The sequence below is a fragment of the Paenisporosarcina sp. NPDC076907 genome (assembly GCF_050269735.1).
In the GTDB taxonomy this organism is placed as follows: domain Bacteria; phylum Bacillota; class Bacilli; order Bacillales_A; family Planococcaceae; genus Paenisporosarcina.
The window spans coordinates 115,344-205,709 of the sequence record NZ_JBNNIX010000005.1 but is presented as its reverse complement, the minus strand read 5'-3'; the positions used below and the strand labels follow the sequence as shown (position 1 = coordinate 205,709).

The following is a 90,366-nucleotide window of genomic DNA, read 5'->3' as shown; positions in this document are numbered from 1 at the left end:
TTAGCTCGACTTTGTTGCTGGCGTCAAATTAATGACGTTTATAATGAACGTTTAAGTTCAAGTTTTGCTTCCGGCACCGAAGTGCGTTCCGCTTATTAGTTGACGTTTTGCTGTTCAGTTTTCAAGGTTCATTAGGTAAATTATATGGAGCGGGTGAAGGGAATCGAACCCTCATCATCAGCTTGGAAGGCTGAGGTTTTACCACTAAACTACACCCGCATTATTATATTATATAGAAGGTAATTTGGCGCGCCCGGCAGGAGTCGAACCCACAACCTTCTGATCCGTAGTCAGACGCTCTATCCAATTGAGCTACGGGCGCATAGAATTTTTGGTGCGGCCGAGAAGAGTCGAACTTCCACGGGATTTCTCCCACTAGGCCCTCAACCTAGCGCGTCTGCCATTCCGCCACGACCGCTTGATGTTTTAACGACAAGATTTAGTATATCACGTTAATTCAAGAAGTCAACAACAAAATTATGAGCCATGTAGGATTCGAACCTACGACCCTCTGATTAAAAGTCAGATGCTCTACCAACTGAGCTAATGGCTCGCAAACTTAGAAAAACATATTGGCTGGGGTACCTGGATTCGAACCAGGGCGTGACGGAATCAAAATCCGTTGCCTTACCGCTTGGCTATACCCCAATAAAAAATGGCGGTCCCGACGGGAATCGAACCCGCGATCTCCTGCGTGACAGGCAGGCATGTTAACCGCTACACCACGGGACCATTTGGTTGCGGGGGCAGGATTTGAACCTGCGACCTTTGGGTTATGAGCCCAACGAGCTACCGTGCTGCTCCACCCCGCGATAATATTATTGTTATAAACATAATTACTTCTACGCTTATAGTAAGTGTGACATCTGCATCGGCTTTCGCCTGCTTCGATGTTAATCGCCATCTTCGTTTGGCGATTTGCTACACCCTCGCGATTTCTTTATAGAGGCTTGTACTATTCTATAAGAAAGAACTGCATTGAGTATAACATAGTTTGTTTATAAAATGATTGGTGACCCCTACGGGATTCGAACCCGTGTTACCGCCGTGAAAGGGCGGTGTCTTAACCGCTTGACCAAGGGGCCGATAATGGCTCCGAAGGTAGGACTCGAACCTACGACCAATCGATTAACAGTCGATTGCTCTACCACTGAGCTACTTCGGAATAAATGTTATGTAACTAATCGACTTTTCTTATTATAGGGAGGTACTTCTTCCACGTCAACCACTTTTGACCATTTTCTCCAAACAAATATTATTCAACTTTTAATAATCGCCCAGAACACTTGCCACACCTGTATTTGTTAGTATTTAAACGAATTTTCCGTCTATATAATAAACCACAAGAGATGCAGCCATAGACATGTTGGCTTTCTTTTTTCTTTCTTTTCACCGACCCTAAGTTTGCACAAAACCTTGGAGATTTAGTCACTTTCAATAAATCTTTAAATTCTTTATCACGATGTTTGTAGCCTTTTCCTTCTATATGTAAATGGTAATGGCATAATTCATGGCGGATGATTCCTTCAAGTTCATCACGACCATGTAGTTCTAATGATTTTGGATTGATTTGAATATGATGTGTCTGCAACATGTATCGGCCACCTGTTGTCTTGAGGCGACTGTTAAAATACGCTTCATGTTTAAAAGGTTTATGAAAAACAGTTTCCGAAATATATATGACCAGTTGTTGAAGTTCTTCGTTTGTCATGCCACTCATCCTTTGAATACATTAGAACCCACCTATCGGTTACCGATAGGCAGGTTCCATTTAGTTTTGTTTTACTGGCGGAAGCATCGTTAATGAAATGCGTCCTTTTGTTTTTTCGACTTGTTCCACCCAAACAGTCACAATGTCTCCTAGTGCAACGACATCAAGAGGGTGTTTGACGAAACCTTTTTTCAATTTGGAAATATGCACGAGTCCATCTTGTTTTACTCCGATGTCTACAAATGCACCGAAATCTACTACATTACGAACTGTTCCTTGCAATTCCATACCACTTGCCAAGTCTTCCATTTGAAGAACGTCCGTCTTCAATAATGGTTGAGGGAATTGATCACGTGGGTCACGTGTCGGTTTTTTCAACGTATCCACGATATCTTTCAACGTGATTTCTCCAATATCCAATCTTTCGCTTAGCTCTTTCAAATCTATTTCATTAAGTGCGAGTTCTGCATCTTTCGTACCGATTTGCGCTTTAGATAATCCAGCTGTTTTCAGTACTTCTTCAGCACTTTGATAACTTTCTGGATGGATACCCGTTGCGTCAAATGGATTTTTCGCTTCAGGAATCCTTAAAAACCCAATAGCTTGCTCATAAGTTTTAGCACCAAGACGCGGGATTTTCTTCAACTGTGCACGTGAAGTGAATTTGCCGTTTTCATTTCGCATGATAATGACATTTTCAGCTACGGTTTTCGAGAGACCCGAAACATATTGTAATAACGATGCAGAAGCCGTATTTATGTTAACACCTACTTGGTTAACAGCGGTTTCCACTATAAATGTCAATGATTCGTTTAGTTTCTTTTGAGAGACGTCGTGTTGATATTGACCAACCCCTACCGCTTTCGGTTCAATTTTCACTAGCTCAGAAAGCGGATCCTGAAGTCTTCGTGCAATTGAAACCGCACTGCGTTGTTCAACTTGAAGATGAGGGAATTCAGCACGTGCAGTGTCTGATGCTGAGTACACACTGGCTCCCGCTTCATTCACGATGACATATGCAATTTCACGATCTGCTTCTTTCAAACATTCTGCAATGAATTGCTCTGTCTCACGGGATGCTGTTCCGTTACCTATGGCAACAATTGAAATCGGATATTTTTTCAACACCTCTAAAATTGTTTTCTTAGACGCTTCTGGATTCGCTTTCGGCGGATGAGGATAAATCACAGAAACTTCTTGAAGCTTACCAGTATCCTCAACGACTGCTAACTTACAACCTGTACGATACGCTGGGTCTACTCCAAGAACGACTTTGCCTTTTAATGGCGGTTGAAGTAAAAGGTTTCTCAAGTTTTCCGAGAAAATATGAATGGCTTGTGTTTCACCCTTCTCTGTTAGCTCGGTACGAATTTCCCTCTCGACTGAAGGAGCAATCAGACGTTTATATGAATCCTCAATCGCTTCAGTCACCTGGCCAATACTTGGTGAAGAACTGTGGGTTGGAATCCATTCATCCCGCATGACACTTACAATTCGGTCTACAGGTGTTAGTAAATTAATCTTCAAAATATCTTCTTTTTCACCACGGTTCAGTGCAAGCACACGATGTGGAACGATTTTTTTAACAGGTTCCGTGTAGTCATAATACATTTCAAACACACTTTTCTCATCGGCTTCCTGTTTTTTCACCGTGGATACAATTGATCCTTCCGCGCGTGATAAGTTTCGAATCTTTTCACGGATTTTTGCGTCATCCGCAAATTGTTCAGCTAAAATATCTCGAGCACCTTGCAAAGCTTCTTCTACAGTCGAGACTTCTTTTTCTTCATTGATGAAATCTTTCGCAAGATCTTCAGGTTGTGTTTGAGAATATTTTAATAAAAGAGCGGCTAATGGTTCTAATCCTTTTTCTTTTGCGATAGTCGCTTTCGTTCTGCGTTTTTGCTTATATGGTCGATATAAATCTTCAAGTCTTTGAAGGACAGTAGCAGCTTGTATCGCTTGGGACAATTCATCCGTTAACTTCCCTTGTTCGTCGATTAAGCGTATCACTTCTTCTTTTCGTTGTTCTAGTTGTTGTATGTAACGATATCGATCTTCAACCGCTTTAATTTGCACTTCATCCAACGAGCCTGTTGCTTCTTTTCGGTATCGTGCAATGAAAGGAACCGTATTTCCTTCTTCTAGCAAATCAATAACTTGTTGGGCTTGCGCAGGTCTTACATTTGTTTCTTTAGCGATTCGTTGCATCATTTGTTTAGCGTCCATGTGACTTATCATCCTTTCGCTTTACACCAATATATTTTAACACAAGCCAACCAGAAAGCGCTTGCGCTTCCTTAACCTGACACATTGAAATGTGGAACTATGCAAAAGCATTCAGAAGTTAAATGGCGAGTGCTCCATCTTTTAGAACACAAAAAAACCCACTCCAGTTTATTGGAGTAGGCTACCTGCGATAAATGTTGCATCATCACCATGTTCAATTGTTTCGATTAATGTTTGATGCAAGTCATAAGCACCTGAACTATTTCTCATCGTGCTCTTAGGATTTCCTAAGACGACACCATCGGAATGGAACAAGAATAAATCACCTGGTTTATATGAATAGCTTTGAGTTCGAAGTTTTGTAGGTCTTCCAGATAAATAGCCCATTACTGGTAATGGATAAATCATTTTATCATCGTCTTTTCTAGTCATATAAAACTTGATGTTTCCAACACAGCTATAAGCAATCTTCTTAGCTGAAAAATCAACTTTTACAATGGCCACAGCAGCACCACGTTTTTGGAACATTAGTTCATTGCATCTCAACAAAAGTTCATCAATTGTTTCATGATGATATTCCGTCAAAATCATAGGTATGATTTCAGATGATTGCCTAGCAATTGGACCATTGCCTAAGCCATCAGCAATGGCACATAAAAAGTACTCTTCATTCATATACGTGAAATACGTATCTCCCGATTCATTGTTTCCTTCTTTTGCTTCCTGATAGACGAATACTTCTATATACGGATGCCTTATCGAGCGCATTACGATACGCCACCTGCTGCAAGAATAGCATCTTGTAACTTTTTGATGGCTTTACGTTGTAATCGGGAAACATGCATTTGGGAAATACCTAGTTTGTCGCCGGCTTCTTTTTGGCTTAGCTGATCAATATATGTAAACTGGATGACTTGTTTCTCCCTTTCGGAAAGGACACTGAGTGCATTTGCCACTAACATACGCTGATCTGTTTTTTCATACCCATCGTCTTGCTGACCAATAACGTCAAATAGAGTAATGCTACTTCCATCCGAATCAGACTCAAGGGAATGGTCCATCGAAAGAGCTTGGTAGCTTTTACCCATTTCCATTGCTTCTAATACATCATCTTCTTCTACTTCGAGATATTCAGCAATTTCAACAACTTTAGGTGAGCGTTGAAGTTCTGTGGTTAATGTTTCAACAGCAGATTTAATTCGTGGCCCCAGCTCTTTTATACGACGAGGAACATGGACTGCCCACGTTTTATCACGAAGAAAACGTTTGATTTCACCGATGATTGTCGGAACTGCGAAGGCTTCAAACGTTCTCCCAAACTCAGGGTCGTATCGACGAATCGCACCAAGTAAACCTAACATACCAACTTGAACGATATCTTCGTGGTACGATTTCCCGTTAGAATATTTTCGAGCGATAGATTCAACTAATCTTTGGTAATTTAATACCAAATTGGTTTGAGCCTCTTCATCTTCAGACTCTTGATAAGCTTTAATCCACTCAAGAATTTGTTCTTTGGTTTGATGATTAGGAGGAGATAGTTTCGACATTCTCTTCCACCTGCTCTTCTCCGACATATTTTGTCATAAAGACGGTTACGCCTTCTTGGTGGTGGACTTTTACTTCATCCATTAATGTTTCTATTAAATACAGGCCAAGTCCACCTTCGCGTAAAAACTGAACTTCCTGTTGTTCATGGTAAGGTCCAACTTTGGCTTTAGTTTCTTCAAAGTTAAAGCTTTTCCCATGGTCAGCTACCATGATTTCAATCTTATCCGGATAAAGTGCACAACCTACCACTACTTCGCCTTCATCTTCTCCAGCGTAAGCATGTTGTACAGCATTTGTAATTGCTTCAGAAGAAGCAATTTTCAAATCTTCGATATCATCGTATGTAAAACCAATACGACTGGCTAATCCAGATATAGTTAAACGTGCAACACCAACATATTGTGGTTTTGCAGGTACACGAATCTCTACATAATCAAATGGTCTCATGATCAGTTTCCACCTTTATCGTCTGTCTCAATATGCATAATTTCACCAAGACCTGTTATATCAAATAATCTCTTTAGACGAGGCGATAATCCCGTTAACTTAACATGACCATTATCGGCGTTAATATTCTTGAAGAACGCAACAATAACACCCAAACCAGTACTATCCATATACGATACGTCTGACATATCCAATTCAGCTTGTAAGCCTTCTTTTGGTTGTACTGTCGCTAATTTTTCTCGTAGAATTGGTGCGGTAAAAGCATCAATTTCCCCACTAATAAAACCTTTAACGAAATTCTCTTCTTCTTTTATTACTACCTGAATATTCATCTATTGCACCCCGTCCATCTACTTATCTTTTCTTGTACTAACTTAATACCACATGGATATTTTTTTAAACCTATCAGCCCGTTTTTTTGAAAATAACTAGCGTAAAATCATCACGAAGCTCAAAATTTTGCATTTTTTCTAGTTCTTTATACACAGTATCAACGATAGTTTGAGCAGATTCATCACGTAAGGAATGAATCAAAGAAGCGATAATTTCTTGTTCAATGAATCCTTCGTCTGTTCTGCACTCAGTTACACCATCCGTCATCATTACGATAAAATCACCGTATTCCATTTTAACCTCGTGTTGTGCATACGTAACATTCGGTACGACACCCAGTAAAAGACCTTTTGCATGGAGTTCAGAAAACTCCCCTTTTTGAGCATCGTAAAAAAGAGCAGGTTCGTGACCTGCTGATGCATATGTAAAGACAGATTGTTCGACATTATATCGGCCGTAAAACATAGAGATAAACATATCGTCATCGACACTTTTCTCAACAATACGATTAATAATATCCAATACTTTTTTGGGATCGGACGTTGCATCCTGCAAACTGTCCATCCCGTACTTAATCATGGACATGCAAAGTGCCGCAGGAATTCCTTTACCGATAACATCAGCAACTGCAACACCAGCGTTTTTTAAATCGTCGCTGAGAAAATAAATATAATCCCCATTCATTTTTCGAGCCGGAACAGAGACAAGACCAATCTCAAGACCAGCAACTTCCGGTACAGTTGTTTTCAATAATGTCTTTTGAACATTGGCTGCTAAGTCCATTTCAACCTTTATTTCTTCCTGCTGTTCCAACAAGCTTTGATGTTCCGCATGAGCAAGCCCATAACGGATCATCATTTCGATTAGCAGATCAAATGAATGCCATACATTCATTGGCAACTCAGGAAACATTTCTTCAAGTGCTGCCTTATGTATGCTAATTACCTCTTCAGGAGCTATGTTTTTTTGGATCAGTTGACGGCTGAAATTTTGACCTGCATATAAATTCTGTTCTGTTTGACGCATGACATACTGTCGGAGTATTTCTTTATATTGCCGTTCAATTTCTTGAGGCATTTATATCTAACCTCCTAACGAATCCACTTCGTCGCTTTAATGACGGTTCCTTCACCTAAAACTGTTTCTATTTTAAAATCATCCATTAAACGTTTTACTCCAGGCATACCAGCACCTAATCCACCAGATGTGGAGAAGCCATCCTCCATCACTTTTCGAACATCGGGAATTCCCGGTCCTTCGTCTGATGCGATAATAATAATGCCAAATGATCCGCCTTCTGATATACGTTCAATTTCGATTTTACCTTTTCCCGCATATAAGTAAATATTACGAGCCAGTTCACTGATTGCTGTTGTGATTCTCGCTTGGTCAACAGTACCAAAGCCAACTTCCTTTGCCTCGTTACGACCAAGTTGTCTAGCAGCAACAATGTCCCACTCTGTTAAAATTTCTACAGAAGACCGATAACCCATACTTAGGCCTCCAATTCTCGTTGGAGTTTTTCAAGACCATTCTCTAAGTCTAATGCTGTCATAACATCGTCTAAACGAATTCCCAATTCGATAAGTGTAATTGCTACCGCAGGCTGAATTCCTGTAATAACCACTTTGGCACCCATTAATCCAGACATACTGATGACATCACCTAGAACTTTAGCGATGAAAGAGTCAATAAAATCGATTGGTGTTAAATCGATTACCACTCCACGCGCACTTGTTTCATGCATTTTAGTAAGTAAATCTTCTTGGAATTGTAACGCAGTTTGATCATCAAGCTCCCATTGAATTGAAACAATCAGACAGTCTTTTAATTTTAAGATTGGGATACGTAAGTTCAATCCTCTTCCACCTCCACGATTTTGCGATTTGTCCATGCTAAAGCTTGTTCCACACCACGTTGCAATGTGCTTGTAGTTGTGAAATCTTTCAAGTTAATACCTAAAGTAACGATTGTTTGTGCAATTTCCGGACGAATTCCAACGAGCATACACTTCGCTCCAACCAAGCGAACCGCGTCTGCTGCCTGAATGATATGATGTGCAACCATTGTATCCACAACCGGTACACCTGTAATATCTAATAACACGACTTCAGCACGATGTTTTACAACACCATCCAATAAGTTTTCCATAATCAATTTTGCACGTTCCGTGTCGATTGTTCCGACAAGGGGCATTACCGAAATCTTATCAAAAACAGGAATCAAGGATGCTGACAGTTCTTGCAAGGCAATTTTTTGTAATTGCACTGTACGTTCCCATGTCTTTGCGTATGTTTCAACAATGCCGTCTCGCATTGGATTTATCCACTCAGCAAATACCATCACGTATTCTTTCATGTTCTGTTCTGTAATTGTTTGATTTTGCTCTAACATGTCATAAACAACTTGTGCGAAATGGTTTATGGCTTTCATGACAAAGCTGATGGACCAACCAAATCGGACCACTTTACTCGTAAATTCATTCAAACGATTTTCATAATTATTTTCGCCTTCAAACAAATTAGAAATCATTAACTCCGCAAATTCACGACTTGTCTTGTTGATGACATCTTGCGACATAATTTGAAAGAACTTTTCATCTGAATCGTCTTTCATCATTTCTTGCCATTTTATTAATATTTCATCTAAATTATCTTGAATGAATGTTGCCATATGTTTATTCATACAGTCCGGTGAAGCCTCCTCGAATCAAATTCATACCTACCTTGTATTGTATCTGAAAACAGCCAACTACACACGTTTTTTAATCGGCATCAAAAAAACACCGTCCGCAGAAGCTGCGTACGATGTTCATTCATCCGTTATGTTATGTATGATTAAAACTTTACAAGGCCAAGACTTATTTCAAGCGCCTCATCCACTTCTTCCATCAGTACATCATCCAGCTGGGTAATTTTATCGGTCAGCCGCGATTTATCGATCGTACGCAATTGTTCAAGCAAAATAACAGAATCCCGTTCAAACCCATACTTTTTAGCATTGATTTCTACATGTGTTGGTAATTTTGCTTTTTGAATTTGCGCCGTGATAGCCGCAATGATGACTGTTGGGCTGAAACGATTCCCGATATCGTTTTGTATCACCAGAACGGGCCTTGTTCCACCTTGTTCAGACCCGACTACTGGCGATAAGTCAGCAAAAAAAACGTCACCACGTTTTACGTTCAAGATTTCATCCTCCGCTTACGAGACGCTCCACCGTATGCTCCGCTTCGTATTCCAAATGCAGACACTCGCTTGCAATAGACAAGTTGATATGGGACATTTCCACGTAGCCCTTGATCATCGCTTCTCGTATAAGATTGGGTTGAACATGTTTAATCACTTTTTTTGTCGAAATATAAACAAACTCTCCTGGCTCAGCCAGTTGTTGCTCTTTCTGTCTATCAAGATTGTTCACAAATTGTCGCGGAAGCTTAACGATAACTTCCTTTGTTTCTCTCTTTTCATTCACAGTCAACACCTCCGACAAAACCCGTCCCTCTTTTCAATACTTTTCTATCTTACCATTCAATACTTGGTATGAGAAGACAAAGAAGGAAAATATCTGACAATATTTTCAGTTTGGTCGGTTTATGTCGAACACTATGGCGTATATGTCCTCGGCACTCGATTTGTCAGTACACAAGGAATTTCGTACGATATTGTCTGTAGTTTTTGGGCCCATTCTTCAATGTTTACTTGTTCATTACCTTGTATTCCAATCAACACTACAGGCTCGCCGATGGACACATGTCCATTCAGACGGACCATGCATTGATCCATACAGATACGTCCAATGACTGGAAATCTCTTCCCTTGAATCAACACTTCTTGTCCACTTAACCCTCGAAGCATACCATCCGCATACCCAATTGGAAGGGTGGCAATCCACTCATCCTCATCAGCAGTGTAAGTAGCACCATAACTGATCGAAGAACCGGCAACCACTTTTTTTACATGCACAACTTCAGTATGCAAGCTCATGACTCTCTCCAATGGAAACGGAAGTCCTTGCTCAACATGCGCTGATGGTGAAAGTCCGTACATCGAAATTCCATATCTTACTGCATCAAATAAAGAGTCTTTGTGCATTAATGCAGCAGCACTGTTCGCGGTATGAATGCACCGCGGTCTTTCAGGAAAGCAACGCAAAAATGTTTTGAACTTTTCCAACTGACTTGTAAACTGGTCAACCTCTTTCTCATCTGCCGTTGCAAAATGAGTAAAGACACCATCAATCATGACATCTTGTCGATGATTGATGGTTTGAATAAGCGTGCTTAATTCTGATTCCGTAGTTACACCTAACCTACCCATGCCAGTGTCAATTTTAATATGTATTTTCAGCATATTGGGTAAGGCCGGAATATGAAGAAACCAATCTGTTTGAAAAACGGTAAGCATAATATCATTTTGGCTGGCTGTGACCGCAAAGGAAGGGGGAGATGCACCCAACACAAGAATGGGCGATTCGTTGCCACCTGCCCGCAAACGAATCGCTTCATCAGGTGTGGCAACGGCAAGCATGCTTGCCCCTGCCTTTACCGCAGCTGTCGATACTTCAAAATCACCATGTCCATAAGCATTTGCTTTTACTACCGCGATCACATCTACTGCTGGTCCAATATGTTTCTTCAGATTAAGTATATTCATTTGTACGGCATTCAAATCAATTTGTGCGAATGTTGGTCGATAAAAATTAGCTGGTTGCATGGTCATTCCTCATTTAGGGTTCGATAGTTAGTATAAAGCTCTTATTTTAAATCTCCTGCTGTCATGGATGAAGCTACTGTAATCATTTCTTCACGAGACATTGAATCGGATGCCAGGAAGAATTGTACGCCATTTTGTTCCCAACTGATTGATTTATCTGTAATTGCACCGATAGCAAAACCAAGATCAGCTGGGTCACCAGCAGCAAATACAGGTACTAGGTCTACAGATTTTTTCGTAATTGGTGATTGAATGATTGTAAACTCTTTTTTCCCGCCATATGTCATGATGACGCGTTCTTCTGTATCATTTTTAATCACTTTTTCGTCAAGCTTATCTACGCCTTCCCACTGTAAAGTAGGATAATGCGTTTGGAATACAGGTAACTCCGCATCTTTACTAGCTGTTTCATTTTCTGTTGTTTCCTCAGATGGCATATCCGCTTTGTAATCGGAAGCGCTTCTTGAAGTCCCTAACGTAATCTTATCAAAAGTAATCAAGATTTGTTCTTGTTTTTGATCGTTTAGGATCGATACTTTTGTTGGAAGCAATGTTTTCTTGCTAATAAAAATTTGTTGAGTCGGCAACATTTTTTGGTGACTGTTTCTAGTTTTTGTTTCAAAGATATACGAATTTTTGTTTTCAGTCATGACTGATTCTTTATCCGCTTTAATATCTTGTGCAAGTGACCCGATTAAATAGGCTTGGCTATTTTTTTCCGGCCAATCGCTCTGGAATTTGTAAGTCTTGCCTAATGTCGGAGTGATGACAAACACCCCTTCTTTATTTCGAACAATCGTTTGTGAAACATCTTCTTCTGCTTGGCTAACTTTCACACGGTAAAATTCTGGTTTTGTGTGCCATACACTTACTTCGTAAAGACGTGGTTCTGAACCTGTACTGATTTGCATCTGTGCTTCTAACTCGTACCCTTTCGTGTCAACCCATTTACTACTCAACTTCTTCAACACATCTTCTTTTGACTCCGCCCCACATGCTGTTAATAAAAGCATTAACAGTACAACTACTCCTGCAAATAAACGGCTACGCATAAATCCACCCTTTCTCATATCGATCCGTTAAGACATCTTATGAAAGAGGGACAGGGATTATTCAACCAATATTACTTGGGCAGCAGCGAATTGTTTTGTGTGTGTGATACTCACGTGGCCGTTGACTTCTTGCCCTTTAAAATACAGGACAGGTTTACCGTCTTCGTTAGAATTCACTTCAATATCATGAAAGCTGCAATGCTTGCCAATGCCAGTCCCCATCGCTTTCGCGAAAGCTTCTTTCGCCGCAAAACGACCCGCCAAAAATTCAAGCTGCCTCGTCTCTTTCATTTTTGTAAAGCGATCCAATTCATTGGCTGTGAGAATACGCGCTTTAAATTTTGGGGTAAGTATATGTGCAGCCTTAATACGTTCTATTTCTGTCACATCCAAACCAATTCCTTTTATCATGCAACACTTCTCCTTTCAACCATTGCCATTTTCACGGTATAATACTTCCATAGAAATTCGAGGTGAATTCATGTTTAGTCGTACAGAAAATTTTTCACAATACATTAAGTTTTACCCAGTGGTTTCTACTTTAATTGCACTTAATGTAATCATTCATTTGCTTTCGTTTGTCCCAGTCCTTGGCACTGCACTATTTAATTATGGGGCAGGTGTAAATTACCTGATTTCAGACGGTCAATGGTGGCGCTTCATTACACCGATGTTTTTGCATGCAGGCTTATTGCATTTACTGTTCAACATGTTTTCATTGTATTTGTTTGGACCTGAACTTGAAAAGCTTGCAGGAAAAGTCCGTTTTCTGACCATTTATTTCATGGCTGGTTTATTCGGTACCTTTGCAACATTCCTATTACAAGATGCTACTTATGTTCATGTTGGAGCTAGCGGTGCTATTTACGGTTTGCTGGGTGCTTTTGGCGCACTTGTGTATTACGCTCGTAAAACATTACCCCAACTTCGCCAAATCATTTTACCCATTATCGTCATCAGTATTGTCATGACATTCTTGACACCAAACATTAACGCAACAGCTCATTTAAGTGGATTGGCTGTTGGATTCCTGATTGGACTAAGCTATTTCCATCCCCAAAGAATCATCAGCTGGAAAAAAAGAAAAAGATAGGACAGCCTTAATGTGGCTGTCCTTTTTCTATCACTTCATGTCCAGATGGTTCGTACCACGTCATTACTTTCTCAATATCTTCTACTTTCAAATGATCGACTTTCGCCGTCGCCCCCAGCATCCCCGACTTGATCGTTGTTTCAATTGAAGCAAGGGATTTTCTTTGTTGAAAAGGACTTTGGATCATTTCAAGAGACTGCATTCTTTTCTTTTCTATGAAGAACGTATATTTACTAATTCCTCTATAGCGCAATGACAACTGATTGCCATGTAAGGCAAAACCAGCGGAATGGTGCTGCCATAGCCCAAGTAACAATACGACCGGAATCAGCAATAGCGACAATAATCCATATGGATAGTAGAAATAACTTACGGCCGCAATTACTGGAAGCATCCATAAAAAATCCAGACGATAATAAAATGGTTTAGCCACGTTCGGTGAAGTCGTCCAAGCGGGTTCAAAGTCTAAATCCGCAAATAGTTCATTAAGGGGTTGTATGATTTCACTTTTCTTCACAAGAGGAAACAATCTAATCTTTTTATCCTGATCCTCTAAGGAACCCCCAGCACTTTCTACGATGACCGTACAATAGCCAAATAATTGACGCAATGGATTCTCGACAATGCGAATGCCTTGAACACGTCCAATGGGAATGGAAACTTTCTTCTTTTCAAGCAATCCACGGGTTAAGATGATTTGATCATTGTCCTGTACAATCGTAAATTGATAATAATTTAAGGTGGTCAGGATGACTGAGATTATCCATGCAAATATCAAAAACACAAAAATACTGATAGCTACAATGAAGAAGCCGAATTTCAAGAACACGACAAACTCATCGTAAATCTTCTCGTATGGGATAATATCCGAAAACTGGGACATGAACACGGCTAACCCGGAGAAAACAACACCAATCCCTCCAGAGGTTGTAGCCAGAATGATTAAATCCTTCATGGACATTTTAAAAATCGGGATGGTAGTATTCGGTTCTTGAATTTGATCTTCCATTGATATTGTTTCGTCTGTTAAAGTGGTCGTTTTACGTTTTTTTGCAATCGCCATTTCCGTCTCAATCCGTTTTGCATTTTCTCTTGTAATGGCGGTCAATTCTGCTTCAGCTTCTTTAGCTAAGCCAGAGCCGGCTGTCTCAATCGTAACTTTGACAAGCTTAAATGGTCGATGCAAAATACTTTCGGTATAGTTCAGGCTTTGAATACGTTCAAAAGGAATATAGCGTTTCTTCTTTACAAACAACCCGTATTCAATCCGTAATTCATCTTCTTCAAACCAGTAAACAAAACGTTTCCACTTGATGATTCCACTAGACAATACGAATGCGAGTACCAAGAATCCTACAATATAAGGAATAAAATCTGTCCAATGGCCGGCTTCATTGGAATCTCCTTGAAACCCATTTACAACAAAAATGAAGATAAAAGGAAAAATTAAATCCTTTAAACCTTTCATAAAATTAACAGCTGCTGAAATTGGATGAAGTTTAAACCGTTCGTTAGACATCATCTTCCGCCACCCTTGCAAGTGTCGATATCCTACTTCTTAACTCATCCGCTTCACTCGTAATAAGTGCCGGAATCGTGTGGTTTGTAGCGGCAGTCGAAATTGTAATGGAAGCTAGATCATATCTACGTAAAATCGGACCTTGTTCCGTATCTACATGTTGGACTCGGACCATCGGCACTAGCGTCCTCTTGACGACAAACAGTCCATGCTGAAGTTCAATCTCCTGCTCACGAACTTCATATCGCCAACGAAGCCATCGTAATTTTGGAAATAAGTAAACAAATATGTATGTATAAAGTATAGGGAGTACGACACAAATAATCATTACCCACCATGGCCCTTCTAGCCACCAGTTCAAAACCCCTGCACCTATCGCCAATAACCAGATAATTGCTGAATGCATTAAACCGTATAATCTCCAAACCTTTAATCCTTTCGGTGAGATTTGATTTATTGGTTCTTTTCTCATGTAAACACCTACTTTCTTCTATACATACGATTTTACAGTAAAATTGTTTCATAAAGAAGAGCAGCTTGGGTGACTCCTGGCGACTATCTGAGGTTTGAGTCTTTTTATTCGTGGATTTGTGAGGTCTATTCGCGTTCGCACTCGGTCTATTCGCGTTCGCGGAGGTTCTATTCGCGTTTCGGACATCCGAAATCAAGAAAAAAATACCACAGCCCATTAGGACTGTGGTATTTGAAATTTAATTAGTTTTCACGACGTGAAGACGTACGTGGACGTCCACCACGGCTTGCAGAACCTTCACGTGATGAAGAAGAACTTCCGTCACGACCGCCAGTACGACGAGAAGGACCACGATCCGAGCTACGTTCTGAGCTGCGACCTGAACCTGATGAAGATCTGCCGCCACTGCTACGGTTGTTGCCTTTATAGCCACCGCCGCCGCTGCGTCCGCCGCCACCGCCACTACGCTCTTTACGAGCTGGCAATGGGCGTTCTTCAGAAATTGATACAGGAGTATCACTTGGTTCACGTGTCATTGATTTCAATGCAGCAGCAATTACATCAACTGCTTCATATTTCTCAAGTAATTCCGTTGCGAATGCACGGTAATCACCGATATTGTTTTTGTCTACCATTTCAGCTAATGACTCAACAGCTAAACGTTGTTGACCGATTAGAGCCTCATCAGAGCTTGGTGGACGTAGTGGAGACATACGTTTTTTCGTTGTTTCTTCAACGATACGTAAGTAACCCATTTCACGTGGAGTAACGAAAGTTACTGCCACACCACTTTTACCTGCACGGCCTGTACGACCGATACGGTGTACATAGCTTTCAGGATCTTGAGGAATGTCATAGTTATAAACGTGAGTAACACCAGAGATATCAAGACCACGAGCAGCTACGTCTGTTGCAACAAGGATGTCAATTTTGTTTTCTTTAAATTGACGAAGAACTGACATTCGTTTCGCTTGGCTTAAATCACCATGAATACCTTCTGCTAAATAACCACGGATGCTCAATGCATGTGACAATTCGTCAACGCGACGTTTTGTACGACCGAAGATAATTGCAAGTTCAGGTTGGTGTACGTTAATAACACGAGAAAGGATATCGAATTTTTCACGCTCATGCGATTTAACGAAAAATTGCTCGATGTTTTCTACTGTCATTTCTTTTGATTGAATTTTAACTACTTCAGGCGTCTTCATGAATTTCTCAGCAATTTTACGGATTGGTGTTGGCATTGTAGCCGAGAACAGCAATGTTTGACGTTCTGGTGGTACACTTTCCATAATTGTGTTGATATCTTCAATGAAGCCCATGTTTAACATTTCATCCGCTTCATCTAAAATAAGCGTTTGAACGTTTTCTAGTTTTAATGTACGACGGTTGATATGGTCAAGAATACGACCAGGAGTACCGACGATTACATGTGGGTTGTTTTTCAATGCACGGATTTGACGTCCGATTTCTTGTCCACCATATACAGATAAAATTTTCACACGTTTGTCTTGACCGATTTTGTAAAGTTCTTCTGAAACTTGAATCGCCAATTCACGAGTTGGTGCGATAATTAAACCTTGGATGTTAGGATTTTTTGGGTCAATCTTTTCTACCAATGGAATACCAAACGCAGCTGTTTTACCAGTTCCTGTTTGTGCTTGACCGATAATATCGCGGCCTTCCATTGCAAACTTGATTGTACCTTCTTGGATTGGTGTTGCTTCTTCAAAACCCATACGTTTTACGGATTTTAATGTTGATTCGCTAATATTTAATTCTGAAAAATTTGTCAAAATTTAATCTCCTTTTTGTTTACATTTGACAAATGGTTACATTTTCAGATGAAGTTGCGGCAAATTCGAGCCTATACGAGGAACGTTTCCGTTACTTAAAATTCTCTGTAGAGTTATCAGAGGGGACTTATATTTAAAGGAAAGCCCGGTCTTTTGCCGAGCGGTTCGATCAGTGGGGAGCATGTTCAAAGCGTTATGCATCACGCTGTCTCTTGTGACCTGTTGGTAGCCTTTGTTCAGTTCTAATGAGAACGAGGCTATTGTGATAGTTCACATATTTGATGTTTGAAACTAAACATCCTACCCTAAAAAATTGAACAAACCGTTATGTTCAAAAAAAAGAGCTCTTCATCGAAAACCGAAGAGTCTTTACACAAAATGTATCCATTGCTCTAATCACTTTAACACGAATAAAGACGATATGCAATTAATCAGCCACAGTCGTAATAATTAGTTTTCTCATTCTTTTCCAAAAAACATAAGACTTCATCAAACCAATCGTCACAATCCTCACTATAGCAAATAAGATGTTTGCCGCATTCTGAAGTAACCATGCACTTCTCTTCCGAACCCAATCGGTCGTACAAATATTGTGCTGATGTGAATGGGACAATTCCATCCTTTTTCCCTTGCACAATACATACTGGTACTGTGATTGACTCATAATAAGGCTCGACCATTTTTACGATTCGCAAAAACTCAATTGCTGCTCGAATAGGCGTATGAGTTAATTTGTATTCGTATAAATGATAAAACGTATTGGTTGAAAGCTTCCCGCTCACGGCATCCGCTACAATATCCTTCACGTCTGCTAATAGTTGTCCACCACTAATGTATTTTGCAGCTGCACTGAGTAGAACGAGGCGATTGATTTTGTAACGCATGGCCAAATATAGCGCAATCAATCCACCCATCGAGAAACCGACAACAACCACTCGGTCCACTTCCTTTTGCAACAACCTAAGGGCTTGTTCAGCTTCCATCATCCAGTTTTCGGCCGTCAGCTCTGTTAATGATAGTGTAGGACCATGACCAGGCAATGTAGGGACTTTAACAATCCAATCCGTTTTCTCTTCAATATATTGCACAAAAGGCTCGATTTCATACGGACCTCCCGTAAATCCATGAATGCATAATACTCCTGTTTTCACTTTTTTCAGTCCCCTTTTGAAATCCAACGATGTCTTATTCAATACTGTTGGGTTACCCAGTTCGACACTTTTCAAACGCTTCATTTGAAGTAATGCCCATACAAAAAGGAAACTCCCATTAAGCAGAGTTTCCTTTTGATTATCCTATTAATTAATGCACTGGTTACATTGCGCTTTGCCACATGAACGAACTAAGTTTTAATTAATAACATGTTCAAGCGCCATTCCGCGTGACCCTTTTACTAAAATAATGGAATTTCCAGAAGTATGATTCTCTAACACATTACGAATTGGTTCATAATCTGATTCAGACCAAATCAAACGCGATGCTTCAAAAGCATTTTGTAACTTTTCATATAACCACTTCATACGCGGACCATATAAGCAGACTCCTGCAAAATCTTCAGGTTTGATTTGTTCGGCCAATTCTTCATGATACGCCTGTTCATCAGAACCGAGCTCCAGCATATCCCCAAGGACAAGCCACTTTTCAGGACGTATCGATGTTTCTCTGATAAACGTGATAGCGGCGCTCATGGAAGTCGGTGCTGCGTTATACGCATCGTTGATAAATAATGAACCGTTTTTAGCAGGAATAACTTGCATCCGCATATCTGTTAGAGAAACGTTTTTCAAAGAATCTAGGATTTCTTCATTTGTTAAGCCCGCTTCTTTGGCAATCAATATTGCGACCAATGCATTTTTCACTTGATGCTTACCTAAAACCGGAATCATAAAGTGTGAGTCAATTAATCCAGCCACATCAAATTCACTGCCGTTTTCAGTCGCTTGAATTGATTGTGCAGAAATGTCATTCATCGTATCCGTCCCAAATGATACCGTTCTAATAGAAGAAGATCCTTTTTCACCATTGAATTTATTAATGAATGGCTTCAGTAATGGTTCGTCTCCATCATAAAATAAGCACCCTTCTTCTTGTAGCCCGGAAACAATTTCAAACTTCGCCTTCGCAATTCCTTCACGAGAGCCTAAATCTTGCATATGTGCTTCACCAATATTGGTAATGGCAACATGATGTGGTCGCGCCAAATTGGATAAAAACTCAATTTCACCATAACCACTCATACCCATTTCAAGAATAGCGAATTCAGTCTCTTCATCCAGAGATAGAATAGTGATGGGCAATCCCAGGTTATTATTGAAATTCCCAGCCGTCTTCTGCACGCGGAAATAAGGAGAAAGTACACCAGCTACCAAATCTTTTGTGGATGTTTTTCCATTCGATCCCGTAATCCCAATAAATGTGGCAGGATGGTCTTTACGATAAGCCCGTGCCATTTCCTGTAACGCTTTTTCACTGTCTTCCACAAAAAGCAAAGGCAGGTTTAGCGGTGGATTTGGTTCATCTTTCTGCCAAAGAGCTGCTGAAGCACCTTTTTCAAATGCTTGGGTCACATATTGATGACCATTTACTTTTTCACCTTTAAACGGAATGAATAGATCTCCCGGTTGAATGGTTTTTGTATTAATCGATACGCCACTGACCGTGACATCCGAAATTTCCTGGTCATTAATATTTAACCACTCAGCAACTGTTCGTAATGATTTTTTCAAAATAATTCACACTCAATCCATTGTATAGTGTAGTTGTTGTTTTTCTGCGTGTCTTTCGATTGCAAGTTCGATTAACTGATCTATTAGTTCAGAGTAATTCACACCTGTGTGTTGCCATAATAAAGGGAACATGCTGAACGGCGTGAAACCTGGTAGCGTGTTCACTTCATTAATAAGAACTTCATCTTCATCCGTTACAAAGAAGTCAGCTCGTACAAGTCCTGCGCAATCCAATACTTTAAAAGCTTTGATTGCGTTATCTTGCATCGTCTGCTCCACTTCTTCTGTTACTTCGGCAGGAATAATCATTGCCGTATTGCCATCTTTATATTTTGCTTGATAATCATAGAATTCTTTTAATGGTTTAATTTCACCTGGCACGGAACATTTCGGCGTGTCGTTACCAAGTACACCCATTTCAACTTCACGAGCTTTTATGCCCTGTTCCACGATAATTTTACGGTCATACTTCAAAGCCATTTCTACAGCTTCAATTAATTCCTCACGAGTTGACGCTTTGCTGATACCTACACTTGAACCCAAGTTCGCAGGTTTAACGAATACAGGCCATTCAAGATCCTTTTCCATTTTTCCGATTAAAATTTCCTGGTCTTTTTGCCATTCTTTACGAATGAAATGAACGAATGGTACTTGTTTCAATCCAGCAATCGCAAAGAGCTGCTTCATAACCACTTTATCCATTCCTGCTGAAGAAGCTAGAACTCCATTGCCGACGTACGGGAGATTCATTACTTCAAGTAATCCCTGTACTGTTCCATCTTCGCCATTCGGTCCATGTAAAAGCGGGAAAATCACGTCTAGCGCAGCTTCCTCTTTTTCCTGATGGGAAGGTAAAAAACTTGAAATGTTATTCGGTAATGCTTGATTAGAACCATTGTTGAATTGTAATTGTTCGATTGTATCAACAGGTGCCATTAACTGCTCACCCTTACGCCATTCACCTTCATGCGTAATGTATATTGGGAACACATCGTATTCATTGAAATTTAAAGCTTTTGTGACCGCACGTGCAGTCGATAAAGAAACTTCATGTTCAGCGGATTTTCCACCATATAATAAACCTATTCTTTTTTTCATTTAAATACCTCCATGTATTGGATACAGTTATTTTAACATGAACCATGTTTACCCACGTACACTAATCAAAAAACAATCCCTTGCACTCATCTTTGCAAGGGATTGTGGTTAGAAACGGATGGTTTCGTCCGGATTATGTTTCATGACTGCAGTTAATTCGTCCCATATTTCATCGGGGAAGACCGATTCTGGCAATGAACGGATTTCTAAATCATATGTTGCTTTTGACTTTTCGAGTTTGAATAATGAAAGCAGGACGCCTTCTTTCATCAAAGGTTTATGTGCAATAAATTGTTCCAAAGTCAGCTCAGGATACCCTTCTTTTTGCTTTCTACGCCAAAAAGGAGCACCTCTCTCTTTGTCACGAACTACTTGATTTAGTATATTAACGACCAAATGAATTGAATCATTTAGTTCTCGAAAATAAATTTTCGTCATACTTTCTTCTTCATTGGACAAATAGACAAAACGATTTTGGAGTTGATAATAAAATGGTGAACGAATCGGTTCTTTTTTATGGCCGATATATAAAAGTTCTGCTTGTTCCTGAGGCGTCAACATATTGAGTCTGCGCTCATCCGCAAAATCAATCCATCTCAAATCAGTTGGCTTGTCCATATACTCTTTTGTAAACGACATGACCTCTTCATCCGGTACGAATTCCAGTTGGGTATGAATGTTAAATGAACTGTCTTCGTATTCATGCTTAAGTAACAATAAATGTTGCAATGGCCCGGCGTTTTGGACAAATTGTTGCATTGTAAGACCGCTGAAGATCACGAATTGATCTGCCTCGTTCATATGTATATAAATATGGTGAAGATAATCTTCTGTATCACGTACCTTTTTCACCATTATCATCACTCCATTCCTCCTTTCATTATAATCTCCCTTTGTGAAGAAGGAAACATTTTAAGATGTTCTTCGTCAGTACTTACTGCACAAGCATTTGTATGTGATTTACGTTATAATTGATAAGTTATAACTTTAAATTAGAAATTTAGGTGACAACTATGGAAAATAACAAAGGATTTGCCGACCGTTTTGACTGGACGCTGGCTTTTATATTATTACTGCTATTCATTGTAAGCTTATTTGCAATTTCATCTGCACAAACATCGGGTCAATACCCGATTAACTTTATCCCAAGACAAGCATTTTGGTACATTGTAGGAGCGACGATAATAGGATTCACTATGTTTTTTGAACCCGAGCAATATAAAAAGATGGCATGGGTTCTGTATGGTACTGGTATTGTCATTTTGATTGCTTTAGTTCTAGCTCCAGGTGGCGAAGGTCAAATCGCCGAAATGCGCGGAGGAGCGAAAAGTTGGTTCCATTTACCGGGCATCGGTAGCATTCAGCCGTCTGAATTTATGAAAACGTTCTTTATATTGACGATGGCACGCATGATCAGTAAGCATCATGAAATAAATGTAGTGAAAACGATGAAAACAGATCTTCTACTACTAGGGAAAATCGTATTGACCGCACTCGTTCCATTACTTTTCATCATGCAACAGCCTGACCTTGGTACTTCTCTAGTCTTTCTTGCCATCACCGCAGCAATGGTTATCGTCGGTGGTGTTACATGGAAATTGATTGTCCCGATATTTGCGGGAACCGCTTTACTCGGAGGTTCTTTGCTCTGGATGGCTGTTTTCATGCAAGATTTTCTTTCGGATAAATTCGGCTTTAAGCCTTATCAGTTTGGTCGTGTTTATTCATGGCTTGATCCGTATTCTTACGCCACATCCGAAGGCTATAACTTGATTAATGCCATGACGGCTATTGGTTCCGGGGAAATTACGGGAAAAGGTTTTCAAGGTCGCGAAGTTTACGTGCCTGAAAATCATACTGACTTTATTTTCACGGTAATCGGTGAAGAGTACGGATTCATTGGCGCCAGTATTGTTGTCAGTCTGTTCTTCTTACTCATTTACCATTTGACCAAAATCACTTTGCAATTAAAAGATCCATTTAGTACGTATGTATGTGCCGGGATTATTGCCATGATTACGTTCCACGTCTTCCAAAATATCGGGATGACGATTCAGCTATTGCCAATAACGGGGATTCCGCTACCTTTCATCAGTTACGGTGGTAGTTCGTTAATGGGGAATATGCTGGCACTTGGACTGGTTTTCAGTATGAAATTCCATCATCGCACGTATATGTTTGGTTCTTCCGAGGATGAATAATGAAAAGGATTACGCAGTTATTGCGTAATCCTTTTTTGTATATTTGGGTGGATTGTGTGTTTGGAGCAACTTTCGGGAATTTGGAGCAACTTTCACTGGTTTTGGAGCAACTTTTCAAATTTGGGATCAACTTTCACGATTTGGGAGCAATTCACCAATTCCTTTCTAATCTCAGCAAAAAATACGCATAAAAAAACACCTACTCTATAGTAGGTGTTTTGAATGTATGGTCTAAGTTGTCGATTCAGCCTTGAGATTGTGGAGTCTGAGTTGGTGCTGCGAGTGCTTTTAACATTTCGAGACGAGATTTGGTCAGCGTTACAGTGACACCCAATTTTGACAGGTTCGAAACGATTGTTCGCAAATCAACTTCTTTCGTCATCCAATCCACCTCTATCTTTCCTCTAGTTTAGGAACGCCTGCATTGACTAAAAGTTTCAAGAAAATTGCCTTAAAATTTGATTTTTTTATTTAATACACTTATCATACCACGTTTACCCACTTTTAAATCTTTCAATTTTGTTACATATTTTAGTCCTTTGTAAATCATACTAACCATTATTAAAAGGAGGCGTTCTTGTGAAAATTAAAGATATAATGTCACGCGATATTGTGACATGTACACCTACCGATTTAATATCGGAAATTGCACAAAGCATGCGTGCTTTGGATATCGGATGTATGCCGGTAGTTGAAGGTTCACGTGTAATCGGGATGATTACTGACCGCGATATCGTTACCCGGTCTGTTGCAAAAAATGGGAAACGTCATGTTAAAGATGTCATGTCGGATGAAGTGATTTCCGTAGGTCCTGAATCCACATCTCAGGAAGCGGCTGAAATCATGGCACAACACCGAATCCGACGACTGCCAGTCATTAAAAATGATCAACTTGTTGGCTTCGTAGCAATAGCAGACTTATCTGTACCTAGTGAAACAGCACACGAAGCTTCTCAAGCTCTTCATGAAATTTCGGAGCCAAGACATCTTTAAACGACACCCCAAACTTTTTCCAAGTTTGGGGATTTTTAATTCCCTTTCCTTTACATACCCCCCAACCGTACTTTATACTAAAGAAAATCTGGAGGTGAAAAACCATGACCACTTATACAACAGATGCTTCACCACTTGAAGAACCTCTAGAACCAACGACTTGTCGAAAAAGTCATCATCCAGATTCCATAAAAAAAGATTTAACCACCCGGCTAAACCGTATTGAAGGACAAATACGAGGTATTAAAGGCATGGTTGATAAAGACGTGTATTGTGATGATATTATTACCCAATTATCAGCAACTCAGTCAGCCTTGAACAGTGTTGCAAAAGTTCTTCTGGACGGTCATTTAAAAGGCTGTGTGAAAGAACGACTGGCTGCTGGAGAAGATGATGTGCTAGATGAGTTATTGACAACGGTTCAAAAACTAATGCGTAAATAACAAGGAGGAATATCAATGGTAGATCACGTTACTTTAAAAGTAGAAGGAATGTCATGCGGACATTGTGTTAAAGCAATCGAAAGCAGTGTTACAGAAATTTCTGGTGTTGATAACGTACAAGTACATTTAGAAAATGGCACTGTAGATGTTGAATTTAACAAAGATGTAGTTGAAGTTGAGCAGATTACAAACACGATTGAAGAGCAAGGCTATACAATCACTAAATAGAAATTAATGAAGACTGCGAGATTCGCAGTTTTTTTTTCAATCATTAACATACCCCATAACGGTATGCAGAAGGAGGTTTCAGTATGACTGATACTCAACAAGATATATCGATTACTGGCATGACTTGTGCCGCCTGTGCCAATCGTGTTGAAAAAGGGCTTCAGAAAATGGAAGGTGTTTCTTCCGCAACCGTCAATTTTGCAACTGAAAAAGCACATATCACATACGATTCAAAATTGCTTCAATCGAATCAACTAGCTGACAAAGTCCGTTCACTTGGTTATGACGTAATCAACGAGCAGGTCGACCTCAGAATTCAGGGAATGACATGTGCAGCCTGTTCAACCCGTATTGAAAAGGGATTGAATCGCCTGCCTGGAGTTAACGAAGCAGCCATTAATTTAGCGCTTGAAACTGGAAAAATCACGTTTAATCCAAATCAAACCAACCCTCAAGACATTGTGAAGAAAATTCAAGACTTAGGGTATGATGCAACATTTAAAGATGATGAAAAATCCGAAGCCATTGATTACAAGAAAGCAGACATTCAAAAGAAAACCCGTTTGTTCTGGATTTCAGCCATTTTGTCTCTTCCCCTTTTATGGACAATGTTAGGGCATTTTTCATTTACTTCAGCATTGTATGTACCAGACATTTTAATGAATCCTTTTGTTCAATGGGCATTAGCAACACCTGTTCAATTCTGGATTGGCTGGATATTTTATAAAGGTACATACTTCGCTCTTCGCAATAAGAGTGCCAATATGGATGTTTTAGTTGCCCTTGGTACTTCTGCAGCTTACTTTTACAGTGTTTATCTCGTATTTGAGAGCTTGCAACATGGGGAATCTCATATGCTCGGATTGTACTTTGAAACAAGTGCGGTACTGATTACACTCATTTTACTTGGGAAAGTATTTGAAGCGCGTGCAAAAGGGCATTCTTCGGATGCCATAAAGAAATTAATGAACCTTCAACCGGCTATGGCATTAATTGAAGAAAATGGCCAAACACGGGAAATCGCGATTGAATCTGTTCAAAAAGGCGATATTTTATTAATTAAGCCAGGCGCATCCATTCCTGTTGACGGTGTCGTGCTATCCGGCGCGTCTGCTGTGGATGAATCCATGTTGACCGGTGAAAGCTTGCCGGTTGAAAAATCACCAAATGATGAAGTGTTCGCTGCAACAATTAATGCGAATGGAGCCCTGCGCATTACAGCTGCAAAAATCGGGAAAGAAACCGTTCTTTCTTCTATTATCCGTGTTGTTGAAGAAGCCCAGGGATCGAAAGCTCCGATACAAAGATTGGCGGACCGGATTTCCGGTATTTTTGTACCGATCGTTGTAGGTCTTGCTTTGCTGACATTCGCAGTTTGGTATTTTATCGTGGACGTCGGTAACTTTGCCGCCGCTTTGGAAAGTACGATTGCCGTACTGGTCATCGCCTGCCCTTGTGCGCTTGGATTGGCAACTCCCACTTCGATTATGGCGGGTTCCGGTCGCTCTGCCGAACTCGGTATATTATTCAAGACGGCTGAAGCGATGGAAAACACAAAGTCTATCAATACGATTGTGTTCGATAAAACCGGAACCATAACCAAAGGGAAACCGGCAGTAACGGAGTTTATTGTTGCGGATCACCAGGATCGACATACACTCATCCTATTAGCTGCTGCTGCAGAAAGTAATTCCGAACATCCGGTTGCACATGCGATTACCTCTTTCGGCGAGGAAATGAAGGTTGCATTGCATAAGAGTTCTTCCTTTAATGCTATTCCCGGGCATGGCATTGAAAGTACAGTTGATTCCAAAGTACTTGTCATTGGGACCCGCAAACTTTTACATGACCGGAATATCCAGCTAGATACAGGTCTGGAACAAGCTTCTTCACTGGAACAAGAAGGCAAAACGGTCATGTTCATGGCGGTTGATGGTGTGCATGTCGCTACGATAGCCATTGCCGATCAAGTAAAAGATACATCAAAAGAAGCGATTCACAAGTTACAACAAATGGGCATTCACGTCGTGATGTTAACGGGTGATCAGGAAACTACCGCACAGGCGATTGCCAAACAAGTTGGAATTGAGCACGTTGTTGCAGGTGTATTTCCGACGAGAAAGGCGGAAGTCATTACTTCTCTACAAAAAGAAGGTCGCAAAGTTGCCATGGTAGGCGACGGCATAAATGATGCCCCCGCTCTTGCGGTTGCTGATATCGGAATTGCCATGGGCACGGGAACGGCAGTCGCAATGGAAGCAGCAGACGTCACATTAATGCATGGCGATTTACTGCGTGTGCCTGACACATTGCATATGAGTCAATTAACAGTCCGAAACATCAAACAAAATTTATTCTGGGCATTAGCTTACAACTCCATCGGAATACCAATCGCTGCATCGGGCTTATTGGCACCATGGGTTGCAGGAGCAGCCATGGCGTTCAGTTCCGTTTCTGTTGTATTGAATGCCCTACGTCTACAGCGTGCCAAGTTATAATCTCTCCCGCAGATGATATCTGCGGGTTTTTTATTTAAAGGCTCTGTTAAACAATATTGTTGATTTCCGTTCCGGGCGGAGGCTTTCCACTTTTCTTTTAGCCCCTTGTTGTTTGAAGGATGATTTGCGAGTAAAATGGACTATACGTATTGAGTTTAGAAAGCGGGTTCTTTTGAAATGAAGAAAGCCATTTTGTTATTGATGTCTGTGCAATTTTTTGTTTATTTAGGTTTTGGAATCATCATTCCAATTTTACCTGAAGTAATATTGGAACAAGGTTACAGTGAAGTTCACGTTGGTGGTTTATTGACGATTTATGCATTAGCTTCTTTCTTTACAGCTCCTCTTTGGGGTTCACTTTCGGATCGAACTGGAAGAAAAAAATTAATCCTGATTGGCCTATTCGGTTTCAGTATGAGTTTTTTGATTTTCGCTCTGTTTATTGAGCAACTTCCGATGCTGTATGTATCACGAATCGTCGGCGGAATCTTCTCCGGTGCATTGTATACGGCGGTTACGGGATTTGTTGCGGATATGACGACTGAAGAAGAACGCAATAAATATATGGGTTTGCTTGGCATGTCAATTGGACTTGGTTTCATTTTCGGTCCGGCAATCGGCGGGGTACTTGGCGGCATTACGCTACAGCTTCCGTTTTTTGCTTCCGCTTTATTAATTCTTGCTTTGATGGTGTATGCAGGTCTGATTTTAAAAGAACCAACGTCCAGAGGTGAAGCAAGAAAAAGAGCCATTGTGCCAAAAGGCGCGAACAAGCTTTGGGAGAATCGCATTCGCTATCTGTTCCTGTTTTCATTTATGGTGACTTTCCTGCTTGCCGGTCTTGAAGCAACATTCCAGTTATTCCAGATCAATAAAATATCCATTACTCCTTTGCAATTAGGCTATTTATTCATGGCGAGTGGTTTAGTGGATGCAGTTATACAAGGTGGAGTCGTTCGCCGAGTGAAAAACGGTCAGGAAACAAAATGGATCATGGCTGCCCAGGTAGTGACGGCTATCGGATTAGTATTATTGCTGTTTACAGGTAGTCTGCTGTGGGCTGGTTTTGCACTCAGTGTCTTTACAGCTGGAAACGCCCTCGCTCGAACGGTGTTAGTTTCTCTGACGACTAAAGAGTCCGGCGGGATGTACGGTACAGCAGCTGGCATGACGTATTCTATGGATAATATGGGGCGTATCATTGGTCCTCTACTCTTTACATGGATTTTTACCGTTCAACCAGATCACGTTTATGTTCTATCAGCTATCCTTGCCCTGGTATCCATCACATTAATACTCTTGTTCCGCAACTCCAATAAGTCATTGAAAAATGAAAATCCAGCCTCCTCATAAATGAGGGGCTGGATTTCTTTATTGGGTCGATACTGCTTTTATCGGCTCAGGAACAATCTTTTCCTCAAGTTCAGGATGTGCCTGTTTCATGACAGATGGACGGAGCATGTATAAAACGGCCGCCAACATAATGGCACTTGAAGCCAACAATACATATTGTGCAGGTACGATATCGAACAGGAAACCGAAAAGGACCATTGCGAGTGGCATCAATGACATCGCCATTGTTTCTAGCAGCCCGAATACCCGCCCTCTATATTCTTCCGCAATTTGTTTTTGCATCATGACGCCAATTGGTGTGTTAACAAAAATCATCGCCACTCCGAATGAGAACATGAGAATGAAATAGAAACTGACAATGCCATAATAGGAAAGGGTTACAAGCAAAGGCAGAGTGGCGGCAGCCATCAGAAGTCCCATGATTAGAATTCCTCTTTTGGAAACAACAAGCGGAAACTTAATGTCTTTACGGGCAGATAAGTAAATGGAAGTTACAAGCATCCCGATCGAAAGTGCTCCTTCTGTTATCCCGAAATGAGCAGACTGGACCTTCAGTTCTTCTACGAGGATAAAAGAATAACCAACCGTAAATGCACCGAAAAAGAAATTGATTACGAGCGCAACCCATACGATTACCGAAAGTACCCGATGCTGCTTTAAGTACGTGATGCCAGCTTTCATATTTTGAAGCATCGTCTCTTTTTTCTCTTCTACAATCTCAGCCGCTTTCTTCGAGTACAGCTTGAAATCCATCGTCGATTCAAGAATGACCGCAATGATATAACTAATCATGTGAATAATTAAAAACATTTGCATCGATACCAGTCCAAACAATAGACCACCCACCGCTGGACCTCCTATTGATGCGATAGAAATGGACATTTGGTTGAAAGACATGGCTTTCTGGATGCGTGCATCATCTACTAAATTTGCAATAGAAGAACTGAATGTGACACCTGAGAATAACGACGTAATTGATAAAATAATTTCCGTAATGTAAATAGCAATTAGCGAAAGACCTACCGTTATACTGATTGTCAGCAAACCACCTACTGCCAGCACACTACATATTTGAGCAACAATGATAATGGTCTTTTTCGGATATTTATCCGCTACATAACCAGCAAACGGCGCAACAAGCACTCTTGGAAGTATGCTACAGATTAGCACTAAGGCAAAGCTAGTTGCAGAACCTGTTTGAGATAAAATATAAAAACTAATCCCAAAAGTAAAAACACTGACACCAAACGTCGAAATCAATTTACTAATTGTGAAGGTCCAAAGGTGTTGGGTTGCTTTTTTTAACTTCATGGATTCTTCCATGGTTAATACCTCTTTTCGAAAGTTTAATTTAATTAAACAAATAATAGCATGAAATCACTTCCCTTGCAACAAAAAGTTTAATATAATTAAACTAATTAGAAACGGAGAGATTGTTATGGATACACTTGGTTTACGCATTAGAAAATTACGCAAACAACAAAAGCTCACACTGGAAGCTTTGGCTGGAGATCAGCTGACAAAAGGCATGCTAAGTCTCATTGAAAACGGCAAAGCCCAGCCTTCCATGGAGAGCTTATCTTATATTGCAGGAAGACTTGGAATTGAATCGTCCGAATTGATGGAAGATGTCAGTCAGACAGAAAAAAGAAGTTTGTTGGCGCAAGTTGAAAAATTATATAAAGTGGATTACGCAGATTTACAGGATGAACACCAGCAAATCATTAACCTCGTACAGCCGGTTGTCGATAAATTATCAACTAGCTACGAATCCGCACGTATACTCGAGATTTACAGTAAATGCGGCTATCATTTAAAACGTGAAGATTGGGAGTCGTATTACAACCAGGCGATGAAACTGTATGAACAATTACATCTATACAATCAGTGGGCATCGCTGGCAATGTTTAAAGGGTTAATTAAGTTCAAAGAACATGCTTACGAAGAAGCCTTGGCGATTATTTTGAAAGAGCATGCCCGTTTTGATTCTCCTGCCATCAAACTGGATGCCGTGACCACCCTTGACTACATGTACATTGAGTCCATTTTATATTCGGCAGTTGGCAAATATGAAGAATCCCAATTAAAAATGAATGAAGCCTTATCTTACTCAAAAGAAGAACGAATTTTTTACCGCATCGACGATCTGTATCGATTGGCTGGAGCACAGGCCATTATTAACGGAAATGATGAGGACCGTGAATACTATCTCCGCAAGGTTAGACAATACGGCGAGTTCGCAGAAAATCTTTTTTCCACAGCCATAGCAGAATTGCTGGAAGCACATTACTACAATTCCTATGCGCATGAGTACGATAAAGCGCTGACCCATATCGAACGCTTTCTTGAACTTGGAAAAGAAATGTACAAGGATAAAACGGATCATGAAGGTAACAACCACTACCTACTAGAGAAAGGAAAAGCATTATTCGGACTGGGTCAAGTTAATGAAGCGCTGACGCTACTAAACCAATATAAAGTGCCTGAATATGCCCATCACCCTCTCGATTTATCAATGAGTTATGAAGTCCATGCTTACCGCGCGAAATGTTACGCCAAACTTGGCGATAAAGAAAAAGCGGTCAACGAAGCCAAGATTGGTCATGACTTGATTCTTCCTTTACCTGAAACACCCTATAAAACGTTTATTCTCCATACGTATAACGACTTGGTAAAAAGCAGTGACTCCTTGTGAGTTCACTGCTTTTCATATCGCATTGACAAGGTAATCAATTTTCGACGGAACTTTTAGTTTCCAACGAGCTCATAATTTTTTAGAACCATTAGATATGTATTTTCTTTATGGAGTCCGTTTTAATTTTGCCATTTAGATACTGTTGATGTTAAAAAATCTCATCTACAAAATATAAGACGTATCAAAGAGCTGGAAGTTCTGTCATATTAAAGAAATTTTAATTAATTTTCTTACTATTTACAAGGAAAATATTTACAAGAAAAACAGGGATACCCCCAAAAGTGTTTTACACTAATGGAGTATCCCCGTTCTTAGAGAATATTTAATTCTTAAACTGTTTGGTTATCAATTGCTTCATTGTACATGTTGCTGTCCAGTTCACCTGTAACGCGGGCAGTCGTTACACCAGAAACCATCGCCCCACTTACATTCAAAGCTGTACGCCCCATATCAATCAAAGGTTCCACAGAAATCAATAATCCCGCCAATGCAATCGGCAAATCCAAAGCGGATAATACTAGGATAGCCGCAAACGTGGCACCACCACCAACACCTGCCACTCCGAACGAGCTGACGGCTACAACTGCAATCAAAGTTAACAGGAACATTGGCTCAAGTGGATTTTGTCCTACAGTAGGCGCAATCATGACAGCAAGCATCGCAGGATAAACACCTGCACAACCATTTTGTCCGATTGTTAACCCGAATGAACCTGCGAAATTCGCGATTCCTGCAGGAACACCTAAACGTGTGGTTTGAGCATTGATTGTCAGTGGTAAAGTACCTGCACTTGATCGTGAAGTGAAAGCAAACAATAATGGTTCAGCTGCTTTTTTCACATAAGTGATCGGGTTTAATCCAGAAAGTGAAACGATTAATAAATGAATGGCAAACATAATAATCAATGCGACGTATGAAGCGATGACAAATTTACCTAGATTATAAATTGCGTCAAAATTAGATGTGGCAACAGTACGTGCCATAATGGCCAAAATGCCGTATGGAGTTAAACGCAGAATGATTTTCACAACACGCATGATCCATGCATACACTGCATCTACGGCTTTTTTAATGGCAACCGCTTGTTCCTCTTCTTTTCGAGCGAGACCTAGATAAGCGAACCCTAGGAATGCAGCAAAAATGACCACTGCAATTGTCGATGTTGGTCTTGCGCCAGTGAAATCAAGGAAAGGGTTACCTGGTAATAAGTCAACAATTTGTTGTGGCAATGTCCGATCAGCCACTTCTGTCGTACGCATTTCAAGGTATTCCCCACGCTCTGTTTCAGCGTCCCCGCTCACAATTTGTGATGCATCCAAATCGAATACGACCGCGGAAAGAATTCCGACTGCGGCAGCCACTGCTGTAGTACCAATCAATAAACTTAAAATAAGGCCCGTCATTTTGCCGAAATTCTTTCCAATTGTCAGCTTTGTAAAAGCGGAAAGAATTGAAATGAACACCAATGGCATAACAATCATTTGAAGCAATTTGACATAACCATTTCCTACTAAATTGAACCATTGAACTGAATCACTTAATATTTCCGATTCTGTTCCATACACATAGTGTAATACCAGACCGTAAACAATCCCTAAGCCAAGTCCAGTGAATACCCTTTTCGAAAATGAAATGTGCTTCCGTCCCATATAAATAAGAAGTCCGATAAGAAGTAGCAATACGGCGACATTGACCAAGATAAATAAATTATCCAACATGATCCCCCCTGCTCATAATAAAATCACCAGTTTCCAAAAGCTTCACGGAGTCGAGAAATATTCAATGAACTGTCCGATTTTTCACTCCCTTCTTTCTTATGTTACTTTAAGCTATACTTAAATATGACCAAATCAGTTTTTTTAGGAGGGACTATATGGCTGCCAATTTGCTCAGCGTCGGCGTTTCTGCCATTATCATACTTAATATTTTTCTTGCCATTGTGTTAATTTTCCTTGAGCGCCGTGATGCCTCTTCAACTTGGGCATGGTTGATGGTCTTATTTTTCATTCCCATCCTTGGATTCCTTCTTTATTTGATGTTAGGTAGACAATTACGTAAAAAGCACTTATTCCGATGGGAAGGCCGCAGTAAAATCGGGATTGATAACTTAATAGATTATCAAATTGATGCTATTGAAGATGGAACTTTTGAATTTCGCCTTGACGATTCACAAGATTATCAAGACATGATTTATATGCATTTACGAAATAACCATGCTGTATTGACCCAGGACAATGCCCTGACGATCTACAATGATGGAAATGTAAAGTTTACTGCACTGTTGGAAGACCTTGAGCATGCAAAAGACCATATTCATATCCAATACTACATTTTCAGATTGGATGGACTGGGCAGACGCATCTACGATGTGCTAATTCGAAAAGCAAAGCAAGGTGTGAAAGTACGCTTGTTGTTTGATGATATGGGTTCTCGCGGAGTGCGTAAAAAACACTTCAAAGAGCTTATGGATTTAGGGGGCGAAGTGGAAGCATTTTTCCCTTCAATTATGCCGCTTGTAAATCCGCGACTAAACTACCGTAATCATCGTAAAATCGTAGTCATTGATGGCCGCGTAGGATATATCGGTGGATTTAACGTCGGTGACGAGTATTTAGGTTTGGATCGAAAATTTGGCTACTGGCGCGATACACATTTACGCATAGAAGGCAGCGCCCTTCATCCTTTACAAACTAGATTTATTTTGGATTGGAACCAGGCAGCTTCTAAGGTTGAGAATATTGAATATTCCGATCGTTATTTCCCAGCCATTCCGTTAAAAGGCTCCGTCGGCTTACAAATTGTTTCAAGTGGACCTGATTCAGAGTGGGAACAAATCAAAAATGGATATTTGAAATTAATTACGATGGCCAAGAAATACATTTATATTCAAACACCTTATTTTATTCCCGATGCGAGTTTTATGGATTCACTTCGCATCGCTTGTCTTTCAGGAATAGATGTTCGAATCATGATTCCAAATAAACCTGACCACATGTTTGTTTACTGGGCGACTTACTCTTATGTAGGAAATCTTATTAAAGCAGGGGCAAAAGTATATATTTACGATAATGGATTCCTACACACCAAGATGATTGTAGTTGATGATGAAGCATCCACGGTCGGCACTGCTAATATAGATGTCCGCAGCTTTAAATTGAACTTTGAAGTAAATGCCTTTATTTATGATCGGAATACATCCCATCAATTGGCTGAGCTGTTTGAGCAGGATATGTTATTGTCTCGAGAATTAACGTGGGAACTCTACGAGTCGCGGACACGTTTAATTAAAATGAAAGAATCCGTCTCAAGACTTCTATCACCGATTCTCTAATACTCAATTTATTGCGCAAACCGGCATGAAGACGATATTCGACTTCATGCTTTTTTCATGGCTTCTATTGCCGTTACCAGATGAAGCAAATGTATGCACTCCATCCGTTCTGTGCTATTATGTACGATGTAACAAAATAGGAAGAGGTTCGCAAACTCCCTCTATAAAAAACTAAGGTGAAAACTGTTGCTGACAATCACATTTTTTGTGCTTTATTAGCATCAACTCAGTTCATGATGCATACCCCGATTCGATTGGAGTGTGCCATTTTCATATTAATTTGTGATTTTTAAAACTGAATCACCTAAATAGAGATGTCGAATACTCATTCTTCAAAAGGAGAAATGAGCAATGAAACAAGAAAAAGCAGTTGTCGTCTTCAGTGGCGGCCAGGACAGTACGACATGTCTACTGTGGGCATTAACACAGTATGAAGAAGTGTATACCGTCACATTCGACTACGGTCAAAGGCATATTGAAGAAATAAAATGTGCTGAAGAAATTGCCAAGGAACTAAACGTTCCATTTAAAGTACTGGATATGACATTGATCAACCAGTTATCGGCAAATGCATTAACAAGAAGCGATATTGCAGTGACTGACGCAGCTGATGGTGAATTACCATCAACATTCGTTCCTGGAAGAAATCATTTATTCCTTTCATTTGCAGCCGTTTATGCTCAATCAATCGGAGCACGTCATATTATTACAGGCGTTTGTGAGACTGATTTCAGCGGATATCCGGATTGCCGTGATGTATTTGTAAAAGCACTTAACGTTTCCATTAACCTGGCCATGGATACTTCACTTGAATTCCAAACGCCATTAATGTGGTTAAACAAAGCCGAAACTTGGAAACTTGCAGATGACTTAGGTGCATTGGATTTCGTCCGCACCAAAACGCTTACTTGTTATGAAGGAGTCCGTGGCGATGGCTGTGGTGAATGTCCTTCATGTGTGTTGCGTAAAAATGGGTTAACGACTTATCTTGAAGAAAAACAAGGAAGTGCAGCCCAGTGATTCAGCAATTTTATCCACAAACACCTCATACTTACCGTTTTGAATTAAATAAAGATATGCATTTGTCTGCAGCGCATTTCATTCCACATGATGACGCAGGCAACTGTCAATATATGCACGGTCATACGTACTTTATCAACATCACCATTGCTGGTGACGAGTTGGATGAGATGGGTTTCCTCATTGATTTCAAAGTAATCAAGAATCTCATTCATAAAAAATATGATCATACGGTTCTGAACGATCATCCAGAATTCAAACTGAAAAACCCGACGACCGAACAAGTAGCTGAAACAATTTGGTCGACCATTCAACAAAAATTGAATACTTTATCGCACCAACCTAAATGTATTCAAGTAGTGGTGCGTGAAACTCCTACCAGCTATGTAGTTTATCGTCCAAAAGCGGAGGATCTGCTATGAAAATACCTGTAATGGAAATATTCGGACCGACTATACAAGGTGAAGGAATGGTCATCGGACAAAAGACGATGTTTGTCCGTACTGGCGGATGTGATTATTCGTGTTCATGGTGTGACTCCAAATTCACTTGGGATGGTACCGGGAAAAGCACAGCGATGAAACCAGAAGAAATCATTGCATCACTCAAAGAAATTGGTGGGGACGCTTTTTCCCATGTCACGATTTCAGGAGGGAATCCCGCTCTTCACAAAGGGTTGGGGGAATTTATCAACCTATGTCACGGACAAGGATGGAAAGTAGCCATTGAAACGCAAGGATCATTTTGGCAAGACTGGCTGACAGCGATTGATGATGTCACAATTTCACCAAAACCACCAAGCTCGCTAATGGTAACTGATTTCAACAAGCTTGATACATTCATGATGAATCTAAAAGACTCGCATATCAGTCTGAAAGTTGTCGTTTTTAATGAAGAAGACTTCAATTACGCAGAAATGATGCACATGCGTTATCCGGCAGTGCCTTTTTACTTGCAGGTCGGAAATGATGATGTATTTACCGTCGATGACCAAGCCTTGGTTTCGACTTTATTAACTCGATTTGAATGGCTGATTGATCGTGCCATGAAATCAACCATTATGAACGACGCAAAAGTGTTGCCCCAATTACACGCATTGGTTTGGGGAAATAAACGCGGTGTCTAACAAGGAGGAAGCAAAGATGCATGGTCGTCAAAAAGAAGACTTACAAGGAATCAATTTATTAGGTAATCAAAATGTACAATATGATTTTTCCTATAATCCAGGTGTTTTAGAATCATTCGATAACAAACATCCATATCGAGACTATTTCGTGAAATTCAATTGCCCTGAGTTCACTTCTTTATGTCCAATTACGAGCCAGCCTGACTTCGCTACGATTTATATCAGTTATATTCCCGATATTAAAATGGTCGAAAGTAAGTCACTTAAATTATATTTATTCAGCTTTAGAAATCATGGAGATTTCCATGAAGATTGTATGAACATCATTCTGAACGACTTGGTTGAACTGATGGACCCGCGCTATATTGAAGTTTGGGGCAAATTCACTCCTCGAGGCGGTATCAGCATCGACCCTTATACGAACTACGGAAAACCTGGTACGAAATACGAAGAGATGGCTACCCATCGTATGATGAATCACGATATGTATCCAGAAACGATTGATAATCGTTAATATAAGAATATGAAAAGACACTCAGAAATTTGAGTGTCTTTTTTATTTACACATACTCTGTGTGAGGTAAGGTAATTGGTTAATTGCTCCCAAATCGCGAAAGTTGCTCTCAAATTTGAAAAGTTGCTCCAAAATCAGTGAAAGTTGATCCCTTTTTCGAAAAGTTGCTCCAAAACTCGAAAGAAGGACACTATCGGCTAGCACGAATGTTATTCAAACCGAACCTTTACGCTCACCAAATCTTGAATGCTTCCATCATCGGCACTTCGTGTATAGACTCTTAATTCACCTGTAGGGGTAGCTGGCTTAAAGTCGAATTGAACATTTGTGGAGAACTCCGCATATTCCGGTCCGGCTGCCCTTGCTGTTATGCTTTTCTCCTTTGAAACCACATTTCCTTGTGTGTCCAATATGCTGTAAAGGACATTTGCTTCAAAAGCCCTCGCCATTCCTTGAATTAAGCTACCTGATTGAAGAATATCGCCTGGCAATGGACGTAGGACTACAATATTGCGAGACGCAGGTAACGGCATAAGCAAGCGATAGCCGAGATACAACACATTAGGTGAAAAGCCCGCCCGACGTTGATTCGCTCTAATGATTGCATCCAAAGAAACCCCAGTTTGACTCGAAATTCGCGATAATGAGTCTCCAGTTGATACTTCAAAAACGAAAGCGGGTACCCAAATCACTTGGTTTGCATAAATAAAATTTGAGTTCGCTATCTGTGAGTTAATGCCAAATAAAAGATCAGTTGACACAGAAAAACGTTGAGCTATAGAAAACAAAGTGTCGCTAGGAGAAACTACCTCATACACTTCATATTGAAAACCGAATCTTCCTCCTGGAATGATGAGTAATTGTCCCGGAAAAATCAATCCTGGATCTGTGAAAGGCGGGTACAAGGCATTGGCATGTTCAATTGCCGGGACTGTACTGTCAAAACGATTGGCAATGTTGTACAAAGTATCTCCAGGTTGAACGGTATAGACGTATTGAGTAATTTCACTAACAGCCATGAAAGACTCCTTTTAGTCCATCTTATACATTCCCGGTTAATGTGGTTCCAAAAAAAGTGCTTTCAACTAACGACCGAGAAAGCAACCTATCATAACTTCCATAAAAAAAAGAAGAGGAATGTGTCCTCTTCTTTTTTGTTTAGCTTTATGAACTTTTAAAAATCTAAATACTCTTCGAGCGTCTGGTTGTGTGTAAACATGTCCGTAGCAGGTTCTACTCCTACGTAACGGAAATGCCACGACTCGTGCATATAGCCTGTTATCGCTTCTTTTCCTAAAGGATAACGAAGAATAAATCCATACTTATGTGCATTATTTGCAACCCATTGGCCAGCTGGTGTATTTCCAAAAGTGACGGAAGCCCAGTGCTGTTCAAAGTTTTTCTCTCCAATATCAAACGCTAAACCAGTCTGATGTTCAGAGTACCCGGGACGCGCACTGTACTGATCTGCAGCTTGTTGTCCATCTTTTTCAACATATTGATTGTATAAAGCCTGTTGGCGTTCAAAAGGACGGAACGTGCTGAACGCTACAAGCTCAAAGCCATCAAGTTTTGCGGCAGCCGCCATCTGATTGAATGCTTCACGTGCTTTTGGATCTTCGCCTTTATTATAGTCACTCGGTAAAGGGTGGTGTTTGTTTGCAATAATTAATCCTTCTATAATTGTCGGGATTGTTGGATATTTTTGATTCGGTATATATTCATCGTTTGCTGGTTTTTCTACAGGTGGTGTTGGGCTTTCCTTAGGCTCATCTGGTGTTTTGAGTGGGGTTTCAGTCTTTTCCTGTTCCTTTGGAGGCAACTGTTCTTTTGGTGTTTCTGGTTTCTGCGGTTGCGTTGGATCTTCACCGCCTTCATCCACTGTTGTTACAGTGCTATCTGAAGTTTCAGGAGCATTGTGTGCGGATTCATCTATTTTTCGTTCGAAATTTAATGCTGATAAACTATTATCCAGATTCCAATTGTGTAATCCTATCCAAACCACCGGTGTAAGTAATAACAAGCTACCTACAATAACAGCAAGGATGATTGGCCATTTCTTTTTATCATTTTGATTAAAACGGTATTTTGGAGATTGCATGAGAAGCCTTCTTTCATTTTACTTACATTTATTTTACCATTAATTTGTTTGTAGATGACACCCATCAATATTTTTTCGCTATAATACATTAGACAATCGAAATAGATAAGAGGTTTCATTTATGATAAATTCGCAAAAATGGTTATCTACTAATTTCTTTGCCTTCTTTTTTACTTGGGGCGTATTCCTCCCCTTTTGGACAGGCTGGTTAATCACTGAAAAAGGACTTTCCGTTTCTCATGCAAGTCTAATTATGGGTGCAGGTATGCTCGCTCGTGCCGTATCTACCTTTGCGTTATTTCCTGCTGCCACGAAAATTTTCTCTCTTCGTTTAGTGATGGTGTGGACGGCATTTTTGTCTTTGTTGATCATGGCATTGTATATTCCCGCCAATACATTCGTGCCATTACTACTGATTACCATTGCTTTTAATTTTGTATATCCCAATTTGCTTCCTGCGATGGAAAGTAGCGCATCGGTATTAATTCAAAATGACCGAGTACATTACGGAAAAAGCCGATCCTTTGGTTCAATTGGCTATACGGTAGGTCTCCTACTTGTCGGAGCAGTTGTGGCTATATGGTCGGAACAGGCTATTCTATGGGTTATGTTGACTGGCCTTGCATTTATGTGGATATCCCATACTCGTCCGGCTCCTGTGTCCATCACCGTGAACCACAAGACAATTGATGGAGAAGACAAAAAATCCAATTTCAAAAGGCTACTTACTTCTAAACCTTTTGTAACTGTATTAATTTTGGCGATATTACTCCAAGGAGCTCATGCTTCCTATTACAACTTTGGTTATATCTATTTACAAGATCTTGGAGTGAACAGTTTATATATCGGGTTCGTTTTAAATGTCGCGGTTATTCTGGAAATTTTATTTTTTACTAGAGCTGACAAACTCTTCGCCAATACCAAAGTGTCTACCATGTTTTTGATTGCTGGGATTGGATCCACCATTCGTTGGGTCTTGATCTTTCTTTTCCCTAACGTCTGGGTTTTTAATATCTCACAGTTGTTTCACGCTGCTTCTTTTGGTGTGGCGCATTATGCCTTTATCCAGTATATTTCAAGGAGACTATCTCCAAGTGATATCCCTGCGGCTCAAGGAATGTATGCAGCATTTGCCTTTAGTTTAAGTACGGCTGTATTGACGTTGGCAGGCGGTTATTTATATGAAGTTGATCCAGGAGTCGCTTTCTTAGGAATGACGTTATGTTCTATTCCATCCATTGTGATTGTCCTGCTTACTAGAAAAAAATACTCATATTAAAAACTTTTTTTCATTCGACGGACAAAAAACTATCTTGTGATACGAATCATATAGTATCAAAATCGAGACGGGAGTGTGTGTCTACATGTCACGAATCTCAAAATTCGACGTGCTACAATTAATGCAACAATTGGATGAACTCTTAGAAAATCGTAAAGAAGATAGAAACAAAGACAAAAAACAGAAAAACGTTCGTAACCGTTAATGGTTACGAACGTTTTTTATTTGAGGACTCCACAAGCAATCCGATCACCAGAGTTCCCAGAAGGATCCGTCTTATAATCGTCGGCTTTTTCATGGATCACCAATGCACTTCCATCTTCATCAAGTAATGAATTGGACTTTCCTTTTTCCAGTGTCACATGCGGAGAAGTAATTTCTAAATCCACTTCGCCATTTTCGCCTACTGTCAAATTAGGAAGATCACCGGAATGATAGCCTTTTGGATTATCGAAACCATGCTGTTTATTCGTGGGATTTACGTGACTACCTGCAGTTGTAAATTTCGGGATATCACATTTTCCTACTTCATGAAAGTGAATCGCTTTTACTCCTGGAGTCATCCCTTTCAGCAACACATGAATTCTAACCCCAACTTCAGTTTCGGTTAACTCTGCAGTGCCTATTCCTTTACCAGTGGCATCTACTATCGTGGTAGCAAGCGAATGTTCAATCACACCACTAACGGGTATCGAAACATTTTGTTGGCTACATCCAGTAACAAGGATCGCCGCACATCCAATTATCCATTTTTTCATAAAAAAAACCTCCATGCAAATGACTTCTCATTAGCATGATGGCTTTAAATTAGGCAATTATACATTTAAAAAATAATTACTCCTAAAATGATAATAAATGCGATTGAAAAGAAAATAGACATTCCTTTCATCCATTTCGATTCCCGCTCAAATCCTTTTTCTTTAAAACTGGCAGCTCTAAATCCATTCGTTAAGGCAAACAATGCAGTCATAAACAATACAGATACATATAAATTTCCATTCATAATAAAAACTAAAGCAGCAATACTTACCGCAGTTATTAACAATCCCGCAACCCAATTACGTTTCATATCTGTCACTCCTAAAAAAAGTCGGTGCTCCATGCACCGACTTTTACTTGTTATTCTTCTAATGCTTTTTCAGGATGGTTCGAATAAAACTTGCGTCCTAGATAAGTTTGGAATATTAATAGTAAACCACCAACAGTCCAGTAAAGAGGCAATGCCGACATCGATGTAAATGAAACGAACATAATCATGATTGGCGAAATATACACAAACATTTTCATTTGTTGTTTTTGTTGTTCCGGAACTGTCCATAGAGACACTTTCGCTTGTAGGAAGTATACGGCACCTGCAATCAAAGTCATGATAATGTCCGGCGAGCCGAGACTATACCATAGGAATTGATGACTCTTTACATCTGGAGAATGCAGGATCGCAAAATAAAGTCCCATAATGATTGGCATTTGTACCAACATCGGCAAGCAACCCATGTTCAATGGATTTACATTATGCTTACGGTAAAGGCCCATCATCTCTTGTTGCAACTTCATTTGCTCTTCTTTATCTTTAGATGCTTTAATTTTCTTTTGGATTTCGTCCATTTCAGGCTTCATTGCATCCATTTTGACTTTCATGCCTTGTTGAGTTTTATAGTTACGAAGCATTAAAGGCATTAAAACAAGTCGTATTAAAATTGTGATTGCAATAATTGCCAAGCCGAAACTTCCGTTGAATAAATCCCCAAAGAAATTAAGTAAAAAGTCGAAGGGTTTTACAAATATACTGTAGAAGTACCCTTCTTTGTTTTCAACACCTGAACACCCACTTAAAAGAACAGCAGCCATTACAAGCATAGTTAGTAATCCAATTTTTTTCTTCACTAGGTTCACACCTTCATCTTTTAAACTATAGAAAAGTATACCTTATATGACTACTACTTTTCAAATCCATAGAAAAAAGAGTCGTTGTCAGCGACTCTTTAAACGGTTGTCGGTAATGAAAAACGAAAATACTCATGCTCTTTTTGATCACGGAATTGTTTTGGTGTTACTTCTGTATACTTCTTAAATATGCGGGTGAAATAACTTTGGTTGCAAAAATGATATTGCTTTGAAATCGCTGAAATACTTTTGTTTGTATGTCTCAAATAGTATTGAGACTCCTCCACACGTCTTACATTTAGATATTCTACCAGTGTAATTCCTACATGTTCCCGGAAAATTCGGGATAAATGGCTCGTGCTTACCTGGAAGTGTTTAGCTATATCCTCTACCGATAGCTCAGACTCCACTTCATCATTAATGAATAAAATGACTTTATTAACTGTTTGATGGCTGAATGTCGGTTGTTTTCTTTCGGAAATAACGGACACAAAAAAATCAATTAAATCATCTGCAAATTGCAGAAATGATGCATCATTCATATGAAGATCAATCATATCGATACATGCTGCATTAAAAGCAAAAGCCTTTTTCGAAGGTACTTGGTTTTCATACAATTTTCTCGCCATTATGGATGACAGTACACTGAAATAATTTTTCACTCCACGAATCGTCTGCTTCCCGGCTCTCAGTGATATCCGATCAATAATGAGATGCAAGGTTTTCTTTGCCTGTTCCGTTTCCAAATGGTGAATTTCATACAAAAGTTTTGCTTCTAATTCAAAGAAATCTTCTATTCCTTCGAACTGAGAGGATATCTCAATTTCACTCATATATTTTTCAGCTATTGTTTCACTGCCACTTAATTGTTTTTGCTGCATAAAAACTCACCATCTTTCGTTACAATACGCAAGGGCGTATTTCACCATTATTAGTTAACTATATAATGAAAATTCTTTTATGAAAATAGGTTTATTAATTTCTTCATGAAAAAAATTAATCTGAAATATTAGGTATTTTCTCACGAATATATGACAAACTTCTTCGAATTTCGCAAATGACGTTTTTGTATATTATTGATTTAGCAAATTTATACAATTAATCTCACGAACTTGTCTTATACAATTTCATTAATTGGAACTAGTAATTCGATATGTCTTTCTAGGATTTTAACGTCTATAGGGGTTGTACATCCTTCATCCCCATCTAAATTGCAACTCAATTCAGGAGTAGTTTCAATCCTTGCTTTCTTAGTTTTAATGACAATGACGTCCGGATCTTTTTCTAACTTGCCACGTAATATAGCGGAAGCCATGCGAAGGAAAGCAGGGATTCCTGCACTTTTCACAATAAACACATGTAATAGACCATCATCTGTTTCTGCTTTGGGTGCAAGTTTTTCAAAACCACCTACAGAATTGGTGAGTGCAGCCAGAACGATGACCGCATTTCCTTTCCATGTACCATGATCATGTTCAACTGATACTTCTGTTTCTTCGTCAGATGTTAAAGCCTTCACGCCTTCAATCAAGTAAGCGAGTGCCCCTAATTTTGTTTTTTGTTCAATTGATACGTGCGAAACGTTTTCAGCTATTCTTCCTACTGCCAAGATATTCATAAAGAATTTATTTTGGGCTTTTGCAATATCTGCAAAACGTGGTTCGGCTGTTTTCAAGGCTTCAATTGCCTCGGCTGGATTCAAAGGAATTCCGAGTGCTCTGGCAAAATCGTTTACTGTCCCTAAAGGAATGAATGAAAAAAGTGGTCGATGTTCTTGCTCTGCCAACCCATTTACTGCCTCATTTATTGTGCCATCCCCACCCATAGCTGTTACAAGATGATATTTTTCCATACAGGCTTGTCGAGCAAAGTCCGTCGCATCGCCTTCCCCTTGCGTTTCCTTGACATGAACCTCATATCCCATTTCTTGTAAGGTTTCAATTGTTTGTTCTTTATATGTTCCTGCTAACTCTTTACCAGATGAGGGATTTAAAATAAACATGGCTTTTTTCAAGGAAAATGCCTCCTTTGTATTCTTGCTTTATATGGTAAAATAGTAAAAATAGAAGTTCGGTAAAAATGAGGTGCAGTCAATGGACACAAAAACAATTAATGAAATCATGGAAGTTATTCAAGAGTTTTTTCCAGAGCAAGCATCCATTGCGATATCCAATACACGTGAATATGTGTATTATCAACCAAGTAAAAGAATTGATTTAAAAATACTACCAGGTGATTCGATAAAAGAAGGAACTGCCACACACAAAGCTCTCATATATGGACAAAAAGTAAACGAGTTTATTGATCCGGATATTTTTGGCGTCTCCTATTATGGAATGAGTATCCCCATTATTGAAGAAGGTAAAACCAAGGGTGCTGTCACTGCTATTCTCCCCCATCAGCCCTCTCCTTTTTTAAGTCAATATATGACGATTAAAACGGAAGAGAATTGGTATCCAATTAAGCATGAACAAGTCATATTTTTGGAAACCCAGCTAAGAAAAACGTTTGTTAAAACGGAAGTTAAAGAAGGATATCACCGCTTAAATTTAAGCGAACTGGAATTATTTCTTTCATCGGAAACTTTTATCAGATGTCACCGTTCATACATAGTCAACATTGCATTTATTAAAGAAATCCAACCTGATTCCCATTCTACTTTTTTATTGGAAATGACGGATGGAACGAGAATTCCAGTCAGTCAGCGGTATGCAAGTTATTTCCGTCGATCACTCGGATTTTAATAAAAGTCCGTTCAACATTCGTTGGAACGACATATTACTCAAAATAAGCCCCCACATAATACTTTTGTCCCTAGAGGCATTCATAAAAAAAAGAAGGTTACGCTCGCATGAAGCGTAGCCTTCTTTTTACAGATTTTTACTATCTAATTTATCTTCAGTTGCTGAAGTTGAATCTGTTTTTTTCTTGTTATCCTGAACTTCTTGATTGAAATATTGAACACTTGTAATAGCACCTTCATCTAACATTTTATTGTCTTCAATATCATGAGGTTCTGAGTGACCTACTTTGGTCATATCCGTTTTATTCAATTTTTGTGATTCCAAATACGAATTCACTTTTGTTTTTGTATTATTGAAAGCAACCAGTGCTTTTTCACGATTTTCCGGATTACTAAAGTACGCATATGCACCTGCTGCCAGTCCAGCTAGCAGTAGTGAACGATTATTTCCTCTTGCCATTGTCATCATTCCTCCAAAAAGTTTAATTTCTTCTGATACTCATATAGATACCCGTTATTACTAATTTCAACACTTTTATATGGTGACAAATTGATTACAAATTCATAATTTCTTCAACATCATATCGACATGAGGAATACCATCTTCGTCATATTCTTCCGAAATCTCCTCAAAACCGAAGGAGCCATAAAAACTCCTTAAATATGTTTGTGCTTGTAATTGAACTTCGTCCATTGGCCATTTATCACGGCTGAAGGAAATGGCCTGTTCCATCAATTGTTTGGCCAAACCTCTTCCACGTGCATTTTTGTTGACGATCACTCTTCCGATTGATATTCGGTCATATTTTATTCCTGCAGGCAAAATACGCGCATATGATAGCAGTTCGCCATTGTCAATATAAGCAAGATGATATGAATCTATGTCGTACCCATCTATCTCTTGATATGGACATGACTGTTCCACGACAAATACATTTACACGCAATTGTAAGTATGTATAAAGTTCCGTTGTTGATAACTCTTGAAATGATTTGATTGTCCACATTTTTTTCACTCCCTATGTGGATATTATTCCACAGCTATGGCATAGAAGTGAAATGTTTGGTATGATAGCTGAAAGAATTTTGAGGTGAGACGATTTGATACGAGCGATGAAACAAGACGATATTGCTGCGGTACAGCAAATCGCTAAAATCAGTTGGCATGATACGTATGAAGGTATTATTCCTGGGGACATTCAAAATCTATTTATTGAACGGGCATATTCCAATGCCATGATGATGAAACGTTTAGAAAAAACATCTGTTTATGTCGCTATTCATGATGAAGAAATTATTGGTTTTGCCAATTTTACTCGTGTAGATGAAGATGGCGATGCAGAACTGACTGCCATCTATTTATTACCTTCTCATCAACATTTAGGGTACGGAAAAAAGCTATTAAATGAAGGACTGCAACATATTCAAGACGCTCAACAATTATTTGTATACGTCGAAAGCGAAAATCAAAAAGGTCGTGCGTTCTATGAACGTAACAATTTTACATGTATAGAAGAGTTCGATGAATTTTTTGAAGGTCATCCTTTATCCACAGCTAAATATGTTTACTACCTAAAAACGCCTGTTAACAGTTAATGTTAACAGGCGTTTTTTGTGTTTTTATAATGGTTGTTGAGGTTGATTTTGCACTTCATTGTTATAGTATGGATCTTCTACATACTGAACTGGTGTTTTACGAACGAAACACATAATCGCTGCGATGTAGAATAAAATTGGTGCCAATAGTAGTATTCCTGACAGTAATCCCGCAAAGATGAACATGATTCCTGCCGCTTTTGGACTCTTATTTTTGGAAACTTTCACGACGCCCAAGATACTTAATATGATACTGATAAGTAATGTTACAACTACTACCCATCCTACTACACCTACTACTTCAATACCGACATCCACAGCATCATTAAAAACTGCAATATCTTCAGGTGTCATGTTTGGATCGGACAATACAATTTCCTCTTCAAACATTTGTTTTAATTCATCTGTGTTCGCATTAGATGCTCCCATTACTGCGAGTGTGACGAAAATTAAAAAGATGATATTTAATATAGTTCCGATAACTCCTAATGCTACTTCTCCTGCTCTACTCAAAGCAATCACCTCTTTACATGTATTTACTATATTATGTACGAACCAAACGGATTATGGTTACATAAATTTAACTTTCCCTACATAAATTATGAATAAACCTGTTTAAAGTAAGATTACGCGGGTACATATCTACTAACACCAACAACATCAAAATGAAAGGAGCAGATGCACGATGGAAAAGAAACTAGTATTCAGTCAATCAGATTTCATGTACACAATGGTAGGTGCTTCAGTTTTAACAGGATTTTTATTTATTTTTACTCAAATGTGAGGGATAACTTATATGACGCAGAAGACTTAAAAGGCAACCCACTAATTGTAATTAGCGGATTGCCTTTTTATTATGCTTTAAGATCTTCATATTCATCAGACTGGTTGAATGCTGTCACAACATATGAACAAACAGCTTCCATTTTGTATCTTTTTTCACGAGCATAATTAGCTGAACGATCGAGTAATTGCTTAGCCACCCCTTGGCCACGTAGTGATGGAGAAACAAATGTATGATCCATCACCATTACATCCCCTAGCAACGTCCAAGTAATTTCCCCTAAAGTCTTACCATCTTTTTCATACACAAAAGCATATGCATCATGACCTAATTCTTTATACTGTAACTCCATACCCATCACTCCTTTTTTTCAGTGTAGCATAACTTACTCTTTCAACGAAAGCGGGCGAAGAGAAGCTTCAATTTGTTCACGTCGCGACTCTAAAAATGGTGGTAAGGCAAGGGTTTCACCTAACGTCTCCATTGACTCATCTGTTGCAAACCCTGGCTCATCCGTTGCCAATTCATACAGTATTCCATTCGGTTCACGGAAATAAATCGATTTAAAGTAGTAGCGATCCACTTTGCCAGATGTCATAAATCCTTTAGAACGGAGTAATTCTTCCCATCTATCATAGTCTTCAAATGTTTTTACGCGGAATGCTACATGATGAACGCTCCCTCGCCCCGGTCGTTCCATTGGCAAATCAGGTCGTTCTTCAATATGCACTTCAGACGCAGGACCACCTTCACCTGTAGAGAAAACCGTAATTTCAGGCATCCCTTCAATAACTGATGGATACGAACCTACCTTTTTAAATCCCAAAACTTCAGTCAATACGAGTTGTGTTTGTTCAGCTTTGCGAACTGTTAAAGTGACATGACCTAACCCAACCACTGCAAATTCTTCAGCAATGCTAGATTTGGTCCACGGAATCCCATAAGGCACTCCTTTTCCATCATCAACAACCAACATAAGTCTAGATCCCTCGAAGTCTTCAAAATACAGTGTTTTTCTTCCGAAACTTTCAATCACTTCTTCAAAATGAACGTTGTATTCAGTGAATCTTTCTTTCCAATAAGCCAAGGCCTCTTCACTTTTCACACGAAATGCCGTGTTACTGATACTTGATACGCCAGGTACTGTCTTTGCTGCGTGAGGTATATCGAAATAAGTCATATCTGTTCCAGGTGTACCTACTGCATCCGCATAAAACAGATGATATGACGATGTATTATCTTGATTTACACTTTTTTTCACGAGTCGCATTCCTAGAATACGTGTAAAGAAATCGAAGTTTTTTTCAGCGTTTGCTGTTATTGCTGATACATGGTGAATACCTGCCAATTCCATATTTATTCCTCCAGAATCATAATATCTCGAATTCGAGATATTTTTTCTTTTAGTTTATCACGCATTTTAAGGATGTGCAATTCTTCTGTTTCAATGAAGAAAACCTCCACATGGGAGGCTTTTCATCTAATTAAATAGTGAACGAATGGAATCAATCAAATTATTGAAGAAGTTTTTAACACTTTGCCAAAAACCTTCATTTTCTACAATGTTGCCGATTTTGTCTTCAATTGTTTTGCTTAAATCATTTAATTGATCTGACCACTTACTGAAATCGATATCCAGTTGGCGAATACGATCCATTAAATCAATTAATAATTGACGGTCTTCTGGATTTAACTCAATTTGAAGTTTCGTTAATTGTTCTTGGACAATCTTTTCGACTTCTTCTTTAGTTGCCGGGTTTTGTTCTGCGATATCTTTCTTAATTTCCGTTAGGAGTTCACTGACTTTCGCTTCATCTATTCCAGACTTATCAGCTAAAATGGTTGCCACCGAAAGTTCTTCATTCGCTACATCCGTACGCTCTTTATCCAATTTTTCTCCACTGACTTCATATGCTTTGTAAATTCCTACCAAAGCAGAGTGTCCCGTTACTTTCTTTGGTGCAGCCACTTCAACTGTTGCATCTTCAATTCCAGCAGTTAACATTGCATTTTCGTACATTTCAGCAGTAACTTGAGTGATGTTTTCTTCAGTCACAATTTTGATGACTAAGCCTTTGCCCGCATCCTCACGTGTAATTTTCGCAGATGAAAACATTCGGGCTTTTGAATCCCCATCTTTAATATACTTCACGAGATCCTCGCCAGTTACTGAAATTTCCTCTACTTCGCTTTCACTTGTCACTTTAAGACTGTCTTTAACACTTTGTTTTTCTGCTTCAGTTAAATCTGCTCCATAAACGACGATTGGCATGCCAAATTTCTCATTAATTGCATTCCCGGACGACGAAGAACCAGTGCTGGCCAAAGCTCCAGAAGGCAGTAACAAAGAGGCAGCCAGTAGAAGTGACGCAAAGCGGACAATATTCTTTTTCATTCATATTTCTCCTCTCAGAACGATTTTTCTTTTTTAAAATGGGTCAAGCCATTCTGTCTATGAATATGCTTCCCTTTTGATAATACGACGAAAAGGCACAAAAAGTTTCGGAGAGTTTGATGTCTCCATTCTTCTTGTGCCCCTTGAAGGAATATTTTAAACTTAAATGTCAGATTTGACCAAAGTCCAACCATCTTTTTGTTCGATTTTCTTTTCTTTCATTAACTTTCCTAATGCACGTTTAAAAGAAGCTTTGCTCAAATTGAACATGTCGTAAATTTCATCTGGAGATGATTTATCCGTAAATGGCATTTTACCGCCAACATCCTGCAAGTAACGGTACAGTGTTTCTGCGTCATCCATCAAACGTTCCTGTTTACGTGGCAACATCGAGCCATTCAATGAGCCATCCTCTTTCACACCAATCACCCGAATATCAACTTCTTCACCTATACGTGGTTCAGCCATTTGTTCCGTGTGGTGAACAAACACTCTGTACCCTTGAGGAACGCTGATGAAAAACGATCCGATTGGCAATAAGCGGTATGCTCTAGCTTTCAAATTTTCGTTCATTACTGATGTCGGTGCTTCCACGAACGTTTCAGCTACGCGATCTTCGGTTGCCAGTCGACCGAATAAGTCTCCTTTAAAATCGGTTCTCAATGTCATGTATAAATGATCACCAGTTTTTGGCCATAGCTCTTTTAATAATGGCAAGTCAGATGGTTTCACAATTACTTCACGTGAACTGCCGATATCGACAACTGCACCTTCACGCTCGTCCATTTTAATAACTCTTGCCCATCCGTAAGTACCTTTTGTGATATGTGGCAATGTGGAAGTTGCACTTAAATTGCCACGACGGTCTTTAAATAAAAATACTTTAATTGTATCGCCTTCCTGAACTCCTTCAGGTGCTTCAGATCCATTGATTGGTACTTCAATTTCACCATTGGATAATATCCATTTAGAAGATTCCTGTGACTTTATCTGTAAGTCAACAATTTCTCCAGATACCATTTCGCTCATAGCGGACACTCCTTTCGCTTTTTCCTATTCTGATTGTTGCTGTTCTTTAAGTTCTTCTAGTTTTTGAAGAAAGTCAGGGTTCTCTTCCATCGCTTGAATCAAGTCTGCAATACGATCGATTGAATTCCAGCTCAAATGATGTTCTATTCCCTCTACATCTTCATATATTTTGTCTTCCTGTACGCCAATTAAACGCAAAAATTGTTCCAACAAATCATGACGCTGAACCAACCGTTTTCCTAATTTTAACCCTTTAGGTGTTAACGTCAGACCTCGGTAACGTTCATATATCAAGTATCCATCTTTGTCGAGTTTTTGAACCATTTTCGTTACAGAAGAAGGAAGAACTGAAAGAGATTCAGCGATATCCGATACACGTGCATATCCTTTTTGCTCAATCAGCATATAGATTTGTTCAATATGGTCTTCCATACTAGGTGTCGGCATCACTCTGTTCCTCTCTTTCCATAGCTTATATAAGTGTACTATAGTCGCTTATCGTTCTCAATGAATAACGAAAACGAAACAACCAGCTCCAAATCGACTCTTGAAATGCTGGATTACTAACGCAGAGACTCCAAAAAGGAGTTAGTTTTAATGCGTAATCTCCTATATATGTAAAATGGGCAAGATATGAGTGCCGAAACATACAAAAAACAACTAAATATTAATAAATTTCGTTTCGATGGTTTATCAATAAAATATCAAGGGTACCTTACTAATATCAAAGCATTAACGCAGAGAGGATGAGCTTGAATGGGTAGAATGTTATGGATGATCATCGTCGTATTATTAGTTATTTGGTTATTAGGACTTGTATTTAAAATTGGCGGCGGTCTAATTCACTTGATTTTATTAATTGCAGGTATCATTTTAGTCGTACAATTAGTTACGGGTAAACGAAAACTGTAACAAAAGGGATGTCCGTATAATGCGGACATCCCTTTTGTATGTTATTTGATTTTAGCGTAAACACACGTATCACGAATATATTTCCCATCCGCAGATAACCCCTCTTGCTTCAGGATTCCTTCTAACGTAAAATTCAATCGTTCAGCCACAGCCCGGCTTCGCACGTTATCTGTATCACAGCGAATTTCCACTCTTCTGGCTCCAAACTCTTCAAAAGCAAATTCCGTCAGACGTTCAGCCGCTTCCGTCATATAGCCTTTTCCTTCAAAACGACTGTCCAACCAATACCCGATTTCCACTTTTGGAATGTCCCAATTGATGCGATGAAACCCGCTTGACCCAATAAATTCACCGGTTTCTTTTAAAAACAAATGAAGACGCAAATCTTTTCTAGTCACGAAATCAGCAACTGCTTGTCTTGTATTTTCTGTTGTGTCTTCGATTTTCTGATGGTTTTGAGCCCAGGGCATCCAAGGTTTTAATGCTTTATGGGATATTTGAACACTTTCCCAAACAAGAGGTGCATCTTCAACTTTCGGTGCACGGATGAAAAGTCTTTCTGATTCAAATGATTCCGGAAACGTACGCATCGCGACATGGACTTTCGATTCCGATTGGTCCGTTGCTTGCTGATCATCCCATAATACTGGTGTAGTTGTGCCTTCCATAAAGTCTTCCCGAGTAATTCCATACGTGATGGCATCATAGTAAGAATTCTCTTTTGGAGAAAACCATGCTTTACGAAGATGGCCTTCTTTAACAAATCCCGCGCGTTCAAACGTTTTGCGCATCGCAAAGTTATCTTGACGCGTGTGACCTTCCACGCGGATTTTCTTTTCAGGCAAATTGAATACGTATTCCGCCACTTTCGTTAAAGCAGCAGGACCATATCCATGACCACGATGACTTTCAGCAATCCTCAAGTCAAATACCGGGATTTCATCCTGCAAATCAAATACTTTCACAATGCCCACTTTTTGCTGTTCATCATTTTCGACCCAGAACGTTTTAACTTCGTCTGATTCATACCCGCCCTCTTCAATGGTCTTTTCAATAATTTCTCTTGCTGGATTGGAATTCCCGTGAAATGGCCAAGCATTGGTAGTCATGAAATGTATCAATTGTTCTTGTTCTTCCATTGTCCATTCTGTTAGTCGCATGCTCTTCCCCCGAACTGCGTTACTTTTGAATGCGCAGTAATCTCATTGAATTTAACACAACGAGCAACGTTGCTCCCATATCTGCAAAGATCGCAATCCAAAGAGTAAGCCACCCTGGAATGATCAGCAGTAACGCCACTATTTTTAAACCTAATGCAAACATAATGTTTTCTTTAATAATACGCAATGCTTTTCGACTCAATTGAATGGTGTAAGGAAGTTTTTCCAAGTCATCAGCCATCAAGGCCACGTCAGCAGTTTCTAAAGCTGCATCCGTCCCTGCTCCCCCCATTGCAATTCCAACAGAAGCTGCGGCAAGCGCAGGTGCATCATTCATGCCATCTCCAACCATCGCCACCCGACCGAACTCATTGCGCAAAGATTTTACGGCTTCTAGTTTTTCCTCGGGCATCAATCCAGCGCGTACATCCGTCAGTTCAAGCAAACGGCCTATTGCCACTGCCGTTGTAGGATGATCACCAGTCAGCATCACGATATGTTTCATTCCGAGTTCTCTCAACTTCATCAGGATTGTAGGACTTGATTCTCTAATCGCATCTGCGACAGCCAAGTGGCCAGCATATTGACTATTGAAAAGAACGATCATGACAGACTTCCCTTGCTTTTGAAGTGTTTCCACGTTTGCTTTCACATTAGCTGAAATGGCTGTAGTTTCTTCTGCCCATTTTAAACTTCCGATCGCCACTTCCATTCCATCCACAAGAGCTTTTGCCCCTTTTCCTGTAACCGAGTGGAAATTTTCAGCAGCAGAGTGTGGTATATCCATGGATGCAGCATGATTCACAATAGCCCGTGCTAATGGATGATCTGAATATGTCTCAACAGACGCCACTTTTTGCAGAATCTCACTTTTCGTGAAACTTGCTTCCGTCACAAGGTCAGTCACTTCTGGATAGCCTTTAGTCAACGTACCAGTTTTATCAAAAGCAATTGCCTGTAGACGCCCCATCTCTTCAAGATGAATGCCACCTTTGATTAGTACACCTTGTTTAGCTGCATTCCCAATCGCTGTGACAATGGCCACCGGAGTTGAAACTACTAGAGCACAAGGACAACCTACAACCAGTACTGCAAGACCTTGATAAATCCAAGCCTGCCAGTCACCAGTAAATAAAGGTGGAATGACTGCTACCAGTAGTGCAATTAAAATAATAATCGGTGTGTAATACTTCGCAAATTGATCGACAAACTTCTGAGACGGTGCTTTTTCTGCCTGAGCTTCTTCAACCAAGTGGATGATTTTCGCAATTGTCGTATCTTCCACTCTTTTTGTTACTCGGACTTCAAGAGCCCCTTCTTCATTTAACGTGCCGGCAAACACTTCGTCACCTTGTGCTTTCTTAACTGGCATCGATTCACCCGTAATCGGAGCTTGATTGACCGAAGATTGACCTGAGATTACTTCTCCGTCCATGGCAATCTTTTGACCAGGTTTTACAATGAGCGTATCACCAATGATGATTTCTTCTGTTCCAAGTTCCATCGTTTCATTGTTTCTGCGAATGATGGCACGGGCAGGAGCAATATCCATCAACTGTCTAATGGATTGTCGTGCTTTATTCATCGAATAAGCCTCAAGAGCTTCACTTACAGCGAATAAGAATACAACAACAGCACCTTCACGCCATTCCCCGATGATGGCAGCGCCAATAATGGCAATTGTCATAAGGGTTTTCATATCAAAATAAAAACGGGACAAATTTTTCAGACCGCTCCAGAACATTTCATAACCACCAATGCCGATCGATAATGCAAAGAAAAGAATCGCATATGGGTCCGCTTCGGACGTTTGAAATGAAATGATTGTTCCGATAACTAAAAACAGCAATGAAATGAATGTCATGACATTTTCTTTTTGTTTGAAGAATGGTTTACTTTCGATTGTGCGTTTCGTCGACATTGGAACAACTTTAATGCCATCGAAAGCTCCTGCTTTCTCTAAATCCTCGACCGTTACAGGACCAATCACACGTACTTTGGATGCACCAAAGTTAACATTCGCTTCCGTCACATCCGGTAACGCTTGAATGTTTTTCTCGAATTTCATGGCGCAGTTCGCACAGGTTAAGTTTTCTAAGCGAAATTCCTGTTGTTCATGTGCTTTCATGTCATTCCCCTTCTTTCGCATGTTCATGGGCAATTTTCACGAGCTGCCCCACATGATTATCTGCAAGTCTGTAATAGACGAGTTTGCCTCTTTTTTCTGACTTGGCTAAATCGATATCTTTTAAATAACGTAGATGATGGGAAGCGGTTGCGGTTGATGATTGGATAATCGCCGCCACATCGCATACACATAATTCATTTTTCAAGGTTAAGGAATAGGCAATTTTAAGTCGGGTTTCATCTGCCAATGCTTTGAATATTAAAGACATACCTTTCAACTCAGGCAAGTTTTGTTGAACGTGTTTCACATCTTCTTCGTGGACACATACGGTTTCACATGCTTCTGTTTTCATCGTTTCAACCCCTCATTCAAACGTTCATTTGATTATTACCTACAGTATATGCTCGTGTACTTTGAAAAGCAAGGACAGTGACATGATGATTTTCTTACTATGCGTCCTGATTGATTCCAGGTAGACAGATTGGCCCTCCAGGTTGCACAAATTGACTTTTCCATCTACCTCGGTCGTGTGATTGCTTGGAAAGTGAAGGAATTCCAGGTAGACATTATGTGGTTCCAAGTAGACAGAATCGAGGTTCAGGTAGACAGATTAGCCCTCCAGGTTGCACAAAATGACTCTCCCACCAATCTTAGGACTGTTCCGAAATTAACCAACAATTAAAATGAATCCTATGTAAATAAAGGATTTGTCTTGCCCTTTAGAGAATATATATCCAATACATAAGCAGTTTGATTGAAATGAATTGCGAAGAAGAATCACTCATTAAGGGGGTTTGATGATGTATAAACGAATTTTGGTGGCCGTAGATGGTTCTTTACATTCGAAAAGAGCTGCAATGCATGCTGTTTTCTTGGCTGGCGCCTCTCCCGATGCACATGTCACTTTGTTATATGTTTTGGATTACGATAAAACGAGAACGGATGTTATTCATAGCATGAATAGTGACGAGTTGCATATTGATCGTAAAAACAAAATCATGCCCATTAAAGAGTTATTTACGACCAAAGGGATTTCAACAGAAATTAAATTGCTACATGGTGAAGCCGGTCCAGTCATTGTGGAACACGCAAACCAGGAGAACTACGATATTGTGGTCATTGGCAGCCGGGGTCTTAATACCCTACAGGAAATGGTGCTTGGTAGCGTAAGCCATAAAGTAGCAAAACGCGTACATTCGCCTGTTCTCTTAATCAAATAATTCCTTTACGCTATTTCTGAATGCATCGAAATAGCGACCCTTTCTAATAAATTGAACTCGGACTGACCAATTCGTTGGTCAGTCTTTGTGTTCGTTCAGGAGATGATGAAATTGAAAAAAGGCCCTTTAAATTTACTTACAGATGTACCTGGTGTGAAAGTGGGACATGTTACGTTAAAGCAATATTTGGATGAAAAAGATTCAATTTGTACAGGCGTCACCGCTATTTTGCCTCATGAACAAAATCCATTCCTGCATAAAGTTCCTGCAGCGAGCTTTGTCCTAAATGGCTTCGGTAAAACAGTCGGTCTCATTCAACTCGAAGAACTGGGCTTGATGGAGTCACCAATCATGCTGACAAACACATTCAGCGTCGGAGCTGTGTTGGAGGGAACACTTTCGTATATGCTGGAGCAAAACCCTGCAATCGGTGATTCTACAAGTTCGCTCAATTTGGTCGTGGGGGAATGTAACGACAGCTACTTAAATTCGATGCGTCTATTGGCGGTTCGCCCAGAACATGCAATTGAAGCACTGCATGCTGCAGAACCTGGAAGTTTCGAACAAGGAGCGGTCGGTGCCGGAACCGGGATGATTTGTTACGGGGTTAAGGGCGGGATTGGCAGTTCCTCCCGTATCGCAGAACATGAAGGATACGCTTTTACTGTAGGAGTGCTTACCCTAACGAACTTTGGCCGAGCTCACGAATGTCGGATGGCAAATTGGGCTCAAGACAATTTGGATAAACCGGATGGTTCCGTCATTATCATTGTTGCAACGGATGCCCCGCTCGATGCACGACAATTGAAGCGGATAGCTAAAAGGGCAGCAATCGGACTTGGCCGAACAGGCACTCACATACATAACGGTAGTGGGGACATCGTCATCGCGTTCTCAAATGCCAATTGCATAGCTCATGAATCTGACCAACCGATTGAAACAAAATCATTCCTAAGAGATGATCACCCCCTTATGAATGAATTATTCCAGGCTGTTATTGAAGCGACAGAAGAATCTGTATATCAATCTATTCTCTTCGCTGAAACGACAACGGGTCGTTTGGGAAGAGTCATTGAAAAAGGGATATTCTAATAAAAAGGGTCTTCCCGTGAGAACGGAAAGACCCTTTAATATGTTTATAGTTTTCTCTATTCGCGGTACGCTATAAAACCGCTCCAATCCACCAACCGAGCATAACGGATAAAAATCCACCTATGAGAGTGAACAAGGCATAGCCAATGGCTTTTCGGTGTTCTCCTATTGACCAGCCTTCAACGAATTGCACAGCGAACGTCGAAAACGTCGTAAATGCACCTAAAAAACCAACCATCCAAAATATAGCTACCCAATTTGTTTGTATTGCTAGATGAAGGGATAGTCCCATCAAGAATGAACCAACACAATTGATGATCAGAATCCCTTTCATTCCCTGGATTTTCAGTGAAATGCCAAAACGCATTACGGCACCAAGGAAACCACCAAGTGCTACTGCCAGAAGTGTCATTTTAACAGTCCTCCAAGCTTAAAGCCTAAAGCAGCTACTAAAAAACACATCAACGTCATGCCAAGTCCATAGACCATCGCCCACATAAAGTGATTTTGCATCAAAAGAAGCCATTCCGCAGAGAATGTTGAAAAGGTGGTAAACGAACCGAGAACGCCAGTTGTCCATAAGATGGAGGCCTTTCTTCCTGAAGAAATAGCACGTCCGCTCAACCATCCTAAAATGAGACTCCCAATTCCATTCTCTAACCATAGAACTAAGGTGTCTGGAGCCGTCACCATAACGCCATAGCGCAACAGCGCACCAATCATCCCGCCAAGACCCACTAATAAAAATTCCTTCATACACTTTACACGCCCTCACGACTCTTATGGAGTTAATGTTAACGTATGAGGATCTTGAATGTCACCATCAACTACCGTTTCATGATAATTCCCTTCTGCCCAATCATTCACTTGATTGTGGAACCAGTCGGATTTCATGTGACCACTTTGACCTGGCCCCACGATGTGATGGGTACTTGATAGGTCAGCTAAGTCAGCGACGAAACGCCAGGAAGCTCCGTGATTAACTAAGCCATCCTGAGTAAATCCGGCTGCCTGGACCGTAATATTGGAACCGCCAATCGGTACGTGCGATGGATTCAAGAAATAAGCGAAAATTGGGGATGCACCCGCTAAAGGATGGTCGAACGTCAGTTGATGATAATCGCCCCACTTCCAGTCGCTCGGTTTATCGCTAAATTCTTCTTTAATGGATGTGACAGCCGTTTCAAATGACTCCATCATCCAATTGTCCACCCCTCCTGATTCCTTCACCCATACTCCTTCTTGACCATCGAAACTTTCACGCATCATGGCATCCGTTATATTGCCTTTACCTGCCATTAAATCGTAAATATCTTTCGGCATTTGATCCTCGAACAGCGTGGCTGGCAATTGTTTAATCCATTTATGGAAAACGAGAGGTGCTGCCGCATCAACAGAATCCACTTGATCCCATTCTTTTAACAGTTTCGTTATATCATCATATTTATTGTCTTTATCCATTTTTTCTACAGAAGCGACCATATCTTTTAAGAACTCTCGTGCTTGAAGGTTATGTTGGTCCATTTGAAGAGCCATCATATCTTCTTTCGTGAAGTCATCGCCTTTTTCCAATACTTCTGCAATCCGTTCATATCGATAAGATTGAGCCCAATAGTCGGTAATATGATACGGATATGATTCATCGACAACTTGATTATTTGCCGTTGCGATAAATCCTTCATCCGGATTCACAACAGTCGGCAGTTCATCATAAGGAACGTACCCTTCCCAACCATATTCCTCTGAATCACCGGGCACTGGCAACTGGGCATCTCCTGATTTCCGGATTGGAATACGCCCATTCGCTTTGTACGCAATCGTTCCGTCTTTCCCTGCAAACACAAAGTTTTGAGCAGGCGCATGGAAATCCTCCAACGCTGTTTCAAATTCGTCCCAATTTGAAGCTTTGTTCATATTCAATACTGCCTGCAGTTCCCTAGTTGGCTCTAGTGCAGTCCATTGCATGGAGAACTGTGCCGATGGTTTTTCTTCATCAAACATGACATTTGAAATAATCGGCCCATGGCGAGTAACTACCACTTCAAAGTCAACTGTTTCGCCGCCTTTTACTTTAATTGGTTCATCCCGCACTTCTGCCTGTTCCCATTTACCTTCGTATTTAAATTGGGTTGGGTTCTCTGGATTTGGCTTTTCGATATATAAATCCTGAACATCGGGACCAACATTCGTTACCCCCCAGGCGATTTCGTCGTTGTGCCCCAAAATAATACCTGGAATACCCGCAAATATGACACCGCTTACATTTTGCTCTGGGGACTGAAGATGCATTTGATACCAAATAGACGGCGTGCTTAAACCTAGATGTGGATCGTCCGCAAGCAATGGCAGTCCTGATTTCGTTTTGTCTCCGGATACCACCCAGTTGTTGCTGCCATTAAATTCGTTCGGAATGACAGCAGGGTCAAATTGTCCTGCTACTGTTACTTGATTTTCTAGATTTGATGCAATAATCGATGGTTTATCCTCTGGATATGTAATAAATAACTCTCGTGCTTTATCTTCCGGGAAATTACCAAGTGCCCAGTGTCGAACAGCCAAGCTTGACCAGTTACCGCCAAGGTCATAAGCCATAAATTTCCCGATGGTTAAAGAATCTACTTCTGTCCAAGGTTCAGGTTCATACCCGAGCAACTTAAACTCAAATGACAGTTTGCCTTGTTCGCTTGCCTGTTCCATGTACGCATTCACGCCCTCTGCATACCAGGTGAGCACTTGCTTTGCGTCTTCTCCGTATCCAGCCCAAGAATCTTTTGCAGCCTCTCTCAGACTAAAAGTACGGAAGAATTGATCCGTTGTTACGGCTGCTTCACCCACTACTTCCGATAAACGCCCACTTGCTTGACGTCGCGCTAAATCCATCTGAAACATACGGTCCTGTGCTTGCACAAAACCTTGTGCTCTATACAGATCCTCATCGCTTTTCGCACTAATGTGAGGCACTCCTTGTTCATCACGTGTTACGGTTACTTCCTCTTTCAGTACATCCACTGCCAAGTTTCCTTCAATTTGCGGTTTTGACTTACTGATGTAGACATTCAAAAAAATGACTGTCGCTATTAGAATCAGTGCAATACTACCGACAATCCAAGCAATCCACTTTCCTACTCTTCTTTTCCCCTTCACGTCTTTCTCCCCCCAATACTTTCTTACTATATTATTTCGACTGAAAGTAAAAAAGTCCTCCCAAATAAAAAACGAGTGGACATGACCTTTTACAGTCATATCCACTCGTTTTATTTCATTAATTCTTCACCCAGAACGAGTTTCACATTGGCTACCTGTTCTTTTGCGGTGAGAATATAAAGAATGTCCTGTGTTAAAAGTTTTGTTCCACCAGTCGGCATGACCAAATTTCCTTGACGGATAATCGCACTGATTACCGTTTTTTCAGGGAGTCCAATGGTTTGGACAAGTTGACCTGCAAACGGGGAGAGTTCAGACACTTCAAATTCCAGCATTTCAGCGTTTGCCCGATCCATGGAAACGAGTTCCAATGTATGAATCCGTTTTGGCACAGGGGGACCATTCAATCCTAGTATTTTCGCAACATAAGGAATGGTCGATCCTTGCAGCAAGGCTGAGCTCAACACAATAAAGAACACGACATTGAAATACAATGTGCTATTCTCAATACCCGCTAACATCGGAAAAGTCGCCAGCACAATTGGAACCGCGCCACGTAATCCAGCCCATGACATGAACCATTTTTCTTTTGTTGTATAGGGAAAGAAGATGGTTGAGACAAATACAGCAAGTGGTCTTGCTACTGCAATCAATATGAACGAAAGCACTAACCCTTTCCAAATAAGATCCCACTGCGCAAGTTCACTTGGGAATACAAGAAGTCCTAAAATCACGAACATAGTAATTTGCATTAACCATGCAAACCCTTCATGGAAACTGAAAATGGAATGACTATGGGTCAACTCCCGGTTTCCAATAATCATTGCTGCTATGTATACGGCAAGTAAACCACTTCCACCTAAAACAGCTGTCAGACTATAGATGAAAATGGCAAAACCAGCGGATAGTACAGCATAAAGTCCACTCGCATCTAATTTGATTTTATTCATCGTTTTGGAAGCGATATAGCCAAAACCAAAACCGAATAACGTACCAAGTCCCATTTGCATCAAGAACATACCGGCTAACGACCAAGCGGAAATGTCCGGCATCAAAATCCATTCAATAAAAATTATCGTCAAAAACATCGCCATCGGATCATTCGTGCCAGATTCGGCTTCCAATGTAGAAGTTAGTTTTTGTTTTATATTTTGACCGGATAAAACTGAAAATACCGCAGCTGCATCGGTGGATCCAACGATGGAACCCAGTAGAAATGCCTCTAGCCAGCCGATATCCAATACATAATAAGCGGCAATTGCCACAACGGAGGTCGTAATTAATACCCCTACAGTTGCCAGCACAGCCGATCCGCCAAGAACGGGCCGAACATGTTTCCACTGTGTTTGTAATCCACCTTCAAACAAAATAATGATAAGAGCAAAGACCCCTACCATCTGGGCAATTTTTGCATTTGAAAAATAAATGAGTCCTGAAATATCGCTTCCCAATACCATTCCTAAAAACATGAACAATATAAGGGCTGGTACACCCGCACGTGCGGATAGCTTCGTCATTAAGACGCCGCTTAAAAGAAAAATCCCAATAAGTAATACAATAAAATCTGTTGTAAAATGCTCCATTTGTACCTCCTGTCTTTATAGTAGTTCTCTCTTTAGTTTAAAGTAAATTCAGATAATGCGCATGAAAAAAGCCTTGAATCCCAATAGAATTCAAGGCTTTTACATTTATTCGTTTTCGCCTACAATTTTCACTTCAAGATCCAATTCAATACCGAATTGTTCTTTGACTTTGTTTTTGACCATTTCAATTGTTTGAATATAGTCAGTAGCAGTGGCATTGTTTTTATTCACAATAAAGCCCGCATGCTTCGTCGAAACTTCAGCCCCGCCAAATCCCTTACCCTGCAAGTCACAGTCCTGTATAAGCTTCCCTGCGAAATAACCAGGTGGACGTTTAAACACACTGCCTGCTGAAGGATACTCCAACGGCTGCTTAGATTCACGTAAATGCGTCAAGTCCGCTATTCTTGCATCAATTGTCAGCTGATCACCAACAGTTAATTCAAACTCTGCTGATAATACATAATAACCTTTTTTCGTAATGACACTCATACGATAATCCAGTTCAAGTTCATCTTTTGATAAAACCAACTTTTCCCCTTCATGAGTCAATACAGTACATTCGTAAATGACATCTTTAATCTCGCCACCGTATGCGCCTGCATTCATTGCCATCGCACCGCCGACTGAACCAGGAATTCCACATGCAAACTCTAGACCTGATAAGGTTTCTTTTGCTGCAGCTCTTGAGACATCAATAATATCCGCACCGCTTTGTGCATATACACGAGTATCTTTAATTTTTATTTCATTTAACTTAGATAAATTCAAGACAATTCCACGCACGCCACCGTCTCGGACCACCATATTCGATCCATTCCCAAGCAATAGCAGGGGAATCTGCTTTTGATGAGCATATGACACAACAAAAATCGTTTCTTCTTCAGTAGTCGGCGATACAAATAAGTCTGCCCGTCCACCCATTTTTGTCATTGTGTGCAAGTAAAGTGGTTCATCTATTTTTACACATTCTAGTGAAAGTTCTCTAGTTAAATCGTCAAACCAACGCTGTTTAGTCATGAAAAGCCAAATCCTTTCCCTTAACTCTTTCCATTACATAGTATGCGTATTGACGACCTATTTGACAAGTAATTTCAAGATAACCATACTTTTGACCACTGTTCGATGTTGGCAATTGCATCTTTCAGCCCTTTTCCTTTGTCCGTTAAAGAATATTCAACTTTCACAGGTACCTCGGCAAAAACATGTCGTTCAACTAGTCCTTCTTTTTCAAGTTCTTTTAAGCGCTCCGAAAGAAGTCGGCCACTTACAGGCAAAGCAGACTCAATTTCGTTGAATCGCTGAGGACCTTCCAGTAATTGATATAAAATCAACCCCGTCCATCTTTTTCCGATGAGTTCCATCGCTTTTGATAAACGTGGGCATAAAGTCGTTTCTTTCATTCAAATCACCTCTATTATTAGACATTATAACGCAAATGATTACTTTTTAATACCAGGTTACATTTAACAACTTAATTGGAAGGTTGATTACCAAATAAAAATAATTATCCTTAATTCGAGATATTTTAATTCAAACGTATTGACATCGAGATATTATCAACATATAGTAGTGTATAGAAAATAAAAAACAAAATGGAGGAATTAGTAATGAAAAATTGGAATGTAGATGCAGCTCACTCAAGTATTGGTTTTTCGGTAAAACACATGATGGTATCAAAAGTACGAGGAAGTTTTGGTGATTTTAATGCGAATGTAGAAGCAAATGAAGCAGATCTAACTGATGCTAATATCGCATTTAACATCAACGTCGCAAGTATTAATACAGGGAATGAAGACCGTGATAATCACCTTCGTTCAGCGGATTTCTTCAATGCTGAAGCTTTTCCAGAAATCAGATTTGTGGCTAACAATATTTCAAAAAATGGCGATGAATATGAAATTGCTGGAGATTTAACAATTAAAGACATCACGAAACCGATAGTCTTTGAAGCTGAATATGAAGGTAAAGGCACAAACCCATGGGGCCAAGAAGTAGTTGGATTCTCAGCTGAAACAAAAATCAACCGTGAAGATTTTGGATTGACTTGGAACCAAGCGCTTGAGACTGGTGGCGTATTAGTAGGAAAAGACATTAAAATTACGGTAGAACTAGAAGCAAACCCAGCTTAATTTTATGAAATCAAAAAGGAACTTCTCACATCAGAGAAGTTCCTTTTTTAGTGCAGCCACTTTTGGTTCTTGAGATCAATTGCAAGTTCTGCCACTACAGCTTGGCTGATTAAAAATCCTTGGATTTTTTGAGCTCCCATTTTTTTAAGCAAATCTAGCTGTTCGTTTGTTTCTACACCTTCCATGACAGTAGTCATGCCAAGGTTACGGGCAATGTCCAATACTCCTTGTAAGATGACCAGTGATTTGTCTTCATCCAACTCGATTTTCACAATGAAAGACCTATCTACTTTTACTTGTTGGATCGGCAAGGTCTTTAATATTGATAACGAAGAATAGCCTGTTCCAAAGTCATCAAGTGCGGTTTTGATACCAAAATTATTTAATTCAGTCAGAATCTGATTGGCCAGTTCACTATTTTGAACAGCAATCGTTTCCGTAATTTCAAAAATCAACCGATGCGCAGATATATTGGCTTCTTGAATGATCATTTTCACATCGTGTAAAAAATCAGGATGCATCATTTGCCTTACCGAGATATTAACCGCTAAATGAAAATCGTTATATCCTTCTACTTCCCACCGATTCAGTTGAGATGTCACTTGACGTAAAATCCATTTCCCAACTGGGATAATTAAATCGCTTTCTTCCAAAAGTGGAATGAATTCTGCAGGAGACACTTGGCCAATTATCGGAGACTCCCATCTCAACAAGGCTTCATAGCTCGTAATGTTTTTCGTGGATAAATCATAAACCGGCTGATACACCATGAAAAATTCCTGATTCGCTAAAGCATGGACCACGTTGTTTGCAATCAATCTTACACGTTCATTTTGATTGGCAAGTTCTTGAGAGAAAAAGACAAAGCGATTACCGCCTTGTTTTTTTGCTTCTTGCACGGCGTACGTTGCATCTTGCATCATTAGGTCCGGCCAGTCTCCTAATTGAGATTTCCGTATCCCAACACTAAACGTTACCCACATGCTTTCCGTAGCAGACAACTCCATTGGTACTTCCATTAATTTGACTAAACCTAATCCCAAAGAGCGTAATTCCTCTTCTGAATGAGTGGGTATCAGCAGGACAAATTCGTCTCCACCTACCCGATACAACTCATTTCGAGGGGCAAATGACTGGATCTTACGACTTGTTTCAAAGAGTACACGATCGCCTAGCTGATAGCCGTTCCGTTCATTAATCTCTTTAAATCGATCTAAATTAATAAAGAACAATGCGAACTTTTTAAAATTCTGTGGATTTAATTCTTTTGTCAAACGTTCTTCTAACATCACTCGGTTTGGTAAGTTTGTCAGTAAATCACGTTTCAACATGTTTTCTTCACGTTGTTCATTACGTTTCAAATAATAAAGAATACCGCAGAGAATCATGATTGCTAATGCAACAATCAGTGTATTACGCCAAAAAATAGAGGAAATTTGCTGATTTGTCTTCTCTTTAAAGCTGTCAACAACAACTATCCAATCCCCACTTGTACGCTGATACATAATATAGTGCGCTTTATTTTCGTCTATCAGTATGGTCCCTTGTTCGGTTTCATTGATTTTTGAAAGCACGTGAGATCCATTAGGTACAACTGTTTCAAAATCCTGATTAGGCGTAGAGAAAACTACTTGATTGTCTCTTATTAAAAATAATGTTCCGGGTAAGTTTGAATCTGCTGCAATTGCACCAACTAAATTCCCCATATTCACAACCCCAGACAGTACGCCAATGATTTTTCCGTCTTTGGAAACTGGAATACGTATGGCACTTACCAACTGTGTAGAATCTTGATAGAAAGGAAATAGATCACTAAAAACCATTTCACCTTGCAACGCACGATTAAACGATTCTTGTTGATTTACGTTAAAACGAGAACCGTCACCAGCCAGCACTTCCCCCTCCGGAGTGATAAAACCTAGAGATGAAAAAAATGGCATTTTTTCGCGTTGTTTTTTTAGAAACTGAACGATCTCTTTCTCCGATTTAAGCAATGCGATGTAATCTGCTATCAACTCAAGCTCGGCCACTCGTTCATTTGAAAATTTATTCGTTTCATCTGTAAAATTATCAAGCAAAACGTGATTTTCCTTTTTTACTGTTTCAAGAACAAAATCTTTCGACGTTTTATAATTAAAGATTGTCAGAGTAACAACAGTCAATAAAATGATGACCAGCAAAAAATATGCCTGTAATTGCCTATTTGACATGTCGTCACCTCCCTAACTTCTTACGTGTTATTTTTCCATTATTTGTATGTATATACCAAATGAAAGCATTTCTTTCCTTGTTTATTGTCGATTAATGACTGACAATAGTCAATGTTTGTATGATAGTTTAGTATGAAAACGGGGCAATACTGACTATTTACTGCTGATTCGAAGGGACGACAGCTACTTTGAAAACTGATAACACATCATCCAAACAATTTTTCCAACTTATTCGTTCTCTGAATTGGCCTTTAAGTGTAACCATTTTTGCTGTTTTTCTGGCTTTAGCCGAAACAATTACCGGATTAATTATTCCTTTAGTCACAAAAAATTTAGTCGACTCGTTGACAACTGCTATTTTTGATTGGCGTTTAATCTCTTTATTATTTGCCGTCTTTATTTTGCAAGCGATTGCCGGTGGTGTTTCTTACTACTTGTTATCTTTTATCGGAGAAACCATTGTGGCCGATTTACGGAAGAAGCTTTGGCGTAAAGTTTTGCGCCTGCCAATTCCCTACTTTGATACACATGAAACCGGTGAAACCATGAGCCGCATTACACAGGATACATCTACATTGAAACAACTCATAACAGGTCACCTCGTGACATTTGTTTCAGGAATCATTTCAGTTATTGGTTCCGTTATCTTATTGTTCTTCATTGATTGGAAAATGACTTTGATTATGCTTGTGAGTGTCCCATTATCGATGGCCATTATTATTCCTCTCGGGCGTAAAATGCACAAAGTGGCGAAGGGCACACAGGAAGAAATGGCGAAGTTTTCAGGACTTCTTGGGCGGGTACTTTCAGACATCCGGCTTGTGAAAGCTTATCGAGCGGAAGAAACAGAAAGTGGTAAAGGGGATCAAGCGGTTGGAGAACTGTTTCAATTCGGTTTAAAAGAAGCAAAAATACAGTCGATTATTTCTCCTGTGATGACATTAATTATGATGGGTATTCTGGTAGTTATCTTAGGTTACGGCGGTATGCAAGTTTCGAATGGCAATTTATCTGCCGGTTCACTTGTCGCTATTATCTTCTATTTGTTTCAAATTGTTGTGCCGTTTGCCCAGATGGCTTCCTTTTTTACTGCGTACCAAAAAGCAGTCGGCGCGACGGAACGAATTCAAGGAATGTTGGAATTGAACCATGAAACCATTTCAGGGTCTCCTCAAATTAATAAAGAATCACTTCGCTTTGATCAGATTGATTTTTCTTACTCAGAAGAGAAACAGATTTTAACAAACGTTTCTTTCGAAGCAATACCAGGTACGGTTACGGCATTCGTTGGTCCAAGTGGCGGTGGAAAAACAACCATTTTCTCATTGTTGGAACGTTTTTATGAACCGGATAGCGGAGCGATATTTATCGGTCAAACTGCAATTAAGGATTTGCCTCTAGGAGACTGGCGTGGACGGATTGGCTATGTATCACAGGAAAGTCCATTAATGAGCGGTTCCATACTGGAAAACATGGCTTATGGTTTGGAAGTAAGACCTTCACTTGAACAAATTAAAGAAGCAGCCATCGCAGCGAATGCTTGGGAGTTTATTGAAAAGCTTCCTCAAGGTTTTGAGACATTGGTTGGTGAACGAGGCATGAAGTTATCAGGGGGACAGCGCCAGCGGATAGCGATTGCACGTGCATTATTATATAATCCACAAATTCTACTTCTTGATGAAGCCACTTCAAATTTGGATAGCGGTTCAGAAATTTTAGTACAAGAAGCATTGCAATTGTTGATGGAGGGCAGAACAACCTTGATCATAGCCCACCGTCTTGCAACCGTTCTTCATGCAGATCAAATCATCGTACTCGAAGGCGGGCAAATTACAGGCACAGGTACTCACAGTGTACTTTTTGAATCGCATAAACTTTACAAGGAATTTGCTTTGGGACAAGGGTTGTCATAAAAAAGCAGTTCTTCTCTATTTCATTCAGAGAAGAACTGCTTTTTGTTATTTCTTCAAAGTCATGGTCATTTCGCCTTTGTCACCTAATACTTTTATTGTTGCATATGCTCCATTTACGAAAGTCATCTGTGGCGGTACATGACCTATATCCGCGTTATAGATAATAGGTAGATTCGTTGTTTCTGCCAGTCTTTCCATTGCATCTAGCGTACTAAACCCACCCGCTTCCGTGCGGCCGAATACAATTCCGGATGCATGTTCGAACCATCCAGCTTGCTGCATTTGCAACAATGTACGGTGGAAATCGGTTGCGGACATTTCGCAATTCTCGAGATACCAGACAATTGGTTCATTCATTAAATAGGTTTCCTGGAAAGCTTTCACGTCTCCGAACGGTGTGCCGATTAAATGACGAATGGTATCCATGCAACCCCCTAGAAGTCGTCCTTTTATTTCCGTCGGCAATTTATTGACTGTTTCCCACTTCGTCTCTGTATCCAAGTTAAAAACGTATGGCTCTGGATGTCTGTCATGCGTCCATTCGGATTGATATTGAACAGAAGAAACTTGATGAATAGATGACCCTTCTTCGGCCATGATGACTTCCATGAATTTACTTGTCGTTGGATCCCAGTCATCACTTCTCAAATCAACGAAGTTTGTACCGTGCGCGGTTGCAATACCCGTTTTAAGCGTTAAAGCGAACAATAAAGTGCTGGTATCGGAATAGCCCAGAATCCATTTCGGCTGTGCTTTTTCCCACTCGAGAAGCGGTAAAATCTCTTGAAGGATTTCTCCTCCCCATGGGGGAATAATCGCATGTATTTCGCTGTTTTGAAGCATTGCATTCAGTTCATTCGCCCGTTTGACCTTTGTTGCGGATGCAGCTTTATGCTGCGTCCAGACAGTTTCCCCGATTACAATGTTATAGCCACGTTTCTCAAATTGTTTCTGACTCTCGTGCACTAGATGGTGTAATTGGGGATCCACTCCAGAGGAAGGCGCAGTTAATCCAATTGTTTGTCCTTGTACGAGTCCTTTTGAATAGCGAATCATCGTTGTCACCCTCTTTTCAATATTGAAACTATTTTACTCGTAGTGCGTATCATTTACTAGGGGGTTGAAAAAATGGATTCATTTATGTTTTCAGGAATTGGTACAGGAATTTTCTTTGCATTTTTTATACTCATTTTCACCTTAGTAATCGGGACTTTTATTTTTGTAGCAATCAAGGGCATTTCGCAGTGGTCGAAAAATAATCAATCACCTGTATTGACAGTACCGGCTGAAGTAGTGACGAAACGCACTCAAACTTCTGGCGGTCACGGAGATTCCTCAGCTAGCACATGGTATTATGTAACATTCCAAGTTCAAAGTGGCGATCGGATGGAATTGGGTGTGGATGGATCAGAATTTGGATTACTTGCGGAAGAAGACTTGGGTATGCTTACGTTTCAGGGGTCCAGGTTTAAAGGATTTGAAAGAAAATAATAAAAAGGATTGGAACACAATGGTCCAATCCTTTTTACATTTTATACTGTTACTGTTGCTAGACGTGATGCCAGAGCTTTCACTTCAGCCATTCCATCTGCAATAATTTGCTCTGCACGGTCTGGATATTGGTTGTGTCCTTCAATAATAACTTCTTCAATATTTGTAATTCCGAAGAAGTTCATGATCATGCGGACATAGTTGACACTCATTTCAGAAGGTGCCATTTCTGGAGTTGAATAGACTCCACCACGTGCATTTAAGATGATTACTTTTTTATCTGGAACGAGCCCAACTGGTCCATTTTCATTGTAGCTGAATGTAACACCAGCACGGTAAATGTAATCAATGAACGTTTGTAAAGGTGCCGGAATGGTTTTGTTCCATAGTGGGAATGCAAATACGACAACATCCGCTTCCAAGAAAGCATCCATTGCTTTGTTTGCAGCCGTCAATATGCGTTGCTCAATATCGTTCAACGGTTCTGCTTGTGCCGATTTCGCCATTGCATCAAAGAAGTCTTGACCAAAATAAGGCATATCTTCCTTAAATACATCAAATGTGTTGATATTTAATTCTGTTGCATTCGTCAATTCATTTAAAAATATATCGTGCATTTTACTTGAAACGCCTTCTGAAGAAGGACGGTTATTTGCTTTTACGACTAATACATTCATATGTGAAAACTCCTTTTTATTAGAAAATTATATATCTTAAAATTATTTATCTTTAATTCGAGATATATTGCAATAATAATGGAGAGCAGTTAATAAGTCAAAGACTCTGCTCTCCGTTATTTAAATTTCACAATTATCGTCTTTGCAAATGCCCGCATTGTCTTGTCCAAGTGTTTGAAGCTTGGTAGAAATACCTTCTTCTTCTGCTACTTTTCTTAACGCTTCAGCAAATGCTTCGGCTGGTTGAGCTCCAGAGATCGCATACTTTCGGTTGATGACGAAAAATGGTACACCTTGAACACCAAGAGACATACCTTCTTGAATATCATGCTTCACTTCAGCCTCGAAAGCATTCGAAGATAATATTTCAGCAGCTTCCGTTCGGTCGAGTCCGATTTCTTCAACTAAATTTAATAGTACTTCATGACGTCCAATTTCCTGTGCTTCAATAAAGTATGCTTTAAGTAATCGTTCACTCACTTCAGCTGGTTTCCCTTGTGCCTCTGCCCATTTCGCCAAACGGTGAGCATCAAACGTATTAGCTGGTTTAATGCGATCAAAATCGTACTCCAAACCTACTGTTTGTGCCTGTTGTTTAACTGAAACAGTCATTTGTTTCGCCGCTTCAGGAGTCGTCTGATACTTCTCCGCAAGCATTTCATACGTCGATTTGTCTGAAATCGCTGGTGAATTCGGATCCAGTTCATATGCTTTGAATTCAACATCGACATTTTGAGCTAACCCAGTCGTGGCAATTGCATCTTCCAACCGACGTTTCCCTATATAACAAAATGGACATACATAGTCCGACCATACTTCAATTTTCATTCCACTCACCTCAAAGTTATTGTAGTCCGTTCGATTACAGTCTGCAATTTTCCTGCTCTGTTCTCACTTATCGTGCGATTCTTTTACTGTCTATGCTAAAGTGTACCTAAAGGAGTGTTGTGACTATGATTTTACGGGAAATTGTTCGAAAAGGTCGTACTGCTAAGAATCAATACCCATTCGATCTGCCTCTTATCGAAGCATTTGAATCCCTCAAGTTCAATCATCCCGTTACCATTCTTGCGGGTGATAACGGCTCAGGTAAAACAACGTTACTTGAAGGGATCGCCGCTGCAAGTGACAGTATCCTGATCAGTGGCGAATATATGGAGCAAGATAAGTCATTTTCCCACGCCTACGAACTGGCAGATGAACTCAAATTGATATGGTCCGTAAAGACACGCAATGGTTTTTTCTTCCGCGCTTCTGATTTCATTACTTATACAAGAGAACTCGCCAATATGCGGGAAGAAGCACGAATTACGATGGAGGAAATTAAAAAACGAAACCCATATAGCCTTGAAGTATTGCCATACGCCCGTACGTATTCTGAGCTGCGCCACTTATACGGGAAGGGCTTAGATAAAAGATCGCACGGAGAAAGTTTTTTTGATTTGTTTCAGGCAAGATTTAAACCAAATGGCTTTTACATTTTGGATGAGCCTGAAGCCCCCCTGTCGCCAAATAAGCAACTTACATTTCTCGCTTTACTACATGACATGGTTAAAGATGGTGCACAATTTCTGATTTCGACTCATTCCCCTATTGTTATGGCCTATCCAGGGGCAACCCTACTCGAAATTAACGAAAATGAACTAACACCCACTACTTTTGATGAAGTGGAGCATGTTCGTTTAACAGCAGATTTCCTGAAAGAACCGAATCGCTATTTACGCCATCTCCTGGAACCCTAATAAGTTTCAGACGTCGGGACCAATTTTTCAGACGTGGAGCCTCATTTTTCAGACGTCAACAGCCATTTTTCCGACGTCATTGCAAAAAAGTCAGACTGAGCACCCGCTCACCTTTCCACACACCAAATAAAGCCGGATCTCAATATGAGAACCGGCTTTTACGTTTTTCTTATTCACTTAACGCTTCGGTTAATACAGGAACAACTTGTTTCTTACGGGATACAACGCCTTTTAAAAGCGCGACATTGTTGACGAAAGGAACACCGAAAGCTTTTTCTGCTTTCTCTGCTTGACTACCTAAAGCCAACGCAACTGAATCGTTGTTTAAAATGTCCGTGACAACGAAGAAGAACAAGTTAAGTTCTTTTTCAGCAATCTTGCGGTAAATCAAATCTTCCAATTCTGCTTGACGACTCATCACATCATTAATATCAACTGCATTTACTTGTGCGATTTCCACTTTATATTCACCCATACCGAATTCTTTAGCATCAAGTGTCAGTAAGTCCTCAAGTGTTTTATCGCTTAAATCTGCCCCAGCTTTCAACATCGCCAAACCGTACTCTTGTGCATTTACGCCTGCAAGTACTTCAAGTTCTTTTGCTGCTGCGATATCTTGCACTGTGCAAGTAGGTGATTTAAAGAGCAATGAATCCGAGATGATTGCAGAAAGCATCATTCCCGCGATGTTTGGTGGAATCTCCACACCATTTTCTTTAAATAGTTTATTTAAAATCGTTGCTGTACAGCCAACTGGCTCCGCACGGAAATACAATGGGTCTGCCGTTTCAAAGTTCGCAATACGGTGATGATCAATAACTTCAATTACTTGAACCTCATCAATATCGTCTACGCTTTGTTGTTTTTCATTATGATCAACTAAAATGACTTGTTTAACTTCTGGAGATGCTTTTTCAATTAATAGTGGTGCTTCAAAGCCGAATTTGTCTAAAGCAAATGCTGTTTCATTCTGTACATCGCCTAAACGAACCGCTACAGCATCCATGCCTAACTCACGCTTTAAATGTGCATAAACAATTGCTGAACAAATTGAATCCGTATCCGGGTTTTTATGTCCTAGTACATATACTTTTTCCATGTGTATCCTCCAATAATTCAAACTTCACGTTTTTTATTTTATCATACCTATTTCGTAAACAAAATGGCTCCTAGCTCGTCTTTATTACTAAGCAAATCTTGCAATGTGTAAGTATCAAGAACAGCCAAGTAGGCAACCAGCGCTTCATGCAATACTCTGCGTAATTTGCAGACTGGTGTGATTACACATCGGTTCGACGCACAGTTGAAGCATTCAACCAAATAAAAATCGTCTTCTGTTTTTCTAACGACTTCTCCAATATTGATGGATGCAGGAGGAAATGCAAGACGAATTCCGCCCCCTCGTCCACGTATAGTTTCTATATAACCATGTTTGCCTAACTCATATGTGACTTTCATTAAATGGTTTTTTGATATTCCATAAGCAGTTGAAATTTCCTGTATCGTCGATAGCTCCGATTGTTCTTTCGCCCCCACATACATCAACACACGGAGGGAAAAATCGGTATACATTGTCATTCGCATAATTTCACCGTTCTTTCTCCTTCATCATTATAGCCATTATGTCTTTTCCGTGAAAGAAATGTGTCCGAATCATTAAAGATGTATTTTATATATTGCTTTAAATTATTGGCAGGCGTATGGTGAAAGTATCAAATGATGAAGGGTAGGAAACAAACATGTTATCTTCTCAAACAATCGCCATCGTAAAATCAACTGTCCCAGTTCTAGCTGAGCACGGAGCAACTATTACAACCGTTTTTTACAAAAATTTATTCACTGCACATCCAGAGTTGCTTAATATATTCAATCATGCCAATCAAAAACAAGGCCGCCAACAAACTGCGCTTGCCAATACCGTTTATGCAGCTGCGCAACATATCGATAACCTAGGTGTCCTGCTTCCAGCAGTCAAACAAATTGCACATAAACACCGTTCACTAGGTGTAAAAGCGGAACACTATCCGATTGTAGGAGCACATCTATTAGGCGCAATTAAAGAAGTATTGGGTGATGCAGCTACTGACGAAATCATTAATGCCTGGGGAGAAGCTTACGGAGTTATTGCAGATGTATTCATTCAAGTTGAAAATGACATGTATGCAGAAGCTTCTACACAATCTAACGGCTGGAATGAGTTCAAAGATTTTGTCATTGTTGATAAAGTGAAAGAAAGCGAAGTTATTACTTCATTCTATTTAAAACCGGCTGACGGTACTTCCATTCCTTCGTACCAACCCGGTCAATATATTTCGGTACGTTTATCGATTCCTGGTGAAACACACATGTTCAACCGTCAATACAGTCTGTCACAATCACCAGGGAAAGAAACATTCCGTATTTCTGTCAAAAAGGAAAGCGAAATGAATCCAAATGGGAAAGTGTCTTGCTACCTGCACAACACGCTTAAAGTCGGAGACCAAATTGAAGTAAGTGCACCGGCCGGAGATTTCTATCTAAACGTTGATAGTTCACGACCTGTCACTTTAATTAGTGGTGGAGTTGGTATTACTCCAATGATGAGCATGTTGGAGACAATCTCTAGAACAAACCCTAGCCGTCCGGTCTCTTTCCTGCACGGAGCACGAAATGCTACACTACATGCTTTCGACAAAGAAGTTCGCTCGTTGCTGTCTAACATGGAAGATACAACGTATGCCGCACAATATTCTGATAAGAATCACCTCATCACGAAAGAATTCTTAGCAGAAAATGTTCTTGCCAATAGTGATATTTACGTATGTGGACCAGTCCCGTTCATGAAAGCGATTATTAATAACCTATATGAACTAGGATTCTCTGAGGAAGACGTACATTTCGAATTTTTCGGACCGGCTGTTTCTCTGGAACCAGTTCACGCATAATACAACAAAAGCTATCACCCGATTGCGGTGATAGCTTTGTTTGTTTGTATAGCAGATATGAAATTAATTGACAGTTCATTAAACCTCTCAGGTTGATCGATATTGCAGACATGACCAGAATCTTTAATTTTAATCAGTTTAAATTCCTCATTACGTCTCACCAATTCTTCAACTGGCGGCATAAACAAGTAATCTTCTTCCCCCATTAAAAACAATGTTGGAATGGCATTCGTCTTCATTTGAAGCCTCGTTAAATAAGGATTGATCAACTTGGTTAATGAAAACCATTTGATAAACTCTTTTTGACACATTTTCTTCGCTTGGTTGACGAAAACTAGACGGGATTCTTCATGTCTCTTCTTTGGCATGATGATCCAAGCAAACAATTTATACAATAACATATATGGAATAAATCGCTTCGTTACACGACCAGTCCATAATAAAAGCTTTGTTCGGATATCAAGACGAATGACAGCTCCTCCTAAAATCAGAGAAGAGATTCTTTCTGGAAAACGTTCAGCCATTGTTTGGGCCACGATTGTTCCAAGTGACATGCCAATCACATGTGTCTCTTTTATTTTCAATTCATCTAGCACATGTTTTACTTCGTCAGCAATATGTGAAAACGAATCGCCTTTTTTCCAACGACCGCGGGCTGATTTACCGTGGCCTCTAAGATCGATTAATAATACATTGTGCGCTTTTCTGAATTCGCGTATTTGTTTATACCATATGGAAGAACTTCCTCCTGCGCCGTGAACAAATGTTACCCACGGGGCTTCAGGAGAAACGATGTAAGTTTTATTGTGAAGCATTAAATTTCAAACTCCTCTGGCAATCTCTTTCCTCTATTAAACCATCGTATACTTCTTCGGTTCAATAGATTCGTGAATTTTAATAAGTCCACATACACCATTTCCCTATATCGACGAAGCCGATTCGCTTATAGATTGCACCTGCAGCAGGGTTGTCATAAAACAGACACAACATTTTGTTTTCTTCAAGTAATTCTCGGCAAAGCTTGGACATGCAGTGTGTAGCAAGCCCTTTTTTCTGATGTTCAGGTAAAGTTCCAACTCCTACAATCATGGCAGATTGACTATTTTCAGCGGTGCTTGAAGCTGAACTTACGATGATTCCATTTTCTTTAATTAGATAGGCTCGAGCCAGGCCTTTTTCCAGTGATTCCCGTTTGTTCTCAACGCTATAATTACCTTCCGAAAATTCCGGAATTGCTTTCATTTGTGCAATGAGAGCTCCGGCATCATCCGCTTGAGCTTGTTCCAAGTGGATATCCTCTGGAATTGCTGGTAGGTATTCCACCGTCTCACATTTTGCATAAAAGAGAACTCTTGGTTTTTTAGGTTGAGCTTTTATGTAAGGGGCTAATTGATTTACCATTTCTTCAATGCCCGATAGATAGCTGAAAGACGCATCTTTATTAATGATATTGGCAAATCCTTTTGCATCGTAATCAGCCGGTGCATACACAATAAAGTTTTTATCGTATTTTAATAAAACGCCTCTTAAATCCCCTTTTTCATTAAAGTCACCCCAAAGTGTCTGGATACTTGAATGAAATCCATGCCCTTCAATATCTCCAATAATAAACACATTTTCCGCAGGCTTTTGCCCCACAAAACTCATTGTTATTTGACGATCTGCTTCAATTAGTTTTCTTATCATATTTGCTCCTCATTTCTTAGGACTTTAGTTCCTTTGTTATTTTAGATTTTAAATGATTTTTTTAATTTTTTTATATTTTTTTACATTTAATACCTAATATTTTCTTAATTTAGTGATATAGTAGTGATTACATACACTATAAGTGATATTATTATACTAATTTATATACATTTCTTTTGATACAGAAAAGAGGTCAATTATGGTAAAGAAATTGGAGAAAAAGTATATTCCACTAGCAACTTTTTTTGCAGAAGCTGCACAAAATGAAGTCACACTTACATATACAGCGATTGAGAATATAGTTGGACAACAGTTACCAAACGCAGCTTATTTAAATAGTAGCTGGTGGAAAAAAACGAAACCTCCTGCATCTCATTTCTTAGCTTGGATTGACTCAGATTATACAGTAAAAGAGATTGAGTTAGGTAGATCCGTCACTTTTGTTAAGATAACGGAAACCATAGATTGCGATCTTTCTTCTGCAGACAAACCGGAAAATATCTTAATTATAAGACCTGTAGACTTGGATGATGCACGGTCAATCATCCGTCTTCACCAGGATATATATGCAGAATCGGATTTTATGTTATTTGGTAAGGATGAAAGAAAAATGACTGTTCAATCCATCCGTAAACGCATTGGCGAGTGGAAAAAATCCGAGAAGTCTGGTATGTTTGTCGGCATTCTAAATGGAGAATTTGCTGGATTTATTGCCATGACAGCTGGTCCCGCTCCCCGGGCTGATCACCGAGCTTCGCTCGTAATTGGAGTACGACAAGCATATTACGGTCAAAACGTCGGAACCTCTTTAATGAAAAAAGTGGAGACCTGGGCACATGAAGTCGGGATCTCCCGACTGGAATTGACAGTCGTTGAAAAGAATGAACCCGCCCTAGCGCTTTATAAAAAAATGGGTTATAGCATTGAAGGTACTCGCCATAATTCCCTTGTCATTGATGGAAAGTATGTAAATGAGTTTTATATGGGGAAAATTATATAAAAAGAGACATCGTGGAGGATTTTAATCCCACGATGTCTTTTTTGTTATTTTCCTGTTTTTGAAAATTCTTCGATTCTTTCCCCAATTTCATCACGAACGCGTTGGAACACTGCCCACTTTTCTTCTTCCGTTCCTTCTGCGCGTGCAGGATCATCAAAGCCCCAATGCCAGCGTGTCACATGAGATGGAGTCATTGGGCATTTGTCATTGGCATCACCACATAGCGTAACGACGAAGTCCGCTTTATTTAAAAGCTCTGAGTCGATAACATCTGACGTTTGATTGCGAATGTCGATGCCTATTTCATCCATTGCTTTAATAGCATTCGGATTAAGACCATGTGCTTCAATACCAGCAGAATAAACTTCATACTTGTCGCTTAAGTACTTGTGGCCAAAAGCTTCTGCCATTTGTGAACGGCATGAATTACCCGTACATAAAAAGTAAAATATTTTCTTTTCCATAATAATCATTCCTTTTCTAGTGAATTATTGTTAACCATAAATATAGACCTGTTAAAGTAATGAAAAGTGTAGGTACGGTTAAAATTACCCCTACTTTAAAATAATAGCCCCATGAAATCTTCACGCCTTTTTGACTTAAGACATGCAACCATAATAATGTGGCAAGGGAACCAATCGGTGTCATTTTTGGACCTAAATCAGACCCTATGACATTTGCATAAATCAGTGCTTCTCTCATTACGCCTGATGTATTCGTATCCGCAATGGCAAGTGCATCAATCATAACCGTCGGCATATTGTTCATGATAGAAGATAGGATTGCTGCTATGAAGCCCATCCCAATCGTGGCCGCATATAAGCCGTGGCTTGCTGTCCATTCAATTAAAGAGGTTAATACAGAAGTCAGCCCCACATTTCTCAGACCGTAGACTACCACGTACATCCCAATCGAAAAGAAAACAATCGCCCAAGGAGCTCCTTTGATAACATTTCGAGTGTGTACTGCCTTGCTTTTGCGAGCAATGAATAAGAAAATCATTGCCACTGCAGCTGCAATTACGGAGACAGGTATATTTAATGATTCACTTAAGAAATAACCAATCAGTAAAACGCCGAGTACATACCATGAAACATGGAACATCCGAATATCTTTTAATGCTTCTTTTGGTTCTTTCAACATTTTTTCATCAAAGTGTTTTGGAATTGATTTGCCGAAGAATAAATACAATACAAGCATACTCGCCGCCACACTGAATAAGTTCGGCACAAACATTCTTGAAGCATATTCGATAAATCCGATGCCAAAGAAATCAGCTGATACGATATTGACTAAGTTGCTAATGACAAATGGCAGTGAAGTCGTATCGGCGATAAATCCAGAAGCCATAATGAACGGTAAAATCATTTTTTCTTTAAAATCTAGAGCACGCACCATCGCCAGTACAATCGGTGTAAGAATCAAAGCTGCACCATCATTTGCAAATAGAGCTGCTACAGCTGCACCTAGAAGCGTTACGAGCAAAAACATACGAATACCGCTTCCTTTTGCAAAACTGGCCATATGAAGTGCCGCCCATTCGAAGAAACCAATTTCGTCCAAGATCAATGAAATGATAATTAACGCAATGAACGTCAATGTTGCATTCCATACAATACCGGTTACATCAATCACATCTTGAAAGTTAACGACACCAACAAGAAGTGCGATTGCTGCTCCCGCCATTGCCGACCAACCGATTGATAATCCTTTCGGCTGCCAGATGACAAATATTAACGTCACAATAAAAACAATACTTGCTAACCATAAATCCACTTTAAAACCTCCACTTATGCATCACACATGACTTTTTTGCCTTCTTTGATTAAATCCTCCACCGTACGTCCAGGTGCAGGAAGTAAACTGAGTAAATGAATCAATACCGGATATTGAGGATGGCGGACATTCAAGGACCAGATTGTCCAACGCCCACGTTTTTCTTCACTCACAATCCCCGCATCTTTTAATTTTCGCATATGCTGACTGATTGCCGGTTGCGTCATTTCAAGCAGTTCTGTTAATTCACAAACACATAATGATTCATGCATGAGATAAGTCAAGATTCTTAGACGATTTTGATCACCAATGCCCTTTAAATACTGTTCAAGTGCTATATAATCCATAAGCATCTCCTTATCTGTCAATAACAATTAGATTATATAAGCATTCTCTTATGAATGCAACCTCGAAATAAGGAAACGGATGAACTGGCACCAAAATAAAAAAAAGATTGCCGAGGCAATCTCATTTTTTTTGAATTGATTGAATTGTGTTTAGGATGGTTTGGGTTAGTATTGCGATCCCAGTGTGGATGCTGTTGTGATTGAATGTCATGTTCGGATGATGGAGCCCTGGGGACAAATCACAGCCGAGACCTAACATGGTCGCTTTTATATTTGGTTTGTATAAGGAATAAAAATGAAAATCTTCTCCACCAGGAGTTTCAATTCTAGGTTGTAAGTTTTCTTCACCGATTACGTGAATGATTGCCTCTGCCATTAAATGATAGGCGTCTTCATTCACGATTGCAGCCACCAAACCTTCATGGACATTATATTGGATGTTTACATGATAGATGGATTCCACACTTTCAATCACTTCACAAACCTTTGTTCGAAGGGTACGCATGGCATCATTTGTTTGAGCCCGTAAATCAAGTGTAAAGGATGCTTTCCCCGGAATTATATTACCTGTCTCGCTTCCGGCTTGTAGTTTGGTCATTTTCACTGAACTTGGGATGAGTGGATCCATTCTTAGTGCTTGCAAGCCCTGAATAATAGCAGCACCGACTTCAATAGCATTTTTTCCGAGATGAGGTCTTGCTGCATGGGCATCCTCCCCTTGAATGATGCCTCTTATTAGACCGGCAGCTCCATGACAGATTGCCGCTGATGCCGTACCATCGGGAATTTCTTGAATGGGTCGGAGATGGACTCCATACAAATAATCAACATTGTCCAAAACACCAAGACTTAATAGTTTCAATGCTCCCTGACCTTTTTCTTCAGCTGGTTGAAAAATCCACTTTAACCGAACACCTTCCGGAAACCCTATTTCTTTCATCGCAAGCAACGTTCCGACACTGATTGTCATGTGCGCGTCATGTCCGCAAGAGTGATTGGCTTTAAACGCACCATTGACTTCTTGCCAAAGAGCGTCCATGTCTGCGCGAATCGCTATACATGTGTCCCCTTCTCCTACTTCAACGACAAGTCCCGTGCATTCGTCGAATGTTTGTACGGTAAATCCTTCTTGTTCGATTATTTTTTTCAAATAAGCAGTTGTTCCAACTTCTTTCCAACTTGTTTCGGGATGTGTATGCAAATAGTCAAACACTTCATTTATTCTTGCTCTGTGTGATTCATTGCTGTCTTTCATACCTTTCACCTCATGAACTTGTTGCTTCTATTACAGTATCCTATTTGGAAGATATACTTAAGATTTTTTTGAAGGAAATGGCTTATTCCAATACGGGACACTGACTCTTTAAAGATTAGTCTTGTATTCTTACTAATATAATATAAAAAAAAGCCTCGCTAATGCGAGACATTTTCCCATTATATTTGTTCTAGTAATTTCAATGATTCACGGTTAAAAGCAGGAATATCATCAGGTTGTCGACTCGTGACCAATTGGTTTTGACAAACCACAACTTCCTTATCCACATATTTTACTCCCGCGTACAACATATCTTGAGCAATCGATTTATAGCCTGTGGCATCTCGACCTTCCAAAGTTTTTGCTGTAATCAGTAACTGTGGTCCGTGACAAATTGCAAAGACTGGTTTTTTGGCATCCATGAATGATTTTGTAAATGCCACAAAGCGATCATCCTCACGCAATAGGTCTGGTGAAAATCCACCTGGGAGGAATAGAGCATCAAAGTCTTCCGGATTTACATCATCTATTCCGTGATCGATTTTCACCATCGCTTCCCCTTGTTTACCCTTCACTTCTTTTCCTGCTTCTTTTTCAATTGTAAAAACCTCATGTCCCGCTTCGTTAAATGCTCTCGAGGGATCCATATATTCAACGTCTTCAAACATATTCGTGATTAAAGTTGCAATCTTCGCCATATCCAAATCACTCCTTAAAGTTTGTTCATATTTAGTATTCCACTAAAATATCCCATTAAACATGTTATCGATATTTTGAAACCATTGGATGTCCTTTTTCCGAAAACCGATATGGATAGTGTACCGCTTCACCTGAATTCTGAATCCCTACACGAGGACCGATATTCAGCTCTTTGGAACCGGGACCTGGTGAAATGAAAAGAGGTTCTTCAGCCCAATGATGTCCATAATAACTCATGTCTACTCCAAGTGCTTTTGCGAGTTTTCCAGGTCCATTCGTCCAATTCTTCATTGGGGTTGTCCCCCTGAAATGCTGCATTAGATCGAGTCCCTCAATAGGTTCACCAGCCCGCAATAACACAGCTTCTGGTTTTCCAACAGGTCCACTTACGATATTCATCAATGTATGTGTGTGCATTTGATATGTATAGACAAGACCTGCTTCACCGAACATGACTTCTGTTCTTTTCGTTCGGCGATTTCCGAAACTATGTGCTGCGCGATCTTCAGGACCCATGTACGCTTCCGTTTCGATTATTTTGGCAACCATTAATCCTGATGGATGTTGATGGACGATATATTGACCAATTAGATTCTTCGCAAGATCGATTGTATCTTGTTGAAAAAAGTCGGATGAAATAGGATGGAAATTCATGTACATGCCCCTTTCTATTGTTATAGACTATATGATACATTGCTGTTTTTACGTTCATTCCGCATGCCGCACGCATTGGAGCTAATTATCAGCTGGCAAATATAGAAGTATGCGCTACACCAGTTCGTCCGCGAAAATGGAGCCAATATTATAAAACCAATACATCGAATTTTAATGAAACGGGGATGATAAGTGTGAAAGATATGATAAAAGAAATTAATCAATTTAGAGACGACCGTGGGTGGGGTGGAAATCACGATGCACGCAGTCTGGCAATTTCCATTTCACTTGAGGCCAGTGAACTATTGGAATGCTTTCAATGGTGTTCAGCCGAAGAAGCCATTGCACACGATAAACAAGCGATTGTCGATGAGATGGCGGATGTCTTCATATACTTACTTCAGTTCTCTGATGTTATCGGTGAAGATTTAATGATAGCAGCCCGTGAAAAAATGAAGAAAAACGCAATAAAGTATCCGATACCGTCTAAATCAGTCTAAATTCTCACTACATCCTTCTATTTTCCTATTGAAGTATAGTTAACTGAATATTATATTATTTAAACAAGCTAATAAGGAGTTGACCGCATGAACAAATGGAAGTGGTTAATTTGGGTTGCAGCGGGCGCACTCCTCTTCTTTTATACAAGAACGGATACAAAGCAGGATCATGTTAGCGCAAATCCAACACTCATTAAAACATACGATCCAAAATACAATCCGAATCAATCACTGGCTGACTATTTAGTTTTCCGGTCAATGATTTCTGGGCAGGCCAAAATGGTCGTTACTGGCAGTAGTGTCACTCGGGGATCCGGATCTTCCCATCAATCCAAAACATGGCGTGGTCGTATCGAAGTGAACCTTCGGAATACGAACCCCGCTTTAAAAAATCTCATCATTTCAAATCACGGTCACTCAGGCTATACTTCGGTCAGGTTGCTAGAAGACCATGTTACTGCTCCAATTTTGCAAGAACAGCCTGATGTTTTATTCATTGAGACATCAGTAATCAATAATCACAACAAGAATGTCTCATTAGACGACACTTTCTCTTCATTGGATTTGTTATACAAGTTGTATGCTGAGGCATTACCGGAAACTCGCATCGTTTTTCTATCACCAAACCCATGCACCGAAAATAAGTTTGGACCAACACTCAATCAGTTTGGGCTGAAGTTTACCGATTATGTTGAGGAAACGGCTAACTATATCAAAAAACAGGGATGGCATTATTTTGATACACATGGTGCAATGCTCTACCTTATGTCATCAAAAAACATAACACTTCCATCCACATTAAAGGATGGCATTCATCCAAACGATCTCGGCTATAAAGTATGGGCTGACGTATTATGGCCGTTTGTACAACAGAAACAAGGCACTACTCCAAGTAATATGTAAAGTACAAAAAGCACAGCTCACTTACCGAGTTGTGCTTTTTGTTTTATATCCATTCGTTATTTCTTAATCAATCCTTTTTCAATCAAGAAGTCACGTGCTACATCTTCTGCTTTTTCACCGTCAATATCGACACGTGCATTCATTTTTTGCATATCTTCCAAAGAGATTTTCCCTGCCAACTCGTTTAGCACCTCTTCAAGTTCTGGATACGTTTTTAAAGTTTCCTCGCGAACTAGTGGTGCGGCATCATACTTAGGGAAGAAACCTTTATCATCAGTTGTGATAGCCAAATCAAATCTTTCAATACGACCGTCTGTAGTAAATGCAGTAATAACATCAACGTCACCTTGTTTAACCGCTTCATACATTACGTTTGGATCCAGACTTTCCTCTCCTGAAAATTCAAATGGATAGACTTTCACCATAGCATCGTAACCATCACCTGGACGTTCATAAAAAGCATGTGGTGCACCGAACACGATATCTTCTTTCTTGGATGCTTCAACCAAGTCCGAGTATGTCTCAGCATTATAAGATTTATCTTTGCTGTATGCTAACGTATACGTATTTTCAAAGCCTAGCGGTTCCAACCATGTTACGCCAAACTTCTCTTCATACCCTTTACGAACACGGTCCAGAATCCTGTCGGAGCTTTCTCCTTGTTCAAGATCTTCCTCTAATACCGATTGTAATCCAGTCCCTGTATATTCTACATAGACATCGATATCACCCTTTTCAATCGCTGGTGTTAAGATTGCGACCTCGCCAAGTCCTTCTTTATATTCCACTTTGTAATCTGTTTTAGATTCAACGTACTGGCCCAATATTTGGGGTAAAATGAATTGCTCTGTGAATTGTTTCCCACTTATTACAATCGGTTCACTAGCATCGCCGCCTGCATTATTTGAAGAGCCACAACCTACTAACGCCACTGATGCAAACAGTGCTAATCCTGCTAACCTTTTTTTCATGTATTTTCCTCCTAGTGTGTTTTCATTCCTTTTGGTGTTGCCTTCTTTTCCACCCACTTCAGCAATAAATCAAAACTGATAGCCAGAAGTGCTACAGGTAGTGCACCTGCAAGGACAAGGGAATTATTATACGATTGCAAACCTCTATAAATCACATCACCTAATCCACCGGCACCCACAAAAGTAGCAAGCGTCGCAATCCCAACTGTCAGGACGGTTGCTGTTCTGATACCAGCCATGATAAATGGCAATGCAAGAGGGAATTCAATTTGTTTCAAAATTTGGGTCCGTGTCATCCCCATTCCTCGACCCGCTTCAATAATTGAAGAATCAACACTAGTTAATCCCGTATAGGTGTTTCGGAGGATCGGCAACAGCGCATAAATAATAAGTGCAATGAGAGCTGTTTTTGAACCTATTCCGATAAGAGGTACCAAGAAACCAAATAGCGCTAAACTTGGGATCGTCTGAAATATTGCGGTGATGCCGATTACCGGTTCTGCATATTTTCGATAGCGCGCAATCAATATCCCAAGTGGCAAAGCAATTGCAATACCAATGGCCAGTGCAACAAAAGATAAATAGATATGTTCAAGAAATGCTTGTTGAATCAGGTCAGAGCGACTTTGGAGGGTTTCCAAGAAATCATTCATTAGAAGAAGCACCTACTTCCTTTGCAAGTACTGCTTTCAACAATGACGATTGGTCCATGTACCCGACAAATTCTTCATCCGTATATACCGCCAAGACATCTGTATGAGGTTGCTCCAACAATGCAATGGCTTGTTCCACTTCTTCTGAAGAGTTTATAGACACAATTTGTTCGCCAATTTTCGATTGCATGTAGTACGGTGACAACTCGCTCATCTTCCATTTGCCAAATGACCGTTTACGATTAATACGCTCTTCCCCGATAAAATTACGCACAAATTCATTGGCAGGTTCATTTATTAGTTCTTTAGGAGATCCTGTTTGTTCCACTTTTCCGGCACGCAGAACAATCATATGGTCAGCAATTTTCAACGCTTCATCCATATCATGCGTAACAAAGACAATGGTTTTTTGTATGTTTGCCTGAAGATTGCGCAATTCGTCTTGAAGTTGTTCGCGACTGATTGGATCCAGCGCACTGAATGGTTCGTCCATTAAGATAATGTTAGGGTCTCCAGCAAGTGCACGTACTACACCTACTCGTTGTTGCTGACCTCCACTTAATTCAAGAGGAAATCGATTTAAATATGTATCCGGATCCAGTCCGACAACATCCATCAGTTCACTTACGCGTGTTTGGGTTTTTTCCGCAGACCATCCCTTTAATGTTGGGACAAGAGCTGCATTTTTAGCAATTGTCATATGGGGAAATAAGCCGATGCGCTGGATTACATAGCCTATCGAACGTCTAAGTTCCACTTCATCTCGTTCTTTAATGGATTTTTCATCTATTAACACATCGCCTGAGGTCGGTATTTCCAACCGATTAATCATTTTCATCAACGTTGTTTTACCACATCCGCTGGGCCCAATAATTACCGTTAACATACCAGTCGGGATGTTTAATGAAACTTCTTTTAAAGCTTCCGTTCCATCCGCAAACCTTTTCGTTACTTTATCAAATCTAATCACAGCCTCAGCCCCTTTTAAGCTTCAGTATGTATATCCTTTTTCTATTACCCGTTTTTAAAAGGAAGTATGCACATTTCCCTAGGCTTATTATTAAAAAAACACATCCACTCGATTAGTTTAACCGAGTGGACGTAGCTTACTCCTTTAAAGCCTTGATTTGAGCAGTTAATTCATTGAAACGTTGGTCAAGTGCATCATATCTTACATCATGCTTTGGTATAAAACTGATTTCCCCTAGAATTGCCTGTCGCTCAGTCTCGAGCATTAATAGTTGTTGTTGTTGTGAGGTTTCTACTTGATGGTTTTGCCATTCTTTAAAACTCATGTCCATTTTTTTCATAAAACCATCTTCAAAGACTAGCAGCTTGGTAGCGATTTTCTCAAGAAAGTATCGATCATGCGTCACAAGGATGATTGTTCCCGGATACATCTCCAAAGTTTGTTCAAGCTGTTCGCGAGAAGGTAAATCCAAGTGATTAGTCGGTTCATCCAGTAGCAGTACATCTTTTTGTTCAAGCATGAACGCCATCAATTTCAATTTCAATCTTTCTCCCATACTCATCGATCCGATTGGCAAGTGCCAATGTTCTTTCCCAAAACCCAAGTTTGTCATCAATGTTTGAATCAATCCACGCGACTCAAAATCACGAGGAGCAAACCATTCATCAGGCGACTTTTCTTCAGGTAAATCATCTATCGATTGTCGCAAGTAGCCTATACGCATTGCTTTTGTTTTCCACAGTTCTCCCTCATATGACTCTTCTTCCATAAGCATTCGTAACCACGTTGTCTTTCCACATCCATTCGGTCCTACGAGTGCCACTCTTTCACCTTGCTTAATGGTAAATGAAGCATCCTTCCAAAGCGTGTGACTGCCGAAACTTTTAGTAACTAACTTAGATTCAATCACACGATTTCCTTGCTTACGGTTTGCTTCTATTGAAAAAGAGACTTTTTTCTCTTCTGTCAGTCGATTCAGTTCTGCTTTTGCTTTTTCTCCCTCAAGTCGATTGCGTTTTGAACGGACCTGAGTATCCATCCTCTTTGCTTTTACTCGGTAATATTCTTTATATCCATCTTGCTTCGTCGATTGTGAATGCGCTTTTGCAGACCAATTTTGAAGTTCAGAAATCTGTTCATTAATCCGAGCAATCTTTTTCTGTTGCACCTCAAACAGATGAGCCTGCGCTTTTCTTTGTTCTTCTTTATGATGGCGAAAAACCGAATAATTCCCTTCATACGCTTTGACACCTTGATGTTCTATCTCCCAAATGGAATCAGCCACTTCATCCAGGAAATGCCTATCATGTGAAACGACCAGAACAGTTCCCTTATAACGCTTAACTTGTACGATTAATTCATGCAGGCTTTGTTGATCCAAATGATTTGTAGGTTCATCTAAAAGCAATAATTGAACCTGATTCGAAAAAGCTTTCACCAATCTTTGTTTCATTCGTTCTCCACCACTCATTAATTCATATGCTCGACCTTTTGGGATATGCCATTTTGATAATCCACTCATTTGAGAAGATGAGAGTTCTTGTACTTCAGTTACTTGTTGCTTAAAATAATGCATCGACGGAATGCCACCGTACCACTGAATGAAACCTTTATTAGGTTCCATTTCATTCGCTAGTACAGACAGTAGCGTTGATTTTCCTTCACCATTTGCACCGACAATTCCGATACAGCCTCCTAAGCGGATATCGATCGTCACATCTTTCACAATCGTCTTCATTCCAAATTGTATCGATAAGTTTTGTAATTTCCCAAGTAATGTCATCTTAATCCCCCAATATCGGAGCAATAAAAAAATCCCCCGTTTTAATACGGAAGGATTCACTGGTCATTTATATTCATCACAAAAAAGCTCTTTCTATATGAAAAGAGTGGCGATGAAGGGATAAATGGGCAGACGAATCCAATTTCCGTTTTGCAAAAATTTTCATTTGCATTGAAATCAGATTAGAAATCCATCAGTCACCCGTCATCCCTTCTTACTTAATAAAAAAATTATACCATAACGCTTTTCAATTGACGCGCAATTTCGTCCATTTCGAAATCACTTACCTAGCCATGCCTTTTATCTACCCTTTTAATAAAGTAATTTTTTGAGCATATTCCTGAAAAATACTTTCAAATTGAAAAGCTTCTGCCAAATGCATTACCTGCAAAGAATCTTCAATATTCTTTTTACCATTAGATTCGTTACCAGTTTTGAACAAATAAACACCTTTTATAAATTTAAGAATTACTTTTTCCAATAAATATGTTTCATCTATCTCTAATTTATCTATTATCATTAAAAATTCGTTTGCATCATTTATTCTATTGTTTTCTAAACAAACTAAAGTAATATTCTCAAGAGTGTTAATGAGTGTTTCAAAACTCTGACGATCTTTATGGAAGATCTGAGTTTTTCTCATTATTTCTTTCGAAAGCACAATTGATGTTTCAATCGGTAAATAAGACATTGAATCTGCGAATAAGACCACATCAAATTGCGTCCATACATCGCATTGAAAAAAATAGTCTGTCAAAAAAGCTACGTTTTCATCAAAAATAACTTCTTCCCCCAATAAGCTTTTGTAATGAGATTCTAGAACTATAGCAGTAAGCTTCGAATAAATACTCGAAGTTTTCTTGTATAATAACCACTCTTCATCTACAAACCCTTTAAGCATAGTAGGATTATTTTCAATTACTGCCTTAGACAAGAATTCCAGCGATGATGGGATATTGGTTTTTTGAGATGACAGGAAAACAAATTCACGCATAGAGACTTTTATTTTATTCAAGAGGTGAAGTAATTTCTCCAAGGTTAAATCAGATTCCAACCTTTCAAACCGCGAAATAGTTGATTTCGAAACGGTTTGATCCGCTAAATTTTCAATAGATAACCCTCTGCTTATTCTAATTTCACGAAATACTTCCCCATATAACTTCAATTAAACACCCCAACATTCCCGTTTTAGGGAATTTTTTTAATAACCATTAAAAACGTGTGACTATTATTTTATAAACTTTTTTCAATCAAGTTTCATTATTAACGAGGAGGTGATGAATATGAGAAAACTAGCTACGGAACCCCTTTACAGAACACTCTTCAAAAAAATTAATGTAATTAATCCTTTGAATGTTTCAAAAGAAGTGATGTTAAAAGAAATTCAATCGGACTTACTTTCAGAATTGAAACAGTATAAAGAAAATAAATCTAAAAGGGCAAAATTATGAACAATATATGCTGAACGACTCTTCTTTAACAATTGTGCTGGTTACACATAGATTGGCACTGAAAGATTATGATTTATTTAATCACGTTTATGAACTATCAAAGACCTAATACTAGGCGATTATGTAAAGTTATAGTTTTACCTAAGGACGTACGTATATTAAAATTACGTACGTTCTTTATTTTGTGGTGCCTTAAGCTCCTGTTATGATGAGGCAGAAATGATAGGTCATTGACCGCTCACCTCATTTTGCAGCTTTTTCGTCAATCCTCTAAATACCAATTCATATGAATGCGTAATGCATTCTTTGAAAAGGGCGTCGGGTAAAGACCCATTAAGCGCTAGAGAATTCCAATGAGTCTTGTTCATGTAGTAGCCCGGTTTGATATCTTCATATTCTTCACGAAGCATGTCCGCACGTTGGGGTTCACATT

At 39.8% G+C, this 90,366-nt stretch carries 97 protein-coding genes, 9 tRNA genes and 1 riboswitch (1 of these 107 cut by a window edge); of the genes, 28 read left to right on the top strand and 78 right to left on the bottom strand.

The features are described from left to right. Positions 1–145: 145 nt before the first annotated feature. From ACQKEV_RS15415 to acpS, 24 genes are all read right to left on the bottom strand, one after another. Positions 146–219: transfer RNA gene (locus ACQKEV_RS15415), tRNA-Gly, on the bottom strand. A 26-nt stretch (positions 220–245) separates the two neighbouring features. Continuing rightward, positions 246–322, bottom strand: a tRNA-Arg gene (locus tag ACQKEV_RS15410). 10 nt (positions 323–332) lie between these two features. Beyond that, positions 333–418 (bottom strand) — tRNA-Leu (locus ACQKEV_RS15405). Positions 419–480: 62 nt separating this feature from the next. Then, positions 481–553, bottom strand: a tRNA-Lys gene (locus tag ACQKEV_RS15400). Positions 554–573: 20 nt separating this feature from the next. Continuing rightward, positions 574–648: transfer RNA gene (locus ACQKEV_RS15395), tRNA-Gln, on the bottom strand. Positions 649–656: 8 nt separating this feature from the next. Continuing rightward, a tRNA-Asp gene (locus ACQKEV_RS15390) sits at positions 657–732 on the bottom strand. 3 nt (positions 733–735) lie between these two features. Further along, positions 736–812 (bottom strand) — tRNA-Met (locus tag ACQKEV_RS15385). A 198-nt stretch (positions 813–1,010) separates the two neighbouring features. Further along, a tRNA-Glu gene (locus ACQKEV_RS15380) sits at positions 1,011–1,085 on the bottom strand. Between the two features lie 5 nt (positions 1,086–1,090). Then, positions 1,091–1,165: transfer RNA gene (locus ACQKEV_RS15375), tRNA-Asn, on the bottom strand. Positions 1,166–1,255: 90 nt separating this feature from the next. Further along, complete coding sequence (locus ACQKEV_RS15370; protein WP_427447105.1) at positions 1,256–1,711, bottom strand: SprT family protein; 456 nt, start codon at positions 1,709–1,711, stop codon at positions 1,256–1,258. A 60-nt stretch (positions 1,712–1,771) separates the two neighbouring features. Next, a complete protein-coding gene (locus ACQKEV_RS15365) occupies positions 1,772–3,940 on the bottom strand; it encodes a Tex family protein (RefSeq protein ID WP_427447106.1) in 2,169 nt (722 codons plus the stop codon). Positions 3,941–4,108: 168 nt separating this feature from the next. Continuing rightward, positions 4,109–4,708 (bottom strand): PP2C family serine/threonine-protein phosphatase, encoded by a 600-nt coding sequence (locus ACQKEV_RS15360; RefSeq protein WP_427447107.1) that lies wholly within the window; start codon positions 4,706–4,708, stop codon positions 4,109–4,111. After that, the gene (gene sigB / locus ACQKEV_RS15355; protein WP_427447108.1) at positions 4,708–5,490 is read right to left on the bottom strand and encodes an RNA polymerase sigma factor SigB; all 783 of its coding nucleotides are present in this window, start codon (positions 5,488–5,490) and stop codon (positions 4,708–4,710) included. Before sigB ends, ACQKEV_RS15360 begins: the two co-directional genes overlap by 1 nt. Beyond that, the gene (rsbW, locus tag ACQKEV_RS15350; protein WP_427447110.1) at positions 5,468–5,938 is read right to left on the bottom strand and encodes an anti-sigma B factor RsbW; all 471 of its coding nucleotides are present in this window, start codon (positions 5,936–5,938) and stop codon (positions 5,468–5,470) included. Before rsbW ends, sigB begins: the two co-directional genes overlap by 23 nt. Before the next feature lie 2 nt (positions 5,939–5,940). Next, positions 5,941–6,270, bottom strand: a complete 330-nt coding sequence (locus tag ACQKEV_RS15345; protein WP_427447111.1) for an anti-sigma factor antagonist — start codon at positions 6,268–6,270, stop codon at positions 5,941–5,943. 73 nt (positions 6,271–6,343) lie between these two features. Then, positions 6,344–7,348, bottom strand: a complete 1,005-nt coding sequence (locus ACQKEV_RS15340) for a PP2C family protein-serine/threonine phosphatase (RefSeq protein ID WP_427447113.1) — start codon at positions 7,346–7,348, stop codon at positions 6,344–6,346. Positions 7,349–7,362: 14 nt separating this feature from the next. Further along, a complete protein-coding gene (locus ACQKEV_RS15335; protein WP_269925797.1) occupies positions 7,363–7,764 on the bottom strand; it encodes an anti-sigma regulatory factor in 402 nt (133 codons plus the stop codon). Between the two features lie 2 nt (positions 7,765–7,766). After that, on the bottom strand, positions 7,767–8,129 hold the full coding sequence (locus tag ACQKEV_RS15330; RefSeq protein WP_016429761.1) for an STAS domain-containing protein: 363 nt from the start codon (positions 8,127–8,129) through the stop codon (positions 7,767–7,769). Next, positions 8,126–8,956 (bottom strand): RsbT co-antagonist protein RsbRA, encoded by an 831-nt coding sequence (locus ACQKEV_RS15325; RefSeq protein WP_427447116.1) that lies wholly within the window; start codon positions 8,954–8,956, stop codon positions 8,126–8,128. The genes ACQKEV_RS15330 and ACQKEV_RS15325 overlap by 4 nt, the downstream gene beginning before the upstream one ends. Positions 8,957–9,108: 152 nt before the next feature. Then, on the bottom strand, positions 9,109–9,459 hold the full coding sequence (locus tag ACQKEV_RS15320; RefSeq protein ID WP_016429759.1) for a type II toxin-antitoxin system PemK/MazF family toxin: 351 nt from the start codon (positions 9,457–9,459) through the stop codon (positions 9,109–9,111). Positions 9,460–9,463: 4 nt separating this feature from the next. Then, the gene (locus ACQKEV_RS15315; RefSeq protein ID WP_427447118.1) at positions 9,464–9,745 is read right to left on the bottom strand and encodes a transcriptional regulator; all 282 of its coding nucleotides are present in this window, start codon (positions 9,743–9,745) and stop codon (positions 9,464–9,466) included. Positions 9,746–9,876: 131 nt separating this feature from the next. Further along, positions 9,877–10,986: an alanine racemase gene (gene alr, locus ACQKEV_RS15310; protein WP_427447119.1), complete on the bottom strand. Its 1,110-nt coding sequence runs from the start codon at positions 10,984–10,986 to the stop codon at positions 9,877–9,879. 41 nt (positions 10,987–11,027) lie between these two features. Beyond that, positions 11,028–12,038 carry a LolA family protein gene (locus tag ACQKEV_RS15305; RefSeq protein WP_427447120.1) on the bottom strand — a complete coding sequence of 337 codons (1,011 nt, stop codon included), beginning with the start codon at positions 12,036–12,038 and terminating at the stop codon, positions 11,028–11,030. 57 nt (positions 12,039–12,095) lie between these two features. After that, a complete protein-coding gene (acpS, locus tag ACQKEV_RS15300; protein ID WP_427447121.1) occupies positions 12,096–12,449 on the bottom strand; it encodes a holo-ACP synthase in 354 nt (117 codons plus the stop codon). A 70-nt stretch (positions 12,450–12,519) separates the two neighbouring features. Here acpS and ACQKEV_RS15295 point away from each other — a divergent pair, with 70 nt between their 5' ends. After that, on the top strand, positions 12,520–13,131 hold the full coding sequence (locus ACQKEV_RS15295) for a rhomboid family intramembrane serine protease (RefSeq protein WP_427447123.1): 612 nt from the start codon (positions 12,520–12,522) through the stop codon (positions 13,129–13,131). A gap of 7 nt (positions 13,132–13,138) precedes the next feature. Here ACQKEV_RS15295 and ACQKEV_RS15290 read toward each other — a convergent pair whose 3' ends face one another. From ACQKEV_RS15290 to ACQKEV_RS15260, 7 genes are all read right to left on the bottom strand, one after another. Beyond that, positions 13,139–14,650 (bottom strand): PH domain-containing protein, encoded by a 1,512-nt coding sequence (locus ACQKEV_RS15290; protein WP_427447126.1) that lies wholly within the window; start codon positions 14,648–14,650, stop codon positions 13,139–13,141. Then, positions 14,643–15,122 carry a PH domain-containing protein gene (locus ACQKEV_RS15285; protein WP_427447127.1) on the bottom strand — a complete coding sequence of 160 codons (480 nt, stop codon included), beginning with the start codon at positions 15,120–15,122 and terminating at the stop codon, positions 14,643–14,645. Before ACQKEV_RS15285 ends, ACQKEV_RS15290 begins: the two co-directional genes overlap by 8 nt. Before the next feature lie 242 nt (positions 15,123–15,364). Continuing rightward, positions 15,365–16,921 (bottom strand): DEAD/DEAH box helicase, encoded by a 1,557-nt coding sequence (locus ACQKEV_RS15280; protein ID WP_427447128.1) that lies wholly within the window; start codon positions 16,919–16,921, stop codon positions 15,365–15,367. A 431-nt stretch (positions 16,922–17,352) separates the two neighbouring features. Further along, positions 17,353–18,072, bottom strand: coding sequence for an alpha/beta hydrolase (locus ACQKEV_RS15275; protein ID WP_427447411.1), 720 nt, complete (start codon positions 18,070–18,072; stop codon positions 17,353–17,355). A gap of 198 nt (positions 18,073–18,270) precedes the next feature. Continuing rightward, on the bottom strand, positions 18,271–19,647 hold the full coding sequence (locus ACQKEV_RS15270; protein WP_427447129.1) for a UDP-N-acetylmuramoyl-tripeptide--D-alanyl-D-alanine ligase: 1,377 nt from the start codon (positions 19,645–19,647) through the stop codon (positions 18,271–18,273). A 12-nt stretch (positions 19,648–19,659) separates the two neighbouring features. Beyond that, the gene (locus ACQKEV_RS15265) at positions 19,660–20,745 is read right to left on the bottom strand and encodes a D-alanine--D-alanine ligase (protein ID WP_427447132.1); all 1,086 of its coding nucleotides are present in this window, start codon (positions 20,743–20,745) and stop codon (positions 19,660–19,662) included. Between the two features lie 108 nt (positions 20,746–20,853). Further along, positions 20,854–21,606 (bottom strand): hypothetical protein, encoded by a 753-nt coding sequence (locus ACQKEV_RS15260; protein ID WP_427447133.1) that lies wholly within the window; start codon positions 21,604–21,606, stop codon positions 20,854–20,856. Between the two features lie 152 nt (positions 21,607–21,758). Here ACQKEV_RS15260 and ACQKEV_RS15255 point away from each other — a divergent pair, with 152 nt between their 5' ends. Then, a complete protein-coding gene (locus tag ACQKEV_RS15255) occupies positions 21,759–22,946 on the top strand; it encodes an FtsW/RodA/SpoVE family cell cycle protein (protein WP_427447135.1) in 1,188 nt (395 codons plus the stop codon). A 244-nt stretch (positions 22,947–23,190) separates the two neighbouring features. Here ACQKEV_RS15255 and ACQKEV_RS15250 read toward each other — a convergent pair whose 3' ends face one another. After that, on the bottom strand, positions 23,191–23,328 hold the full coding sequence (locus tag ACQKEV_RS15250) for an Lmo0850 family protein (RefSeq protein WP_269925812.1): 138 nt from the start codon (positions 23,326–23,328) through the stop codon (positions 23,191–23,193). Positions 23,329–23,525: 197 nt separating this feature from the next. On the opposite strand from ACQKEV_RS15250, the gene ACQKEV_RS15245 reads away from it, so the two are divergent. The 5 genes from ACQKEV_RS15245 to ACQKEV_RS15225 all read left to right on the top strand — a co-directional run bounded on the left by ACQKEV_RS15245 (position 23,526) and on the right by ACQKEV_RS15225 (position 28,461). Next, the gene (locus tag ACQKEV_RS15245) at positions 23,526–23,939 is read left to right on the top strand and encodes a CBS domain-containing protein (protein ID WP_427447138.1); all 414 of its coding nucleotides are present in this window, start codon (positions 23,526–23,528) and stop codon (positions 23,937–23,939) included. A 104-nt stretch (positions 23,940–24,043) separates the two neighbouring features. Next, a complete protein-coding gene (locus tag ACQKEV_RS15240) occupies positions 24,044–24,382 on the top strand; it encodes a metal-sensitive transcriptional regulator (RefSeq protein WP_427447140.1) in 339 nt (112 codons plus the stop codon). A gap of 15 nt (positions 24,383–24,397) precedes the next feature. Beyond that, positions 24,398–24,610, top strand: coding sequence for a copper chaperone CopZ (gene copZ / locus ACQKEV_RS15235; RefSeq protein WP_427447142.1), 213 nt, complete (start codon positions 24,398–24,400; stop codon positions 24,608–24,610). Positions 24,611–24,693: 83 nt separating this feature from the next. After that, entirely contained in the window at positions 24,694–27,108 is a 2,415-nt protein-coding gene (locus ACQKEV_RS15230; protein ID WP_427447144.1) for a heavy metal translocating P-type ATPase, read from the top strand. 177 nt (positions 27,109–27,285) lie between these two features. Then, on the top strand, positions 27,286–28,461 hold the full coding sequence (locus ACQKEV_RS15225; RefSeq protein ID WP_427447146.1) for an MFS transporter: 1,176 nt from the start codon (positions 27,286–27,288) through the stop codon (positions 28,459–28,461). A gap of 18 nt (positions 28,462–28,479) precedes the next feature. Here ACQKEV_RS15225 and ACQKEV_RS15220 read toward each other — a convergent pair whose 3' ends face one another. Then, positions 28,480–29,784, bottom strand: coding sequence for an MFS transporter (locus ACQKEV_RS15220; protein ID WP_427447147.1), 1,305 nt, complete (start codon positions 29,782–29,784; stop codon positions 28,480–28,482). A 115-nt stretch (positions 29,785–29,899) separates the two neighbouring features. Here ACQKEV_RS15220 and ACQKEV_RS15215 point away from each other — a divergent pair, with 115 nt between their 5' ends. After that, positions 29,900–31,156 carry a helix-turn-helix domain-containing protein gene (locus ACQKEV_RS15215; RefSeq protein ID WP_427447149.1) on the top strand — a complete coding sequence of 419 codons (1,257 nt, stop codon included), beginning with the start codon at positions 29,900–29,902 and terminating at the stop codon, positions 31,154–31,156. 329 nt (positions 31,157–31,485) lie between these two features. Here the strand turns inward: ACQKEV_RS15215 and ACQKEV_RS15210 are convergent, their stop codons facing one another. After that, positions 31,486–32,874, bottom strand: coding sequence for an L-cystine transporter (locus tag ACQKEV_RS15210; protein ID WP_427447151.1), 1,389 nt, complete (start codon positions 32,872–32,874; stop codon positions 31,486–31,488). A 155-nt stretch (positions 32,875–33,029) separates the two neighbouring features. Between ACQKEV_RS15210 and cls the strand changes: the two genes are divergently transcribed. The 5 genes from cls (at position 33,030) to queF (ending at position 37,147) form a co-directional block, all read left to right on the top strand. Then, positions 33,030–34,487, top strand: a complete 1,458-nt coding sequence (gene cls / locus ACQKEV_RS15205) for a cardiolipin synthase (RefSeq protein WP_427447152.1) — start codon at positions 33,030–33,032, stop codon at positions 34,485–34,487. A gap of 137 nt (positions 34,488–34,624) precedes the next feature. Then, a riboswitch (PreQ1 riboswitch) is annotated at positions 34,625–34,668 on the top strand. 170 nt (positions 34,669–34,838) lie between these two features. Then, positions 34,839–35,507 carry a 7-cyano-7-deazaguanine synthase QueC gene (gene queC / locus ACQKEV_RS15200; protein WP_427447154.1) on the top strand — a complete coding sequence of 223 codons (669 nt, stop codon included), beginning with the start codon at positions 34,839–34,841 and terminating at the stop codon, positions 35,505–35,507. Continuing rightward, on the top strand, positions 35,504–35,929 hold the full coding sequence (gene queD, locus ACQKEV_RS15195) for a 6-carboxytetrahydropterin synthase QueD (protein ID WP_427447155.1): 426 nt from the start codon (positions 35,504–35,506) through the stop codon (positions 35,927–35,929). The genes queC and queD overlap by 4 nt, the downstream gene beginning before the upstream one ends. Continuing rightward, positions 35,926–36,633, top strand: coding sequence for a 7-carboxy-7-deazaguanine synthase QueE (gene queE, locus ACQKEV_RS15190; RefSeq protein WP_427447158.1), 708 nt, complete (start codon positions 35,926–35,928; stop codon positions 36,631–36,633). Before queD ends, queE begins: the two co-directional genes overlap by 4 nt. Positions 36,634–36,649: 16 nt before the next feature. Beyond that, positions 36,650–37,147: a preQ(1) synthase gene (queF, locus tag ACQKEV_RS15185; protein WP_427447160.1), complete on the top strand. Its 498-nt coding sequence runs from the start codon at positions 36,650–36,652 to the stop codon at positions 37,145–37,147. A gap of 209 nt (positions 37,148–37,356) precedes the next feature. Here the strand turns inward: queF and ACQKEV_RS15180 are convergent, their stop codons facing one another. Both ACQKEV_RS15180 and ACQKEV_RS15175 read right to left on the bottom strand, forming a co-directional pair. Continuing rightward, positions 37,357–38,166, bottom strand: coding sequence for a LysM peptidoglycan-binding domain-containing protein (locus ACQKEV_RS15180; protein WP_427447161.1), 810 nt, complete (start codon positions 38,164–38,166; stop codon positions 37,357–37,359). A 155-nt stretch (positions 38,167–38,321) separates the two neighbouring features. After that, positions 38,322–39,248, bottom strand: coding sequence for a D-alanyl-D-alanine carboxypeptidase family protein (locus ACQKEV_RS15175; RefSeq protein ID WP_427447162.1), 927 nt, complete (start codon positions 39,246–39,248; stop codon positions 38,322–38,324). A gap of 121 nt (positions 39,249–39,369) precedes the next feature. Between ACQKEV_RS15175 and ACQKEV_RS15170 the strand changes: the two genes are divergently transcribed. Beyond that, on the top strand, positions 39,370–40,527 hold the full coding sequence (locus ACQKEV_RS15170; protein WP_427447163.1) for a 3-phenylpropionate MFS transporter: 1,158 nt from the start codon (positions 39,370–39,372) through the stop codon (positions 40,525–40,527). Between the two features lie 221 nt (positions 40,528–40,748). Here ACQKEV_RS15170 and ACQKEV_RS15165 read toward each other — a convergent pair whose 3' ends face one another. The 5 genes from ACQKEV_RS15165 to ACQKEV_RS15145 all read right to left on the bottom strand — a co-directional run bounded on the left by ACQKEV_RS15165 (position 40,749) and on the right by ACQKEV_RS15145 (position 44,425). Then, positions 40,749–41,285, bottom strand: coding sequence for a superoxide dismutase family protein (locus tag ACQKEV_RS15165; RefSeq protein WP_427447165.1), 537 nt, complete (start codon positions 41,283–41,285; stop codon positions 40,749–40,751). Positions 41,286–41,350: 65 nt separating this feature from the next. Beyond that, positions 41,351–41,596 carry a hypothetical protein gene (locus ACQKEV_RS15160; RefSeq protein ID WP_427447166.1) on the bottom strand — a complete coding sequence of 82 codons (246 nt, stop codon included), beginning with the start codon at positions 41,594–41,596 and terminating at the stop codon, positions 41,351–41,353. Between the two features lie 50 nt (positions 41,597–41,646). Beyond that, positions 41,647–42,411: a membrane protein insertase YidC gene (yidC, locus tag ACQKEV_RS15155; RefSeq protein WP_427447167.1), complete on the bottom strand. Its 765-nt coding sequence runs from the start codon at positions 42,409–42,411 to the stop codon at positions 41,647–41,649. A gap of 98 nt (positions 42,412–42,509) precedes the next feature. Next, positions 42,510–43,292, bottom strand: a complete 783-nt coding sequence (locus tag ACQKEV_RS15150; RefSeq protein ID WP_427447168.1) for a helix-turn-helix transcriptional regulator — start codon at positions 43,290–43,292, stop codon at positions 42,510–42,512. Between the two features lie 236 nt (positions 43,293–43,528). Then, positions 43,529–44,425, bottom strand: coding sequence for a diacylglycerol/lipid kinase family protein (locus tag ACQKEV_RS15145; protein ID WP_427447170.1), 897 nt, complete (start codon positions 44,423–44,425; stop codon positions 43,529–43,531). 79 nt (positions 44,426–44,504) lie between these two features. Between ACQKEV_RS15145 and ACQKEV_RS15140 the strand changes: the two genes are divergently transcribed. Beyond that, the gene (locus ACQKEV_RS15140; protein ID WP_427447171.1) at positions 44,505–45,155 is read left to right on the top strand and encodes a LytTR family DNA-binding domain-containing protein; all 651 of its coding nucleotides are present in this window, start codon (positions 44,505–44,507) and stop codon (positions 45,153–45,155) included. Between the two features lie 126 nt (positions 45,156–45,281). Here ACQKEV_RS15140 and ACQKEV_RS15135 read toward each other — a convergent pair whose 3' ends face one another. Both ACQKEV_RS15135 and ACQKEV_RS15130 read right to left on the bottom strand, forming a co-directional pair. After that, positions 45,282–45,614: a hypothetical protein gene (locus ACQKEV_RS15135; RefSeq protein WP_427447173.1), complete on the bottom strand. Its 333-nt coding sequence runs from the start codon at positions 45,612–45,614 to the stop codon at positions 45,282–45,284. 102 nt (positions 45,615–45,716) lie between these two features. Next, on the bottom strand, positions 45,717–46,160 hold the full coding sequence (locus ACQKEV_RS15130) for a GNAT family N-acetyltransferase (protein ID WP_427447175.1): 444 nt from the start codon (positions 46,158–46,160) through the stop codon (positions 45,717–45,719). Between the two features lie 106 nt (positions 46,161–46,266). Between ACQKEV_RS15130 and ACQKEV_RS15125 the strand changes: the two genes are divergently transcribed. Beyond that, positions 46,267–46,749: a GNAT family N-acetyltransferase gene (locus tag ACQKEV_RS15125; protein ID WP_427447178.1), complete on the top strand. Its 483-nt coding sequence runs from the start codon at positions 46,267–46,269 to the stop codon at positions 46,747–46,749. A 24-nt stretch (positions 46,750–46,773) separates the two neighbouring features. On the opposite strand, the gene ACQKEV_RS15120 is transcribed toward ACQKEV_RS15125, so the two are convergent. The 6 genes from ACQKEV_RS15120 to mntR form a co-directional block, all read right to left on the bottom strand. Then, a complete protein-coding gene (locus ACQKEV_RS15120) occupies positions 46,774–47,271 on the bottom strand; it encodes a DUF4064 domain-containing protein (protein ID WP_427457953.1) in 498 nt (165 codons plus the stop codon). Positions 47,272–47,603: 332 nt separating this feature from the next. Continuing rightward, positions 47,604–47,885, bottom strand: a complete 282-nt coding sequence (locus ACQKEV_RS15115) for a GNAT family N-acetyltransferase (RefSeq protein ID WP_427447181.1) — start codon at positions 47,883–47,885, stop codon at positions 47,604–47,606. Between the two features lie 33 nt (positions 47,886–47,918). Then, positions 47,919–48,887: a ring-cleaving dioxygenase gene (locus ACQKEV_RS15110; RefSeq protein WP_427447183.1), complete on the bottom strand. Its 969-nt coding sequence runs from the start codon at positions 48,885–48,887 to the stop codon at positions 47,919–47,921. A gap of 126 nt (positions 48,888–49,013) precedes the next feature. Further along, positions 49,014–49,928, bottom strand: a complete 915-nt coding sequence (locus ACQKEV_RS15105) for a DUF1002 domain-containing protein (RefSeq protein WP_427447185.1) — start codon at positions 49,926–49,928, stop codon at positions 49,014–49,016. A 162-nt stretch (positions 49,929–50,090) separates the two neighbouring features. Continuing rightward, entirely contained in the window at positions 50,091–50,957 is an 867-nt protein-coding gene (locus ACQKEV_RS15100) for a CvfB family protein (RefSeq protein WP_427447186.1), read from the bottom strand. Between the two features lie 24 nt (positions 50,958–50,981). Next, a complete protein-coding gene (gene mntR / locus ACQKEV_RS15095; protein ID WP_427447187.1) occupies positions 50,982–51,404 on the bottom strand; it encodes a transcriptional regulator MntR in 423 nt (140 codons plus the stop codon). Between the two features lie 309 nt (positions 51,405–51,713). Here mntR and ACQKEV_RS15090 point away from each other — a divergent pair, with 309 nt between their 5' ends. Further along, a complete protein-coding gene (locus ACQKEV_RS15090) occupies positions 51,714–51,869 on the top strand; it encodes a lmo0937 family membrane protein (protein WP_269925842.1) in 156 nt (51 codons plus the stop codon). Between the two features lie 41 nt (positions 51,870–51,910). Here the strand turns inward: ACQKEV_RS15090 and ACQKEV_RS15085 are convergent, their stop codons facing one another. Genes ACQKEV_RS15085 through ACQKEV_RS15075 form a run of 3 tightly spaced genes read right to left on the bottom strand, consistent with a single transcriptional unit; the run spans position 51,911 to position 55,509 of the window. Then, on the bottom strand, positions 51,911–53,029 hold the full coding sequence (locus ACQKEV_RS15085; protein ID WP_427447189.1) for a GNAT family N-acetyltransferase: 1,119 nt from the start codon (positions 53,027–53,029) through the stop codon (positions 51,911–51,913). Between the two features lie 19 nt (positions 53,030–53,048). After that, the gene (locus tag ACQKEV_RS15080) at positions 53,049–55,157 is read right to left on the bottom strand and encodes a heavy metal translocating P-type ATPase (protein WP_427447191.1); all 2,109 of its coding nucleotides are present in this window, start codon (positions 55,155–55,157) and stop codon (positions 53,049–53,051) included. A gap of 1 nt (position 55,158) precedes the next feature. Then, on the bottom strand, positions 55,159–55,509 hold the full coding sequence (locus ACQKEV_RS15075) for an ArsR/SmtB family transcription factor (protein WP_427447193.1): 351 nt from the start codon (positions 55,507–55,509) through the stop codon (positions 55,159–55,161). Between the two features lie 448 nt (positions 55,510–55,957). Between ACQKEV_RS15075 and ACQKEV_RS15070 the strand changes: the two genes are divergently transcribed. Then, on the top strand, positions 55,958–56,377 hold the full coding sequence (locus tag ACQKEV_RS15070) for a universal stress protein (protein WP_427447196.1): 420 nt from the start codon (positions 55,958–55,960) through the stop codon (positions 56,375–56,377). Between the two features lie 111 nt (positions 56,378–56,488). Beyond that, complete coding sequence (locus ACQKEV_RS15065; RefSeq protein WP_427447199.1) at positions 56,489–57,469, top strand: P1 family peptidase; 981 nt, start codon at positions 56,489–56,491, stop codon at positions 57,467–57,469. A gap of 70 nt (positions 57,470–57,539) precedes the next feature. On the opposite strand, the gene ACQKEV_RS15060 is transcribed toward ACQKEV_RS15065, so the two are convergent. The 6 genes from ACQKEV_RS15060 to ACQKEV_RS15035 form a co-directional block, all read right to left on the bottom strand. Then, on the bottom strand, positions 57,540–57,881 hold the full coding sequence (locus ACQKEV_RS15060; RefSeq protein WP_427447201.1) for a fluoride efflux transporter FluC: 342 nt from the start codon (positions 57,879–57,881) through the stop codon (positions 57,540–57,542). Beyond that, complete coding sequence (locus ACQKEV_RS15055; RefSeq protein WP_427447203.1) at positions 57,878–58,225, bottom strand: fluoride efflux transporter FluC; 348 nt, start codon at positions 58,223–58,225, stop codon at positions 57,878–57,880. Before ACQKEV_RS15055 ends, ACQKEV_RS15060 begins: the two co-directional genes overlap by 4 nt. A gap of 24 nt (positions 58,226–58,249) precedes the next feature. Further along, on the bottom strand, positions 58,250–60,613 hold the full coding sequence (locus tag ACQKEV_RS15050; RefSeq protein WP_427447205.1) for a penicillin acylase family protein: 2,364 nt from the start codon (positions 60,611–60,613) through the stop codon (positions 58,250–58,252). A gap of 110 nt (positions 60,614–60,723) precedes the next feature. Beyond that, positions 60,724–62,196, bottom strand: a complete 1,473-nt coding sequence (locus ACQKEV_RS15045; RefSeq protein WP_427447206.1) for a potassium/proton antiporter — start codon at positions 62,194–62,196, stop codon at positions 60,724–60,726. A gap of 105 nt (positions 62,197–62,301) precedes the next feature. After that, on the bottom strand, positions 62,302–63,216 hold the full coding sequence (murB, locus tag ACQKEV_RS15040) for a UDP-N-acetylmuramate dehydrogenase (protein WP_427447208.1): 915 nt from the start codon (positions 63,214–63,216) through the stop codon (positions 62,302–62,304). A gap of 74 nt (positions 63,217–63,290) precedes the next feature. After that, positions 63,291–63,599: a winged helix-turn-helix transcriptional regulator gene (locus ACQKEV_RS15035; RefSeq protein WP_269925853.1), complete on the bottom strand. Its 309-nt coding sequence runs from the start codon at positions 63,597–63,599 to the stop codon at positions 63,291–63,293. Positions 63,600–63,806: 207 nt separating this feature from the next. On the opposite strand from ACQKEV_RS15035, the gene ACQKEV_RS15030 reads away from it, so the two are divergent. Then, entirely contained in the window at positions 63,807–64,328 is a 522-nt protein-coding gene (locus tag ACQKEV_RS15030; protein ID WP_427447210.1) for a YceI family protein, read from the top strand. Between the two features lie 47 nt (positions 64,329–64,375). Here ACQKEV_RS15030 and ACQKEV_RS15025 read toward each other — a convergent pair whose 3' ends face one another. After that, positions 64,376–66,538, bottom strand: a complete 2,163-nt coding sequence (locus ACQKEV_RS15025) for an EAL domain-containing protein (protein WP_427447212.1) — start codon at positions 66,536–66,538, stop codon at positions 64,376–64,378. Between the two features lie 188 nt (positions 66,539–66,726). Here ACQKEV_RS15025 and ACQKEV_RS15020 point away from each other — a divergent pair, with 188 nt between their 5' ends. Further along, positions 66,727–68,451 carry an ABC transporter ATP-binding protein gene (locus ACQKEV_RS15020; RefSeq protein ID WP_427447215.1) on the top strand — a complete coding sequence of 575 codons (1,725 nt, stop codon included), beginning with the start codon at positions 66,727–66,729 and terminating at the stop codon, positions 68,449–68,451. Between the two features lie 45 nt (positions 68,452–68,496). On the opposite strand, the gene ACQKEV_RS15015 is transcribed toward ACQKEV_RS15020, so the two are convergent. Continuing rightward, complete coding sequence (locus ACQKEV_RS15015) at positions 68,497–69,507, bottom strand: S66 family peptidase (RefSeq protein ID WP_427447216.1); 1,011 nt, start codon at positions 69,505–69,507, stop codon at positions 68,497–68,499. A 72-nt stretch (positions 69,508–69,579) separates the two neighbouring features. Here ACQKEV_RS15015 and ACQKEV_RS15010 point away from each other — a divergent pair, with 72 nt between their 5' ends. Beyond that, entirely contained in the window at positions 69,580–69,942 is a 363-nt protein-coding gene (locus ACQKEV_RS15010; RefSeq protein WP_427447218.1) for a DUF2500 domain-containing protein, read from the top strand. 41 nt (positions 69,943–69,983) lie between these two features. On the opposite strand, the gene ACQKEV_RS15005 is transcribed toward ACQKEV_RS15010, so the two are convergent. Then, a complete protein-coding gene (locus tag ACQKEV_RS15005) occupies positions 69,984–70,619 on the bottom strand; it encodes an FMN-dependent NADH-azoreductase (RefSeq protein ID WP_427447221.1) in 636 nt (211 codons plus the stop codon). 120 nt (positions 70,620–70,739) lie between these two features. Continuing rightward, positions 70,740–71,447 (bottom strand): DsbA family oxidoreductase, encoded by a 708-nt coding sequence (locus ACQKEV_RS15000; RefSeq protein ID WP_427447223.1) that lies wholly within the window; start codon positions 71,445–71,447, stop codon positions 70,740–70,742. A 125-nt stretch (positions 71,448–71,572) separates the two neighbouring features. Between ACQKEV_RS15000 and ACQKEV_RS14995 the strand changes: the two genes are divergently transcribed. Further along, positions 71,573–72,361 carry an AAA family ATPase gene (locus ACQKEV_RS14995; RefSeq protein WP_427447226.1) on the top strand — a complete coding sequence of 263 codons (789 nt, stop codon included), beginning with the start codon at positions 71,573–71,575 and terminating at the stop codon, positions 72,359–72,361. A gap of 169 nt (positions 72,362–72,530) precedes the next feature. On the opposite strand, the gene ACQKEV_RS14990 is transcribed toward ACQKEV_RS14995, so the two are convergent. Together ACQKEV_RS14990 and ACQKEV_RS14985 are read right to left on the bottom strand one after the other, a co-directional pair. Further along, entirely contained in the window at positions 72,531–73,460 is a 930-nt protein-coding gene (locus ACQKEV_RS14990) for a manganese-dependent inorganic pyrophosphatase (protein ID WP_427447228.1), read from the bottom strand. A 47-nt stretch (positions 73,461–73,507) separates the two neighbouring features. After that, complete coding sequence (locus ACQKEV_RS14985; protein WP_427447229.1) at positions 73,508–73,945, bottom strand: Rrf2 family transcriptional regulator; 438 nt, start codon at positions 73,943–73,945, stop codon at positions 73,508–73,510. Between the two features lie 155 nt (positions 73,946–74,100). Here ACQKEV_RS14985 and hmpA point away from each other — a divergent pair, with 155 nt between their 5' ends. Then, entirely contained in the window at positions 74,101–75,285 is a 1,185-nt protein-coding gene (gene hmpA / locus ACQKEV_RS14980) for an NO-inducible flavohemoprotein (protein ID WP_427447230.1), read from the top strand. Between the two features lie 14 nt (positions 75,286–75,299). Here hmpA and ACQKEV_RS14975 read toward each other — a convergent pair whose 3' ends face one another. After that, entirely contained in the window at positions 75,300–76,100 is an 801-nt protein-coding gene (locus ACQKEV_RS14975) for an alpha/beta fold hydrolase (protein WP_427447231.1), read from the bottom strand. Positions 76,101–76,179: 79 nt separating this feature from the next. Continuing rightward, a complete protein-coding gene (locus ACQKEV_RS14970) occupies positions 76,180–76,971 on the bottom strand; it encodes a GNAT family N-acetyltransferase (RefSeq protein WP_427447232.1) in 792 nt (263 codons plus the stop codon). A 199-nt stretch (positions 76,972–77,170) separates the two neighbouring features. Here ACQKEV_RS14970 and ACQKEV_RS14965 point away from each other — a divergent pair, with 199 nt between their 5' ends. Next, a complete protein-coding gene (locus ACQKEV_RS14965) occupies positions 77,171–77,971 on the top strand; it encodes an N-acetyltransferase family protein (protein WP_427447233.1) in 801 nt (266 codons plus the stop codon). Positions 77,972–78,015: 44 nt separating this feature from the next. On the opposite strand, the gene arsC is transcribed toward ACQKEV_RS14965, so the two are convergent. From arsC to ACQKEV_RS14935, 6 genes are all read right to left on the bottom strand, one after another. After that, positions 78,016–78,435: an arsenate reductase (thioredoxin) gene (gene arsC, locus ACQKEV_RS14960; protein WP_427447236.1), complete on the bottom strand. Its 420-nt coding sequence runs from the start codon at positions 78,433–78,435 to the stop codon at positions 78,016–78,018. 16 nt (positions 78,436–78,451) lie between these two features. Beyond that, a complete protein-coding gene (locus ACQKEV_RS14955) occupies positions 78,452–79,747 on the bottom strand; it encodes an arsenic transporter (RefSeq protein ID WP_427447238.1) in 1,296 nt (431 codons plus the stop codon). Between the two features lie 14 nt (positions 79,748–79,761). Further along, complete coding sequence (locus ACQKEV_RS14950; protein WP_269925870.1) at positions 79,762–80,094, bottom strand: ArsR/SmtB family transcription factor; 333 nt, start codon at positions 80,092–80,094, stop codon at positions 79,762–79,764. Positions 80,095–80,215: 121 nt separating this feature from the next. Further along, the gene (locus tag ACQKEV_RS14945) at positions 80,216–81,349 is read right to left on the bottom strand and encodes a M20 peptidase aminoacylase family protein (RefSeq protein ID WP_427447241.1); all 1,134 of its coding nucleotides are present in this window, start codon (positions 81,347–81,349) and stop codon (positions 80,216–80,218) included. A gap of 179 nt (positions 81,350–81,528) precedes the next feature. Next, positions 81,529–82,047, bottom strand: coding sequence for a type 1 glutamine amidotransferase domain-containing protein (locus ACQKEV_RS14940; RefSeq protein WP_427447243.1), 519 nt, complete (start codon positions 82,045–82,047; stop codon positions 81,529–81,531). Positions 82,048–82,111: 64 nt separating this feature from the next. Continuing rightward, positions 82,112–82,702, bottom strand: coding sequence for a DNA-3-methyladenine glycosylase (locus ACQKEV_RS14935; protein ID WP_427447246.1), 591 nt, complete (start codon positions 82,700–82,702; stop codon positions 82,112–82,114). Positions 82,703–82,896: 194 nt separating this feature from the next. Here ACQKEV_RS14935 and ACQKEV_RS14930 point away from each other — a divergent pair, with 194 nt between their 5' ends. Both ACQKEV_RS14930 and ACQKEV_RS14925 read left to right on the top strand, forming a co-directional pair. Continuing rightward, a complete protein-coding gene (locus tag ACQKEV_RS14930) occupies positions 82,897–83,202 on the top strand; it encodes a nucleotide pyrophosphohydrolase (RefSeq protein WP_427447248.1) in 306 nt (101 codons plus the stop codon). An 87-nt stretch (positions 83,203–83,289) separates the two neighbouring features. Further along, a complete protein-coding gene (locus ACQKEV_RS14925; protein WP_427447249.1) occupies positions 83,290–84,105 on the top strand; it encodes an SGNH/GDSL hydrolase family protein in 816 nt (271 codons plus the stop codon). A 56-nt stretch (positions 84,106–84,161) separates the two neighbouring features. Here ACQKEV_RS14925 and ACQKEV_RS14920 read toward each other — a convergent pair whose 3' ends face one another. From ACQKEV_RS14920 to ACQKEV_RS14900, 5 genes are all read right to left on the bottom strand, one after another. After that, positions 84,162–85,076, bottom strand: coding sequence for a glycine betaine ABC transporter substrate-binding protein (locus tag ACQKEV_RS14920; RefSeq protein ID WP_427447251.1), 915 nt, complete (start codon positions 85,074–85,076; stop codon positions 84,162–84,164). Positions 85,077–85,087: 11 nt separating this feature from the next. Next, positions 85,088–85,729 carry an ABC transporter permease gene (locus ACQKEV_RS14915; RefSeq protein ID WP_427447253.1) on the bottom strand — a complete coding sequence of 214 codons (642 nt, stop codon included), beginning with the start codon at positions 85,727–85,729 and terminating at the stop codon, positions 85,088–85,090. Continuing rightward, complete coding sequence (locus tag ACQKEV_RS14910) at positions 85,722–86,699, bottom strand: ABC transporter ATP-binding protein (RefSeq protein ID WP_427447256.1); 978 nt, start codon at positions 86,697–86,699, stop codon at positions 85,722–85,724. The genes ACQKEV_RS14915 and ACQKEV_RS14910 overlap by 8 nt, the downstream gene beginning before the upstream one ends. A 136-nt stretch (positions 86,700–86,835) precedes the next feature. Then, positions 86,836–88,482 carry a ribosomal protection-like ABC-F family protein gene (gene abc-f, locus ACQKEV_RS14905; protein WP_427447258.1) on the bottom strand — a complete coding sequence of 549 codons (1,647 nt, stop codon included), beginning with the start codon at positions 88,480–88,482 and terminating at the stop codon, positions 86,836–86,838. Positions 88,483–88,786: 304 nt separating this feature from the next. Beyond that, on the bottom strand, positions 88,787–89,647 hold the full coding sequence (locus ACQKEV_RS14900; RefSeq protein ID WP_427447260.1) for a helix-turn-helix domain-containing protein: 861 nt from the start codon (positions 89,645–89,647) through the stop codon (positions 88,787–88,789). 118 nt (positions 89,648–89,765) lie between these two features. Between ACQKEV_RS14900 and ACQKEV_RS14895 the strand changes: the two genes are divergently transcribed. Next, the gene (locus ACQKEV_RS14895) at positions 89,766–89,933 is read left to right on the top strand and encodes a hypothetical protein (RefSeq protein ID WP_427447262.1); all 168 of its coding nucleotides are present in this window, start codon (positions 89,766–89,768) and stop codon (positions 89,931–89,933) included. Positions 89,934–90,160: 227 nt separating this feature from the next. On the opposite strand, the gene ACQKEV_RS14890 is transcribed toward ACQKEV_RS14895, so the two are convergent. Continuing rightward, a protein-coding gene (locus ACQKEV_RS14890) for an MmcQ/YjbR family DNA-binding protein (protein ID WP_427447263.1) crosses the window boundary here: on the bottom strand, positions 90,161–90,366 show its 3' portion. It continues 154 nt past the right edge of the window; 206 of the gene's 360 nt are visible here — the last part of the coding sequence; the start codon falls outside the window, past its right edge; it ends in the stop codon at positions 90,161–90,163.

What these genes read in the sequence shown, in the direction of transcription:
- ACQKEV_RS15370 (WP_427447105.1), bottom strand. Translation starts at nt 1,711, where the DNA reads ATGACAAACGAAGAACTTCAACAACTGGTCATATATATTTCGGAAACT.
- ACQKEV_RS15365 (WP_427447106.1), bottom strand. Translation starts at nt 3,940, where the DNA reads ATGGACGCTAAACAAATGATGCAACGAATCGCTAAAGAAACAAATGTA.
- ACQKEV_RS15360 (WP_427447107.1), bottom strand. Translation starts at nt 4,708, where the DNA reads ATGCGCTCGATAAGGCATCCGTATATAGAAGTATTCGTCTATCAGGAA.
- sigB (WP_427447108.1), bottom strand. Translation starts at nt 5,490, where the DNA reads ATGTCGAAACTATCTCCTCCTAATCATCAAACCAAAGAACAAATTCTT.
- rsbW (WP_427447110.1), bottom strand. Translation starts at nt 5,938, where the DNA reads ATGAGACCATTTGATTATGTAGAGATTCGTGTACCTGCAAAACCACAA.
- ACQKEV_RS15345 (WP_427447111.1), bottom strand. Translation starts at nt 6,270, where the DNA reads ATGAATATTCAGGTAGTAATAAAAGAAGAAGAGAATTTCGTTAAAGGT.
- ACQKEV_RS15340 (WP_427447113.1), bottom strand. Translation starts at nt 7,348, where the DNA reads ATGCCTCAAGAAATTGAACGGCAATATAAAGAAATACTCCGACAGTAT.
- ACQKEV_RS15335 (WP_269925797.1), bottom strand. Translation starts at nt 7,764, where the DNA reads ATGGGTTATCGGTCTTCTGTAGAAATTTTAACAGAGTGGGACATTGTT.
- ACQKEV_RS15325 (WP_427447116.1), bottom strand. Translation starts at nt 8,956, where the DNA reads ATGAATAAACATATGGCAACATTCATTCAAGATAATTTAGATGAAATA.
- alr (WP_427447119.1), bottom strand. Translation starts at nt 10,986, where the DNA reads ATGCAACCAGCTAATTTTTATCGACCAACATTCGCACAAATTGATTTG.
- ACQKEV_RS15305 (WP_427447120.1), bottom strand. Translation starts at nt 12,038, where the DNA reads ATGCGTAGCCGTTTATTTGCAGGAGTAGTTGTACTGTTAATGCTTTTA.
- acpS (WP_427447121.1), bottom strand. Translation starts at nt 12,449, where the DNA reads ATGATAAAAGGAATTGGTTTGGATGTGACAGAAATAGAACGTATTAAG.
- ACQKEV_RS15295 (WP_427447123.1), top strand. Translation starts at nt 12,520, where the DNA reads ATGTTTAGTCGTACAGAAAATTTTTCACAATACATTAAGTTTTACCCA.
- ACQKEV_RS15290 (WP_427447126.1), bottom strand. Translation starts at nt 14,650, where the DNA reads ATGTCTAACGAACGGTTTAAACTTCATCCAATTTCAGCAGCTGTTAAT.
- ACQKEV_RS15285 (WP_427447127.1), bottom strand. Translation starts at nt 15,122, where the DNA reads ATGAGAAAAGAACCAATAAATCAAATCTCACCGAAAGGATTAAAGGTT.
- ACQKEV_RS15265 (WP_427447132.1), bottom strand. Translation starts at nt 20,745, where the DNA reads ATGAAAAAAAGAATAGGTTTATTATATGGTGGAAAATCCGCTGAACAT.
- ACQKEV_RS15260 (WP_427447133.1), bottom strand. Translation starts at nt 21,606, where the DNA reads ATGATAATGGTGAAAAAGGTACGTGATACAGAAGATTATCTTCACCAT.
- ACQKEV_RS15255 (WP_427447135.1), top strand. Translation starts at nt 21,759, where the DNA reads ATGGAAAATAACAAAGGATTTGCCGACCGTTTTGACTGGACGCTGGCT.
- ACQKEV_RS15250 (WP_269925812.1), bottom strand. Translation starts at nt 23,328, where the DNA reads ATGACGAAAGAAGTTGATTTGCGAACAATCGTTTCGAACCTGTCAAAA.
- ACQKEV_RS15240 (WP_427447140.1), top strand. Translation starts at nt 24,044, where the DNA reads ATGACCACTTATACAACAGATGCTTCACCACTTGAAGAACCTCTAGAA.
- copZ (WP_427447142.1), top strand. Translation starts at nt 24,398, where the DNA reads ATGGTAGATCACGTTACTTTAAAAGTAGAAGGAATGTCATGCGGACAT.
- ACQKEV_RS15230 (WP_427447144.1), top strand. Translation starts at nt 24,694, where the DNA reads ATGACTGATACTCAACAAGATATATCGATTACTGGCATGACTTGTGCC.
- ACQKEV_RS15225 (WP_427447146.1), top strand. Translation starts at nt 27,286, where the DNA reads ATGAAGAAAGCCATTTTGTTATTGATGTCTGTGCAATTTTTTGTTTAT.
- ACQKEV_RS15220 (WP_427447147.1), bottom strand. Translation starts at nt 29,784, where the DNA reads ATGGAAGAATCCATGAAGTTAAAAAAAGCAACCCAACACCTTTGGACC.
- ACQKEV_RS15215 (WP_427447149.1), top strand. Translation starts at nt 29,900, where the DNA reads ATGGATACACTTGGTTTACGCATTAGAAAATTACGCAAACAACAAAAG.
- ACQKEV_RS15210 (WP_427447151.1), bottom strand. Translation starts at nt 32,874, where the DNA reads ATGTTGGATAATTTATTTATCTTGGTCAATGTCGCCGTATTGCTACTT.
- cls (WP_427447152.1), top strand. Translation starts at nt 33,030, where the DNA reads ATGGCTGCCAATTTGCTCAGCGTCGGCGTTTCTGCCATTATCATACTT.
- queC (WP_427447154.1), top strand. Translation starts at nt 34,839, where the DNA reads ATGAAACAAGAAAAAGCAGTTGTCGTCTTCAGTGGCGGCCAGGACAGT.
- queE (WP_427447158.1), top strand. Translation starts at nt 35,926, where the DNA reads ATGAAAATACCTGTAATGGAAATATTCGGACCGACTATACAAGGTGAA.
- queF (WP_427447160.1), top strand. Translation starts at nt 36,650, where the DNA reads ATGCATGGTCGTCAAAAAGAAGACTTACAAGGAATCAATTTATTAGGT.
- ACQKEV_RS15180 (WP_427447161.1), bottom strand. Translation starts at nt 38,166, where the DNA reads ATGGCTGTTAGTGAAATTACTCAATACGTCTATACCGTTCAACCTGGA.
- ACQKEV_RS15175 (WP_427447162.1), bottom strand. Translation starts at nt 39,248, where the DNA reads ATGCAATCTCCAAAATACCGTTTTAATCAAAATGATAAAAAGAAATGG.
- ACQKEV_RS15170 (WP_427447163.1), top strand. Translation starts at nt 39,370, where the DNA reads ATGATAAATTCGCAAAAATGGTTATCTACTAATTTCTTTGCCTTCTTT.
- ACQKEV_RS15165 (WP_427447165.1), bottom strand. Translation starts at nt 41,285, where the DNA reads ATGAAAAAATGGATAATTGGATGTGCGGCGATCCTTGTTACTGGATGT.
- ACQKEV_RS15160 (WP_427447166.1), bottom strand. Translation starts at nt 41,596, where the DNA reads ATGAAACGTAATTGGGTTGCGGGATTGTTAATAACTGCGGTAAGTATT.
- ACQKEV_RS15150 (WP_427447168.1), bottom strand. Translation starts at nt 43,292, where the DNA reads ATGCAGCAAAAACAATTAAGTGGCAGTGAAACAATAGCTGAAAAATAT.
- ACQKEV_RS15140 (WP_427447171.1), top strand. Translation starts at nt 44,505, where the DNA reads ATGGACACAAAAACAATTAATGAAATCATGGAAGTTATTCAAGAGTTT.
- ACQKEV_RS15135 (WP_427447173.1), bottom strand. Translation starts at nt 45,614, where the DNA reads ATGGCAAGAGGAAATAATCGTTCACTACTGCTAGCTGGACTGGCAGCA.
- ACQKEV_RS15130 (WP_427447175.1), bottom strand. Translation starts at nt 46,160, where the DNA reads ATGTGGACAATCAAATCATTTCAAGAGTTATCAACAACGGAACTTTAT.
- ACQKEV_RS15125 (WP_427447178.1), top strand. Translation starts at nt 46,267, where the DNA reads ATGAAACAAGACGATATTGCTGCGGTACAGCAAATCGCTAAAATCAGT.
- ACQKEV_RS15115 (WP_427447181.1), bottom strand. Translation starts at nt 47,885, where the DNA reads ATGGAGTTACAGTATAAAGAATTAGGTCATGATGCATATGCTTTTGTG.
- ACQKEV_RS15110 (WP_427447183.1), bottom strand. Translation starts at nt 48,887, where the DNA reads ATGGAATTGGCAGGTATTCACCATGTATCAGCAATAACAGCAAACGCT.
- ACQKEV_RS15105 (WP_427447185.1), bottom strand. Translation starts at nt 49,928, where the DNA reads ATGAAAAAGAATATTGTCCGCTTTGCGTCACTTCTACTGGCTGCCTCT.
- ACQKEV_RS15100 (WP_427447186.1), bottom strand. Translation starts at nt 50,957, where the DNA reads ATGAGCGAAATGGTATCTGGAGAAATTGTTGACTTACAGATAAAGTCA.
- mntR (WP_427447187.1), bottom strand. Translation starts at nt 51,404, where the DNA reads ATGCCGACACCTAGTATGGAAGACCATATTGAACAAATCTATATGCTG.
- ACQKEV_RS15090 (WP_269925842.1), top strand. Translation starts at nt 51,714, where the DNA reads ATGGGTAGAATGTTATGGATGATCATCGTCGTATTATTAGTTATTTGG.
- ACQKEV_RS15085 (WP_427447189.1), bottom strand. Translation starts at nt 53,029, where the DNA reads ATGCGACTAACAGAATGGACAATGGAAGAACAAGAACAATTGATACAT.
- ACQKEV_RS15080 (WP_427447191.1), bottom strand. Translation starts at nt 55,157, where the DNA reads ATGAAAGCACATGAACAACAGGAATTTCGCTTAGAAAACTTAACCTGT.
- ACQKEV_RS15075 (WP_427447193.1), bottom strand. Translation starts at nt 55,509, where the DNA reads ATGAAAACAGAAGCATGTGAAACCGTATGTGTCCACGAAGAAGATGTG.
- ACQKEV_RS15070 (WP_427447196.1), top strand. Translation starts at nt 55,958, where the DNA reads ATGTATAAACGAATTTTGGTGGCCGTAGATGGTTCTTTACATTCGAAA.
- ACQKEV_RS15060 (WP_427447201.1), bottom strand. Translation starts at nt 57,881, where the DNA reads ATGACACTTCTGGCAGTAGCACTTGGTGGTTTCCTTGGTGCCGTAATG.
- ACQKEV_RS15055 (WP_427447203.1), bottom strand. Translation starts at nt 58,225, where the DNA reads ATGAAGGAATTTTTATTAGTGGGTCTTGGCGGGATGATTGGTGCGCTG.
- ACQKEV_RS15045 (WP_427447206.1), bottom strand. Translation starts at nt 62,196, where the DNA reads ATGGAGCATTTTACAACAGATTTTATTGTATTACTTATTGGGATTTTT.
- murB (WP_427447208.1), bottom strand. Translation starts at nt 63,216, where the DNA reads ATGACTAAACAGCGTTGGTTTGACGATTTAACTAGAGAACTTTCACTA.
- ACQKEV_RS15035 (WP_269925853.1), bottom strand. Translation starts at nt 63,599, where the DNA reads ATGAAAGAAACGACTTTATGCCCACGTTTATCAAAAGCGATGGAACTC.
- ACQKEV_RS15030 (WP_427447210.1), top strand. Translation starts at nt 63,807, where the DNA reads ATGAAAAATTGGAATGTAGATGCAGCTCACTCAAGTATTGGTTTTTCG.
- ACQKEV_RS15025 (WP_427447212.1), bottom strand. Translation starts at nt 66,538, where the DNA reads ATGTCAAATAGGCAATTACAGGCATATTTTTTGCTGGTCATCATTTTA.
- ACQKEV_RS15015 (WP_427447216.1), bottom strand. Translation starts at nt 69,507, where the DNA reads ATGATTCGCTATTCAAAAGGACTCGTACAAGGACAAACAATTGGATTA.
- ACQKEV_RS15010 (WP_427447218.1), top strand. Translation starts at nt 69,580, where the DNA reads ATGGATTCATTTATGTTTTCAGGAATTGGTACAGGAATTTTCTTTGCA.
- ACQKEV_RS15005 (WP_427447221.1), bottom strand. Translation starts at nt 70,619, where the DNA reads ATGAATGTATTAGTCGTAAAAGCAAATAACCGTCCTTCTTCAGAAGGC.
- ACQKEV_RS15000 (WP_427447223.1), bottom strand. Translation starts at nt 71,447, where the DNA reads ATGAAAATTGAAGTATGGTCGGACTATGTATGTCCATTTTGTTATATA.
- ACQKEV_RS14995 (WP_427447226.1), top strand. Translation starts at nt 71,573, where the DNA reads ATGATTTTACGGGAAATTGTTCGAAAAGGTCGTACTGCTAAGAATCAA.
- ACQKEV_RS14990 (WP_427447228.1), bottom strand. Translation starts at nt 73,460, where the DNA reads ATGGAAAAAGTATATGTACTAGGACATAAAAACCCGGATACGGATTCA.
- ACQKEV_RS14985 (WP_427447229.1), bottom strand. Translation starts at nt 73,945, where the DNA reads ATGCGAATGACAATGTATACCGATTTTTCCCTCCGTGTGTTGATGTAT.
- hmpA (WP_427447230.1), top strand. Translation starts at nt 74,101, where the DNA reads ATGTTATCTTCTCAAACAATCGCCATCGTAAAATCAACTGTCCCAGTT.
- ACQKEV_RS14975 (WP_427447231.1), bottom strand. Translation starts at nt 76,100, where the DNA reads ATGCTTCACAATAAAACTTACATCGTTTCTCCTGAAGCCCCGTGGGTA.
- ACQKEV_RS14970 (WP_427447232.1), bottom strand. Translation starts at nt 76,971, where the DNA reads ATGATAAGAAAACTAATTGAAGCAGATCGTCAAATAACAATGAGTTTT.
- ACQKEV_RS14965 (WP_427447233.1), top strand. Translation starts at nt 77,171, where the DNA reads ATGGTAAAGAAATTGGAGAAAAAGTATATTCCACTAGCAACTTTTTTT.
- arsC (WP_427447236.1), bottom strand. Translation starts at nt 78,435, where the DNA reads ATGGAAAAGAAAATATTTTACTTTTTATGTACGGGTAATTCATGCCGT.
- ACQKEV_RS14950 (WP_269925870.1), bottom strand. Translation starts at nt 80,094, where the DNA reads ATGGATTATATAGCACTTGAACAGTATTTAAAGGGCATTGGTGATCAA.
- ACQKEV_RS14945 (WP_427447241.1), bottom strand. Translation starts at nt 81,349, where the DNA reads ATGAAAGACAGCAATGAATCACACAGAGCAAGAATAAATGAAGTGTTT.
- ACQKEV_RS14940 (WP_427447243.1), bottom strand. Translation starts at nt 82,047, where the DNA reads ATGGCGAAGATTGCAACTTTAATCACGAATATGTTTGAAGACGTTGAA.
- ACQKEV_RS14935 (WP_427447246.1), bottom strand. Translation starts at nt 82,702, where the DNA reads ATGAATTTCCATCCTATTTCATCCGACTTTTTTCAACAAGATACAATC.
- ACQKEV_RS14925 (WP_427447249.1), top strand. Translation starts at nt 83,290, where the DNA reads ATGAACAAATGGAAGTGGTTAATTTGGGTTGCAGCGGGCGCACTCCTC.
- ACQKEV_RS14920 (WP_427447251.1), bottom strand. Translation starts at nt 85,076, where the DNA reads ATGAAAAAAAGGTTAGCAGGATTAGCACTGTTTGCATCAGTGGCGTTA.
- ACQKEV_RS14915 (WP_427447253.1), bottom strand. Translation starts at nt 85,729, where the DNA reads ATGAATGATTTCTTGGAAACCCTCCAAAGTCGCTCTGACCTGATTCAA.
- abc-f (WP_427447258.1), bottom strand. Translation starts at nt 88,482, where the DNA reads ATGACATTACTTGGGAAATTACAAAACTTATCGATACAATTTGGAATG.
- ACQKEV_RS14895 (WP_427447262.1), top strand. Translation starts at nt 89,766, where the DNA reads ATGAGAAAACTAGCTACGGAACCCCTTTACAGAACACTCTTCAAAAAA.